The 100,878-nt window shown below is 47.3% G+C and carries 74 protein-coding genes; 46 read left to right on the top strand and 28 right to left on the bottom strand.

Features of this window, described 5'->3' with window-relative positions:
* Positions 1-592 precede the first annotated feature (592 nt).
* From rplU to NC796_RS13535, 4 genes are all read left to right on the top strand, one after another.
* Positions 593-1,117 carry a 50S ribosomal protein L21 gene (gene rplU, locus NC796_RS13520; RefSeq protein ID WP_310685114.1) on the top strand — a complete coding sequence of 175 codons (525 nt, stop codon included), beginning with the start codon at positions 593-595 and terminating at the stop codon, positions 1,115-1,117.
* An 18-nt stretch (positions 1,118-1,135) separates the two neighbouring features.
* Entirely contained in the window at positions 1,136-1,393 is a 258-nt protein-coding gene (rpmA, locus tag NC796_RS13525; protein WP_310685115.1) for a 50S ribosomal protein L27, read from the top strand.
* Positions 1,394-1,460: 67 nt separating this feature from the next.
* Complete coding sequence (locus NC796_RS13530) at positions 1,461-2,126, top strand: fumarylacetoacetate hydrolase family protein (protein WP_310685117.1); 666 nt, start codon at positions 1,461-1,463, stop codon at positions 2,124-2,126.
* A gap of 9 nt (positions 2,127-2,135) precedes the next feature.
* Complete coding sequence (locus NC796_RS13535; RefSeq protein WP_310685118.1) at positions 2,136-4,076, top strand: M23 family metallopeptidase; 1,941 nt, start codon at positions 2,136-2,138, stop codon at positions 4,074-4,076.
* A 24-nt stretch (positions 4,077-4,100) separates the two neighbouring features.
* Here the strand turns inward: NC796_RS13535 and NC796_RS13540 are convergent, their stop codons facing one another.
* Positions 4,101-4,478 carry a RidA family protein gene (locus tag NC796_RS13540; RefSeq protein WP_310685120.1) on the bottom strand — a complete coding sequence of 126 codons (378 nt, stop codon included), beginning with the start codon at positions 4,476-4,478 and terminating at the stop codon, positions 4,101-4,103.
* Entirely contained in the window at positions 4,453-5,283 is an 831-nt protein-coding gene (locus tag NC796_RS13545) for an alpha/beta hydrolase (RefSeq protein WP_310685122.1), read from the bottom strand. Before NC796_RS13545 ends, NC796_RS13540 begins: the two co-directional genes overlap by 26 nt.
* Positions 5,284-5,433: 150 nt before the next feature.
* On the opposite strand from NC796_RS13545, the gene NC796_RS13550 reads away from it, so the two are divergent.
* From NC796_RS13550 to NC796_RS13605, 12 genes are all read left to right on the top strand, one after another.
* Positions 5,434-6,750 carry a tetratricopeptide repeat protein gene (locus NC796_RS13550; protein ID WP_310685123.1) on the top strand — a complete coding sequence of 439 codons (1,317 nt, stop codon included), beginning with the start codon at positions 5,434-5,436 and terminating at the stop codon, positions 6,748-6,750.
* A 27-nt stretch (positions 6,751-6,777) separates the two neighbouring features.
* Complete coding sequence (locus NC796_RS13555; RefSeq protein WP_310685125.1) at positions 6,778-8,022, top strand: tetratricopeptide repeat protein; 1,245 nt, start codon at positions 6,778-6,780, stop codon at positions 8,020-8,022.
* Between the two features lie 6 nt (positions 8,023-8,028).
* Positions 8,029-9,168 carry a cystathionine gamma-synthase gene (locus tag NC796_RS13560; RefSeq protein WP_310685126.1) on the top strand — a complete coding sequence of 380 codons (1,140 nt, stop codon included), beginning with the start codon at positions 8,029-8,031 and terminating at the stop codon, positions 9,166-9,168.
* 46 nt (positions 9,169-9,214) lie between these two features.
* Positions 9,215-10,396 (top strand): acetyl-CoA C-acyltransferase, encoded by a 1,182-nt coding sequence (locus NC796_RS13565; protein WP_310685127.1) that lies wholly within the window; start codon positions 9,215-9,217, stop codon positions 10,394-10,396.
* A 280-nt stretch (positions 10,397-10,676) separates the two neighbouring features.
* Positions 10,677-11,780: a type IX secretion system outer membrane channel protein PorV gene (gene porV / locus NC796_RS13570; RefSeq protein ID WP_310685128.1), complete on the top strand. Its 1,104-nt coding sequence runs from the start codon at positions 10,677-10,679 to the stop codon at positions 11,778-11,780.
* Between the two features lie 24 nt (positions 11,781-11,804).
* On the top strand, positions 11,805-14,990 hold the full coding sequence (locus NC796_RS13575) for a T9SS type A sorting domain-containing protein (protein WP_310685129.1): 3,186 nt from the start codon (positions 11,805-11,807) through the stop codon (positions 14,988-14,990).
* Entirely contained in the window at positions 14,990-18,379 is a 3,390-nt protein-coding gene (locus NC796_RS13580) for a hypothetical protein (RefSeq protein ID WP_310685131.1), read from the top strand. Before NC796_RS13575 ends, NC796_RS13580 begins: the two co-directional genes overlap by 1 nt.
* Positions 18,372-19,331, top strand: coding sequence for a hypothetical protein (locus tag NC796_RS13585; protein ID WP_310685132.1), 960 nt, complete (start codon positions 18,372-18,374; stop codon positions 19,329-19,331). The genes NC796_RS13580 and NC796_RS13585 overlap by 8 nt, the downstream gene beginning before the upstream one ends.
* Positions 19,332-19,364: 33 nt before the next feature.
* Positions 19,365-20,198, top strand: a complete 834-nt coding sequence (locus tag NC796_RS13590; protein ID WP_310685133.1) for a PASTA domain-containing protein — start codon at positions 19,365-19,367, stop codon at positions 20,196-20,198.
* 1 nt (position 20,199) lies between these two features.
* Positions 20,200-20,886 carry a ribulose-phosphate 3-epimerase gene (gene rpe, locus NC796_RS13595; protein ID WP_310685134.1) on the top strand — a complete coding sequence of 229 codons (687 nt, stop codon included), beginning with the start codon at positions 20,200-20,202 and terminating at the stop codon, positions 20,884-20,886.
* A gap of 595 nt (positions 20,887-21,481) precedes the next feature.
* Complete coding sequence (gene thrC, locus NC796_RS13600; RefSeq protein WP_310685135.1) at positions 21,482-23,191, top strand: threonine synthase; 1,710 nt, start codon at positions 21,482-21,484, stop codon at positions 23,189-23,191.
* Positions 23,192-23,307: 116 nt separating this feature from the next.
* Positions 23,308-23,865 carry a transposase gene (locus NC796_RS13605; RefSeq protein ID WP_310685137.1) on the top strand — a complete coding sequence of 186 codons (558 nt, stop codon included), beginning with the start codon at positions 23,308-23,310 and terminating at the stop codon, positions 23,863-23,865.
* 58 nt (positions 23,866-23,923) lie between these two features.
* Here the strand turns inward: NC796_RS13605 and thrC (NC796_RS13610) are convergent, their stop codons facing one another.
* The 7 genes from thrC (NC796_RS13610) to NC796_RS13640 all read right to left on the bottom strand — a co-directional run bounded on the left by thrC (NC796_RS13610) (position 23,924) and on the right by NC796_RS13640 (position 32,557).
* Positions 23,924-25,243, bottom strand: a complete 1,320-nt coding sequence (gene thrC, locus NC796_RS13610) for a threonine synthase (RefSeq protein ID WP_310685138.1) — start codon at positions 25,241-25,243, stop codon at positions 23,924-23,926.
* Positions 25,244-25,249: 6 nt separating this feature from the next.
* Positions 25,250-26,200: a homoserine kinase gene (locus NC796_RS13615; RefSeq protein WP_310685139.1), complete on the bottom strand. Its 951-nt coding sequence runs from the start codon at positions 26,198-26,200 to the stop codon at positions 25,250-25,252.
* A gap of 130 nt (positions 26,201-26,330) precedes the next feature.
* Positions 26,331-28,805 (bottom strand): bifunctional aspartate kinase/homoserine dehydrogenase I, encoded by a 2,475-nt coding sequence (gene thrA / locus NC796_RS13620; protein WP_310685140.1) that lies wholly within the window; start codon positions 28,803-28,805, stop codon positions 26,331-26,333.
* Positions 28,806-28,969: 164 nt separating this feature from the next.
* Positions 28,970-29,725, bottom strand: a complete 756-nt coding sequence (locus NC796_RS13625; RefSeq protein ID WP_310685141.1) for a 2,3,4,5-tetrahydropyridine-2,6-dicarboxylate N-succinyltransferase — start codon at positions 29,723-29,725, stop codon at positions 28,970-28,972.
* Entirely contained in the window at positions 29,722-30,618 is an 897-nt protein-coding gene (dapA, locus tag NC796_RS13630; RefSeq protein ID WP_310685142.1) for a 4-hydroxy-tetrahydrodipicolinate synthase, read from the bottom strand. Before dapA ends, NC796_RS13625 begins: the two co-directional genes overlap by 4 nt.
* A 1-nt stretch (position 30,619) precedes the next feature.
* Entirely contained in the window at positions 30,620-31,297 is a 678-nt protein-coding gene (locus NC796_RS13635) for a dihydrodipicolinate reductase C-terminal domain-containing protein (RefSeq protein ID WP_310685143.1), read from the bottom strand.
* 561 nt (positions 31,298-31,858) lie between these two features.
* Positions 31,859-32,557 carry a DNA-binding domain-containing protein gene (locus tag NC796_RS13640; RefSeq protein ID WP_310685144.1) on the bottom strand — a complete coding sequence of 233 codons (699 nt, stop codon included), beginning with the start codon at positions 32,555-32,557 and terminating at the stop codon, positions 31,859-31,861.
* A 557-nt stretch (positions 32,558-33,114) separates the two neighbouring features.
* Between NC796_RS13640 and NC796_RS13645 the strand changes: the two genes are divergently transcribed.
* The 4 genes from NC796_RS13645 (at position 33,115) to NC796_RS13660 (ending at position 36,556) form a co-directional block, all read left to right on the top strand.
* Positions 33,115-34,374: a DUF819 family protein gene (locus NC796_RS13645; RefSeq protein ID WP_310685146.1), complete on the top strand. Its 1,260-nt coding sequence runs from the start codon at positions 33,115-33,117 to the stop codon at positions 34,372-34,374.
* Positions 34,375-34,515: 141 nt separating this feature from the next.
* Positions 34,516-34,689, top strand: a complete 174-nt coding sequence (locus tag NC796_RS13650; protein WP_310685147.1) for a hypothetical protein — start codon at positions 34,516-34,518, stop codon at positions 34,687-34,689.
* A gap of 77 nt (positions 34,690-34,766) precedes the next feature.
* On the top strand, positions 34,767-35,249 hold the full coding sequence (locus NC796_RS13655; RefSeq protein WP_310685148.1) for a hypothetical protein: 483 nt from the start codon (positions 34,767-34,769) through the stop codon (positions 35,247-35,249).
* 584 nt (positions 35,250-35,833) lie between these two features.
* Positions 35,834-36,556: an SAM-dependent methyltransferase gene (locus tag NC796_RS13660; protein ID WP_310685149.1), complete on the top strand. Its 723-nt coding sequence runs from the start codon at positions 35,834-35,836 to the stop codon at positions 36,554-36,556.
* A gap of 63 nt (positions 36,557-36,619) precedes the next feature.
* Here NC796_RS13660 and NC796_RS13665 read toward each other — a convergent pair whose 3' ends face one another.
* Entirely contained in the window at positions 36,620-36,997 is a 378-nt protein-coding gene (locus NC796_RS13665) for an ankyrin repeat domain-containing protein (protein WP_310685151.1), read from the bottom strand.
* 147 nt (positions 36,998-37,144) lie between these two features.
* Entirely contained in the window at positions 37,145-38,791 is a 1,647-nt protein-coding gene (locus tag NC796_RS13670) for a dipeptidyl-peptidase 3 family protein (RefSeq protein WP_310685152.1), read from the bottom strand.
* Between the two features lie 362 nt (positions 38,792-39,153).
* Between NC796_RS13670 and NC796_RS13675 the strand changes: the two genes are divergently transcribed.
* A complete protein-coding gene (locus NC796_RS13675; RefSeq protein WP_310685153.1) occupies positions 39,154-40,317 on the top strand; it encodes an N-acetylmuramoyl-L-alanine amidase in 1,164 nt (387 codons plus the stop codon).
* A gap of 6 nt (positions 40,318-40,323) precedes the next feature.
* A complete protein-coding gene (gene udk / locus NC796_RS13680; RefSeq protein WP_310685155.1) occupies positions 40,324-40,944 on the top strand; it encodes a uridine kinase in 621 nt (206 codons plus the stop codon).
* A gap of 282 nt (positions 40,945-41,226) precedes the next feature.
* On the opposite strand, the gene NC796_RS13685 is transcribed toward udk, so the two are convergent.
* Positions 41,227-42,003 (bottom strand): type III pantothenate kinase, encoded by a 777-nt coding sequence (locus tag NC796_RS13685; RefSeq protein ID WP_310685157.1) that lies wholly within the window; start codon positions 42,001-42,003, stop codon positions 41,227-41,229.
* A 49-nt stretch (positions 42,004-42,052) separates the two neighbouring features.
* Between NC796_RS13685 and NC796_RS13690 the strand changes: the two genes are divergently transcribed.
* Together NC796_RS13690 and NC796_RS13695 are read left to right on the top strand one after the other, a co-directional pair.
* Positions 42,053-42,772: an SDR family NAD(P)-dependent oxidoreductase gene (locus NC796_RS13690; RefSeq protein WP_310685159.1), complete on the top strand. Its 720-nt coding sequence runs from the start codon at positions 42,053-42,055 to the stop codon at positions 42,770-42,772.
* Positions 42,765-43,139, top strand: a complete 375-nt coding sequence (locus tag NC796_RS13695; RefSeq protein WP_310685160.1) for a DUF4296 domain-containing protein — start codon at positions 42,765-42,767, stop codon at positions 43,137-43,139. Before NC796_RS13690 ends, NC796_RS13695 begins: the two co-directional genes overlap by 8 nt.
* A gap of 7 nt (positions 43,140-43,146) precedes the next feature.
* Here the strand turns inward: NC796_RS13695 and NC796_RS13700 are convergent, their stop codons facing one another.
* On the bottom strand, positions 43,147-45,081 hold the full coding sequence (locus NC796_RS13700) for an ATP-dependent DNA helicase RecQ (RefSeq protein WP_310685161.1): 1,935 nt from the start codon (positions 45,079-45,081) through the stop codon (positions 43,147-43,149).
* A 608-nt stretch (positions 45,082-45,689) separates the two neighbouring features.
* Here NC796_RS13700 and NC796_RS13705 point away from each other — a divergent pair.
* From NC796_RS13705 to NC796_RS13755, 11 genes are all read left to right on the top strand, one after another.
* Entirely contained in the window at positions 45,690-46,358 is a 669-nt protein-coding gene (locus NC796_RS13705; RefSeq protein WP_310685162.1) for a GNAT family N-acetyltransferase, read from the top strand.
* Positions 46,355-47,551 carry an argininosuccinate synthase gene (gene argG, locus NC796_RS13710; protein WP_310685163.1) on the top strand — a complete coding sequence of 399 codons (1,197 nt, stop codon included), beginning with the start codon at positions 46,355-46,357 and terminating at the stop codon, positions 47,549-47,551. The genes NC796_RS13705 and argG overlap by 4 nt, the downstream gene beginning before the upstream one ends.
* On the top strand, positions 47,548-48,528 hold the full coding sequence (argC, locus tag NC796_RS13715; RefSeq protein ID WP_310685165.1) for an N-acetyl-gamma-glutamyl-phosphate reductase: 981 nt from the start codon (positions 47,548-47,550) through the stop codon (positions 48,526-48,528). Before argG ends, argC begins: the two co-directional genes overlap by 4 nt.
* A 137-nt stretch (positions 48,529-48,665) precedes the next feature.
* Positions 48,666-49,601 (top strand): N-acetylornithine carbamoyltransferase, encoded by a 936-nt coding sequence (locus NC796_RS13720; RefSeq protein ID WP_310685168.1) that lies wholly within the window; start codon positions 48,666-48,668, stop codon positions 49,599-49,601.
* Positions 49,602-50,375 (top strand): acetylglutamate kinase, encoded by a 774-nt coding sequence (gene argB, locus NC796_RS13725; protein WP_310685170.1) that lies wholly within the window; start codon positions 49,602-49,604, stop codon positions 50,373-50,375.
* Positions 50,372-51,448 carry a M20 family metallo-hydrolase gene (locus tag NC796_RS13730; protein ID WP_310685172.1) on the top strand — a complete coding sequence of 359 codons (1,077 nt, stop codon included), beginning with the start codon at positions 50,372-50,374 and terminating at the stop codon, positions 51,446-51,448. The genes argB and NC796_RS13730 overlap by 4 nt, the downstream gene beginning before the upstream one ends.
* Positions 51,448-52,734: an argininosuccinate lyase gene (gene argH, locus NC796_RS13735; RefSeq protein WP_310685174.1), complete on the top strand. Its 1,287-nt coding sequence runs from the start codon at positions 51,448-51,450 to the stop codon at positions 52,732-52,734. The genes NC796_RS13730 and argH overlap by 1 nt, the downstream gene beginning before the upstream one ends.
* A gap of 219 nt (positions 52,735-52,953) precedes the next feature.
* A complete protein-coding gene (proC, locus tag NC796_RS13740) occupies positions 52,954-53,754 on the top strand; it encodes a pyrroline-5-carboxylate reductase (protein WP_310685175.1) in 801 nt (266 codons plus the stop codon).
* Between the two features lie 568 nt (positions 53,755-54,322).
* On the top strand, positions 54,323-55,342 hold the full coding sequence (locus tag NC796_RS13745; RefSeq protein WP_310685176.1) for a hypothetical protein: 1,020 nt from the start codon (positions 54,323-54,325) through the stop codon (positions 55,340-55,342).
* A 372-nt stretch (positions 55,343-55,714) separates the two neighbouring features.
* Positions 55,715-56,815: a nickel-binding protein gene (locus NC796_RS13750; RefSeq protein WP_310685178.1), complete on the top strand. Its 1,101-nt coding sequence runs from the start codon at positions 55,715-55,717 to the stop codon at positions 56,813-56,815.
* Between the two features lie 165 nt (positions 56,816-56,980).
* Entirely contained in the window at positions 56,981-58,396 is a 1,416-nt protein-coding gene (locus tag NC796_RS13755; protein ID WP_310685180.1) for an FAD-binding oxidoreductase, read from the top strand.
* 95 nt (positions 58,397-58,491) lie between these two features.
* Here NC796_RS13755 and NC796_RS13760 read toward each other — a convergent pair whose 3' ends face one another.
* From NC796_RS13760 to NC796_RS13780, 5 genes are all read right to left on the bottom strand, one after another.
* A complete protein-coding gene (locus NC796_RS13760; protein ID WP_310685182.1) occupies positions 58,492-59,595 on the bottom strand; it encodes a calcium/sodium antiporter in 1,104 nt (367 codons plus the stop codon).
* Between the two features lie 344 nt (positions 59,596-59,939).
* Positions 59,940-61,289 carry a Na+/H+ antiporter NhaA gene (gene nhaA / locus NC796_RS13765; protein ID WP_310685184.1) on the bottom strand — a complete coding sequence of 450 codons (1,350 nt, stop codon included), beginning with the start codon at positions 61,287-61,289 and terminating at the stop codon, positions 59,940-59,942.
* 61 nt (positions 61,290-61,350) lie between these two features.
* Positions 61,351-63,483, bottom strand: a complete 2,133-nt coding sequence (locus NC796_RS13770) for an amino acid permease (protein ID WP_310685186.1) — start codon at positions 63,481-63,483, stop codon at positions 61,351-61,353.
* A gap of 124 nt (positions 63,484-63,607) precedes the next feature.
* Complete coding sequence (locus tag NC796_RS13775) at positions 63,608-65,722, bottom strand: amino acid permease (protein WP_310685187.1); 2,115 nt, start codon at positions 65,720-65,722, stop codon at positions 63,608-63,610.
* A gap of 105 nt (positions 65,723-65,827) precedes the next feature.
* Entirely contained in the window at positions 65,828-66,055 is a 228-nt protein-coding gene (locus NC796_RS13780) for a hypothetical protein (protein ID WP_310685189.1), read from the bottom strand.
* Between the two features lie 263 nt (positions 66,056-66,318).
* Here NC796_RS13780 and NC796_RS13785 point away from each other — a divergent pair, with 263 nt between their 5' ends.
* Positions 66,319-68,124, top strand: a complete 1,806-nt coding sequence (locus NC796_RS13785; RefSeq protein WP_310685191.1) for a cation:proton antiporter — start codon at positions 66,319-66,321, stop codon at positions 68,122-68,124.
* Positions 68,125-68,462: 338 nt separating this feature from the next.
* Here the strand turns inward: NC796_RS13785 and NC796_RS13790 are convergent, their stop codons facing one another.
* Positions 68,463-70,628 carry a cation:proton antiporter gene (locus NC796_RS13790; protein WP_310685193.1) on the bottom strand — a complete coding sequence of 722 codons (2,166 nt, stop codon included), beginning with the start codon at positions 70,626-70,628 and terminating at the stop codon, positions 68,463-68,465.
* A gap of 236 nt (positions 70,629-70,864) precedes the next feature.
* Between NC796_RS13790 and NC796_RS13795 the strand changes: the two genes are divergently transcribed.
* The 5 genes from NC796_RS13795 (at position 70,865) to NC796_RS13815 (ending at position 80,411) form a co-directional block, all read left to right on the top strand.
* Positions 70,865-74,668: a hydantoinase B/oxoprolinase family protein gene (locus tag NC796_RS13795; RefSeq protein WP_310685194.1), complete on the top strand. Its 3,804-nt coding sequence runs from the start codon at positions 70,865-70,867 to the stop codon at positions 74,666-74,668.
* A 112-nt stretch (positions 74,669-74,780) separates the two neighbouring features.
* Complete coding sequence (locus tag NC796_RS13800; protein ID WP_310685195.1) at positions 74,781-75,869, top strand: serine protease; 1,089 nt, start codon at positions 74,781-74,783, stop codon at positions 75,867-75,869.
* Between the two features lie 192 nt (positions 75,870-76,061).
* Positions 76,062-77,444: an aspartate kinase gene (locus NC796_RS13805; protein ID WP_310685196.1), complete on the top strand. Its 1,383-nt coding sequence runs from the start codon at positions 76,062-76,064 to the stop codon at positions 77,442-77,444.
* A gap of 1 nt (position 77,445) precedes the next feature.
* Complete coding sequence (locus NC796_RS13810) at positions 77,446-79,437, top strand: ABC-F family ATP-binding cassette domain-containing protein (protein WP_310685197.1); 1,992 nt, start codon at positions 77,446-77,448, stop codon at positions 79,435-79,437.
* 209 nt (positions 79,438-79,646) lie between these two features.
* Positions 79,647-80,411: an SDR family oxidoreductase gene (locus NC796_RS13815; RefSeq protein ID WP_310685198.1), complete on the top strand. Its 765-nt coding sequence runs from the start codon at positions 79,647-79,649 to the stop codon at positions 80,409-80,411.
* 595 nt (positions 80,412-81,006) lie between these two features.
* Here the strand turns inward: NC796_RS13815 and NC796_RS13820 are convergent.
* Positions 81,007-82,071 (bottom strand): hemolysin family protein, encoded by a 1,065-nt coding sequence (locus NC796_RS13820; RefSeq protein WP_310685199.1) that lies wholly within the window; start codon positions 82,069-82,071, stop codon positions 81,007-81,009.
* Between the two features lie 68 nt (positions 82,072-82,139).
* Positions 82,140-82,571, bottom strand: coding sequence for a VOC family protein (locus NC796_RS13825; RefSeq protein ID WP_310685200.1), 432 nt, complete (start codon positions 82,569-82,571; stop codon positions 82,140-82,142).
* Positions 82,572-82,820: 249 nt separating this feature from the next.
* Between NC796_RS13825 and NC796_RS13830 the strand changes: the two genes are divergently transcribed.
* The gene (locus tag NC796_RS13830; protein ID WP_310685202.1) at positions 82,821-83,390 is read left to right on the top strand and encodes a superoxide dismutase family protein; all 570 of its coding nucleotides are present in this window, start codon (positions 82,821-82,823) and stop codon (positions 83,388-83,390) included.
* A 43-nt stretch (positions 83,391-83,433) separates the two neighbouring features.
* Here the strand turns inward: NC796_RS13830 and NC796_RS13835 are convergent, their stop codons facing one another.
* Positions 83,434-84,501: a sulfite exporter TauE/SafE family protein gene (locus NC796_RS13835; RefSeq protein ID WP_310685203.1), complete on the bottom strand. Its 1,068-nt coding sequence runs from the start codon at positions 84,499-84,501 to the stop codon at positions 83,434-83,436.
* A 51-nt stretch (positions 84,502-84,552) separates the two neighbouring features.
* Positions 84,553-86,025 carry a glycine--tRNA ligase gene (locus NC796_RS13840; RefSeq protein WP_310685204.1) on the bottom strand — a complete coding sequence of 491 codons (1,473 nt, stop codon included), beginning with the start codon at positions 86,023-86,025 and terminating at the stop codon, positions 84,553-84,555.
* A gap of 190 nt (positions 86,026-86,215) precedes the next feature.
* Between NC796_RS13840 and asd the strand changes: the two genes are divergently transcribed.
* Positions 86,216-87,277 carry an aspartate-semialdehyde dehydrogenase gene (asd, locus tag NC796_RS13845; protein ID WP_310685206.1) on the top strand — a complete coding sequence of 354 codons (1,062 nt, stop codon included), beginning with the start codon at positions 86,216-86,218 and terminating at the stop codon, positions 87,275-87,277.
* 102 nt (positions 87,278-87,379) lie between these two features.
* Here the strand turns inward: asd and NC796_RS13850 are convergent, their stop codons facing one another.
* A complete protein-coding gene (locus NC796_RS13850) occupies positions 87,380-87,775 on the bottom strand; it encodes a hypothetical protein (RefSeq protein ID WP_310685207.1) in 396 nt (131 codons plus the stop codon).
* A 344-nt stretch (positions 87,776-88,119) separates the two neighbouring features.
* On the opposite strand from NC796_RS13850, the gene NC796_RS13855 reads away from it, so the two are divergent.
* Both NC796_RS13855 and murI read left to right on the top strand, forming a co-directional pair.
* Positions 88,120-93,009: a lamin tail domain-containing protein gene (locus NC796_RS13855; RefSeq protein ID WP_310685209.1), complete on the top strand. Its 4,890-nt coding sequence runs from the start codon at positions 88,120-88,122 to the stop codon at positions 93,007-93,009.
* 119 nt (positions 93,010-93,128) lie between these two features.
* Positions 93,129-93,935, top strand: a complete 807-nt coding sequence (gene murI, locus NC796_RS13860) for a glutamate racemase (RefSeq protein WP_310685211.1) — start codon at positions 93,129-93,131, stop codon at positions 93,933-93,935.
* Positions 93,936-94,137: 202 nt separating this feature from the next.
* On the opposite strand, the gene NC796_RS13865 is transcribed toward murI, so the two are convergent.
* The 4 genes from NC796_RS13865 to NC796_RS13880 all read right to left on the bottom strand — a co-directional run bounded on the left by NC796_RS13865 (position 94,138) and on the right by NC796_RS13880 (position 100,099).
* Entirely contained in the window at positions 94,138-95,319 is a 1,182-nt protein-coding gene (locus tag NC796_RS13865; RefSeq protein WP_310685212.1) for an acetyl-CoA C-acyltransferase, read from the bottom strand.
* Positions 95,320-95,363: 44 nt separating this feature from the next.
* Positions 95,364-95,717: a four helix bundle protein gene (locus tag NC796_RS13870; RefSeq protein WP_310685213.1), complete on the bottom strand. Its 354-nt coding sequence runs from the start codon at positions 95,715-95,717 to the stop codon at positions 95,364-95,366.
* Between the two features lie 135 nt (positions 95,718-95,852).
* Positions 95,853-98,222: a 3-hydroxyacyl-CoA dehydrogenase/enoyl-CoA hydratase family protein gene (locus tag NC796_RS13875; protein ID WP_310685214.1), complete on the bottom strand. Its 2,370-nt coding sequence runs from the start codon at positions 98,220-98,222 to the stop codon at positions 95,853-95,855.
* Between the two features lie 74 nt (positions 98,223-98,296).
* A complete protein-coding gene (locus tag NC796_RS13880; protein ID WP_310685215.1) occupies positions 98,297-100,099 on the bottom strand; it encodes a long-chain fatty acid--CoA ligase in 1,803 nt (600 codons plus the stop codon).
* Positions 100,100-100,277: 178 nt separating this feature from the next.
* Between NC796_RS13880 and NC796_RS13885 the strand changes: the two genes are divergently transcribed.
* Positions 100,278-100,715 (top strand): hotdog fold thioesterase, encoded by a 438-nt coding sequence (locus tag NC796_RS13885; protein WP_310685216.1) that lies wholly within the window; start codon positions 100,278-100,280, stop codon positions 100,713-100,715.
* Positions 100,716-100,878 lie beyond the last annotated feature (163 nt).

Genomic DNA, 100,878 nt, shown 5'->3' on the forward strand with positions numbered 1-100,878 from the left:
GCGAGCTAGATTGATCAGCAAAGTAGCCTCTGTAACGCTATTACAGTACATCAATTGGCAAAACGATCAACCCATCAATCGTATTAAACATGCATTAGCTGTTTAAGATTAACCCCTAAACGCGTTAGTATAGTAATTGATATAGAAGACATCCAACGAAAAAAGCTCAATAGAGGATAGTTACATTCAGCTAAGGAGTATGACCATCCGACCCAAAGAAATAATACCGAAATTTATTGTTAGACTCACGAAGTAAAACGTCCTCATCCGAATATTTATAAATATAAAAAAGCGACCCCGGACACTAACCAAGGTCGCTTTTGAGATAGGGGCTCTTAGATTAATTTCTAAGAGCCTTTTTTATGTCGATCCCGAACCCGAACCATCGCCGCCGCTATGGGTCCCATTTTTTATTTCTGGCTCTTCAATGATTTCTCGACCCTATATTAACTGAACCCAAAAAATCGGCTTTCAAAAAAGATATCTGGCAATAAGCACCCCCTGTAATTTTCACTTTGTATTAGGCGTTCAAAAGCTTATATTTGGAATCTGTTCAAAAGACGAAATTTTAAACTCTAACATCATTATTTCGATGTACGCAGTAGTAGAAATTGGAGGACATCAATACAAGGTATCTGAAGGCGATGTCCTTTTTGTTGATAAACAAGCCGATGAAACCGGTGGAAAGCTAACGTTTGACCGCGTATTACTGATTAACGACGATGGCAACGTGGATATCGGACAGCCGGTTGTTGAAGGTGCAAGTATTGAGGCCACCCTGTTGGACAATGTTAAATCTGATAAAGTGATCGTTTTTAAGAAAAAGCGACGCAAGGGCTACCGGGTAAAACGGGGACACCGCCAACCGATGTCTCAGATTGAAATTAAAAAAATTGCTACTTCCGGTAGTGGCGGTACGAGCAAAAGCAAAGCATCCCAAAAAGAAGCAGAAACAGAAACTACTGAGGAGACGAGCCAGGTTTCTACTGATATGACGGCAAAAGAAGCAATAAGTCATATTCGAAATACCCCGCTCGAAGAACTCAAAGGGTTTGTTCCTGAAGATGAAGACCGGGTGACGGTATTGGATGCCTGGGACAGTAAGCAAGAAGGATAATTCAACAACTTAGTTATTATGGCACATAAGAAAGGTCAAGGATCAACAAAAAACGGTCGCGATTCGATATCAAAACGGTTAGGTGTTAAAAAATATGGCGGCGAGCACGTTCGCGCCGGTAATATTATCGTACGCCAGCGTGGAACTAAATTCCACCCCGGCGAAAATGTCGGTCGTGGTAAGGACGATACGCTATTTGCCAAAGCTGACGGACAGGTAATCTTCCACGTTCGTGGCGGCGGGCGTAAATATGTTAGTATCGAGACGGCCCAGTAAGTGACAACATTTTTAAATATTCAGCCTTAATTCCTCTCGGGATTAAGGCTTTTTTATTTAGATCCCCATGAACCGACCCAAAATACCAGGTCTTGCCCCTGCCCTGGAAATAAACAGTATTTTCTGTATCGGGCGTAACTACGTAGACCACATCAAAGAGCTGAACAATGAACAGCCCGATGAACCGATCGTCTTTTTTAAGCCGATCACAAGCATTCTCTTTAATGGTGGAACCGTCAGGCTACCGCGGCAGAGCACCGATGTTCACCACGAGGTGGAGTTGGTGATCGCCATTGGTAAAAAAGGAAGAGACATTCCCAAAGAACGAGCTCTGGAATATGTCGCTGGCTACGGCGTAGGCATCGACATTACAGCTCGCGACCTGCAGACCAAAGCCAAAAATGCCCGCCATCCCTGGTCAGTCGCCAAAGGCTTTGATACGTTTGCTCCCGTTAGTTCGTTTGTAGATGTGCATGCTGTTAAAGATCCACAGGACCTCGACCTTAAACTAGAAGTCAACAATTCGGTCCGACAGCATGATAATACAAATCTAATGATCTTTCCAGTTACTGATCTTATATCGTATCTTTCAGGTGTGTTTACGCTTCATCCCGGCGACCTGATCTTTACCGGTACGCCAGCAGGGGTATCTCCCCTGAAAAAGGGTGACCAGATAAAGGCTACACTGGGAGACGAACTTTGCACGTTATCTTTAAACGTTGATAACCAATGACGGTGGGCAATGAGATCATGCTTTCTTTTTCTGTGGGTACTTCTGACGGCACCTGGTCTAGCAGGCGCACAATTTACGCCCGATAGTGCCGATTACATCTGGCCTACCAATGCCAGTCCCTACCTTAGTGGAACATTTGGAGAAACACGCTCCCAGCATTTTCATGCAGCCCTGGACATAAAAACATGGGGACGTCGGGGGTACGATGTGTATGCCACCCGCAACGGCCTTCTGCATCGCATTGCTATCGGACCGGGCGGATATGGCAAAGCGATCTACCTAAAACACAGTGACGGCTCCTATTCGGTGTACGCGCACCTGCTTTCATTTGAGAAAGAAATTCAGCAGCTGGCAGATTCCCTTCGCTTCCGCGACTATTCCAATAAAATCGACATCGTACTCGATTCCCTGGATATCCAGATTAAAAAGGGAGAATTAATCGCCTACTCCGGCGCCACCGGCATTGGTCCACCACATCTGCATTTTGAGCTGCGCACCCCTTCAGAAAAGCCGTTCAATCCACTGCTGACGAACCTCTCAATCCCAGATGATATTCCACCCCGATTTTCTAGTTTGGCCATAGAGCCGCTGGGTCCTGAATCACGAATCGAGGGTCACAATAAAATTCATCGCAAACGACCTACCAGGCACTCTGAATCATATGATTTTGGGACAATTGAAGTTGACGGTCCTGTTGGCTTGGCCGTGGATATTTACGACAAGGCCAACCGCGTGCATAATTCCTATGCCGTATACGATTTAAAGCTGTTTCACCAAGAAAAACTCCTGTTCCACTCGCAGGTTGATAGTTTTTCCTATAATGAGACCGGGCAGATGTTCCTGGATCGCGTGTATCCCCTGCTGGAGCAGAATGGCAAAGCCTATCAACGACTCTATATCGCCGATGGGAATACCCTTTCCTTCTATAAGGAGGGCTTGAACAATGGGCGGCTGAACCTTCCCGAAGGTCGTCACGAAATCAGGATTGTAGCTGAAGATTTTTATGGGAACCGGTCGGAGGCAAACCTTACCCTCTCAGTGCCGATGAGTTCTTCCCAAATGACAATTTTCAGTTCCAATGGTACCAATAGGAGTAATGGATCACACTCCTATGGCGGGTCCACCAAAAAGGATTGGGAATGGCATAAGAAGTGGATAAATTTCAACGGGGCCGACTCGCTTGACTATACCGTAATCTCTTACGATAAAAGTACAGTAACTGCTCGCCCTAAAAAGGTATCGTCCCATTCCTATATTAATCTTCACAGAGCAGATGTAACGGTGATACAGCGAATTCGCCCCAACCCGGGTGTAGAAACGCTGCACCTTTACCGCATGGTTCCCGGCCGGCAAGGACGCGTGCATTCGGGAAACGGGTCGGCCTACGCCACCTTTTTTGAGAACACACTTTACGACACGCTATCCGTAAGCCTGGTGAGCAAAATTCTTGCGCCCGATTCTGTTCAACTTAACCTGACGCCGGATAACCAGCCTCTTCGCGGGGATTTTGAACTGACCTATCTTTTGAATGAAGAACGGCAGAGCGACTCCACCCTGGCGTTTTATGAATACGATAAACGAAGGAAGCGTCTTAATTATATTTCCAGCTCCAGGGGTGGTACAATACTCAAAGGTGACGCCGAAAAACTGGGTACCTATTTTATTCTACCTGATACCACGGCACCCGAAATCCATAGTCCACGAATTTACCGTCGGGCAGATGGCCAGTGGATGGGTATGGTCCGTGCCGAGGATGAACGTTCGGGTATAGATTATCGAACAGCTGAATTCTATATAAACGGGGTGCGTGGCATTGCAGAATTTGAGCCAGAAGACGACCGCATCCTCTACTATCATCCCGACTTTGGCCCCTCATCTACCTATGAGCTCCGCATAGTAGTTGCCGACATGCTTGGAAATCGCATCGAAAAGGAGTTTATCCTGGATTAAGTCTTAACTGCTCAAGACGCAATTCTAAACATACGCCACGCAGCTTATCTCAACTTTAGCATTTTTGGGCAGAGTATCGACAGCTACAGTCTCGCGTGCAGGTGGATTTTCCCCGAAATAATTCCCGTAAATTTCGTTCACCGTTCCAAAATCATCCATCTGATCCAGGTAAATGGAACATTTGATCACTTTACTGAAATCCGATCCTGCTTTTTTCAGTACAGCTTCCAGATTTTGCATCACCTGTTTGGCCTGGCTCTCCACGTCCTCACCGGCATATTCCATCGTTTCCGGCTCCAGTCCAATTTGTCCTGAACAGTGAACGATCCCGTTATAGACCACCGCCTGGCTGTAGGGCCCAATAGCCTCAGGGGCCTCAGATGTGTGTATAATCTTCTTCATGACGTATCTTCTTTTGGTTTTCACTTAAAAGATGATATGATTTCAAAAAATCCAGGAGATAACTTGCAAATTCCCCGGGACGCTCCATCATCGGGGCATGGCCACACTTGTCAATCCATTTAAGTGTAGCAGAAGGCAATTTTTCAAGAAAGGTTTCTGCAACGTGTGGAGGTGTAATGATATCGTTTTTACCCCAGACCAGTAACGTTGGCTGCCTGATCCTGCCAAGCTGATCCTCCAGGTTATGTTCATGGGTTGAGCGTGCTATACGCAGCAGGCGGCTCAATTTTGCCGGGGATTGAAGCACTTCCAGTATTTCGTCAATTATCGTTTCATCAACAAGGTCATCATAGAATGTCAGGGAGGCCCGTTCTTTCACGTACTCCCTGTCATAGCGTTTGGGGGAGCTCGACCCGAGGTCATTTTCAAAAAGCCCGGAACTGCCGGTGAGTACCAACGCTTTAACATTATCAGGATGTGAGAGAGCGTACTGCAAAGCAATATGTCCGCCCATTGAATTCCCCAGCAGAACAGGTTGACGGATACCGTGATCAGTTAAGGCCCTGTGCAGCCATAATGCGAGCTCAGGAATCGAAAGCTTGTCCTTTTCATATTTATAAATCGGAATTTCAGGAACAAAAAACGGCTGATTCTGTACCTTATCTATTAATGGATCGAAATTGCTGAGGCCACCAAACATACCGTGCAGCAGAACTAACGTATGAGCACTGTTTATCTCACTATTAAATTCAAGATACCTGTACTCATTGGATTGCTGCACATTAAATCTAGTCTCACCAAACATATACACCCTGTTTTTTCCACGAAAATTCTGTCATTTGAACAAGTTTCGAATATAATAAATTCTCCAACCCCATATTGCAGAAAGCTCTTTATATAGTTACTTTAAAGCGGATTTTGGATATGTAATCGCAATTTTTACTTAAATCTTATTATGTTTAAGAAACTATCAACGTTATCACTCCTCACGCTCCTTATCGGGATTTTAGTTGCAGGGTGTTCCAGTTCAAACCCATACGTAGATGATGCCAAATCGCAGATGCAGGATGGCAACTATCAAGCAGCTCTTGAGGCCGCACAACAATCAATTAAAAATCAACCGAATGATCCGCTGGGATATTATTACCAGGGCGTCATTTACGGCGATATGGCTCAAGAGGAAGAAAACCCTGCTGCCCGGCAAGAGACCTACAAAAAAATGAATGAGTCTTTTGAGCAGGCAAGAGAGCTTGCCAGCAAGATGGAAGATCCCCCCAGCGAACTTGAAAATCTGGGTGCTGTAAAAACAACTATCTGGAGTAACGAGCATAACCGTGCTATTGAGCTGGCCACCAGCGACAGCCTGCGCAAGGCGCTTGACAATCCGATTGAACTAGCTGCAGAGCACTTGCAAAATGCTACCCTGATTATGCCGGACAGCGTTCTGTCTTGGGATGTACTGTCTGAAATTCAGATCATGAATAACAACACCAAGGCCGCGATCCAGGCGAAAGAAAAAGTCCTGGACCTTAAGCAGCAACCAAGTGCACAGGATTACAACAGGCTTGCGGATTTCTATCGCGCCGAAAATAACTTTAAAGGCGCCATCAACGTCCTCAGCAAAGGCCGCGAAGCCTATCCCGACAGCGTCTTTCTGAGCGAAAAACTTGCCGATTCATACCAAAGTGACGGTCAATATCAAAAAGCAATTTCCACAGTTGAAAGGCTAATCGAGCGGGATCCGGACAACCCGCAATACCATCTGGCACTGGGGACCCAGCTGTATCAGACCGTCTTGGAGTTGAATGATTCGCTCAGCACAAACTCCGACCAGATCTTCAAGCTCAACAAAAAGCTGGAAGCCGGGTCGGGCAATACCAGCAGCATAAAGCAGCAAATATCGGAGTTACAAAGTGCCAATAAATCGCTACAAAGCCAGATCTCCGATCTAACCGACCGGGCCATTGAGGAGTTAAACACTGTTATCGAGTATCGGCCCGATGATGCTTCTGCTTATAACACGCTGGGAGTAATCTATCAGAACAAAGCTTCTGCTCTGTTTGAAGAGCGTGAGCAAACGATGGACAATCAAAAAGCGGCTGAGATCGACAAGCAGGCACGAGAACATCTGCAGGATGCCCGAAAATATTATGAAAAAGCGACTGAGATCGACCCTGACAACAAGCAGTACTGGGAGTCTCTCTTTAGAGTGTATGTTGCACTTGGTATGGATGAAAGAGCCAAAGAAGCCCAGCAAAAAGCAGGCATGTAATTTATAATCCCTAAGACCCACGAATTTTTGAAATATACGTATTTCACCCGAATGGCGATCCCTTTTATAGGGATTGCATTCGGGTTCTTTATTGGATGTTCCACTTTATCTGGCAATAAAACTAAAACTGAAAGTGATGGTTCTCTCTCTCAAAAAGATTTAAAAAAAAGACTTAGCAAGATAGAGGCCAACATTTCGAGTAATCCCGATAATGCTGAGGCCTACTACCAAAAGGGAGATGTATTAAGCAAACTTGCGCAGCGCCAAAATCCCCCGGCAAAACGAGCCCCATATTACCGGGAGATGCAGAATGCGCTGGCCGAGGCCAGTACCATTCACCAATCCAGCAGCCAAACACAAGGTGAGGAAAAGGTAGATGAACTGCTGCAGGTAAACTGGAGCTTTGAGCATAATCAAGGGGTTAAAATTCTGCAAACCGACAGCACGCTTAACAACAATGATCTGAATAACGCAGCAGATCATTTCAATAATGCCCTTATTATTATTCCAGACAGTGCTGTTTCTTATAAGATGAAGGCCCGGGCGTTATATAAAAAACATAAGATCGACCAGGCGATCCAAACGCTCAACACAGCCAGAAATCGCATTGGGGATCTGTCAACGTCATATATTGAGCAGCTCGCTTACCTTTACCTTGAAAGCAACCAAACGCAGAGGGCGATCGATCTGTACGAGGAGGCGGAGAGTTTTTCAAGCGATAACCTAAACCTTCTCCACGGACTGGCCAATGCATATATCACCGCTGATCAACATAAAGAGGCGACAAAATTGCTGGGTACGCTTGTGGAAAACAAGCCGGAAAACATTATTTATCTCGAGTCCTATGGTACCGAGCTTTACAGCGTAGGCATGCAGCAATTGGATTCACTCCAGTCTTTCACTATCGGGGATTCACTGGCAATTCAGCAAACCAAATCCAGTGCTGATACCCTCATGAATATGGCCCAGAACCAGCTCAGAAAAATACTGAACCAAAATCCCGACAAGACAGAGATCAAACAACAACTGGCTGATATAAATAAAAATTATGCCGCTAAGCTATCACAAATAAAGTCACTGTATTCTGAATCGAAGCAACAGGAGATTGAAAATCAGATCCAAAATAGTCTTTCAAGTGCAGTCAACCTCTACGAGGAACTCGTTGAGCAACAACCGGATAAAACCGAGTTTTGGAAACACCTTTATCAGGCATATTCCTATCTTGGAATGCAGGAGCAAGCTAACGAAGCAAAAGCCAAAGCAAATCTCTGATTTTTTATGAAATTCAATACCAAAGCAATACACGCCGGACAGGAACCGGAAGAGACCTCCGGTGCGGTAATGCCGCCTATTTTTCAAACTTCAACCTATACACAACAGGCCCCGGGCGTCAACAAAGGACATGAGTACGCCCGTGTAACCAATCCTACCCGAACGGCCCTTGAAAAGCTAATCGCAGGCCTTGAGGATGCAGATGAATGCGCCTGCTTTGCCAGTGGGTGTGCAGCAATGGATGCTTTTATCAAGATGTTTCGTCCGGGTGATCACATTATTGCCTCTGATGACCTGTATGGAGGTACCTACCGCTTATTCCGAGAAGTTTTTGAGCCATATAATATCCGGTTCAGCTTTGTCGATATGACTGACATCCCCAAAATAAAAGAAGCGATTACGCCCGACACCAAACTGATCTGGATCGAGACACCGACCAACCCCATACTTCGCGTTGTAGATATTGAGGCTGTGACGAGTGTCGCTCGTGATCAGGATATCTTGACAGTGGTAGACAACACCTTCGCCTCTCCCTACTTGCAAAAGCCGCTGAATCTCGGGGCCGATGCGGTGCTCCACTCCACGACCAAATACCTGGGCGGCCATTCCGATGTTATTGGCGGAGCTGTGGCCAGCTCAAACGAGGAGATCATGGAGAAGCTTAGATTCCAGGTCAAAACCACTGGAGCTGTTCCAGGGCCGATGGACTGCTACCTGACTCTGCGCGGAATAAAAACGCTTCATGTCAGAGTGGAACGGTCTGTAGAAAATGCACATAAAATAGCCGATTTTCTTAATGGCCATCCTAATGTTGAACAGGTGAACTACCCCGGACTTTCTTCCCATCCGCAGCACGAAGTAGCTAAGAAGCAGATGAGTGAATTTGGAGCGATGGTTTCATTTAGCTTAAAGGACGATTCTGTTGAGACCGCCCAGGAATTTATGGGACGTACAAAAATATTTACTTTGGCTGAAAGTTTGGGAGGTGTGGAATCACTAATTAGCCATCCCGCATCAATGACACACGCCTCAATCCCCATGAAAGTTCGAGAGGCCGCTGGCTTAAAGGACTCCCTGATCCGACTGTCCATCGGGATTGAAGATGGCGATGATTTGGTTGAAGATTTAGAACAGGCATTTGATTAGTATTGAGTTTCACTAGTTTGTACTGAAAACTCACGACTCTGGTATTATGAAAGACGTTGTTATAGTAGCTGCCAAACGTACACCGATCGGTTCATTCGGTGGATCACTGGCCTCATATACGGCCCCGGAGTTGGGATCTACCGTAATACTGGAACTGGTTAAATCAGCTGGTATCAAACCGAGTGATATTAATGAGGTGGTGCTGGGCAACGTTTTGACTGCCGGAGTGGGACAGGCCCCCGCACGCCAGGCAGCCATCAAAGCTGCGCTACCCGACCTCACCCCCTGTACCACCGTCAACAAGGTTTGTGCATCCGGGATGAAAGCGATCATGATTGCCGCCAACCAGATACAGCTTGAGGAGGCTGATGTGGTTGTAGCCGGGGGTATGGAAAGTATGAGCAACGTCCCCTACTACTTGCCCGATCACCGCTTTGGATCAAAGCTGGGGCACAGCAGCGTTAAGGATGGCATCCTGATCGATGGACTATGGGATGTTTATAACGATTTCCATATGGGCAATGCAGCTGAAATTTGTGCCCGTGAGTGCAATATAAGTCGAGAGCAGCAGGACGAATTTGCCGTCACTTCCTACAAAAGAGCCATTGAAGCCCACGAGAAGGGATATTTCAAAAATGAAATCATCCCTATGAAAGTGAAAGACCGTAAGGGGAATACCGAAAAAATGACGATGGATGAGGAGCTCAAGAAAGTTAACTTTGAAAAGATCCCGAAACTTCGTCCCGTTTTTGAGAAAGAAGGAACCGTAACCGCTGCCAATGCGAGCAGTATTAATGACGGGGCCGCCGGTGTTTTGTTGATGAGCGCGGACAAAGCCAGAGAATTCGGACTACAGCCGCTTGCGCGAATTATCAGCCAGGCCAGTGCCGCCAAAGCACCCGAATGGTTCACCACAGCCCCGGCCGATGCGATTCCCAAAGCGTTGAAACGCGCAGGAGTAGACAAAAAAGAGATCGACCTTTTTGAAATAAACGAGGCTTTTTCGGTTGTATCACTGGCCAACAATCAAATCCTGGAACTTGATCCCGAAAACGTGAATATCCACGGCGGAGCGGTAAGCCTGGGGCATCCGATTGGTTGTTCTGGAGCCCGAATTATTGTAACGCTGCTGCATGCACTGAAGAGTACCGGTGGACGCCTGGGGTGCGCAGGTATATGCAACGGTGGCGGTGGGGCTTCCGCGATGGTGCTGAAAATAGCTGATTAACCGAGCAGTAATTTACTGCATGAACTTAAACTGGATATCAGTCTAATTACCGCTTGGCTGGGGAAATATCTCAAGATTCGTACGAAATAAACTGCCATAACGTTGGTATATTAAAAATCGACAATATTACTCACTTCACTTGCGAATTATCGTAAAAATCGTTCATTTTACTGTTTCATCTGCGGCTGGAGAGGTATTCTTTTACCCAGCTTCGCTATCACTCAATACATCGGGATATCGCAAAAATTTACAGAACTAACACTGATTAGAAATACACCACATGTTTAAAAAAGTACTTTATAATCTGTCACTTCTCCTGTTTGCGTTTAGCATCGCCTCCTCATACGCACAGGTGGGGATTACGTCCGTGCCTTTCCTTCAGATTGAACCCGACTCACGAGGGGCCGGGATGGGTAATACCGGTGTTGCTATCGCTGACAACGCTTCAGCCGTCTACTGGAATGCAGCAGGACTTGCCTACCAAAAGGGAAACCAAATAAGTGTCACCCACGCCGAATGGTTGCCTGCTTTCAACGCTGACCTATTTTACGATTACCTGGTCGGTAAATACTATATCGAAGGGATCGGTACCATTGGTGCCCACATCACCTATTTAAATCTAGGTGAGCAGATTCGAACCAACGAGCAGGGACTTGAACAGGGCCGTTTTAACAGTAACGAATTTGCCGGCGGTATCTCCTATGGAGGAAAACTTAGTGAAAACTTCGCACTCGGCGGTGGTGTTCGCTTTATTTACAGTAGCCTGGCAGAAGGTCAAGTCGGGCAGCAAACAATTAATCCCGGTTCCAGCGTTGCTGTAGATCTTTCGGGATTGTATCGAAGCAAGTTTTTTAATTTTGCCGGAAGCGATGCACAATTTAGTGCCGGCTTCAACCTTTCCAATGTAGGACCCGGAATTCAGTATACCGATAATGCACAAAAAGATCCGCTGCCTACAGTACTTCGCATGGGCTGGGCTTTTGAATGGAATCTCGATCCTGAGGGTATTAATACCATCACAATTGCCAATGACATTTCCAAAATAATGGCGCGGGGTGACTCCACCGGATCTGAAGGGGTGGTCCAGGCCCTGTTCTCATCCTGGGATGAATATACCCGCTATAACGGTTCTGAAAATGTAACGCTTGGCGTGATGGACCAGTTTATGATCGGAACGGGTATTGAGTACTGGTATAATGATCTTTTTGCCATCCGGGGTGGTTACTATTACGAGCATCCTGAAAATGGTGATCGTGTTTTCTTTACAGTCGGTGCCGGCCTGCGTTACAGCCTAATTGGTGTCGACTTTAGCTATATTGCAGCACTTGAGGAAGAACATCCACTCGCAAATACAACGCGCTTCAGTTTGCTTATCAACTTCTAAAAGAGCTGCATCCTGGCACTTCAAATGCCTATAACATACGATTTTATATTCATCAAAAGCATGCTTATTGCAAGTGTGCTTTTGTTTTTTGGGGGCACTTCCATTTTTGCCCAACAAACAGATATCAAACGCAGCCATGCACTATCTTCCAACGACCATATAATGATATCTCCCAGCCAGATCCAGGCCACTGGAACGCTGAATATCCTGGCGGTGCGAGTATCCTTCCTCCCGGATGACAACCGCCTGACCTCAGGAAACGGCACATTCGAGCCCGGCAGCCTTCCCTACCTGGAAGAAAATGATACCAGTATCGATCCCCTGCCCCATGACCAAGCCTATTTTGAAGCGCACCTGGAATTTGCCAAGAATTACTTTGAGAAGGTCTCGGGTGGTCAGCTTTCGGTGGATTACGAGGTATTACCGGACATTTACCAGCTGGATCAGCAGATGGAGTACTATTCTCCCACCGGGGAAAATTTTACTAATGAAAAGCTGGCTCTTTTGGCCCGTGATGTATGGCAAAAAGTAGAAGAACACGGCGGTTTCGATGCCACTGGATTGAATCCCCAAAACACCGCATTCGTAATTTTTCACGCCGGGGTGGGTCGTGATATAGAACTCACCGGAACTTCTCTCGACAAAACGCCACAGGATATCCCTTCACTATATTTAAGCACTCAATCCCTGGCAAACCTGCTGAACGATCCAAACTTCAATGGATTTCCTGTGAATAATGGCAGCTTCAGGATCACAAATTCACTGATTTTACCTCGCACCCTTTCCCGGCGCGGTGTGGATGTGAGCGATTCTGAGTTTGTATTGCAGCTATCAACAAACGGTTTAATCACTGCTACTCTAGGCAGCCATCTTGGGCTACCGGATCTCTTTAACACACAGACCGGTGCCTCAGGAATTGGGCGATTCGGCCTAATGGACGGGGCAGCTATTTTTTCCTATAGCGGCCTTTTTCCGCCGGAACCTTCCGCATGGGAAAAAATATACCTGGGATGGACCTCTCCTTTTGAGATCGATATGAGCACTTCATCCCCGGTTCAGTTGAGCGCCTCTTCACTACATCAAACAAACAGTTCAGTTGCCAAACACGCCCTTTCGAATAGCGAATACTTCCTGGTTGAAAACCGGCACCGGGATACTGAAAACGACGGGGCCATTCTAACAATTCGACAACCGGATGGCACGGAGATTCAACAACGGTACGATAACAGCGATGAAGCATTTGTGAACCAAGCATCTGGATTTGAAGAGGAATTAACTCCTGGTGTCTTGGTCAACGTCGACAACTTTGACTGGAGCCTTCCGGGCGGGCTGGATCGCGGACCAGATGAAGAGCCCGGTACGCCAGACGACCGGCTGCTTAACGGGGGAATGCTGATCTGGCATATCGATGAGGCAATTATTCAGCAACAGATTTCTGGAGGTGGGGTAAATGCAAATCCTGAACGACGTGGTGTTGATCTCGAAGAGGCTGACGGTGCACAGGATATTGGTCGACCGATTGACGGGCAGACCACTAACTTCTCAACAGGCACTGCATTCGATTTCTGGTGGGCTGGAAATGATGCCTCTGTAATCTCCACGCAGGGTGATACGCTGAGTCTCTATGAAAATAAATTTGGCTCTGATACCCATCCAAACAACGACAGTAACTCCGGTGCACCCACTTTTTTTGAATTCTATGATTTTTCCGGGATCGGCCCGACCACTACCTTCCGAGTCCGCGGTGTTGATGAGGGCGTGATCGAATCTGTGATGCAGGCAAACCTGCCGGGGGATCAAGCTTTTACCCCGCAGAATGATTCCTACTGGAACTCCTATCCCCTGTCATTGGCTACATTTTCGGCACAACAGGACAGCTTTCTGGTGATTCCCACTGGACAAACTACCTATGCCCTTCAAATCAATTCGCAATCATCCACTTTTCATGATTTCCAGACCGGGGCTCCTCAACAGCCGTATGCAGGGCAAAGCCTGATCCTGGCGGAAAAACCGGGAAATGACAGCAGCATCATAAATGCCTGGCGTTGGGATGGCTCAAAGTGGCAGAACGAATGGACCAATTCAGCCAGAGCCAACTCGGGCTTTTTAAGCTCACAAAGTGATGATATCCTGCTACTTGATTTCACAGACCAGCGTTTCAACCTTACAGATGGGTCCCCGTTATCAGAACTGTCTACTCCTCAGCAGCAATCGGCAACGGTTGGAGGAAATTACGCGATCCTTTCGCAAAATGAATTACGGGTGGAAGGGACCGACGTCAACACTTCGGTTATGGCCGGTTCTTCGCGAAAGTATACCGGCGGACTGCAACTCACTTCAGGGCAGAATCTCTTTTACCTGATGGAGGACGACGCTTTTTATCTCATTGATCCCCAGTCCGAAAATCCCAAACGATTGCTTTTTGAATCCGAAAATTACGGGTGGCCGGCCTTTGCAGACTTTGACCATGATAACCGTCTTGATATTCTATTTGTGAATAACCGGCAAAACCGCCTGGATGCTGTTAACGCCAATGGCGCTTTTTTGAACAGTTTTCCCATTCATGTGCCACAGGGAGCACAGTTTACCGGAACCCCACTAGTCACTGATCTTGATGGAGATCAATCACTCGACTTGATTGCTACCGTGCAGGACTCTGTTTCTATGAATCTTATAGCCTATAATCAAAATGGAACTATGAAAGAGGGATTCCCACTGTATCTCGGAGCTGTAACACAGATGGGAAATCAGCCGATTCATCCCGTGATCTTCGGGGAAAAGCTGTATGCAGTAAGTCATGAAGGCGATTTAAAGGCCTGGCGATTTCCTGCACTGCAAGACACGCGCTGGGGGAGTCGCTATGGGAATGAGCCATTTAATAAAGTTACCGGACGATTGAACGAATCCGATCCACCACAGATGCCCAGTTCTATCCTGGTGGATTCAGAAACCTATAATTGGCCGAATCCTGCACAGGATGAAACCTATATTCGATACCAAACCTCGGGGTCGGGAAGTGTTGAGATTAGAATTATCACAGCAAGTGGCCGCGTTATTTTTGACGAGGATTTCGAAACCAGCGGCGGTGCCCCGGAAGAGCAGCGCATTTCTACTGCAGAATGGGGCAGCGGCATCTACCTCGCACAGGTTACGGCAACGGTCAATGGCCAGGAATCCAGCAAGCTTATCAAAATAGCGGTGGTTCACTGATGAATAGAAGATTTCAACTTCTTTTATTACTGGTCGGTTTCCTCGGGGTACAAAGCTTGTTACCCGGCCAGGTACATGCGCAGTTGTCGCCCTCCAATTACAGCTACCCGTACCACCATCTTTCCTGGTACACGCTGGAGAGCGAACATTTTCTGATCCACTTCCAGGATGGAAACAGCCGGTCAGCCCAGGTGGCTTCCCGCATAGCGGAGGAGGTGTATCCGCATATTACGGAACTGTACGGGATTGAGCCCGACTCCAAAACCAGCATCGTATTGAAAGACAGAGAGGATTACTCCAACGGTGCCGCATACTTTTTTGACAACCAGATTGATATCTGGGTTCCCGCACTCGACTCCCCACTTCGGGGGACACACGACTGGATGCGCGATGTGATCAGCCACGAATTCACGCATATTGTACAGCTGACCGCCTCCATGAAGCGCAGTCGCACCCTGCCCGCCATCTATCTCCAGTGGCTTTCCTACGAAGATGTTCGGCGTCCTGACGTACTTTACGGCTATCCCAAGGGACTCCTCACCTACCCGTTTTCATCAATCAGCGTGCCGGGCTGGTTTGCCGAGGGTGTGGCACAATACCAACGGACAGGCTGGAGCTATGACACCTGGGATTCGCACCGTGATATGGTCCTGCGAACCGCCATCCTCAATGACAATTATCTATCATTTGATGAGATGGGGACCTTTTCATCAAAAACTAGCCTGGAACGTGAGCAGGTATACAACCAGGGATTTGGCTTTACGATTTTCCTGGCACACCGGTATGGTGAATCCGTCTTAAGTGAGATCAGCGATACCCTGAGCACCGGTGGAGTCAATAGCATAGACTTGGCAATTCAACAAGTGACCGGCAAAAGCGGGCAGGAGCTGTTTGAAGAATGGATTTTGGAGCGAGAAGATTTTTATAGCTCGGCAGTGGGTTCTATTAATTCCCAGGAATCTGAGCTCATCGAACCGAAGGGCTACTTTAACTTCTATCCCACCTATTCGCCGGACGGTACAAAAATTACTTACCTGTCCAATAAAAAAATCTCCGAATCTGCAGTATCACTCTTTGTTCGGGATTTGCAAACGGGTACAAGCAAGGGAACGGAAATCGATTTAACCCCCCGGGCACACCCCCGACAGTTTGCCCTAAGTTGTGGATTTAGTGAGGAACCGCTGATTAACCGCATCCGCTCCTCCTTTTCCTTTGCACCGGATGGCCGGCGCCTGGTCTTTACACGGACAACACTCAACAAATATGGTGAACGATATAACGACCTGTTTTTTTACGATTTTGAATCAGAAAGCACGGATCGTTTGACATACAGTGCTCGTCTTCACGATCCTTCATGGAGTCCCGATGGAGAGCAGATCGCCGCTGTCCAGGTTGCGCAGGGGACCGCCAATCTTGTACTGGTCAATACCCAAAACGGTTCAGTAGAAAAATTGACCCATTTTGAAGACGGCGAGCAGGTTTATAAGCCGGAATGGGGACTTGGGGGACAAGAAATCTTCTTTTCTTTTGCCGAAAAAATGGGACGTTCTATTCGCAGATTTAACCTGGAGAGGCAGCAGGCTGAACCTTTTTTAAAAGAGCAGTTCATCGATTTCCGTACTCCTTTTATCGACCCACAGGGCGACTATCTCTACTATAGCAGTGACCCTGACGGCATTTTCAATATCTACCGCGTTCCGTTGGATAGCCCGGAAGCCTCACAAAAACTGACAAGCGTAACCGGTGGTGCATTTATGCCAACGCTCAGTGATAAAGGTCGGCTGACGTATGCCGAGTACCGGGAAGGTGGCTACAAAATTGTGTCAAAAAAGTTGCCTGAATTCCCGCAGAGCATCATTTGGGGAAGCTACCGGCCTCCAGCACCCAGGGAAATTTCGTTTCCAGATAATCCCAATAGCTTTACGGAGCTCAACAATTTCAATGACTCCGACATCGATCCCCTGGATGAGAATACACTAACTAATGCTGATACCGGTCGGGTGAATATGCAGATACCTACAGTAAACGGTTCGGATCAAAGGCAACTTTATAGTTACGATCAAGAGTTTACCAAATTCAGCTTTTACCCGGTAATCCGTTTCGACAACTACTCCAAGTTTAACGGCAGCAACAGCTCATTGCTCAGGGCCGGTGATTTTGGTGGATTAGGTGAAAACCTGGTGCGTGATCTAAAAATCGGAACCTACTTTAGCTCCCGTGAAGTAACCAACCGCCTGAATATTTTTGGTGGTGCCCTGTTCGGAGTTGGGTCGCGCAGCGCCGATGGCATCGGTGATTTCTTTAGCCCTTCGCGACTCACTGACCTGGATCGTGACCTGTTCCTGATTACAGAATATCGCGGGCTGCCATTTATCAAGAAGCGATGGTCTCCGACGCTGGCCGTTGAGCTCTACAACATGCGCCGCAATGTGAACGGGGGACTTTCCGTGGAGGAATTTCCCTGCACCTCCTGCCTGCCCGATACCACTTCGGTGGATATCGCATACAACATCTGGGAGATTGATCTGTTCCTTCGGAGCAAAATCGATGCACACTCCCTGGTTGAGCTTGGTATCGGCTATACCCCGTACCGCGTGCAGACTGATGCTTTTTTCTCAAGGGAGCTGGAACAGCTGGTACCCTCTAGCTCCACCGAATACTACCGCGGTACGTTGCTTACGGCAGCCTACGTCTACGAGTCTTTCCTCCCCTATCCCCATAGTGACACCGCCCCAATCGGGCTCAGGGCCAGCCTTCGATACAATTACCGCCCCAGCCAGCTACTTGAAAATTTTGAAATTGAAGATGGAAGCCTCTCTCCAGTTTACCAGAAATCCAAAAATCATTCAGTAGAGTTAAGTTCTCGTTATGGATTCGAAATGGGTGATTTCACCACCGGACAGGTCTATTCCCGCTTTTTCAGTTATTTCAGCAATCCGGGCGATACTTTTTATCTCGATTATATCGGCGGATTTACCGGAATGCGAAGCTACCCCTATTTTGCACTTTCCGGCAATACGACCGCCTTTTCAGAGTTTTCTTACATTTTTCCCCTGTTTACAGACATCAATGAACAGGTTGGACGCCATTCATTCGACAAACTTTTTCTGCGGCTTTTCGGGGAAGTGGGGAATGGATGGAATGGACCGGAGGGAACAGGGGCAAATCTGAAGGCCGGTATAGGGGCTGAACTGCGCTTTTCCCTGAACAGCTATTATCTCTATCCCCTCAAATTCTTCATCAGCGGAGCCTACGGATTTAATAAATTTGATGTTACTTTACCTGACGAGTTTATTACTGAATCGTCTTCCAACAAAGTAAGCTATGGAAGAGAGCCTATTATTCACTTCGGATTCACCTTTGATTTTGAAATTCTAAATCATGATTAGAATCGTAATCTACATCCTGGCCTTCCTGTTGGCCGGTAATGTGCTTATTGCCCAGCCGTTGAAAACGAATCTCCCGTTCAGCCAGCAAGAGATAGAAACCGGGCAGGAAGACTTCTCTAACTTGTCAATGAGTGATTTTCGATATCAAGCCGTTGCACCGACCTCTTCATCACGTTTAGTTAACGCGCTGCAAACCAAGCCGGGATTGGCCCTGCTCAGTTCTGCGATTATCCCGGGCACCGGACAGGCAGTCAATAACAAATGGATTCGCGCGGGGGCCTATTTTGCTGCAGACCTGATTCTGCTGGCGGTTCATTTCCACAGCCAGCACCGGGCGGAAGAACTGCAACGCGATTATGAACAGTTTGCCGACAACAACTGGAGCGTGGTCACCTACGCAAAATGGCTGGTCGACTACCATGAACAGAACAACATATCGAATCCATATATCGACGAGCTACAACAGCAGGTCCAGGATGCAAATCCCGCCTTTGATCCCGATGTGGACTGGAACACCGTTGATATTGAAACACTCCGAAATGTAGAAAATAACACCCCCTTCATAACGACAGAGGGTACGGGTAATAATTTTTCGCATGAAATGCCTGCTTACGGTTCACAGCAGTATTATGAACTGATCAGCAAATACTACCAGTACGGTCCGGGATGGAATAGCTTTGGGATAAACCGAGAGGGGCAGCCATTGGATAGCCACTATCAACTGGAATGGAATGGAAGCGATATGCCACCCCATTTTTTTGAAGGGGCAAGCCTGTCAGACCGATTCAATAACAAGTATCGCATCGCCGGGAACATGCTAGCGTACATGCTCTTAAACCATGTAGTTTCCGCTTTTGATGCTTTTATCACCGTCAAGCTCAAAAACAACAAGCTGGAAACACAATCGAATATTTTTGGACCTGAACAGTTTATCCTAAAATATCATTTTTAAGATGACCGTTATGAACTGTATCTTCCAGACGCTATGATAAACTATCTAAAAAACATACTGACCAGTAGAAAGTTCTACCTCTCGATACTGGGTGGAATCATCTCAATAGCCGGAATTTTGCTTATCCTAAACGAAGTGATCATGCCGGCCTATACCAATTACTATGAAGGCGTCACCGTCCCGGATGTAAGAGAAATTTCCCTTGCCGAGGCAGAAGAACTACTGACCTCCTACGGCCTGCGATATGAGGTTACGGACCGGCGGGCTAACTCGGCATTCCCGGCCGACTATATCATTGATCAGACACCGACACCTGCTGAAATTGTTAAACCGAACCGCAAAATATACCTGACGGTCAACACCGAATCGAATCCCCAGGTTACCGTCCCGAATGTGGTAGACTTGTCATATCGCAATGCACGTATTCAACTAGAAAACCATGGGTTAACCCCGGGAACAGTAAGCTATGAATCCTCCAGGTTCAAGAGTTCTGTTTTGCGTCAATCTGTTGAGGCTGGACGAACGGTAGATAAAGGTACCGTTGTGGATCTCGTAGTTAGTGACGGGCTGGGAGAAAAAATGGTGGATATGCCCGACATAATTGGCCTCAAACTGACGGAAGCCCAACAGAAGCTCCGGGAGGCGGGATTACGCATCGGTCCTTTTCAATGGAAACCCAGCAAGGAGGTTTCACCCAATACCATCCTCAGCTTTACTCCCCGGAAAGAACAGGTTGTCGAGGGTGAAACGATTACACTAACAATTTCCGAACGTTTTAAAGTAGAAGAAGAAAGTGAATCGGGGGCTGTCAGCATCGATACAACTTATATCGAAGGTGACTCACTCCAACAAAACCAACAGAACTAACATGGACATACAACTTCCGGTGCTTGCCCCTTCTATACTGGCCTCGGACTATTCCAAGCTTGGTGAACAGATCAAAGAGTGTGAACAGGGTGATGCCAAATGGATTCACTGTGACATCATGGATGGTCATTTTGTGCCAAACATCTCGTTTGGTCCCGATATTGTAAAAGCAGTCGGGCGGGTCACGGATCTTTTCCTGGATGTCCACCTGATGATTGAAAACCCGGAACGGTATATTGAACACTTTGTGGACGCCGGTGCTGATCAAATTACCGTGCATTATGAGGCATGTACCCATCTGCACCGCACCCTGCAGTTAATCAAACAACATGGCGCACTGGCTGGTGTCGCCGTTAATCCCGCAACCTCTCTCCAAAACATTGAGCCGATCCTGGACCTGGTGGACCTGGTACTTGTCATGAGTGTGAACCCCGGTTTCGGTGGACAGGATTTCATTCCCAAAACCTATGAGCGCCTCGAAGAGATGGCCGCCCTGCGCAGTAGTGAAAATTACAATTACCTGATCTCCGTGGATGGGGGAGTAAACCTCGACAATATTGATAAAGTGTCGCGGGCCGGAGCTGATGTCCTGGTAGCAGGTAGTGCTGTCTTCAAAGCCAAAAATATTCCAGGTCGGATTAAGGAGCTGCAAAAGAAGGCGAAGGCCGGCAGCAAAGAATGGGTATAGAATTAAGAGTTAAGAATCACTGTTGTCCTGTAAAAAACTTTTGGGAGCTGACCTACTACTAATTTCTGTTGTTCATTTTTTCAACGATGAAAAAATAAACAAAAAAAATCGCCGGCGAAGGTAAACTTGACCTGAAGGTCTCTTCGTTCCACTAAAAAAATCACAGATTTTTTCTTTACGCTCCCCTCCGCTCCTTCCGGGCGGTCAACTTTACCAAGGCCGGAAGTCGAAGTCTCGTTTTATTTTATGAAGCCTGTTTATAAGGGAGCATATTGAATTCCTTTTCAAAAAACGATCTGTAATAAACTTATATGCCCAAATGAGATTCATTTCCCCGGGACACTACTGAATGGAAATGAGGAATTTTATGAGTTTGAATATGTGCATAAGGCAGAAATCTCACCTTGAGGGGAGACGAACCATCTGAGTTGTCTCCGACAGCAGTCGGCGTGGATCCGAGGGGTGTTACCCCAGGAATTGAAAAACATCTGTCGCCTGATTAAGAATAATTCACGGCTTTTCCCCACAACTCATTTTACCGGCAGCCCTCCGGTTTGTATTTTGGGATATCAACAGATAATCATGTTTCCCTTTTATGGCCCAAGAATCTCCCGGTTACGAACTGCGTTGTGTGGCAAACAATCATCTCAATTCTGAACGAGAGACGACCACTTACTGCACGGAATGTGGTAGTGTGCTGCGCGTCATTTATGAAAACTCCTCACCCGATATACAGTACCCACTAAAAAATATTCAACCAGAGCCGCTCAAAACGGGGGTATCATCGCTAAAGGAACTTCCTCGTCTTTCTGAAACCTATGGGGTAGACCTATGGGCAAAGCTCGAATTCGAGCATCCTACAGGTTGTTTTAAGGATCGAGGCAGTTACATAGAAGTACAGAAAGCGATGGAGCTTGGTGCAGATGCGATCTGCCTGGCCTCTACCGGTAACATGGCGGCATCAGTAGCAGCATATGCCAGCTATTTCAAAATTCCCTGTTTCGTTTTTGTGCCGGAAAAAACCACCGATGCTAAGATTGCCCAGGCCACTATTTATGACGCCAACATTATTCGTATTAAAGGCGATTTCAGTGCCTGTGAAGCATTATGTCGCAAATTTGCTAAATCGGGGAACTACTACCTGGCCGGCGATTATGTATTCCGGGAAGAGGGACAAAAATCCTTTTCCTATGAGCTAATTGAACAGCAAGGCAATGATTTCGACTATGTTTTTATCCCGGTGGGATGCGGTACCAATTTCGGGGCTATCCACAAGGGATTTAAAGAGTTGAAGGCTGCTGGGAAAATAAATCGAATACCACACTTGGTCGCTATTCAACCGGAACAGAGTTCGCCGGTAGTCGAGGGAATTTTCAAGAAAGAGAAAATCATCAAGAAGCAGGTCAACACCATGGCCCAGTCGGTGGCGGCCTCCGATCCCGTGGATTTTGAAAAAGTGTTGATAGGCATTCAAGATACTGACGGGCAAGCGTTCACAGTGAGTGAAAATGAAATATTGCAATCACTGAAAGAGATGGCGGTAGAAGAAGGTCACTTTACTGAGCCAGCCAGTTCCCTTCCACTGGCAGCAGTCAAGAATAACCTAGATCAATTTACGGGTAAAAAATGTCTGCTTGTCCTCACTGGTGCCGGCCTCAAAGACACCATAGTGGTAGCCAAACACTCCCTCTCCTCCCCCGTGCTTTCTCCAAGTATTGAAAAAGTGACCAATTATATCAACTCGGGATATATCGACATGCAGAAACAGTCGTGGGGTAAATCTCGTGACACGTTTATTCCCAACCTAAAGATGGATGCAGATCATGAACAGATTTACAACCAATATCTCGAAAGCATAAATAAAAAAGGGAAAACGTTGAGCAACAAGGAAATTGAAGTACTGCAGTCCCTGGTATTCAATGAAGAGCTTGACCTGGAGTATCCGGTGGAAGTTGCTGATTACAAAATAACCATGCATAAACACGGGCTGGTACACGCCACTGCCAAGCTGATCCTGGATGGGGAAAAAGTCACAACCGAAGCCAAGGGTGTGGGACCTGTGGATGCCATTCTTACCGCAATAAAGTCTGAAACGGACAATATTCTAAACCTGGAGGTAAAGAATCACGAGGTCGAGATACTGAGCCCTGATACCGATTCGCTGGTTGTTGTGACGTTGACCCTCGGGGAAATAAACACCGACCATGAGTGGGTATCAAAAGCGGCCTCACCTGATACGCTGGAAGCAGCCGTGCAGGCCTTTACCAAGGGACTGGCTATTGCTTTGAAAGGGACTGAAGCGTAGATCATGTGCGACGCACTTTGGAAGTGCGTCGCACATTTTGATACTTTTTATAATTAGTTTTATGGGTTTCCCTTCCCCAAACCGTCATAAATATATAACAACATTATAGAAGTAGAATGGCGCACAGAAAAATTAAATTCGAGAGAGAAAAATACTATCATAGAGGAGTGCTTAAAACCAATATATTTTTAGAGACAGATAACTACTTGTTCCTTTTAGAAAAAGTTCAAAAATATTCGGCAGAGTTAGGAATAAATATTATAGCATACTGCTTGATGCCAAATCATTATCACTTTTTAGTACAACAAAAGGGTGAACAACCTGTTAGGAAATTTGTCCAACGTCTATTTAATAGCTTTACCAAAGCTTTTAATAAAAAGTACGACAGAAGTGGGACCCTTTTTGAAGGACCATATAAAGCAGTCTGTGTTGAGGACACATCTTACCTAATACATCTCTGCCGATACATTCACCGAAATCCCCTGGATGCGAAGTTAGTCAATAGAATTGGGGAATGGCCATTTTCTAATCTTAAAGAGTGGCTGGGTATGAGAAATGGAAGTCTATTTGACCAAGAGTTTCAGAATACATATTTCGACTCTTCTGAAGAATATCTCGATTTTCTTAAGACTGTTGAATCTAAAGAGAACCTTGATAAATATCTTTTTGAATAGCTCTACGTGCGACGGACTTCCGAAGTGCGTCGCACGTAGTTTTTAAAATGTTAATCCTTCAATACCGCTGCATCAAAAGCTGTTTGAGGTGCCCAAAGTCATTCTCCAGCTTAATACTTTGTTTTTCCTTCTTTAGCGATTCTGCCAACCGATCGGGAATTGGGACCTCTTCACCTGTTGCTGGTTCAATCACATCCCCAAACTTTGCTGGATGGGCTGTTGAAAGAATAACAAACGGCGTTTCGCCGGACTCGCTAAAATACCCCGCTGCATTTTTACGGTATTTCTTAACCGCCAGGTACCCCACTGCCGTGTGCGGATCGAGCAGGTACCCGGTCTCTTTTTTGACCTCCTGAATTGCCTGCCGCGTCTGTTCGTCAGAAAAGGAAGCGCCCCAGATATGTTTTTGAATGGTCTCGTGATTGTTCCCGAAGAGATACTCAATCCGGGAAAAATTACTGGGATTCCCAACATCCATCGCGTTTGAGATGGTCCGTTCCGAAGGGCGTGGATTAAAAGAACCGGTCTCCAGGTACTCGGGTACCACATCATTGACATTGGTTGCGGCTATAAATCCAGTTGCCGGCATACCAATTTTATGTGCCATCAGGCCGGCCGTAAGATTTCCGAAATTGCCACTTGGAACACAAAATATGGGCGCACCCACGGACTCACCAAGCTGCTTCAATGCATATAGATAGTAAAATGATTGCGGAACCAGCCGAGCGATGTTAATAGAGTTGGCCGAGCTCAAAATAAGCTGCCTGTTCAGTTCAGCATCCGAGAACGCCTGTTTCACCATTTTCTGGCAGTCATCAAAAGTACCATTGACCTCCAGTGCCGTCACATTCTGGCCGGCGGTGGTCAGTTGCTGCTCCTGCAGTCGACTCACCTTCCCACTGGGATACAACAGGCACACCTTGATTCCCTCCACGCCTAAAAAACCCTGTGCAACGGCACTCCCCGTATCGCCGGAAGTGGCTGCCAATATCACAATATCCTGCTCTTTATCCTCGCGAAAGGCAGAAAAAATGCGCGACATGAACCGTGCACCAAAATCCTTAAAGGCCAGCGTGGGGCCGTGGAAGAGCTCCAAAATATGTGTACGATCCTCAATGGAGACCAGCGGAGCATCAAAATTCATCGCCCCGTCAATAACCTCGCGCAAGGAGTTGTCATCAAGTTCATCGACAAACAGGCGGCTGACTTCAAAGCCAATTTCCTGCAGGCTTTTCTGGTGAATGTTGTTAATAAATTCGTCATCCAGCCTGGGCCACTTGTCGGGTACATAGAGCCCACCATCCGGGGCCAGTCCCTTGAGCACGGCTTCTGAAAATGAAACTGGTTTTGAGTCCCCTTTCGTACTGATAAACTTCATGATCTGCTACTGCTCTTCAATGATATATGGATCTTCCCGTTTAATTCGTGAAATATAGACGTCGTTATCCAAGTCCAGGCGGGCAAACTCTATCTGCATCGCTTCTGCAACCTTCTGGGCGGTCTCTTCGGAAGAGGACAGGGCAAAAATCGAGGGTCCGGAACCTGAGATTCCGCTGCCCAGCGCCCCCGCATCCAGGGCAGCCTGCTTGACTTCATTGAAGCCCGGAATCAGGACGGAACGAATAGGTTCAATAATCACATCTTCCAGCGAGCGTGAAATAAGATCGTAGTCCCCTTTCAGCAACCCGGCCACCAAGCCGCCAACATTGCCCCACTGGGTTACAGCTTTACTAAGGAGGACCTCGCGCCGCAAAATCTTGCGGGTGTCTTCGGTTCGAATCTCAATTTTGGGATGCACGACAGTGGCATACAACGGGACCGGGCACTCCAGCTCTATAACATCAGGAGGCTGCTGGCTGCGGATAAAAACAAAACCTCCCAGCAGCGATGGGGCCACATTGTCGAGATGGGCGGCACCACAGGCAACACGTTCACCTTCGGCTGCAAACCCCAAAAGTTCGTGCAGTTCCAGCGGGCTACCAAGCAGTCGATTTACGGCAATGACGGCCCCAACTGAGCTGGCAGCACTCGAACCCAACCCACTACCCATCGGCATCTTCTTGTGGATTTCGAGCTCTATGCCCACATTAGTCCCGAGGTGCGCTAACAAAGCGCGGGCCGAAACACCAGCTGTGTTTTTTTGTGGATTTGCGGGAAGAACGCCTCCATCACCAGTTACTTTCGTGATACTGACGCCTTCTCCATCGGTTCGCCGGGCAATAATCTCATCGCCTGGCTTTTCAAGTGCAAACCCCATCACATCGAAGCCACAATTGACATTGGCAACGGAGGCGGGGGCAAAAACCTTCACTTCCTGTTTTTCTGAATGGGTCATGATGACCTGTCAACAATTAGATTTGTAATATTGAACGCAGATAATACGAATTAAGCAGATAATCACAGAAATAAATTTAAACCCATGACAATCCGCAGTGCCTGCGTAATCTGCGTTCTATTGGATTATATTAATACTCTTTGCCAAATGAGGGGGCATTACTTATCCGAAGGATATCGGCAATGATACCACTGGCCGTGACATTTGCCCCGGCACCGGGTCCTTTTACCACGATTGGGCTCTCCTCGTAATGCTGGGTCTTGAAAGCGATAATGTTATCACTGCCCTTCAGCCCATAGAACGGGTGTTCGGCACCGATCTGCTCTAGCTTCACCGTCGCCTGACCGTCCTCATAGCGAGCAATATAGCACAATTTATTGTTATTGGACTGCGCCTCTTCGTAAAGCTCCTGGAACTCGTCGTCATAATCTTCCAGGATATCGAAAAATTCCTCCACTGTAGGCACCTCTCGTGCCGGTTCAGGGACCAGGTTTTGAATGTCGATGTTCTCGAACTCCAGCTTCAGACCTGCTTCACGCGCCAGTATCAGCAGCTTGCGTCCCACGTCCTGTCCGTTGAGATCCTCTCGGGGATCAGGCTCGGTAAAGCCTTTTTCCCGCGCAGTACGCACTACCTGGCTAAAGGGTTCACTTCCGTCAAAGGTATTGAAAATATAGCTGAGCGTGCCTGAAAATACGCCCTCTATCTTCAATATGCTGTCACCGGTCAGGATCTGCTCTTTTAGCGTGGCTACGACCGGTAGTCCCGCACCCACATTTGTTTCATAGAGATACGCGACATTGTGTTGTAATGCCAGTTCCTGCAGTTCCTCGTACTTGGACAGCGAGCTGGAATTAGCCTTTTTATTAGCCGTAACAATAGAGACGCTGGATTTCAGCACATTGGAATAGGTATTGGCAATTTCATCACTGGCCGTACAGTCGATAAAAATACTGTTCGAGAGATTCAGTTCGCTCATCTGCTCAATGAACTTCTCAATATCTGCCGACTCACCGTTTTCATCCAGCTCATCTTTCCAGTGTTCCATTGAGATACCTTCTTCGTCGATCAGGAATTTCTTGCTGTTGGAAACCCCTGCTAACTTCAGATCAATGAAATAGTCATCCAGCAATTTCTGCGTCTGCTTCCGGATCAGTTTTAACAATGTACCACCGATCAATCCCACTCCAACAAGGAATAGGTTCACGGTTTTGATCCTGGAAAGGAAGAAGGCATCGTGCAGGGTATTCAGGGTTTTGGTCTCATTTTTACGCTCGACGACCACCGAGATATTCCGTTCGGAAGACCCCTGGGCAATCGCCACTACGTTGATGCCGTTTCTCCCCAGTGACTGGAATACGCGGCCCGAAATGCCGGGTGTGTGGCGCATGTCATCCCCTACAATTGCGACAATCGAAAGCTCGTGTTCTACTAATATCTCGTCGATCACCCCGTCATTGAGCTCATATTTGAACTCCTGCTCAATCGATTCGCGCGCTGCCTCCGCCTGTGAAGGTAACACAGCCAGGCAGACCGTATGCTCCGACGAGGCCTGGGTAATCATAATGATATTTACACCGGCATCGGCCAATGCACTAAATATTCGTGAAGCTACGCCGGTCACGCCGATCATGCCACTGCCACGGATGGTGAGCAGCGTCACGTTATCGATGGAGGAGATCCCTTTAATGCTCGACTCCCCGCTTCTCGACTCCGCACTGATCGTGGTTCCCTCCTGCTCAGGCTTGAAGGTATTCTTAATCAAGATGGGGATGGAAACTTTCATCGCCGGCTGCATGGTGGGCGGATAAACCACTTTGGCTCCAAAATGAGAGAGCTCCATCGCCTCTTCATAGGAAAGCTGCGGTATCACAAAATAACGCTTCACCTTGCGGGGATCGGCGGTCATGATGCCCTCAATATCGGTCCACAGCTCAATAGCCTCCGCCTTCAGTGCAGCTCCCAGCAGTGATGCCGTGTAGTCCGAACCACCGCGTCCCAGTGTAGTAGCTTCATCGGTAAGCGTTGACGCTATAAAACCGGTAACCACCTGCACGCTGTCTTCATCGAGCTTTTTATAATATTCGCGGATGGCCGGGTAGGTTTCCTCGGTCAGCACCCGGGCTGACCCAAACCTCTTATCTGTCTTAATGATCTTTCGCGCATCCAAATAACCCGCATTGATCTCCTTGTCAGACAAATACTGACTGATAATAAACGCAGAAAAACGCTCTCCAAAACCTAAAACAAAATCACGGGTACGGTCTGTCAGTTCACGGGTCAGTGATACCCCGTGGAGCACATCATCCAGCTCGTTAAACATCATCTTGAACTGTGCCAGCGTGCGGCTCTGTTTCTGGATGCTCAAAAGTTCCTTAATCACCTTGTTGTGACGCGCCTCGATATCATCCAGGATATCGGAATAGCTCTCATCGCCTTCAGCCGCTTTAACTACCGCTTCTTCCAGTAGGTCGGTAACACCTCCAAAAGCTGAGACTACAACGGCCAGTCGGTGGTCCGCCAATTTATCGACAATGATCTTCCTGACCTGCCGGATAGCTTCGCTGTTTGCAACGGAGGAGCCCCCGAATTTTAAAATACGCATGTATACGTTCTGTCGTTTGGTTATGGATTAATCGCTTTTTCGATCAGAATCCAAATTTATAATAAGGGAACGCGGGTTACACAGGTAGAACAGGCTAACTTCTATAGCTAGATTTAAGCCGCTCGACCGGTATTATCCGCGTTCCAAACATTTATGATCAATATCTATCGAAGGACATCCTCGAGCACAAGCGATGCATCACTCTGCTCATCTCGATATTTCACAATCATTGGACATGAGATAGAAAGTCCCTGCTCTTTGGCCCAATTGCCTGATGCCGGACGTGTGCCCGGAATCACAACGGCGCCTTCGGGAATCGGTGCTCCCTTTTCACGGACTTCTTCATTCACGCAGTCATACACTGGTATCGACTTGGAGAGCGTGACGCCCGGTGCAATTACGGCACGTTTCTTCACCAGGATTCCTTCCACAATAACAGACCCGGCGCCGATAAAGCACTCATCCTCGACTACAACCGGGGTGAGTCCCACCGGTTCGAGCACGCCGCCCAGCTGAACGCCGGCTGACAGGTGCACATTTTTGCCCACCTGTGCGCAGGAACCAACAAGTGCGTGGCTGTCAATCATAGAGCCTTCATCAACATAACCGCCAACATTTACATAGGCCGGCGGCATGATAATAACATTTTCCGCTACATAGGCACCGCGACGAACTGCTGAGCCACCCGGAACCAACCGAACATTGTCGCCCGCCTTAAACATCCGCGGCGGCAGGTTGTCTTTGTCTACGAATCCTTCATAAATGCCGGAGTACTCCGTGTTTTCTCCCGCACCAAAAGCAGCAAGAATGGCCTCTTTAACCTCAACATTGGCCACCCATTGATCGCCATTTGGATTAGCAGCCCGAATTTCGCCGGTTTCAAGTTTGCTCAGTATGTCGTTCCAGTCGATATCACTCATTTAACTTTGTTCTCCTCGTACCATTTGGTTATCGATTCATCTGCCTTAAGCAGTCGTTTGGTATCTTTTAAATCTTTGTCAGTCAGCGGCGGGCGCAGCGTGCTCGATTTGATCCATCCCTTCTCTTTCAATAATACTTTGGAAGGGATGGGATTCGAAACAGAAAACAGGGAGGCTATCGGCTCCTTCCAGTGGGGAACCAAATCCCTGGTGTTGCCTTCGAGGCACAGTTCCACATAGCGATGCGTGGCTTTGGGCCATACATTTGCCATTACGGAGACAAGCCCACGGCAGCCGTTCAGTGAGAAATACGGCGTCCAGCCGTCATCGCCGCTATACATGGGCACGCTGGGGGCCGCCATGCGGTAGGCCTGGAAATGTTCAATGCTGCCACCCGCTTCTTTCATGGCATACATATTGGGATGATCTGAAAGTGTAGCCAAAGCCTGTTTCTCCAGCCAAGACCCAGTTCGCGAGGGGACATTATAGAGCATACACGGCTTGTTGGCAGCATCCATCAGAGCCTTAAACCACTCAATTTGTCCCTGCAGCTCAGGTTTGGCGTAGAGCGGGGTGACCAGCAGAAATGCATCGGGTCCAAACTCCTGGCAGCTCTCAATCCACTCAATCTGCTCGCGGAGGTTAAATCCACCAACTCCCACCATAATGGGGACATCGATGTTTAGGCTGGTGGCGGTGTGTACTACCTGTCTCTTATCTTCATACCCCAGGGCCAGGCCTTCGCCCGTGCTGCCCAGGATCAATACGCCATTGCCCGCTTCGTCCTGCTTGTGAATCAATGTTGCAAGATCCTCAAGGTCCAGATCGCCGTTCTCTTGCATCGGCGTAACCAGTGCGGTCCAAACATTGGTATCATTCAAAGTAGAATCCATGTTATCTATTATTCCCTATTGCCTGATCAAATATTGTTGAAAAATCGTAGAAGCCGGGCCCGACCTCATCCTTCACTATCTGCTCGGCAGCCCAGATTGCTCCTTTTGCAAAGACGGCCCGGTCGTGCGCCTGGTGCTTCAAAAAAATTGATTCGGAATCTGTTTTTACTGTTAACTCATGGATGCCCTTGATATCTCCTTTTCGCTCGGAGGTTATCTCAGCATCTTTCCCCAGCCATTCTTTCCAGGATATCGCCGTTCCACTGGGTGCATCTTTTTTATGGATGTGGTGAATTTCATGGATGAGGTACTCCGGGTTGTCAAGCATCTCCGAACCTTCTGAAATCACCTTGATCGCCCGCCGGATGATATTCATCCCCAAACTGAAGTTGGATGCCTTGAGCCACTTGACCCCGGCCTCTTTCAGTGTGGAATCCAGGTCGGACGGCCACTCGTAGCCGGTACTCCCCCAAACTGCGGGGATACCAGACTCCAGTACGGTATCAAAGACATCATCAACAGCAGCGCCCGGCACAAAAATGATGGCCGCATCCGCTTTCTTAAGCTTTTCCACCGTAGGCTGATAGTCGATGTCAAAAGCATCTGACAGCTGGTCTTCAGGTAATAATTCGACGACTTCACCACCGGTTTTCCCGGTGCCAATGACAGCTAGTTTCATGAATATCAGTTAGTTATCGTTCCAAAAAAACAGAATGGTAAGTATAAGCTTTTCAGAAAGGATTTTCACACCCTATTACTATCTTTTATTCCACCACGCGAGAGGAATTAAAAATTGAGAATTAGGAATTAAAAATTGGTTTTCGATTTTGATTATATCTGTGTGCTAAATTCATTCAGACTTTCGCATCTCAATTACCAAAACTTTTCTATCTATTATTCATCCTGATCAGCGGAAGAAGGGTCAGGGTGCTCAGAAGCCCCCAGCTTTTATTATCCCCATACCAAGGGTTTAAGCCAGTCAATACTACGGTATTATCGATGGATAAGGGTAATTATAACATCTCCACATTAACCATGTTGAATGCCTAATAAACAGTATCACAATCCATGAAAGCAGGTATCATTACTTCTGATAAGTAATACCAAGAGTCTTGATAAATCTTTTCATAAAGAATGATAAACAGTGTCATAAATACTGATAAGTAGTATCATGAACTATGACACTACTTATCAGGGATTCTATAACTATAGTGATAGAGTAACAAATAGGCAGGTTCAGTCAGTTAATCACTACTGGGTCCTGAAGTTGTCCTTTACGGATTTCTGAAGTGCCTCGTATAATTGTCCGCACTTCCAGCTCATATTCTCCCTCAGGAATGCTGTAAGGCAGTTGGAATATGAGCGTGCTGGGTTTGTTGTGAACAACCATTTCCATTCTTCTCTCCTCACCATTCGATGACACCAGGAATATTCCCTGCCTTTCATCGTCAGGATTAAATTTGAGGAGGGACCCGATGAGCTTTAAGCCTCCTCCGGGGTCCAGCTCCAGGGTTCCAGACCTCGGACCAAAAGCTTTGACTCTTTCTATATCGGGGCGGGGCTTGGTTGCATATACCTTTTTCGGGGAAAGATCATCGGTGGCCTCGGTGAGTCTTGCTCCCGGACTCAGGCTTACCTTTATCTCATGGCGGTCGTGCTCAAAAGTGTCCATTTCACCTTCAAACGTGCCCGCTATCGTACATGATACCTGCATAATCGCAGTGTTGATGCGGTCTCCATCGGAAACAAATTTTGCAATGGCTCTCTCGTACTCCTCAATGACACCAATGGCATCTGATTTGGTGATGCTGTGTCCTCCCCGGGCTATCCATTCGATAATGTCTTCCGTCGTGCGGGTTTTCTGTCCTCGGACCACAGCCCGGTGATCGTCGTCGTTTTCAGTTAATGGATTTGGATGAAGTGCATATTTAATAGGCATAATATCCTCTCTTCATTTGTTATGGTTGTGATATCATAGGTTCTGCTACCCTATAGATCGGTGCGAGAGGAAATCCTTACAAAAAAATTTTATTTCATTGGGAGATCGCCGCGTCGCGATGACATTTTAATGATCGAACAACAGTAACCTGTCATAGCGATATGAACGAAGTGCATCGTAGTCCTGGGCGAAAGTGTGGGGAGTGAAAACCGGTCGACTTCAACATGTACGGGCACGGTGCACCGTGCCCCAACACGCCGGGGATGGCAAGCAATTGTCAGGCGATGGCATATAAACACGCTTCGCTTGCCCGGGCGGTTCATAAATCACTAGACCGGATACTGAGTAATGAAGATTAGCAAGGTAACGTTGGGATCGTGAAAAATTCCCAGTGTGAACCCCTTCCACCACTGACTACATTCCCAAATCAATGCCGACCTTCCATCCTTAGGCCTTCTGACGTTCGACTTAACCCTCAACAATTCAACGCGATATTTGCACTCTTGCCTAAACTAAAGTTAGATTCAGCTTTTAATCTTTGAACAGAACTACTGCCTATGACTACTCCGATGATCCTTGCTGCTCCACTGTTTACCAACGATGCCGTTGTTCTTGGCCTGCTCCTGCTGATCCTTGCGGCTATCTTTGTTACCTCGAATATTGAAACTCCTTTCTGGCAAAAGTTTTATACGTTTGTCCCCTCCCTGCTGCTTTGTTATTTCATTCCCTCCATTTTCAACTCACTGGGGATCATATCGGGAGAAGAATCAAACCTCTATTTTGTAGCCTCCCGCTATCTCTTGCCGGCCAGCCTGGTACTACTGACCATCAGCATAGATTTCAAGGGCATCCTGAACCTGGGTCCCAAGGCGATTATTATGTTTTTTGCCGGTACCATCGGCATCGTGATTGGCGGTCCCCTGGCGGTGCTTACCTTCTCCTATATCGCCCCCGAGGTAGTCAGCGGCACGGGACCCGAAGCCGTGTGGCGCGGCCTTTCTACGGTAGCGGGCAGCTGGATCGGCGGCGGTGCCAACCAAACGGCGATGTACGAGGTATTTGATCCCAGTGATGACCTGTTCTCGGCCATGGTGACGGTGGATATCATTGTGGCCAACATCTGGCTGGCGTTTCTGCTGTACGGGGCCGGAATCTCAGAAAAGATCGATGCCTGGTTCAAGGCCGATGCCTCCCCGATTACTGAGCTCCGCAAGAAGATCGAGGATTATAAAGCAAGTATCGCCAAAATTCCTACACTCACGGACTTGACCACGATCGTAGCAGTGGCGTTCGTCATGACGGCGATCGGTCACCTTGGCGGGGATCTTATCGCGCCCTGGATCAAGGCCAATGCCCCACAGCTCAGTCGCCTCAGTCTGGATTCAAGCTTCTTCTGGATCATCGTCATCGCCACTACCGGCGGACTGGCCCTCTCCTTTACCCGGGCCCGGGACCTGGAGGGAGCGGGTGCTTCCAAAATCGGGAGCCTTTTTCTTTACATATTGGTGGCGACAATCGGTATGAAGATGAACGTGCTGGCAATATTTGAAAATCCCGGCTTTTTCCTGCTGGGGCTAATGTGGATTCTGATCCATGTGTTTATCCTGTTTGTGGTGGGCAAAATTATCAACGCTCCCTTCTTCTTTATAGCGGTTGGGAGTCAAGCCAATATCGGGGGAGCCGCTTCTGCGCCTATTGTGGCGTCTGCTTTTCATCCCGCGCTGGCACCGGTTGGTGTATTGCTGGCGGTCTTCGGCTATGCCGTCGGCACGTATGGGGCATGGCTCTGTGCTATCTTGATGCAGATGGTGAGTTGAAAGGCTAGAAGTTAGAAGTTGGAAGCTGGACGGTGGAAGTTAGAATGTGAGATCTGGCTTCTAAACTGTTGAATCAAACGCTTTTTATTTTTCGTATTGGCATTCAACCCATAACCAATTACTAAATAAATCCAATTACCTATGGCTGACAGAGTTGTGCACACAAAAGTTACAGAAACGGTTCGCGGTGGAATTACCTTGGGATCGGCGTTGGCTGTTACCATTTCGTGGTCCGTCAACAAATCTATAATTTGGGCGATCATTCACGGTATTTTAAGTTGGATATATGTGATATATTACGCGCTCTTTTATTGATCAACGGAATGATAATCTCTGGCAAAGTAGTTTAGGAGACTACCGAGTCATTATGAATATTTTACTGTAGCATAGCGATGTCCAAGTACAAATTTATCTACCTTATCTGGCTCCTGCCGGCCTACCTGCTGTTTCTCACCGTCCACCAAGTACTGGTTTACCAGGGAATTGGTGACACGTATAACAACGGGGAGAGCTACACGGCGCAGGTGGTCGATTTTGACATCAAAAAAATTGCCTCCCAGACAAACGGTTACGTGGTGCTCAATTTTGAAACCGACAATGGTGAAAATATCGAACGCAGGCTTTCGCTGCCAATAGAACTTGCAAGCATGATAACCGACTTCAGCCAGATTCCAATTCGCTATCAAAAAGGTACTTTTGAAGAAATTGTGATGATGCCCACCTACAGTGAACACCGGAATATGGTGCTCAGTAACGCAGCGATCTCCCTGATCGGGCTGTTCATTGCATTGGGAGTAGCTGTTATAGGCCACCGATATGCCACAAGAAAACAAAATGAAGTGGAAGAAGAGCTGGTGTTTGAGCGAGTAGACTAGACACACAAGGCTTCGAAGAGCGAGCAGTTATCAGTTATCAGTTATCAGTTATCAGTTATCAGTTATCAGTTATCAGTTATCAGTTATCAGTTATCAGAGGCTGCTTATTTCTAAGTAATAAAACCAAAAATTATTTCAGTGTTTCACCTTAAACTTTTCACTTCACCTTTTTGCTAAGCGATTAATCGTTTTAGGGATTGCGTCGGTTGCCGAATTCATAATCATTAGTTCCCCGGGAATTAATCTTTTTGGCAAAAATGGTATTTAAGTTTATTAAATGCCGTTTTGGAGGAAGGATTCAATAAGCCCTATATATACAGGCTTCACACAATTAAGCCCGGTCTTCGATTTCCGGCCTTGGTGAAGTTGACCGCCCGGAAGGGAGCGGAGAGGAGCGTAAAGAAAAAATCTGTGATTTTTTTAGCGGAACGAGGGCCCTTCAGGTCAAGTTTACCCGAGCCGGCGATTTTTTTCGTTTATTTTTTCATCGTTGAAAAAATGAACAGCAAAATTGAGAAATAAGATAACTCCAAACGTATTTTTTATCTGTCAATAGTGATTCATAATTCTTAATTTTTTATTGAATGCCTGAAGACAAAAAAGGAACGTTATATCTCATCCCAAACACATTGGGGAAAACCCCTGAAAACAATACGATCCCTGAATATGTACTCTCCATCATCCGTCGCCTGGAGGTCCTGGTTGTTGAAAACGTAAAAACGGCCGCTCGCTACCTGCAGTGGGTGGGCGATACGGTGCCGGAATACGAGATTGATTTTTTACTACTTGACAAGAAGACTTCAAATCAAGAAAAAACCTCTTTCCTGAAACCATTAAAAAATGGAAAAGATGTGGGATTATTGTCGGAAGCCGGCTGCCCGGTGGTTGCCGATCCCGGCTCAGAGTTTATCCGCATGGCGCACAAGCAGAACATCAAGGTGCAGCCCCTGGTGGGCCCCTCCTCTATTCTTCTCGCATTGATGGGATCAGGGTTCAGCGGCCAACAGTTTGCCTTTCATGGTTACCTGCCTATTGACGAGCAGAAACGACGAAAAGCAATTCAACGGCTGGAGCAGGAATCACGGAAGAAAAAGCAGACCCAGATCTTCATGGAAGCCCCCCATCGCAATGACGAACTGCTGGAAGAGGTCATCACCACCTGCCGGAATAGCACTGAATTCTGTTCCGCAACCAACCTTACCTTGCCTGATGAACAAATCATCTCAAAGTCGATTGGGGAATGGAAACAGCACAAACGAACATCCATCCACAAAATGCCAACCATTTTCCTGATCTCAGCCGGCTAGAAAACAAAAAGCCTGCCCACCAACCAATATCAGGCAGGCCAAACATAAAAAATGCCGGGATGTTTAGGCCCCAGCTTCTTCAAGTAAATTTACGATGTTGTCGTAATGATGATAGTTTGCTTGGTCTTTGGCTGACCAGCCTCGGTCATCTACAATATCAACCTCGCATTTGTGATCAATAAGCATCTGAACAATGTGATTGTGGCCATTACTTGATGCCCAGTATAGTGCACTTGTTCCGCGATTGTCCCGGATATTTACATCTGCACCCTTTTCAAGCAGAAATTCAACGATATCAGCATGCCCGTGTTTTGCGGCTTTTAGCAGGGCGGTACGATTATGTTCATCACTAGTGTTTACATCGATCCCGGTATTGATTGCTAATGTTATGGCATCGATGTCGCCATTCTCTGAAGCGTCCAGAAAGGTTTCTGTTTCCATAGGCTACACCTCCGTGTTAATAAATTAAAGGTAGGAACTACATGTATTGTACATGATTGGAGGTATATAATCAACTGAATTTGTTCTTTCTTGCCGGTTATTTGGAAGGGGCTTATTTCTGAGTTCCCGGTTTACGAATTCCTGGCCCTAAAGGCCTAATTCCACCAGCCCCTGCTCAAATGTCACATCCACCGGTATATTCTGCTGAGAAAGACGATCAAGTGACTGCTGAAGCTGGGGACCTACGGTGGCATACTTTTCAACAAAATCTGCTACTCCCTGGTAGTCTCCATCTCCCTGAAGCATCAGGATTTTACGGGAGAGGGCATCAGTAGCTGCGGCCATCTTTTCAAAGTCGACGCGGTAGGTTTCCCTTTCATCGTCGTAAGTAAATGCCCCCTGCTCCTCGAAGAAGTTGAATCGTATCAGGTTGGCTTTCCCGTGGGCACTGGATGAGCCGAACCGGATCGACCGGAAGATGCTGGCCATGAACGTTACGTAATTATCTTCAACAGATCCTTCGGTTACCATCCCACTTTTGCGAAGTTCTGATACCATGTAGAGCCCCAGCACATCAGCTTTTCCCTCCTCGATAGCCGAAGCGTGCTCCTTGAGTGCCTCGCGAACAGTACCTCCACCAGTAATTGTATTTTTGATGCCCAGCCCATGCGCTACCTCATGAAACATGGTATTCCCGAAAAAAGCATCGAAAGTGATATGCTCTCGCTGATCTTCTGAAATAAGCACTTCCGATATGGGGACCAGGATCTTGTCATATTTGGCACGCATGGTATTTTTGAGCTGTAACCGGCGGGTCCCTTTTTTAAGCTGCACCTCCTCATCATTTGGCAGGTTGATGGCGATCGTCTTTGATCCGGCATTGCTATCGCCGGCGTAGTAAATCACATCATAGGCATTGAGATCAGAATCACGACCAGGGCTTTCCTGCTTATATTCCTCCGGTACCGGCAAGCCGTTCTGAAGCTCCGGCAAAACTTCGGCATATTTGGAAAGACGATCGCTCCACTCCCTGTCTTTTAGTAAAATGTAGGCCTCATGCGCAGCCTTATACCCGTACAGTCCATCTTCATATGTCTCAATGGGACCAATTACAACATCAATCAGGTTGTTCTTCATATCGAGCCATGCCATGTCACTCTGCTGATACTCGTCGGTCAGCAACGCTTCGGCGCGGAGATTCAGATATTTTTTCAATCCCGGGTCTTCAGCTAGCTGAGCCGCTGCTTTCAGTTTTTGTGAAGATAACTTGTGCTGTTCAGCAAACGCTTCATGGTACGGCATGGTGGTCAACGCCCCCTGTTCATTCCTGCGAATCAACGTATAAAGATCATCCTTCTGCTCGGAATCCCATTCCTCGAACTCTTCCATGGTCATATCCGCGGGATAAAAGTTGGCTCCTGCCGGTTTTGGCCCCACTCCTTCAACAAATGGCTCATTGCCATTCAACCTGTCCCACGGCCCGTAATTAATCTGGGTAAACCGCCACACATCAGGATCCGCAATCATGCTTTCAAGCTTTTCCTTGTTGCCATAAGATTCCCTCCAGAATGCCTCATCCATGGCATCAGCCGCATCAATAAGCAGTGGGATCATCTTTTTTTGATTTTCGGAGAGCCCTGAAATATCAGCCTTCAACTGAAAAGAAGTGTATTGATCCAGGCGATCCTGTATGGTCATCGGGGATTGCTCTTGCTGTCCCTGGCTTTGTTCACTGCCACAACCAAGCATGAACCAAGAAATAATGAAGGGAATACAAAAGACAAGTCTCTTCATAATGAATCCTCTATTAACCGCAATTAAATATTGAAGATAAAATTATCAACTGTGATAATAACCGAGTTGACAATCTAAACATTGTCGAACAAGATTTCGGCGATAATAATAAATTTGAATTAGAATAATCACACAATTACTACCTTCTGCAAAATTTGATATATTATATCCTAATATATGCTTAAATAGATAATGTTGTTGAAAGTCATATATTTCAGCATTCAGTGATTAAAGCGCACAAAAAAATCATACATTTCATACTTAATAACTCTTTTCTGACAAGAGCTTGTACCCCTTTTCTCTTTATTTTTCTGCTTCTTTTCAGCAGTGTGCAGGCCCAGGACAGTAACATCCTGAACCGTGTGTCTACGGCTGAACGCAGCGATGGCAAGGGATATGTGGTTCGCTTCCACCTTGAGCAGGAAGTAGACTCCTTCAAAGTCATCCAGTCTAAAACCGACTTAATTCAGATGACGCTGTATGGGGATCAAATTTCCAACTCAGACATTCATTACGACACCACATCAGTGGTCTATGATGAGATCGGGTTTTATGAACTTCCATTTGGGGTTGGGGTCGATCTTTATATTCCCAACGAACAGTATTTTGTTGCCAATGCTTACCACGACGGCAACAGCAACGACCTGTTGCTTGGACTAAGCTACTCTGATAAAGAGCAGATTCAGCATCTGGCGGAGGAGGTCAAACCTATTATTTGGTCCAAGTTTCTTGTTTCCAAGGACAGCATGCTGGTTGGTGACGTTTCTTCCGGTAGTCTTGCAGTGGACAGTGATTATCAGCAACTCAAAGACAAGATCAAGTTTGATGTGGTGGTCATCGACCCGGGCCATGGCGGACACGATCCCGGTGCTATTGGATATAAGGGAACACGTGAGAAGGATGTGGTACTCGACATTTCCAAAAAGCTGGGAGGCTATATCAATGAGTATCTCCCCGATGTGGAAGTGGTCTACACTCGAGATGACGATACGTTTGTAGGCCTGGAGGAGCGCGGTCACATAGCAAACAAGGCCGAGGGTGATCTTTTTGTTTCTATCCACTGTAATGTTTTTAGGAATCGGAATACCAGGGGTACCGAAGTCTATTTCCTGGGACTTCACCGCAGCCAGGCTGCATTTGAGGTCATGAAAAAGGAAAACAGCGTGATTCGTTTTGAAGAGGGGCCAAATAAAAGCGAAGAGCTGACTGAGGAAGATCTGTTAATTTACGAGCTTGCCAACTCAGGCTACATGGCCACCAGCGAGAAACTGGCCGGCATGATGGAGCATCAATTTGATGAACGGGCCCAACGACACTCCCGGGGCGTTAAACAGGCTGGTTTTATCGTGCTTTTCCACGCCTCTATGCCTGCCATCCTTATTGAGACAGGCTTTATCAGCAATCCAAGTGAGCAGCGCTACCTGACCAGCGATTACGGGCAAAGTATCATCGCCTCGGCATTGTTCAGGGCTATTCGAAACTACAAGCTTGAGTACGAGAAAAGCCAAAACTTTAAAACGAACTAAGTCCCCTTGGATCCCGTCATCATTGGCATTGCAGGTGGAACCGGAGCAGGAAAAACTACAGTTATCCGCCATATTTCCCGCCAGATTGGCAAAAAAAATATTGTGGTACTCGAGCATGACTCCTACTATCGCGACCTGACGCACCTTTCGCCTGAAGAGCGTGCCAACCAAAATTTTGACCATCCCTCGGCACTGGAAACAGAACTGATGATTCAGCATCTCAAAGCCCTGAAGGAAGGCCGGGAAGTGGAAGTGCCGGTATACGACTTTACACACCATGTCAGGAAGGAGGAGACGCGACAGGTAAAACCCAAAAAGCTGATCCTTGTGGATGGCATACTGATCTTCAGCGAACAGGATCTCCGCGAACATATGGACATTAAAATATTTGTGGATACCGATGACGATGTTCGACTCATGCGCCGTATTCGCCGTGATATAGTGGAGCGGGACCGCAGCCTGGAAGGGGTACTGAATCAATACGAAAAATATGTGCGTCCCATGCATCTGGAGTTTGTGGAACCCAGCAAGCGGTATGCCGACATCATTATCCCAAGAGGCGGAGAAAACGACGTAGCCCTTGAGATGGTTCAAGCTCTCATAGCGGAAAGAATTAGTGATGAGTAATGCATAATGCGTGATGGGTTATCGCCTATTTCCAACTCTTTTAGGTTACGCTTTTCCCGGTTAGTCATCTTCACGAGCAACCCATAAAGATAGATGTACCAGACAATCCGCGAAATCCGCGTCATCTGCGGACCCTGTCGTTCTCTCACTGATTTAGCAGATCGTGCATAGACCGTATAGCAGCTCTAAATTCAACCGGTGAAAATTTAATCCAGTTTAGCATTTCACATTCACTTTCCCTGATTAACTGATCACTGACACACTGTATAACTGAATATCTGTTCACTGTAAATGATCTTCCATGAACTCTTTCATTCCGTCAAACACGAGAGATGGTCGTACTTTAATTTCTGTTAGTGGCCGCAATAGTTTGGCGATCTCTCCGGCTCCACCCCCCGTAGCCACCAGGTTATATGCGCCGAAAGATTCTCGGTATCGCCTTAGCATTTCCTTTATGGCAAATACGTAACTGCCGGTAATCCCCCACTGCAGGCTTTCTTTCGTGGATTTTCCCGGCCAGCTATCAGGTTTTTTTCGCTCTACCGAAGGCAGGGCTGGTAGCTTCTCTCGACACGCCTCCTCAATAATATTCAGCCCAGGCATAATTACACCACCACGGTACAGAAAATCCGCAGCCATAAAATCCACTGTACAGGCCGATCCCGCATCAATAACAACAGCCGATTTGCGGGTTTGTGTCACCGCCCCGTAACAGCCCAAAAAACGATCCAGTCCCAGGGTTTCCGGTGTCTCATAATCCAGGAGTTCCCTCGGGATGTCTGCTGCCGTCAACACCCGGTATCTTGAAGTCCTTATACCGTTTGTCAGGGCCTCGGTTACCTCTGCAACCACACTTGTTATTATAATCATCTCCAACCGATCCACGTTTCGGTTTACCCAGCTGGTAAAATCCGAAGCGTTATGCAACCCCATTTCCGCCAGGTGCGGGTGCTGCCATACGTCATCTTTCAAGTAGGCACTTTTCAGGGACGAATTCCCGATATCAACAAATAATTTGGAGCCTTTCGGTGGAATGATTTCCTTCTTTTGTTTGCTCATAAACATCTATTCGTTTAACATTCAGAAAAACCACGAAATAACCAGTATTATGAATTTACAAGGAAAAACCGCAATTGTTACAGGCGCCAGCAGTGGTATTGGAGCTGCTTTTTCTCAGGCACTTATAACTAAAGGGGCCACGGTTTATGGACTTGCCCGCAGCGAAGACAAGTTACAAAGAATTAGAGATGAATTTGGATCCAGCTTTATCCCAGTAAAAATGGATATTACTAATCACAAGGCTATTGAAAGCTGGGTTGACAAAACATTCAGTGGAGATCAAAGCCCGGATGTACTGGTTAACAATGCAGGACTTGGATACTTTGGAAACGTCGATGAGTTGTCAGTCGAAGAGTGGGACACAATGATCAATACCAACCTGTCAGGCACCTTCTATCTCACGCGACAGATTGTCCCATTGATGAAAGAGTATGATCCCGTCTGCCACATCATAAATATCGCTTCCATCGCCGGTAAGCTGGGTAATCCTCAAATTTCAGGATACAACGCCAGTAAATTTGGTGTCAGCGGCTTTAGTGAAGCACTTTTCAAAGAGCTCCGTTACGACGGCATCAAGGTAACCTGCCTGTATCCCGGTTCTATTGCCACGAATTTCTTTGACAATGCCGAACGGGGAGCCCACTCCAACATGATGCAGCCGGAGGATATGGCCACGGTACTGACCAATGTGCTGGAAACGCCCGACAACTTCCTTATTAGCGATATGACGATGCGTCCCCTGAACCCGAAACGCCCTGAAGATGAATAACACATTCAGGACATGGTTGCTGCTTTTCCCACTGGTAGCCCTTCTGGCGGGATGTATTGAGAAACCTAAGAATCCAAAGCCGGAAAACCTGATACCGGAAGATGACTACATCGACCTTTTGATTGAGCTACAACTACTGAAATCGTACCGGGCATCGTTTCCACCTGATTCAGCAGAGCCCAATATCGACTCTCTCAAAGCACTTATTTATGATAAATACCATGTCAATGAGGAGCAATTTCTCAGGAGTCACCGGTATTTTCAAAGCCAGGTGGAGCCCCAGGTGGAACGGGTCACTAATGCAATTGACAGCCTGAAAGAACAGATGGTAAAAGATGGGCTCATGGACAGCTCTAGGCTTCAGTAAAACGATTTCAGTCTTTCCAGTAGAATTTATTGTCCCGGGTCTCGACCTTGTCCTCCCGAACAAGAAATGCCAGCATCTCCTTGAGCTCATGTTTATCGGATCCGGTTGCCTGGGCGATTTCATCAAATTCGCGCCCGTCATAGCCTTTCATGGTTTCACGAAGTAGATTCAGCTTTTCCCCGTCTATCCCTTTGGAGACTGCATCCTCCTTGTCAGCCAGGCAGCGGTCACAATGCCCGCAGGGCTGGAGATTTTCTTCCCCGAAATAACTCCTGAGGTAGACTTCCCGGCAGCCCGCAGTTTCGATGTATCCCAGCATATATTCCAGCTTTTTCAACAGGTTATTACGGTGGGCCTCGAGCTCCTTTTTCTGGAAGGGGAGTTTTGAAACACGCTCCTCCATTAAAATGACCAGCGGCATTTCCCCAATAGCTTCAAATTCTAACAACTGATCATGTTCTTGTAGCACCTGAAGGCCTTTTATAACTCCATTTCGCGATGTCTCCAACTTACGCTGCAGGTAACCAAGCTCCAGATACTTTATTTCTGAAAATGCTTCTGCCCCGAACTGGCGAAAAATGACATCCAAAAAAGCCGCTTTACGCTGGTTATCCCATTCCAGGATCAAACTTCGTATGTGGTCTTGGCTTGCCTGGAATTGTAATCCGATCTGTGGGGAAACATTTTCGATGAGCTGTATCACCCCCAGCTGATCCAGCACATTCAGCGACGACTCAACAATTCGTCTGGGCAGCCTGGCTCTTTTCTTCAGTGCCTGCAGGGATACCTGCTCCATCTGCTCCATTTCGGACCCCACTGCCAGGTTTAGCTCATCACACAACACATCATAGACCTGTTCAAGCTGTTCTTTTTCCGGGTAGGAATCTTTCAGTCGTTGTTCTGCCGTTCTTGCATCCGATTGGTTAAAAAGCAAGATGGGATAGCTCTCCTCCCCATCGCGGCCGGCACGCCCAGCCTCCTGGTAATAAGATTCCAGCGAATACGGCATCTCATAGTGAATCACATACCGGCAGTCGGCCTTGTCAATGCCCATCCCAAACGCATTGGTTGCCACCACAAGGGGCAGCTTTCCCGCAATCCACTGCTCCTGTATCCGATTGCGTTCTTCATCCTCAAACCCCGCATGGTAAGCTGCTGTCTTTATCCCCAGTTTCATGTTCAGCAGATCAGCAAGTCGCTCGCAGTTTCGTCGGGTCCCGCCATAGATCAAGCCTGACCCTTTGCTCTCGGCCCTGCTCACCGCCTTCAACAACTTTTTATCTTTCTTGATACTCTGGATAACCCACCATTTTAGGTTCGGCCGGTCAAAACCTTTGGAGATGATATTGGGCTCCGAAAACTCCAGGTTTTTCACAATGTCATCCCGCACTTCTGGAGTCGCCGTGGCGGTCAGGGCCACCCAATGGACAGAGTTAGCAATCGGCTCGAGAGAAGGGCGAATATCACGGTAGCTCGGCCGGAAATCATGTCCCCATTGCGATATGCAATGTGCCTCATCAATGGCCACAAGGCTGATATCCAGCTTCTCCATCTCGGCCTGGAACAGGTCCGTCTTCAGCCGTTCTGGGGAGCAATAAAACAGCTTGTACATGCCGTTGCGAGCGTTTACAAACCGCTGTTCCACCTCCCATGAAGAGATTGAACTATTGACAAAAGTAGCCGAAACGCCCATCTGGCGAAGCTGCTGTACCTGGTCCTGCATCAGGGCGACCAATGGTGAAATTACCAGTGTCACCCCCTCCATGACAGTAGCCGGCACCTGGTAGCAGAGTGATTTTCCGCCTCCTGTGGGAAAAAGGACCAACGTCTCTTTTTGCTCCAGCACGGATCGAATCGCCTCATCCTGACCGGGACGGAAGGTTTCGTACCCCCAAAACTGCTTGAGGCTCTGTTCTGCTTTCTCAAATAGTGTATCGCTCATAGGGAGATGAATATAAATATTAAAACTTAAGTGTTGAAGCGTAAAGGTGAGCATAAGCGGAGGGGAATTAAGGATGAAGGATGAAGAATGAAGAATGAAGAATGAAGAATTAGGAATTAGGTTTTGGCCAAAAGAAGGATTGAAGTATCCCATTATGGAGGTCATAGGGAAGGAACCTTAACCTTGGATCAACAATTCAACGTTTCAACACCTCAACATCTAAACACCTAAGGGGCTAGATTTAAAACCATTCCCAAAAACTTACAAAGTTAGACTTTCGACCTTAGACCTTCCGACTTTGGACTTTTTGAGGATACCCCAAATAAATATTTGCATTATGATGCCCGTAAGCGTTATATTCCGATCCATGTTAAAATCAACGGGAAAATATTATCAAATGCTGAACAGCAGTCTCGCTGTAAACGCTATTCCTGTACCACGACGATGCCTTCCTCTTCTTCCGCCGCGGCCCCGCCGGGCCTCATAAAACTTCTCCACTTACCGGAGGCAGGTTTACCTTCCTGCTCCGAACAAACTTACCAAACCACAAACAACCAACAGGCAAAAATCTTTGACGATTTTACTGTCTTCATAAACCTAACATTAACATGGATATCAAAATCACTGTAGCCGACGATTCGCATCAGAAGTATGCCGAAGAGATCTGCCAGCTTATGGAGGAAGCTGCCCATAAACGGGGTACCGGCATTGCCAAACGGGAACCGGGCTACATCCGCGCCAAAATGCGTGACGGGAAAGCGATTATTGCGCTCGATGGCGATAAGTTCATCGGATTTAGCTATGTAGAATCCTGGAGTAACAAAGAGTATGTAGCCAACTCCGGGCTGATTGTGCACCCCGACTACCGCGGGCAGGGTCTTGGGAAAAAAATCAAGCACAAAATCTTTGAACTCTCCCGCAAGAAGTACCCCAAATCCAAGATATTCGGTATTACAACGAGCCTGGCGGTCATGAAAATCAACTCCGACCTGGGTTATGAACCCGTCACCTTCTCAGAGCTGACGCGCGACGATACCTTCTGGGATGGATGCCAGAGCTGCCCCAACTATGATATCCTGAACAGCAACAACCGCAAGAACTGCCTCTGCACCGGCATGCTCTATGATCCCGAAGAGCAAAAAAAGAAGGAGAAAAAGCGCAAACAGCAGGAGAAGGAAAAAAGATGGGAACGCTTTAAACGCTTTCTCAAACTCAAGAAAAAACAATTTATCCGCAAAACTGAATCGATTCTAAAATTCAAAATAGGATGGCAATGAGTAACAGCAAAAAAGTAGTACTGGCCTACAGCGGGGGACTCGATACCTCCTACTGCGTGGCTTATCTAAAAAATGAGCTTAATTTAGAAGTCCACACCGTTCTTGTGGAAACGGGTGGCTTCACGCAGGAAGAACTTGACGAAGTTGAAGAAAAAGCGCTCTCGCTGGGTGCCTCTTCCCATAAAACCATTGACAAAGTTGACGATTTTTACCAACAGATTATCCGTTACCTGGTTTATGGGAATGTGCTGAAAAATCATACCTATCCCCTTTCGGTAAGTGCTGAGCGTGTCTCGCAGGCGATCGCCGTGGCCGAATACGCCCAGCAGCTCGATGCCGACTACATTGCCCACGGAAGCACGGGCGCCGGCAACGACCAGATTCGGTTCGACCTCGTGTTCAATGTGATGGTCCCCGACCTGGAGATTTTGACCCCCATTCGAGATCAAAAACTCTCTCGCGAAGAAGAGGTGGAGTTTCTTAAAGGGTATGGCGTGGATTTGGACTGGGAAGAAGCACAGTATTCTGTCAACAAAGGTCTTTGGGGAACTACCGTTGGGGGAGCCGAAACGCTGACCTCTCACCTGCCGCTGCCCAACGACGCCTGGCCCAGTCAGCTTGAAAAGAACGGGTCCGAGATTGTGGAGCTGGAATTTGACAAAGGAGAGATCGTGGGTGTCGGCGGTCGATCCATGAGCTCAGTTGAAGCTATACGAACACTGGATGAGCTCGGTTCCTCCTATGCCATCGGTCGCGATGTGCATGTGGGCGACACGATTATCGGCATTAAAGGACGCGTAGGCTTTGAAGCCGCTGCTCCCTTGATCATCATCAACGCTCACCGTCAGCTGGAAAAGCACACACTCACCAAATGGCAGCTGTATTGGAAAGATCAGCTCGGCGAATGGTATGGGCAGATGCTGCACGAAGGGCAGTTCCTGGATCCCGTGATGAGAAACATCGAGGCCTTTATGGAGGATACACAGGAAGCGGTCTCTGGCACAGTAAAAGTGAGCCTGCATCCCTATCGCTATGAAATACTGGGCATCAGCTCTGATAACGATCTGATGCAGTCCTCTTTTGGCGACTACGGCGAAATGAACAAAGCCTGGAGCGGCGATGATGTCAAAGGCTTTTCCAAAATTCTATCGAACCAGATTAATCTTCACAGATCAGTACACAACGAATCATGATTGACGCAGGAATTGTAGGCGGAGGTGGATATACGGCGGGTGAACTTATTCGCCTGCTGCTTCACCACCCCGAAATAAATCTCGATTTTGTATACAGCCGAAGCCAGGGCGGAAAGCCAGTTTCCTCCATCCACCAGGATTTGGTGGGTGAAGCCGACTTTGCCTTTGCTGACGCTGTTAACACAGACGTGGATGTTATATTCCTCTGTATGGGGCACGGCAATTCAAGGCCCTTCCTGGAAGAGAATCCATTGCCGGAAGAGGTTAAAATTGTGGACCTGAGCCGCGACTTCCGCCTGAAGGAGGATGACACCCATGGGAATAATCGCCAGTTCATTTACGGGCTGCCGGAGTTAAACTATGATTCGATTTCTAAAACAGATCAGGTTGCCAATCCCGGTTGTTTTGCAACGGGTATCCAGCTGGCGCTACTTCCGATGGCCGATAACAAGAAATTGCTGGAGGATGTGAATATCCACGCCATCACGGGTTCTACCGGGGCGGGACAAAAACCGCGTTCGACTACTCATTTCAGCTGGCGTGAAGGAAACGTTTCGATCTACAAAGCCTTTACCCACCAACATCTCGATGAAATCAAGCAGAGTGTGGGACAGTTGCAAGGAGTTTATAACCAAGATATCAACTTCATCCCGATGCGCGGCAATTTTACGCGTGGTATTTTCGTGTCGGCCTACACCAAGACTGATTTGACAGAGCATGAGGCCGTTGAGCTTTACAAAGAGTATTACAGTGACGCCCAATTCACCCATGTGAGCCCTGAACCACTGCACCTCAAACAGGTCGTCAACACTAATAAGTGTATCCTACACGTAGAAAAGCACGGCGATAACCTGCTGGTTACCAGTATTATCGACAATCTTTTAAAAGGAGCTTCGGGACAGGCCGTGCACAACATGAACCTGATGCTCGGACTTCCGGAAGACACCGGTTTGCAACTTAAATCGAGTTATTTCTAGTGTTGTTTCGATAGAACACGGATAACACAGATCAGACAGATATACGCCGATAATATTTTGAAATCCGTGCTTATCAGCTGAATCCGTTTTATCTGCGTTCTAAATTAAACGAGTAGTTTTGATAAAAATCATGAACGATGAACAAATTCACCCGAGTTTCCGACGTCGAGGACGTCAGCGCGTTAATTAAGGAGGCGATCCAGCTCAAAGCTGATCCTTTTCTATCGGATATTGGCAGCCGGAAGACGCTGGCGATGATCTTTCTTAATCCCAGCCTGCGCACCCGGATGAGTACACAAAAGGCGGCACAGAATTTGGGGATGAATACCATTGTCATGAATATGGGCAAAGACGGCTGGGCGCTCGAGTTCGAAGATGGCGCCGTTATGGACGGCAGCACGGTTGAACATATTAAAGACGCCGCCCAGGTCATCAGCCAGTATTGCGATGTGTTGGCGATCCGTTCGTTTGCCAAGTTTGAAGATCGCGATGAGGATTACAATGAACAGGTGCTAAGCCAGCTTATCGAGCATGCTTCGGTACCGGTGGTAAGCATGGAGTCGGCTACGCGCCATCCTTTGCAGTCGCTGGCCGATCTGGTGACGATAGCGGAAACCGGGATTCAAAAACCGAAAGTTGCCGTGACCTGGGCGCCTCATCCCAAGCCGCTGCCCCACGCTGTGGTGAATTCATTTTTGGAGTGGATTCAAACCACCGACGCCGATGTGACACTCACTCATCCCGAAGGATATGAGCTGGACGAAGAGTTCAGCGGTGGTGTGAAGGTGACTTATGACCAAGAAAAAGCATTTGAAGATGCGGATTTCGTCTATACCAAAAGCTGGGCCAGCTACACGCAGTATGGTAAGCGTCCACCAGTGGAAGACAATTGGACGGTTACAGTGGAAAAAATGAAACGCACAAACAACGGCCGGTTTATGCACTGCCTGCCGGTCCGCCGCAATGTGGTGGCAGAGGATGCCGTAATTGATAATTCAATCGTTTATGAACAAGCCCGGAACAGGGTATGCTCCTGTCAGGCTGTACTGAAAAATATTCTGGAGGCCAATTAAATGGAATCACTGCAAGTCATTAAAATCGGTGGAAAAGTCATCGCCGATGACGAGTTATTGGATGAGTTTCTAAACGATTTCAGTGAGCTGGAGGGGCACAAAATTTTAGTTCACGGCGGTGGAAATATCGCAAGCCAATTCAGCGAACGGATGGGCGTTGATGTCAAAATGGTGCGCGGTCGCCGTGTGACGGACGAGGATTCTCTTGAAGTGGCCGTTATGACCTATGCCGGCCTGATCAACAAAAAGCTGGTAGCCCAACTGCAGTCGCGAGGCTGTAATGCTTTGGGGCTTTCCGGTGCTGATCTGAACGCCATTAAAGCCTTTAAAAGACGAGATTCTGATATCGACTATGGCTTTGTTGGTGATGTCGATGACGACAGTGTCAACGTCGAGGGCCTGACGCAGCTGCTGAATATGAATATTTCGCCCGTTTTTTGTGCCCTGACGCACGACGGTAACGGGCAGCTGTTCAACACCAATGCTGATACGCTGGCAGCGGTGCTGGCTCACTCTCTTTCCGAAAATTTTGAGGTTACCCTGACCTTCTGTTTTGAAAAACAGGGCGTTCTCGAAGATGTAGAGGATGATAGTTCCGTCATCCCCGAAATCGACCGGGAACTATACGCAGAACTTAAACAAGACGGCACGATTCACGAGGGGATGCTCCCCAAAATGGAAAATGCCTTTACTGCCCTGAGCAAGGGCGTCCGGCAGGTTTCAATCACGCATCCTGCCAATCTACTAACCAAAACAGGAACAATACTAAAATGATGATTCAGACCTCTACTTCACTACATACCGAAGCAATCGAACTGCTTAAGAAGCTGATTGCTACCCCGTCCCTCTCTCGAGAGGAAGACGATACCGCGGAGGTCATTATTGACTTTCTCGAATCGCACGGCGTGGTAACACAGCGCTTGCACAACAACATCTGGGCTACAAGCAAGCATTTTGAGCCGGGTAAGCCGACCCTGCTGCTCAATTCGCACCACGACACGGTAAAGCCGAATGACGGGTACACACGAGACCCGCATAGCCCGGAAGTGGAAGATGGTAAGCTTTTCGGACTCGGTAGTAATGATGCCGGAGGTCCACTGGTCTCCCTGATGGCAACGTTTCTCCATTTTCACGATCGCGAAGACCTGGCCTGGAACTTAGTATTCTGCGCCTCGGCCGAAGAGGAGATATCCGGTGACAACGGAATGCGCGCCGCTCGCAATGAACTGCCGGAGTTCGACTGCGCCATCGTCGGAGAACCTACGCAAATGAAGATGGCGATCGCTGAAAAAGGCCTGCTGATCCTGGATTGTACAGCCAAAGGCACGAGTGGTCATGCCGCTCACGATGGCGCCGACAACGCCATCTACAAAGCGATGAAGGATATTGAATGGTTTCGAACTTTTAAATTCAGCAAGGTTTCTGATTCACTGGGTCCGATAAAGATGACGGTAACAATCATCAACTCCGGGAGCCAACACAATGTGGTACCTGACAGCTGTACTTTTACGGTTGATGTGCGTACCACTGACGCCTATACGCTTGAAGAAGTAATTCAGGTGATTGACGATCACACCTTGTCGGAGATCAAGCCGCGTTCGGTGCAGCTCCGGCCTTCGTCCATTCCCACGGATCACCCGCTGGTAACAACGGGGACCTCGATGGGCATTGAGACGTATGGTTCACCCACGCTTTCGGATCAGTCTTTGCTGCCTGTACCCTCTCTCAAGATGGGCCCCGGTGATTCCAACCGTTCTCACACGGCTGATGAGTTTATCAAGCTGTCTGAAATTGAGAATGGAATCGACACCTACATTGAACTGCTAAGCAAAGTTCTGACCACATAATGAAAGTCTGGGACAAAGGGTTCGACACGGAAACGAAGGTAGAAGAGTTTACGGTTGGCAACGACCGTGAACTCGATCTACTGTTGGCAGAGTATGATGTGCAAGCCTCCATTGCTCACGCCAAGATGTTGAAAGAGGCCGGGATTCTCACCGAGGAGGAACTCAACGGGTTGGTTGCCGAACTCAATACCATTGGCCGCGAGGTGGATGAAGGCACGTTCACTATAGAGCAGGAGTTTGAAGATATTCATTCCAAAATTGAACACCGGTTGACCGAAGCCGTTGGCGATGCCGGTAAGAAGATTCACACCGGGCGCTCGCGCAACGACCAGGTGCTGGTGTGCATGCATCTGTATGCCAAAAGCGAGATCGACGGGATCAAAGAGCTCATCAAAAGCCTTTTTGATCGACTGAGCGAACTGAGCGAAAAGAACAAAGACGTGCTGATGCCGGGCTACACCCACTTCCAGGTGGCGATGCCCTCCTCGTTCGGACTCTGGTTTGCGGCGTATGCCGAGCAATTGGTAGACGATCTCCATCAGCTCAATGCGGCGTTTAACGTGGCTGATCAAAATCCACTGGGATCTGCAGCGGGCTACGGTTCAAATCTACCGATTAATCGCACGCATACTACGGAGGAGTTGGGCTTTGCCACGCTTAAATACAACTCGGTGGCAGCGCAGATGAGTCGCGGTCGGCTGGAGCAGTCACTGGCTATGGGACTTTCCTCCGTTGCGGCCACGCTTTCCAAACTGGCGATGGACGCGGTGCTCTATGCCGGACAAAATCACGATTTCATCTCATTCCCTGATGAACTGACAACCGGCTCCAGCATCATGCCGCACAAAAAAAACCCGGATGTGTTTGAGTTGATACGCGGGAAGTGCAACTCGATCCAGGCATTGCCCAACCAGGTGGCTATGATCAACAGCAACCTGCCGAGCGGTTACCACCGGGAGTACCAGATCCTGAAGGAAGCGCTGTTCCCGGCTGTGGAAACGCTGAAATCATGCCTGGATATGGCGGAATTCATGCTGCAACATATCGAAGTGAATGAAGATATTTTGGATGACGAGCGGTATAAATACCTGTTTAGCGTGGAAGTGGTAAACAAGCAGGTGGGCAAAGGTGTGCCGTTTCGCGAGGCCTACCGGGATGTAGCCGAACAGATTAACAAAGGGACTTTCAACCCGGAAAAACAGGTGGAGCACACCCACGAGGGTAGTATCGGGAACCTGTGCAATGATGAGATCCGTGAGAAGTTTGCACGGGCATTCGACGGGTAACCGCAAAGGGCACATAGAAGTCGCAGAGAATATTTAACTACTTTTCGATCTTTGCGATTTCCTTTGTACTCAGCGGTTAATAAATCACTTTGTGTTTTCGAGTAATCTCGACCTCGAGGGAATGATCTTTCTGTTATATACTGTAGTACAAAGATTTCTCCCTTACGGTCGAAATGACTACATCATTTTAAAACAGATAATTAATTACACCAATAGATTATGAAAAAAGAAGTAACGATACTGGGCGGCGGTAACCTCGGGACAGCATTGGCTAAAGGGCTGGTGGGAACCGAGGAAGCCAAGTCAAAATACAATGTAACGGTAACTCGACGAAAGGTTGAGCTCATTAAACATCTTGAAGATGACGGGATCAAGGTTACTTCGGACAACCTGGATGCTGTTGAGAACTCTGAGCTTCTTATCCTGGCGGTTCAACCGAATCAGATTGAAGGACTCATAGAGCAAATTAAACCGTCACTCCATCCTGAGAAACATATCATCATCTCAGCTATAACCGGTGTGACTGACGAGGAGATCGCCGAGCTAACCGGTACCGGTTTTCGCATCATTCGTGTGATGCCAAACACCGCAGCTGCTATTAACCAGTCGATGACCTGTATTGAAAGTACCCCCCACAAAGAGGCAGAAGAAGCAGTTGTTGAACTTTTTGAAGCAATTGGAAAAACGCTGGTCATCGGTACCGAACTTATGGAAGCTTCTACGGTGCTGGGCGCCTGTGGTATCGCTTTTTTCCTGCGCTATATTCGCGCGGCTTCACAGGGTGGAATCGAGGTCGGATTTCACGCCGAGGAAGCACAGCTTATTGCAGCCCAAACGGCACTGGGGGCTTCTGCCCTGCTATTGGAGTCTGGCGGCCATCCCGAGCACGAGATCGACAAGGTGACAACCCCCAAAGGCTGCACCATTGCCGGGCTGAATGAGATGGAACATAACGGCCTGAGCTCAGCGCTCATCAAGGGGATTAAGACTTCATTCGAGAAGATTGCCAAGATTCGGTAGAACACTGCTCAAAGGTGCGACGCACTTCCAAAAGTGCATCGCACCTAATCCGATTGAATTCTAATGACTTACGAGAATAATATTGCGAGTTAACTGCAAGGATATTTAGACCAAGTGCCCGTTTACCTTGCATATGATCCGGGTGATTCAGCAGCTTCCTTCTCCTGGAGTCCTTTTAGCCGGAGGCGTGTTCATTTTTTCAGTGACGAAAAAACGAACCAAAAAAGGTCACCAGAGAATCCTAGATGTTGTGCTATCTTGCTCCCAAAGAATCTGTTGCTTTGGAACGTTCCTCGCTTTTTATAAAACAGATTGCAAGGATTCTCTGGACTCAGGGCAGCAGCCATAGCTATCTTGGATCGCCCCCTCCAGCCTTTACATCAGCCAGTGATTTTTTTGATGGACCGTTCTTTAGTCCGCATGCCGGCGGATTTGTTCACACAAAAAGGAACACCTCCAACAACGAAAAAACTACCTTCTTTTTGAGGATGGCCTAATTATGTATTTCAAAATCTCTCAATAGTTGCATATGTTGGTGATCGAATAACCTATACTTAACTCCCATTGGATGCGTAACAAACTGTTCTACTTTTTTGCAGGATTTCTACTCTTGGCCATCGGGTTGTTTGCCTATCACTTCTATGCAGCCAACAATGCGGAACGAACACTGGACGAGACGATCCAAGAGATTACAAAGAAATCCCAGCTGAACCTAAATATCGACTACTCTTCAATAGAAGTCAGCCCCTTTTCCGGCGATATCCACATTTCGGATATCAACATTTTTCACGACCAGGCGATTCAGCGGGCGGCTTCTGCACGGTTTGACCTCACATATTCTGATTTTCTCAATTTTATGCTTTGGGGAGCGGAATCGGGGTTGAAGCAGGTGGAAACAGCCAAATTAGATCTTCGATCAATCTCGTATACTAACCGGGAGACCTTCCTTGAAGTGAAACTGGATACCATGCGGGTCAATTACAGTGGCAATCTTTGGGATTTAGTTGTCATTAGTATGACGCAGCGGCCGACCCAGCTTCAGCATAATATCAAAGCCAGTGGCACTAAATTCCGATTCTACCAGGGGGAATCTGCAGTAGGTGCAGTCAGCGCCGATTCCCTAACAATAAACGCCTATTTCGGCCATTCTGCTTCGAATCCAGATTCCCTGTTTAATAGCCTTGAACTAAGCAGCATCACCTGGACGCCACCGAAATCTATCCAGCAACAATACCAGTTTTTTATCCAGGGTTTTGGATATCAGGCTGACTCTATTCCGTTGCGCAGCGCCTCTCTCATCTACCGGAATACGTTGGAAGATAACCTCTTGTCGGTAAAAGATATGAGTATTAACTCTGAGCTTTTTACCGTGTCAATAGATGGATATGTGATGCTGGATACCGATCAATTTAATCAGTCGAATATGCGAAATGTGGCGATCAGGCTTCACGAGATGTCTCCCAAATTTCAGAACTTTATGCAGCAACTCGAAAAGCTGATGGGTTTGCAAATTCCGGGTGGCGACAGCGACCTGCAGATACGGTTGAATGGGCCCTTAGCTAAGCCAGAGTTTACATTTAAGCCGTGACTTTTAGATTAGGCCATAAAAACCTTCTAGGAGTCTGTCGGACTTAGCATAACCTACTGCGAACCATCCGAATTTGGCCGGATTCTCGTTACAATTCCCTAAGTCCGACAGACTCCCAGGCCCCAACTATTTTTTCATCCCATTTTTTCAAAAAAGAGAGAGAAAAATCAGGAATACAGCTAAGTTCCTTCTGGATTAAGTGCCAGCTGGCCAACTAATTTTTGGAAAAAGCGGTCAGTAACCTCATAATTTGGGAATAGACCAGACTCAACAATTATTCTGGTTTTTGTTTCTTACTTTTCATTTAACGTGAATGCGGTAGTCATTCTTTTTTCATAACCTTTTACTGTGGGAGTTTCCATGCCTATTTTTATGGATCGACACGATCTGCCTGAAATAACTGCAAAGGATGTAGCCGAGGCACATAAACAGGATATGGAAATACAGGACCAGTTTGACTGCCGGGCCCTTACGTATTGGTTTGATGAGGTGCGCGGGGCTGCTTTTTGCCTGGTGGAAGCCCCAAACAAACAGTCTGTAATAGATCTGCATAATCATTCCCACGGAATGGTACCGGGTAACATAATCGAGGTAGATAGCAAGGTAGTGGAAGCTTTTCTTGGACGAATCAAAGATCCAGAACATTTTGATGAAGTGTCTGACGGATTTAGTGACCCGGCTTTTCGTACCATAATGGTTACGGAATTGCAGGATGCTGTAATCCTCAAGCACAAATTGGGATCAAAAGATTTTTATAACCTCCTCCGGAAATCAAAAAAACTGCTTGAAGAATCGGCTCAACAGTTTGCCGGTAAACTGGTCTCAAATAATGAGAACGATTGGATTACCTCTTTTGCTTCTACATCCAAGGCTGTAAGCTGCGCCCTCGAAATAAATCGCAGAATTTCCTATCTCGAACCCTCTTCTACCCCAAAAGAGGAATTGTACTGGACTATTGGTTTAAGTGCTGGTGATCCGGTAACAAAGCAAGAAGATTTTTTTGGGGAAACTATTCAATTGGCCAAACGTCTCTGCCTCACTGCCAGAAATGGTCAGATTGTTGTCTCTTCGCTTGTTAATAATCTTTTCAAAAAAGAAAAGCTCGAGGAGCTATCTTCTCATAAAAATATTAAATCACTGCAACCTGATGACGAACGCTTCCTCAACAATCTGATGGATACAATGGAGGAGGTCTGGAACAAAAAGGATTTGACAAATGCTGATTTAACCAGGAAACTGGGACTAAGTGAATCCCAGTTCTATCGAAAACTCTCCTCCCTGACCGGCAAAACACCCACCGAATTCATAAAAGAAATCCGCCTTGCACGGGCTGTAAAACTCATTGAAAATAAAGAGGGAAACATATCTCAAATTGCATTTGAAACTGGCTTTAATAATCCCTCCTATTTTTCAAAATGTTTCAGTAACCGATTTGGAATCCTGCCTTCGACCTATAGCAACGTTGTCAACTAGCGTTATTACGCCTGTTTAACTCATCACTTAATTCTCCCTCTGAATTATTTCTTCAATTATTTGAATGAAATGTGGTAGACATCTCTCCTCCTCTATTTTAATATCCAAATAGTAAAATCCTGAGTGATCAGCAATGAAGATCACCAAATCAAACCCAGCAAAGAAATGGAATTAGTACAAGCAGCTACCCTGGATGCCAAGAAAGTGAAGTTGAGTAAGGAGAACCTGGAGGAGTTGTCGAGTCATATTCGAGGTGAGATTGTCACACCCGATAGTAAAGACTATGATGAAGCCCGCTCTATCTATAACGGGATGGTCGACAAAAAGCCCTCACTTATTGTGTATTGTAGCGATGTTGCAGATGTAAAGGTCTGTGTAAACTTTGCCCGAGAGTATAATCTCCTTACTTCTGTCCGCGGGGGTGGGCACAACGGCCCCGGTCTGGCACTCTGCGAGGAGGGGATGGTTATTGACCTTTCCGGGTTGAAGGGGATACGGGTAGATCCCCGGGAGCGAACCGTACGGGCTGAAGCAGGATGCACATGGGGGGATGTGGACCATGCCACACATGCCTTTGGGCTTGCAACAGTCAGCGGTATTATCTCTACCACCGGAATTGCCGGACTAACCCTGGGTGGTGGACATGGCTATCTAAGCAGAAAGTACGGTCTCACGGTTGATAACCTTTTAGAAGCTGATGTTGTACTGCCAGACGGACGGTTTGTGACCGCCAACCAAAATCAACACTCCGACCTTTTTTGGGCCTTACGAGGGGGTGGGGGTAATTTTGGGATCGTTACCTCTTTCAAGTATTGTCTCCATCCTGTTGATACCATCGTTGGCGGCCCCATGTTCTGGCCGATTGCTCAAACGGAAAAGATCATGCAGTGGTACCTTTCGTTCATCACCGATGTCCCCGAGGATGTGTATGCCTTTTTCCTGACGGCTGAGGTCCCTGGTGATCCCTTTCCTCCCAAACTTCACGGGGAAAAAGTTTGTGGACTTGTATGGTGTATCACGAGCTCGACAGAAGAAGCGGAACCTTTCCTCCAACAGGCGCGTGAGGTTGAGGAGCCCATATTTGAACATGTGAGCCCAATGCCTTATCCCATGCTGCAGGCTGCATTTGACGGCATTTACCCTGAGGGCCTGCAATGGTATTGGAAAGGTGATTTTATTCGTGAACTGTCGGATGAAGCTATATCCGAGCATCTTAATTTTGCAGAAGTTCCGACTACCCGTTCAACCATGCACATGTATCCAATCAATGGTAAGGTCCATGAGATGGGAGTAGATGAAACCGCCTGGAGCTACCGCGACGTGAACTGGTCGATGGTGATAGCAGGGGTGTCTTCAGACCCGGCTGAAAAAGAAAAAATTATGAATTGGGCCCGGGATTATTGGGAAGCTACACACCCTTACAGCGCCGGTGCTGCGTACGTTAATTTCATGATGGAGGAGGGTGATGATCGCGTGAAAGCCACCTATGGAGAAAATTACGAGCGGCTGCAAAAGATAAAGGCGAAATATGATCCGGATAACTTCTTACGAAAAAACCAGAATATCAGCCCCAAAAAATAAATATACCTTACTTGTCGATAAAAAGTACGTTATTGTGGATGAATTAAATTTTTATGATTGTGAATACAACAAGTTAGGGTCAAGATCTTACTGATTTACCCAGGACCTTGTTTTGACAAATCATCTGCCTTCTTTTTGAGGCGGTTCAGGTACCATGCCCGCGTTGCCAGCACGCCCAGTGTCAATACTGTAATGGGAACGACAAACCAGATCATAACGGCGTTGAAACGCGGCAGAAGTTCATGGCCGGTGACATCCAAAAACAGGTAGGCCAGGTAGGCGCAGTAGTAAAAAATAAAGACGCCTCCCTCCCATCGTGTGATGCGGTGGCCGGTAAAGAAAATGGGAAGGCAAGCGATACTCACTGCTACCATAAATGGTAGATCGAGCGCGATGGCAGCCTCGGACACTTCGAACCCGTTGCTGACAACCGAACTTAATCCCAGCACAAACAGGAGGTTAAAAATATTACTGCCCAGTACGTTACCAACGGAAAGATCCTGCTTCCCCTGGAAGGCCGCCATAACAGAGGTGGCCAATTCCGGGAGTGAAGTGCCGATGGCGATGATGGTCAGTCCAATCACCAGCTCACTCATTCCCAGCGAGCGAGCAATCTCCACCGCACTATCCACCATCCAGTGGGCTCCTAATATCAAAGTGCCCAATCCAACCACAAATATCCCTATTTGAACCGGCAGAGGATGTTCTACTTTGGGTGGACCTTCGCTGTGAGTTTCTTCAGGGCCCGATTCCTTTTGGATCTGCCTGACCTGAAAAATGATAAACCCTATGAAGAGTACCAGCATGATGGCGCCCTCCCAAAGCTGGAGGAGTCCATCAAGGCTAAGCAGGTATACCAGCACGGACAGGGCAATCACGATGGGTACGTCCAGCAGGACCATGCGCCGCCGAATGGCGATGGGCGCTAACAGCGCACTGATACCAAGGATGACCAGGATGTTTGCGATATTGCTGCCCACAACATTCCCCAGCGCAACTGCAGCTTCGCCTGCCAGTGCTGCATCGAGGCTTACCGCGACCTCCGGCGCACTGGTCGCAAATGCCACAATCACAACCCCGACAAACACCGGTGGAATCTCATAGCGCGCAGCGATACCCGAGGAGGAGTCTACCAACCACTGGGCACCGGCCAACAGGAAAACGAGACCAAGAACAAATAACAGGTATGTCAAAATCATTGGAGAGACGGATACTTAATAATTTACTGAGAAGATTAAAATAACGTGAATTCGATTTAAAGGAGAAAGCCCAAAAATACTCCTCTGTCATCTCGAATGGAGCCTGCGGAATGAGAGATCTTTGTATCTCTGAGGGGCCGCCACGTCAAAAAAGATCTCTCCCTTTCGGTCGAGATGACTGCTTAAGAGGGGCTAAAAAGTATTCCTTGACTTCCGAAAGCTGTATCGAACTCAGGTTAAAATACAAAGTGAAATTGCAGAAATAAGTAAGTAATCAGAAAAAAACCTGCCAGGTAGATTGCAACCTGGCAGGTCTTATTAAACGGAACTCTATGTTATAAACACTATGCAGTTTCAGCTGAGTCGGGAACATTGAGTGGTTCTTGTTCTTCCGCGTGTACATCCGGGCGCCGACTAAGGTAGAAGTACCCAAGCAGACCACTGACAAGCGATCCCAGTAAAATCCCCACCTTGGCATACTCGAGGAAGACCGGACTCTGGGGAAATGACAGGTTCCCGATAAACAGGGACATCGTAAATCCAATACCCGACAGCAGGGACACGCCATATACCACCTTCCAGGTCTCCTTGGAGCTGTTCAATCCTGACATGTTGAGCTTGGTTAGGATCCATGTAGATCCCCAGATACCGATCTGCTTTCCAAAAAACAGTCCAAGGGCAATACCCCAGGTCAGCGTCGAAATAAACGCCTGACCCATCGTTTCCGGGTCAAAAATAACCCCGGCGTTAGCGAACGCAAAAATTGGCATAATCAAAAAATAGACACTGAAATGCAGTTTGTGCTCCAACCGGTGCAGGGGCGACTCTGCATGTTCAACTGTTGCATCCATGTGATGCAGCGCTTGCTCCCTGGAGACCGGGAGATCTTTGTCAGAAGCCTGTTCAAACAGTTCAAAACCTTCACGGGCATATTCGACAAGTCTTTCAACACTCCAACCTCTGCTGGCGGGGATCAGGAAGCCGAGAACTACACCAGCGATAGTAGCATGCACACCTGATTTAAGCACAGCCCACCACATAATGAAACCGATAATCAGGTATGGACCCAACTTGTTGACTCCCCTGTAGTTCAAGAGTAGGATCACCAGCATACAGGCGCCGGCAACCCCGAGAGCAACCATACTGATCGATTCGGTATAAAAGAATGCAATTACCAGGACTGCAATCAGGTCATCCACCACGGCAACGGCGGTTACAAACACTTTCGCCCAAACCGGTACGCGGGAACCAAGTAGTGCTAAAACACCAATTACAAAAGCAATATCCGTAGCCATCGGAATGGCCCAACCGTTCATGTAATCAGTGCCTCCGTTAAATCCAAAAAATATTAATGCGGGAACTGTAGCTCCACCTACCGCCGCTACAACTGGAAGCAATGCAGACTGGAATGACGAAAGCTCTCCATATTTTAACTCCCGCTTTATCTCCAGTCCCACCAAGAGGAAAAAGATCGCCATCAGCCCATCATTAATCCAATGGTGAAGGGACTCATCAATCATGAAGTCGGAAAAGCCCAATACGATATGTGTTTCCAACAGGTGGTGGTATGCCTCACCAAGCGGGCTGTTGGCAACAATCAGCGCGGCCACAGTTGCCAGCAAAAGCATGATACCCGCCGCCGAATCCTTTTTAAAAAAATCTTTTAGTTTACCTGAAAAACTTGAATCTGCCACTTTTCTATACGTTTTTGTTTAGCGTTTTGGTGATATGGTTAAAAATAGATCATATTTCATTTTAATGCCTTGATCGATTTTTCATCTCTCTCAGCTGATTTATATCCTCAATTTCCCCGACAATTGAAAGCTCATCGCCAAGCTTTATTTCGGTATTACCGTGGGGAATGATAATGTCATCTTTGCGCTTTAGGATAGCGATCAAACTCTTCCCCGGCAACTCAATATCCTTAATTTTTTTACCGGTCATCTCGGCTGTAATATCAGTCTCATTAACTGTGAGGTTGATAAACCGTTCATCTCGCAGCATAATTTCTCGCAACTCTCCTTCATCTTCAGCATTAACCCAGCGCTTCATAAAGTGCCTGTTGTCAATCATTTCGGCAATGTGCGCTAAAATGCGAAGGTGCGAACCGGAATGTTTCTCAGAGCTGACCAGGAAAATGAAGACGCGTACTTTTTGGGTGGGATCTTCCACACTTTGGCTGAGCTGCTCAAAATGGTCGGTATCCATCGTGATACCCTCTTTCATTCGGACCAATACCATCTCGGAACGGACATCCTTCTGCACCCTGAGATGGTTTAGCGCTACGCCGCGCCCCATCGGAATTAAACCCGACTGGTTAACATTACGAAATGCGTCAAACATTTTATCTTCTTCGATATTTATGCGAACGGCAAGCAGTGACGCAGCTTTGCGAATGATCTCCTTGTATGAAGTACCTGGATCGAGGTTATCAATAACCATTGAGCGGGCTACCACCTCTTCGTAGGGATCCTCATCGCGCAACCCCTTCTCACGGAGAATATTTCTCATCTCATGCTCCAAGCCTCGGTCGCGGCGTTTGCCCAGCCGGGCATGCACGTGATACAGGGCTCCCTCCCGTTCTATGGTACCATACCCGTAGTAATAGAACCAACCCACACTGAATACTGCGATAATAGCAGTAAACAGGATAGAGAGCAGCCCCATCTCAAGGATAAGAAATACTGATATAATCATTCCGGCGATCTGCATCCAGGGATAGAACGGGGAATTAAAACCAGGGTCATACTCTTCAATCTTGCTTTCTCTCATTACAATAACGGCCAGATTCAGCAGAGCGAAAAGAAGCAGCTGAAATGCACTGGCCAGTTTGGCAACGGCTTCCACGTCAAATGCAATGAGAAAGAAAATCATCAACAAAACAGTACCAACAATAGATATGATTGGAGTTCCGTATCGGTCACTTACCTCCGAGAATCGTGATGTAATTAGTTTATCGCGCCCCATAGCCATAGGATATCGCGAGGCTGACATAATACCAGCGTTACCCGTTGATGCAAAAGCAGCTATCGCGGCAATCACTACCAATACGAGGCCGGTTGGTTCGGGCAGCCAGTTCAGAAATACCTCACCAGCGGTTGCAACGGGTGTTAAATCCGACCGCAGAGCGCTCGGTTCAAGCAGAGCTACCATAAGATAAACACCAACAACATATACAAAGACCGCCACGATTAACGACAATATCATACCCAGCGGTATGTTCTTGTCAGGATCTTCTACCTCTTCGGCAATGCTTGCCACCTTGGTAAGCCCCGCATAGGAAACAAACACCATTCCGATAGTTGCCAAGACGCCATTTATCCCGTTAATGTAGAACGGTGAAAATTGCCGGCGGGTAATCTCAAAAAAATCAAGGGAAAAGATATGAAACAGCCCCTGCACGATGTAGAAAAACATAATGCCGAGTAATGCCGCCACAAGAACCTTTTGCAGGAAGCTTGACTCTTTGGCTCCTACAATATTAATGATTCCAAAGATAATAGTAAGAACTACAGCCACAAGTGTAATAGGAACCTCGATAAAAATTCCTATATATGCTCCCATACCGATCAGGGCAAATGCACTTTTCAACACCAGGGCCAACCAAGACCCAAAACCTCCTACGGTTCCCATAACCGGGCCCAAGCTGCGATCAATGAAATAATAGGTTCCGCCAGCACGGGGCATTGCGGTACATAGTTCCGACACGCTGAACATAGTCGGTAAAACCAATACGCCTGCAAAAAAATATGCTAAAAAGACGGAAGGTCCTGTTTCCGCAGCGGCGATACCCGGCAGCAGAAAGAACCCTGAGCTAAACATAGCCCCGGTGCTAATGGCAAAAACGTCCCAAAGTCCCAACTGCTTTTCTAACTTTTCATGCTCCATATAAGTCTATAAATAAGTTTTTAACTAAAATTCCAGAATAAGTTTGAGGTTGGCGGCTATGTATTAAAACTATACCAGCCGAAAACTTTGACAAATGTTTTTGCCAAAGATATAGTATAATTGACTAATTCTCTTTCATTTCTCTAATACGTTCAATGTCTTCCACCTCACCAATTATTGACAACTTATCTCCTTCCTGAATGACCGTATTGCCATGCGGAATATTGATATTTCCCTCGCGTCTGAGTATAGCAATCAGACTTTCCCCTGGCAGTTCAATCTCATGGATTTTTTTACCAATCATATCTTTCGTTTTATTAGCAGAATCTATTGTAAGGGTGATAAACCGCTCATCACGTAGTAACATTTCACGCAATGCACCTTCATCCTTTGCATCTATCCAGTGCTGTAAAAAATGATCCTGATCGATCATCTCGGCTATATGCGCCAAAAACCTAAGATGCTGTGTGGAATACTTTTCGGAGCTGACCAAGAAGAAGATGGCATGTAGTTCACTCTTTTTCTGGTTCTTAAAGTACCGGCTCTCCACAGACAGGCCGTGCTTTATCCGTACAATAAATAGCTCGGGTTTTGCCTCAATATCCAACCTTGTATGATTAAGGGCTGCTCCTTTTCCAAGGGAAATGGCTCCAAAATCGCTCATTTTGTCAAACGCCTGGAACAACTTGTCTTCATCTACGTCAACTTTGGTTGCCAAATTCCGGCAGGCATGTTTTACAATATCTTTGTACGTGATAGCGGGATCTTTGACATCCAGGACAGCGGCCTTACTTATCACCAGTTCATAGGGATCTTCTTCACGCAGTCCTTTCTCCTGCATAATCCGACGCATTTCATGTTCTAGCCCCCGGTCTTTATACTGTCCCAGGCGCTCGTGCACATGAAATATGGCCCCCTGCCGGTCGATTTTGCCATAGGCGTAATAATAGTACCATGCCACCGACAAGATAGTGACGGCTACTGTAAACAAGATGGAGACCAATCCCATCTCAAAGATTAGCAGACCCGAAGTGACCATTCCAATCATCTGAATCCAAGGATAAAAAGGCGAGGTATATCCCGGGTCATATTCTTTGATCTGGCTCTCTCGCATCACTATAACAGCCAGGTTCAACAACCCGAAAAGCAACAATTTAAACGCGCTGGCCAGTTTAGCCACCTCTTCTACATTAAATACCAACAGCAGGAACACCATCATGCCCGTTGTGGCAACAATTGACACCATTGGCGTATCGAACTTGCCGATCTCTGACAATTTTGGATGGAGCAATTTATCGCGGGCCATCGCCAATGGAAACCGGGAGGCTGACATAATTCCGGCATTTCCTGTCGATGCAAAGGCAGAAATAGCTGCAATGACAATTAAGATCAACCCGGTATCGCCGGGCAGCCATGTCAGAAATATCTCGCCGGCTGTAGCTACGGGAGTCAAATCCTGCCTGAACGCCTCCGGTTCAAGGACAGCTGTCATGAGATACACGCCAGCCACATAAACGGTTATAGCAGTAATAATAGAGAGGAACATGCCCCTTGGAATATTACGATCTGGATCTTCCACCTCCTCGGCCACGCTCACCACTTTTGTAAGCCCGGCATAGGATACAAACACCATTCCCACTGTCCCGAAGAATCCCTGCGCGCCGTTGGCAAAAAAGGGTGTAAACTGTTTTCGGTGTATATCTAAAATATCCATGGAAAACAGATATGAAAACCCCTGTACAAGGTAGAAGGCCATAATGGAAATTAATGTCAACACCAGTATATTTTGCACCTTAGTCGTTTCCTTGGCGCCAAAAATGTTTAATGCACCAAATGCTATCGTAAGGATAACGGCAACAGGCGTAATCGGCACTTCAAAAAAGATAGATATATAGGCTCCCATCCCAATCAGTGCGAATGCACTTTTAAAAACCAGTGAAAACCATGAACCAAATCCGCCGATACTCCCCATCAGGGGTCCCAGCGTACGATCAATAATATAGTAGGTGCCGCCGGCACGGGGAAAAGCAGTTGCCAGCTCGGCTTTACTCAGCATAGTGGGCAACACCAGCAAACCTGATACCAGATAAGCCAAAAAGACAGAAGGGCCAGTCTCTCCGGCGGCAATGCCGGGTAGTAGAAAGAGACCGGAACTAAACATTGCTCCCGTTGCAATTGCAAAAACATCGAACGCACCCAGTTGTTTTTTTAATTTTTTTGTCTTGTCTAGTATAGGCACAACAGGTTGTTAATTTTGCTTGATTAATTAAGCTGAAAGAAAAGGGAAATACTCAGCTTTCTAAAGGACTAGCTTGTGAGTGATCTGAATAGTCTCATCGAACCATTAATCATTGTCGATTTCCGGAGACCTGTTCAAATTCCAGAGCCTAGCCGTCATTCGGATGATATACCCGATAATCAAGAGTCCGATAAGTCCCTGGATTTTGACACTAAACACTGGGTGCAAATCGAAAACAACGATAATGAAATACTCTATTCCGGCTGATATAAGCAGGATGCCAACCAGCCAGATAGATTCATTCATTAATTTACTTTTCAGATCATCTTTCATATTTAAAGATTTTTCCGAGTATTAAATATCTCAGATCCGGGGCTTATTGTAACTATACTAAAAGATACAGCGTTTCGACTTTTTAAAAAGTTTTTTAGCTGAAACGTACCAAAAACCTCATTTCCTTATTAAAATTAAATTTTATTCTAAACAATCATATTTGAATCCTTTGGTAATTTGCCGAGGGTTCCCCATTTTATCATTCAATTTTTAATCCCCAACAAGTAAACCGGTATAGAAAACCCAGTTTGTTTATATAATTTATGACAGAACACTTCTTAGTTGCCATTGCCAGTATCCTGGTATTCGGAATTGGTGCACAATGGGCTGCCTGGCGGTTTAACCTGCCAGCCATTTTACTTCTACTTATCTCCGGAATCCTTGCAGGTCCCGTATTTAGTCTTTTAGATCCCGATATCCTGATGGGAGACCTTTTGACCCCATTTATTTCTGTTTCGGTAGCAATTATCCTTTTCGAAGGAGGATTAAGCCTTCGATTTTCCGAGCTCAAGGATGTGGGAAATGTTATCGGAAACCTTGTGAGCGTTGGCGTACTCATCACATGGACCATCATATCCATCTCCTCATATTATATTTTCAATTTTGGTTGGGAGCTTTCGATCCTTTTAGGTGCTATCCTTGTCGTAACGGGGCCAACCGTGGTCATCCCCTTACTGAGACAGGTTCGACCGTCGGGCCAAGTCGGACCAATTTTAAAATGGGAAGGCATCGTTATAGACCCGATCGGTGCCATGCTGGCCGTCCTTGTATTTGAAGTAATCCTTGCCACCAGTGTTTCGGCTGCTACCAGCGTGGCGATTATCAGTATTGTTAAAACAATCGTATTTGGTACAATATGCGGCCTGGCAGGGGCAGCAGTAATCTACTTTCTCCTCAAACGCCATGCTTTACCAGATTTTCTGCAAAATCCAGTTAGTTTGATGATTGTGGTGGTTGTTTTTACGGTATCCAATATGATTCAGCATGAATCCGGACTTTGGGCTACTACTCTTATGGGAATTGCCCTTGTTAACCAGAAATCAGCAAATATTCATCATATCATCGAATTCAAAGAAAATCTGAGAGTTCTTCTGCTCTCCACCCTGTTTATACTACTGGCCGCGCGGGTAGAGCTTAATGAACTGCTGGCAAATTTGAACTGGACCATGCTGGCGTTCCTGGCAATCATTATTTTAGTAGCGAGACCGCTCTCTGTCTACATATCAACAATATCTTCCAACACCAGCTGGCGCGAAAAATTCTTCCTGTCCTGGATGGCACCCAGAGGGGTAGTAGCAGCTTCAATCTCTTCAATTTTTGCGATAGAATTGACTCAAAACGGATTTGAATTGGCCAACCAGCTGATACCGATTGTATTTATTGTCATTATCAGTACCGTTATCATTTATGGATTGCCCGCCGCCTGGGTAGCCCGGAAACTGGGCGTGGCCAAACCGGTACCCCATGGTGTATTGATTCTCGGAGCAAAAGACTGGACTATTAAAGTGGGTAAAAAAATACAGGAAGAGGGATTTAAAGTACTCATGGCAGATTCCAACAGGAGGAACATTTCGAAAGCAAAAGCTCAAGATCTGGATGCATATCACGGTAACATTTTATCGGAATTTGCCCTGGAAGAGATTGATCTTGATGGTATAGGTCAGTTGTTCGCTTTAACACCCAATGACGAGGTCAACTCCCTGGCAGCCCTTCGGTTTGGTGAAATATTTGGGCGCTCTCATGTCTTTCAGCTACCACCAAATACCAGGCAAAAAGATGCTAAAAAGGAGGTATCCGACCATCTAAGCGGTCGAATTTTATTTGATGAAAATCTAAACCATGACAGACTTGCCCAGTCGATTACTGCGGTAAGTGACCTGAAAGCTGTTGAGATTACAGCAGATACCCCCTTTTCCGATATTGTAAATAATGATAACGGACACGTACCATTGTTTCATATTACCTCAGATCGGGTACTAAGACCTTTTACTGACAACTATCCCCAGATCCCTTCCAATGGGGACAAGGTGATATACCTACATATAAATAATAACCGAATAAGTGGTTAATCTTTGTAGCTGCCTGAAAAATTCTTTTTAACGTGAGCTCGGTTTAAGGATTCACCAGAATCTGCGTTTACGTGTTAATAAAAGCTTTTTGTTACTGTTCATTTTTTGAACGACGAAAAAACGAACCAAAAACGTCGCCGGCTGGTGAAATTTTTGTTGCGTTCCCTGCGCCTGTGCTAAAACCATTTAACTCGATCCGCAGAAAACGCGGTTCTCAGACATAAATGGTTTTTTTAACGCTCCGGCTTCGGTCACTCAGCCAACAAAAATTTCGAAGGCCGGAAAGGGAACAGTAATGAAATATATTTTTGGATATCCTTATCCCGAGTTGACGTTTTTTAAGTGTTAAAAATAATCACCGGGCAGGAAGAGTCCTGCAAAATTGTTTCTACACGTGGACCCAGGTAGAGCCGATGTGAACCCGGCCGCACATTGGTTCCAAGGATAATCAAATCCATTTCATTATCCTTTGCAAAATTCTGGATCACCAGTTCCGGACTTTCACCTTGCTCGACGACGGCCTGCGTTTTAACATCCATAGCCTCCCCGAGATCTTTAAGTTCTGCTACAATTCCGCGGGCAATCTCTACCTGGTTTTCTTTCTTGTCGTCCCGGATATGCCAGGGAGAATGTGAATGTTCGTCTAACACGACATTTAACACCGTAACTTCCCGGCGGTCATCCGATTTTGCTATAAAGAACCCGAGATCAGCCGCATTTTTTGAGGCAATAGTCCCGTTTGAAGGGACTAAAATACGAGCGGGATACCAGCTTTGGGAAACATCCGAAGAGCGCACAATCAACGTTGGACATGGAGCCACGCGCACAAGATAGTCAACAAGAGGGCTAAACAGATGTCTGTTTCCATCTCTTTTTTCATATTCAGTGGCTCCAAGCACCATCAGGTCATAATCCTTTTTAGCCTCATCCAGGATCGTATCCCCGGCGGACTGTTCTTCCACCACCTTGGTCACAATCTCTTTCTGGTTAAAAAGTTTGGCACATGCCTTAAGATATTCTTCACATTTGCTCTTGTTTCCTTTTTCTGCAACGGTAAAAAGGGTAAGCGAAAGCTCCGTTTTTTGCCCCAGTAACTCCAGCAACTGGGCCTCCACCGACTGGATCGCCTGCTTGTCCGCCTGCACATCCCGGCCCCGAACGGGCAGGAGTACCCGGTGTATGCCAGCGACAAGACTTTCAGCTTCCAGCTCTTCCTGTTTCAGACGTTCTTCTTCCTCTTTACCTACCTCAACCTTGCCAAGTACCCACCGCAGAGCCGATGGGGCCATCAGTGAAGTAGCCATCGCCATCACCACGATAATGGAAAACATATCCTGTCCCAGTATACCCAGGTTCAGACCTATGGTGGCGATAATAATTTCCATCGCTCCCCGGGCATTGAGTCCGGCTCCAAAACTCAGGGACGTCCAGTGATCCTTGCCGCCGATCACGCGGGCACCCATGTAGGTGCCGGCAATTTTCCCCAGCGTGGCAACCGCAATTACAATCAGGGTGATTACGATAAGAATGGGCTCGAGCAGATTGAGGATATTTACCTTCAATCCCGCTACAGCAAAGAAAATCGGGGCAAAAATTCCAAGAGCAATACTCTCGAGTTTGTGGATAACATCTTCCGGAAGGCGTGGCATCATACCAAACAGAATCCCCATCACAAAAGCCCCCAACACTGCCTCGAGGTGAAGAGCCTGGGTAATTGCCCCCCACGCAAACGTTAATATGATGACTAATGTAAGAATGCGATCAGTACTCTTGATCTCATCCTGAACGTAAGTCAACAATTTTCGAACCATCCAGCGTCCCAGGGTAAAGCTCACCAGCATAAACGCCAGCACGCTACCGACAATCTGCAGCACACTTCCGACCGTTACCGATTCACCACTTGCCAGACCTGCCACAATCGATAATAAAATCCATCCGATAGTATCATCGCTCATACCCGCAGCAAGGATAGTCTGTCCGATATCCCGCCGCATCAAATTCAGATCCATCAACACCTTGGAGATTACGGGTATCGCAGATATTGAGAGTGCTGTAGCAACGAAGAGTGAAAAAACAAGTCGTTCGCCGGTGTCGGCAAGCAGGAAATCCGGCAGGAACTGTCCCAATACAAAACCACTGGCAAAGGTAACTATAATTCCTCCGAAAGAAACGCCCGCGGCAGTACGCGCATGTCTTTTAATGAGCTTAATATCTGTTTCAAGGCCGGTAATCAGCAACAGAAACACCGCTCCGATCAGGCTTACCACCTCCAGCAGGTATCCCTGCGTCTCGGTTTGGGGTATAATCCACTGTCCAAGTTCGGGGAAAATCCCCACCAATACCGAAGGTCCCAATATTATACCGGCCAGGATCTCACCAACAACGGAGGGTTGTCCCAGACGCTGGGCCACCTCTCCCAAGGCGCGGGCAGCAAAAAGAAGTACCGAAATCTGAATGACCAACAAGAGGATATCGTGATGTGGTGCTGCAGAAAATATATCCAATGTAAACAGAGGTTAACTTTTGATGCATTTATTACTACCGAAGGGTTGAGGATAAAGTTTTTGATCTTAACAATCCATCCTTGGCTTTCTCTTTTACATATACTACCATTCGCTTTATTCAGGGCTCGATTCAATTGACAGCCTGTCCTCAACGGATCGGCAAGAGGCATCGGTGGACATAGGTAATCGCGCCCGTACAAGTGATTTAATTTCCAATTATCCATTAAAAAATCATTGTGACTTCATCTACAACCAAATGGCAGATCTGGATTGATACGGGTGGCACCTTCACCGATTGCATCGCCCGAGATCCCGGAGGCGTATTCCATAAAACCAAAGTTCTGAGCAGCAGCGCCCTAAGGGGTACTATCCTGGAGTGGATCAATTCGCAGAAAATACGAATCCGGCAAAACTGGAATGCACCTAACAACTTCGTAAAAGGCTTCCAGTTTCATCTACTGGGAAGAGAACACGCGCCGGTGCCCGTTCACTCTTTCGATGCCAGGAACTCGATAATCAACTTGCAAGAGGAACTCCCTGTAAATAATCCACCCAATTCGTTTGAGGTTACGTCTGATATTGAAGCACCGATCCTGGCAGCCCGGCTTGTGACAAAGACGACAGCCGGACAGCAGTTGCCGCCGTCAGATCTTCGGCTTGCCACTACCAAAGGCACCAACGCCCTGCTGGAACACAAAGGAGTCCCTACCCTATTCCTGGTAACGGAAGGCTTCGGTGATCTACTTCGTATTGGGGATCAAAAAAGACCGGATCTTTTTGCCCTGAATATTGAAAAACCGAAGCCACTCTATCGAGAGGTCATTGAAGTACCCGAACGGATCGATTCGGAAGGTAATCCCATACGGTCCCTGCAAAAAAACTCACTGAAAGCACAGCTTGAGCAGGTGCAAAGTCCCGCTGAAACATCAGTTGCTCTCTGCCTGATGAATAGCTACAAAAACGCTACCCATGAACAAGAAGTAGCTAATCTTTTAGAAGAGCTGGGCTTCAACTATATTTCAGTTTCTTCGGAATTGAGCCCATTTATTAAGATACTTCCCCGGGCCCAAACGACCGTCGTAAATGCCTACCTCGCGCCCATCCTCCACGAATATATCGACAGGGTTAGAGAAGAGCTCAGCTCCGGCTCGTTCCGGATGATGACCAGCGCTGGGGGACTCGTTGACACCGAAAACTTTAATCCCAAAGACAGCCTGCTCAGCGGTCCTGCCGGTGGTGTTGTCGGGGCTTCAGCGGTTGGGAAAAAAGTGGGGTTTAAGCATATCATCTCGTTCGACATGGGAGGCACCAGCACCGACGTTGCCCGTTATGACAATGAGTTCGACTATCTTTTCCAACACCAGGTGGGCGATGCACGGCTGGCGGCCCCCGCCCTTTCAATTGAAACGGTGGCAGCCGGCGGGGGATCGATCTGCTCTTTCGATGGATTCAAACTGACGGTTGGTCCTGAAAGTGCCGGCGCTGATCCGGGTCCCGCATGCTACGGGGCGGGCGGCCCGCTGACGGTGACCGATGTGAATCTCCTTCTGGGCCGACTTGAACCAGAAAATTTTGGCATTCCTGTCTCCATGGAAGCCTCCCAGCAGCGGCTGGACGAAATTATTAAGCAGGTAAACAATCAAAAGGCTGGGCATTCCACAGCAACCGAGATCCTGGAGGGGTTCCTTCAGATTGCCAATGAGCGGATGGCCGACGCAATACGCAAAATTTCACTCCGAAAAGGCTACGATCCACGGGAATACGCCATCGTTGCTTTTGGGGGAGCCGGTGCCCAGCATACCTGCGCCATCGCCAGCCAACTGGATATCAGCGACATAGTTATTCCTACTGATGCTGGTCTCTTAAGTGCATATGGTTTGGGGAATGCGGTCATTGAACGGTTCGAAGAGCAGCAGATCCTGCAAAAGCTACAGGATGTCGGTACCTCACTGGAAAAACAATTTGAGGAGCTCGGGGAAAAAGCCATTGCAAAGCTACAACAAGAGGGAATTCCGGAGGCTGAAACGGAACTTCGGCGCCGGTCCGTTTTTATGCGGCTTGAAGGACAAGAAGCTACGCTCGAAGTCAACTTTGGTGATGGAAAAGAATTGGCCGAATCCTTCAAACAGTTATACCTGCAACGGTATGGCCACTGGATTGGAGGACGGACGATAGAAGTTGAATCGATACGAGTTGTTGCCTCCAGCAAAAAACCGAAGTTCGATCACGTGAAGGAAACGGAGCCCGAGAGCACTGCTCAACCCCGGCGGACCAAGGAGATTATTTTCAACGGGGAAAAAGTGAAGACCCCCATCCTCAAGCGAAGCCACCTTTCCCGCGGCCAAAAGTTCAGCGGGCCCGCCCTGATCCTGGATCCCTACAGCACCATTGTCGTTGATCCTGGCTGGGCATTGGAAGTGAGGGAGAATGGATCGCTGGTTCTTTTTCAAGTTGATGCCCATTCCGAAACCGCCTCGTCTCGTATCTCCGGCGGTCGATCAGAAGCCGTGGCCCTGGAGCTATTCACAAACCGTTTTACTTCAGTAGCCGAAGAGATGGGTGAAATGTTGCGGCGCACGGCCCTGTCTGTAAATGTAAAGGAGCGCATGGATTTCTCCTGTGCCCTGCTCAACGCTGACGGAGAATTGATCGTAAATGCACCGCACATACCAGTCCACCTTGGAGCGCTCGGAATTTGCGTGCGGCGACTGCAGGAGACGATAGAGATGAACCCCGGGGATGTAATCGTGACGAATCATCCCGCTTTTGGCGGCTCTCACCTGCCTGACATAACGATTGTGACCCCGATATTTACGAAGGATCCCTCTCCGGAACTCATCGGTTTCGCAGCCAGCCGGGCCCACCATGCAGAGATCGGGGGTACGCGCCCCGGTTCCATGCCGCCCGATGCCTCCACCCTTGCAGAAGAAGGCGTTGTAATCCCACCGATGCACTTGATAAAGGAAGGAAACGAGCAGTGGGATCAAATGAGAAGACAACTGGAATCTGCAGAATATCCCACCCGAGACATCGAAGAAAATATTGCCGATCTACAAGCAGCTGTGGCTGCCAATAACCGCGGGGCTCACTCTCTGCTTCAGCTGGTCGAGGCCCACGCCAAAGAATCTGTGTTGCACTATATGAGCGCCCTGAAACAGTATGCCGCTGATAAAATGCGTGCTACCATCCGTAACCTGCCGAAAGGTTCTTTTGAAACCACCGAACTGCTGGATGACGGGACCAGGCTAAAGGCGAATATTACGATTACAGAACGAGCAATTATTTTTGACTTTGAGGACACAGCCCTGGTCCATCCGGGCAATCTCAATGCGACACCGGCAATCGTTAACAGTGTAATTATCTACATCCTACGTCTGTTGGTTGATGAGGAACTGCCACTGAACGAGGGACTACTGGAACCGGTATCCATACAATTGCCTAAAAATTCGATCTTAAACCCTGACTTTCCGCAGAATCCGAGGGAATGTCCCGCCGTTGTAGGTGGAAATGTGGAGACCAGTCAGCGATTGGTGGATCTGCTGCTAAAGCCATTTGAAAAAATAGCCTGCAGCCAGGGCACAATGAATAATGTGCTTTTTGGCAACGACTCTTTTGGCTACTATGAGACGATCGGCGGCGGAACGGGGGCTGGTCCGGATTTCCATGGTACAGATGCCGTACACCACCACATGACTAACACTGCGGGCACTGACCCCGAGATCCTGGAACAGCGCTACCCTGTCCGGCTCGATTGCTACTCAATTCGTAAAAATTCGGGGGGCTCGGGAGATCATCACGGTGGTAACGGTATCCAGCGCGAAATGACATTCCTTGAACCGGTCAGTCTTTCGGTGCTCACGCAGCATCGCAGGGAGCAGCCGTATGGACTCAACGGTGGTAATCCGGGCCAGCGAGGTAAACAATGGGTTATCCGCAACGACGGGACCCGGGAAACGCTGGCATCGATTGACGGGGCCGACCTACAGGCGGGCGACCGCTTTTACCTACTCACGCCGGGTGGCGGTGGGTTTGGAAGTTAGAAGTTGGAGGTTGGAGGTCTTTTCCTTTTTTGGAAACCATTGTCTATACGTAAATTACTTAATGAGTCGTTGTAGACACTGACTGTTCCAAGAACATTACGGGGAGAATCCCATGCTACGAAACAATCTTTCCAGGGATGGCCTGGATATAAAATATGTACCCTGTACCGGCTTTTATCTGCTACTGGGAGTCATACTTTTCGTTTTAGGATGTTCATCCTCCGAGCAGACTACGCAGCAGCAACAACCTCGGATAGCGGAGACTTCGGCATCACCTGATACCAAGTACACTTCAGCTTTTCCCCGACGAGATGTATCAGAAAAGATCAACGCTATTTTTCGATCAGTAAAACGCATTACCATTAACGGCATTTATCGTGTGTACCATTTTGAAGATCGCCCGGTTACGATAAATCAAATTCGAAACAGCGATTTGAGCGAGCTCGCCACGCGCACTATATCCGAGGAGAAAGGGGTAGCAGGCACTGCTGTATCGATTGCGCAAAACAACAGGCATATAACACTTTTGACTTGTGCTCATGTTGTGCAATTTCCGGATACCCTTATTGATTACGAAAGTACGCCCGAACAGGGACATATTAAATCTATTGCCGTTAAATACAACCAGCGCAACTTGCTGTTTGGTGACTCAAACCTGGTCCCGTTTGAAATAAAATCAGTTGATGAAAACTATGATCTCGCCCTTATCCAGATCAACAATAACAAGGAATACAGCGAAGAATTTCCACCGCTGTCCATAAGAATGGGGGATTCCAAAGACCTGAAGTGGGGTTCCATGTTGTATATAATAGGCTATCCCAAAGGAGCTGCTGTAGTGACCCGGGGCATCGTCAGCAGTCCAAATCGAACGCCTCGGGGCGACTTTTTAACGGATGCCCTCTTTAATCATGGAATGAGCGGTGGAATAATCCTGGCAAGTAATAATGATTACCTGACATTTGAGTGGGTTGGAATTGCAAATACGGCATCGGCTGAGCAAGAAAATATCCTGGTGCCCGATCCGAAAAGACGTACAAGTGAACAGCTCATTGAACCGTATAATGGCTCCATATTTGTAAAGAAAAAGACCCGTATTGTGTACGGACTCACCCAGTCCATTCCCACCGCCGGAATCACCGGTTTCCTGGGGCAAAACAAGGACCTTCTCAGGGGCACAGATAATGAGTTGCCCAACTTTTGATTAGAGCATGAATGTTGAATCGTTGAAATGTTGAGTTGTTGAACTGTTTTGAATTTTTAACCAACCCTCCTCATCTGACAGAAATGCAAACACAGCAATAATCTTAACAACAAAATCGAGGCATTTCTATTTAATTCTATAGACACAGTTTGGTATCTTTGGCACTATTTAGTTCAGCCTATACATTTTGTAATGAATAACATACGCGTACTTAAATTCGGCGGCACCTCCATGGGAGATGAAAACACCTGGCGCAAGGTGCTGGATATTGCTGCGGGCTACCAGCAACCGGTAATAGTAGTCTCTGCCACATCCAACACGACCCGGCAACTTTTGGCTGCTGGAGAGGAAGCCCTGAATGATCTTGACAAGGCACTGGAAACAAGCCAAAACATTCGCAGCCGACACGAGGTGCTGATTGAGCGATTCCTGGATCAATTTGATAGCAATACCACGGGCTCACGACAGCAGTGTCAAGATTGGATCGAAAAGAAGATCGATGAGCTGGAGAAGCATTTACATAAAATTAATGAGCAGGTGGAGTTTAGTGACCAGCGCAAAGACGCCGTAGCCAGTATCGGGGAGCAGCTTTCTTCTGGCTTGCTGTCTATTTGTGGCAAAGTTTATGGCCTGGAAACCACCTTCATCGATGCGCGGGACATAATCAAAACAGACTCCGACTTCGGACAGGCCAATCCCGATACGGAACGGATTGACCAGCAAAGCCGCCGAATTCGGGCTAAAGTTGAAAAGGGTGAAATACCCGTGCTCGGTGGTTATTATGGAGAAAACAGTGACGGACAGATTACAACACTCGGTTTCGAAGGCTCCGACTACACTGCCAGCCTGGTCGGTGCAGCACTGGATAGTGAAGCAATCGAAATATGGACTGATGTCAGCGGCATTTTCACCTGTGACCCCCGCCTGGTAGAGGACGCCGTCTCTATTCCGGAAATCAGCTTCCGCGAGGCGACTGAAATGGCGTATTTTGGGGCCAGAGTACTTCACCCCTCTACCCTTAAACCGGCGGCTGAGAAGCGGATCCCCGTTTATGTACGGAACATTTTTGAGCCGGATCATCCCGGAACCAAAATATACGCCACAGCCGACTCCAACGGGCCGGTCCGAGCACTAACGTTTCTTGAGAATGTGATTATTCTCACTGTCAACGCCCCCAGCACGCTGATGGGTTACCATTTCCTGTCAAATGTGTTCGCCACGCTGGAGCGTCACCACATTACGGTAGACGTGGTAACGACGACCGAGGCTTCGGTATCCATTGCGATGGAGCGGCCCGACAAGCTGGATCTCATTACACGGGAACTCGAGGATATCGGGGAGGTCACATCGACCGAACGGCAAGGCCTGATCAGCCTGATTGGATTTGGTCTCTCAAATGTAGATGCGATCACCAGCCGGGTTTTCTCCTCGATCAAAGGGGACCCGCTGTCACTGATCTCATTCAGCCGGGACAAACGAAATCTGAACCTAATCCTCCCGGAAAACCACCTGGTCGAGACCGTCCGCTCAATTCACCACTCACTTTTTACTAAAGAATTTTCTACAAAACCGTAATATGCTGGCACTTGAAAATATATCGCTAACGCTGGGCGACCGGCAGCTGTTCAACTCCATCGACGCCCTTATCAATCCCGGGGAGCGGGTGGGACTCGTCGGGCCCAATGGGGCCGGCAAATCCACCCTGCTCAAACTGATTGCCGGGAAAATTGGCGCTGATGCAGGTGAAGTGAAGCTGTCCAAATCAGCCACAGTAGGGTACCTGCCGCAGGATGGGGTCGATCCGGATCCCACACTCACCGTTCTGGAAGAGGTGGAAAGTGCGTTCGAAGATCTGCTGGAACTGGAAGATCAAACCATGCAGGAACAGCAAAAGCTGAGCCGCATGGAGGCGGGTACCGACGAATATCAGAAAACGCTCGACCGCATGGGACGCCTGCAGGATCAGCTGGAGCAATCGGGGGCATATGAGCTGGAGGCGGATATCGAAAAAGTGCTGATGGGGCTCGGCTTTTCGAAAGAGGATTTTTCACGATCGACCACCGAGTTTAGTGGTGGCTGGCTGATGCGCATCGCCATGGCAAAACTGCTGCTGCAGCAACCCACCTACCTGCTGCTTGATGAGCCTACGAACCACCTGGATATCGAATCGCTGCAATGGATCGAAAACTTCCTACACAACTATGAAGGGGCGATCATCATCGTATCGCACGACAAGGCGTTCCTGAACTCTATCACTGAGCGAACACTTGCACTGGACCGCGGCAACCTGTACGACTACTCAGGAAACTATTCCTATTACCAGGAGAAACATGAAGAGCGGATGGAGCATCTCCGCAAAGCCTATCAAAATCAGCAGCGGGAGATCAAGAAGCTGCAGGAGTTCATTGACAAGTTCCGGTATAATGCCAGCAAAGCCTCGCAGGTGCAGAGCCGCATAAAACAGCTCGAGAAGATGGACAAGATTGAGCTGGATGAGCATGAGGAAGAGATTACGTTCCGGTTTCCACCGCCGGAAAGAAGTGGCGCAGTTGTGATGAAGCTGCAGAACATCAGCAAAAGCTACGGTGAGAATCAAGTGTTTGAAGGGCTTGACTACGCGATAGAACGTGGCGATAAAATTGCGGTCGTAGGCCCCAATGGCGCCGGTAAATCCACCATGGTGCGCATGCTGGCGGGACTGGAGGACTTCGACTCCGGCATAAGGGAGCCGGGACACAACGTCAGCACAAACTATTTTGCCCAACACCAGGCCGATGAGCTGGATCTCGATCAGACGGTGTTTGGGATTATGCGGGAAGCAGCACCAAAAGCCAAAGAGACGCGCCTGCGCACTATTCTCGGCTGTTTCCTGTTCCAGGGGGATGACGTGTTTAAAAAAGTATCGGTGCTCTCGGGCGGGGAAAAGAGCCGGCTGGCACTGGCCCGGATGCTGGTGAACTCGGCCAACTTTATGATTTTTGACGAGCCCACCAATCACCTGGATATGCAGTCAAAGAAAATCCTGCAGCAGGCCCTCGATCAGTACGAAGGCACGTTTGTCATCGTCTCTCACGACCGTGATTTCCTCGATCCCATTGTAAGCAAGGTGCTGGAAGTTCAGCCGAACCGGGTGCGAACCTTTCTTGGCAACGTGTCTTACTACCTGGATAAAAAGAAAGAAGAACAGGAAGCACTTGACCTGGCATCTTCGACGGGCAGCAATGGAGCTGAAATCAGCCAAGATTCCGCTTCGGACTCAGAATCCGGGCCTGCCATTTCCCGGAAAGAGGAACGGCGCATTGAGGCCGAAAAACGCCAGCGCAGGTACAAAAAACTGAAGCCGCTCAAGAAAAAAATCGATCCACTGGAGGATAAGATTGAAAAGCTGGAGGATCGCAAAGAGGAGATCGAAACACAGATGGCAGAGCCGGATTTTTATGATGACGACGAACGGGTGAAAGAGGTCTCACTGGAATATGAAAAACTGAAAGCAGAACTGGTGGAGATCTATGATGAATGGGAAACACTGGCATTGAAGATCAGCAAGATCGAAGAGGAGTTTGAATAGTTTTGTTGATATTGTGGTTGCTTTGACCCCGACAGAGCTTAACAGGATACCGTGCATGAAAGCTGATATGCTCGGTGTTTCTGAGGTACTAATAGCTCAAGCCCTATACGGTTATAGGCGTATAGTGACAAACTTGTAAGCTGAAGGCATAACTGGAACACTGTTGAATTTTCCTTTATTCATCCTCAATAATTAGATTTTTAGACAATATGGGTAAATTGGATAACAAAACAGCCATCATTACCGGGGCAACCAGGGGAATCGGCCGGGCTATTGCTATGTTATTTGCCAAAGAAGGCGCTAACCTCATATTAAACGGGCGTGATGAAAGTCTGGGCAATAAAGTAGCCTCAGAGATCTCTGAAATTGGTGGAAATGCAGTGTTTGTTAAGGCAGACATTCGATCTAGAGAATCCAATCAACAGCTTGTAAACAAAGCAATAAATGAATTTGGTGAGTTTAATATTCTGGTTCCCAATGCAGGAATGCTTGGATTAGGCTCGATTACAGATGTGACGGAAGACACTTGGCACCAAACGCTGGATACCAATCTTAACTCCGTTTTTTATCTTTTACGCGCTGCCATACCCTTGATGCAAAAAAATAATACAGAGAGCTCTATCATCGTTACTGGCTCGATTGCCGCACACAAAGGATTCCCCAACCATGCGGCCTACTGTGCTTCAAAAGGAGCGGTAGAAGCACTTGTCCGTCAGGCAGCTGTTGATTACGCCCCAAAAATCCGGATTAATCTGATACAACCCGGGCCAGTGGAAACCAAGCTATATAATGATTCAGCAGATGCCTTCCCCAATTCTGATACCATCCTGGATGAAGTTCCCGACTCATTACCTATGAAGCGGGTGGGAGTTCCAGAAGATATTGCAAAGGCAGCCCTTTTCCTGGCGAGCAATGATTCTTCCTGGGTCACTGGTTCCGTTTTTACAATTGACGGGGGAGCCAGCATAAATTAACCTCAGTTCGATATAAGGATCGCAAAAATTATAGCTGTCACCGCGAGGAGGCGTCTGTGACAGTAGTGGCCTTCCATCTTGAGGTCGACGTGGCGATCTGCCCGTCCATTTTCTGTTCACCCGCCGGGAGATCGCCTCCGAAAGGTTTCGGGATCCCTATGATTACTTAATCCCTCTTCGCAATGACAGGTTCTGTCTCGAACTGATGCTAAATATTTTTGCATTTCAGAGGATATGCTAAACTAATTGAGACGGTCGTCTCATATACACTGAGATAGTAGTCTCAGGGATACGAGACTATGGTCTCGGTAAGTATGAGACTTTGGTCTCACTATGTATGAGATAGTAGTCTTGGTAAGGGCGTTAATCTTATAAAGAGGAGATTTTCACCAGGGCTTATTCAACCCCCCTCGTGAGGAGGTCCGGCTTAACCTGGGTTCAACATAAGAATTACTAAATTGTTGGCTAAACGATGCGGTCGATGTGGCGACTCCTCATCCGTTTTTTGTTTTCGCATAGGAGATTGCCGCTGGATTTCGCTGAATTCCTTACAATGACAGATTTTATATCGAACTGACGTTAAACTAGCTTCCGTTTAAGAATCAGCTTCATTTTCTTCTGAAACGATTCCAAGTCTTTCTGCTCGTTCTCTCCACTTCTTGCGTGCCAGCTTCTGCATATCCTCGTAGGCATCCACCTCGTCAATAATTTCCATACCCAGCAGTGTTTCCACTAGGTCTTCCATCGTCACGACGCCGGAAAATCCACCGTATTCATCTACTACCAGGGCGATATGATCCTGCTGCTCCAACAGACGTTCGAAAAGCATCTTCAGGTTGGCGTTTTCCGGCACTACCAAAATTTCACGTTTCAGCTCCTTGAGCTTTTTCTTCTTTTCATCTCTAGCCAGCTGTATAAGCAGATCGTTTTTCAGGACATAGCCGGTGATATTATCCTCATTGTCTTCATACAGCGGCAGCCGGGAAAACCGAAGATCCTCCACCCGGTCAGGTATCTCTTCAATGGTACGCTCCTGGTTGTAATAGGTCACCACAATGCGTGGAGTCATTATGTCCTTGACACGCAGCGAACTGAAGCGAATCAGGTTCTTGAAGATCATCGACTCCTCTTCCTCGAAAATGCCCTCTTCCACACCCCGTTCGGCAAGTGCACTGAACTCTTCACGACTAAATGAAGGCGGACGATTGCCACTGGAAAGAAGCCTGGTAATGCCATTTGAGAGGGCCACAAACGGATACATCAGAAACATGAGGACGCGGAGCAGGCGTGCGGCCATCGGAGAAAGATTCTTCCAGTAGGTTGCCCCGAGTGTTTTGGGGATTATTTCAGAAAACACAAGGATCAGCAGGGTCAGGATGGCCGAAATTATACTCACATACTCGTTGCCAAAAACGACCTGGGCCTGGGCACCTACCCCGGCGGCTCCCACCGTGTGAGCAATAGTATTGAGACTTAGTATCGCTGATAACGGGCGATCGATATCCTCCTTGTATGCTGTAAAGAGTTCACCGGTTCGCGTACCCTTACGTTTCATCACAGCAATATAGGACTCGCTGACGGACAGGAGTACGGCCTCCAGGATAGAGCACACAAACGAGACTCCCAGAGCCAATAGTAAATAAAAAACTAATAGCGTCATAGGCCAGTATTAAGGCAGTAGAAAATTAAAGAAAAGCGTATATAGAAAACTCAATGTGTTTTTAATGACTAGTTTTCTCGGAAAATCTGATCCCTGTTTTTGAATGTTTTGAATTCCATGGTATTGCCACTGGGGTCTTGGAAAAACATTTTCCCTTCCTCCTCTGGTTTACCTTTATCCCGCACGTAGGGCTCAAATACAAACTCTACATCAGACTTCTCAATACGATCGGCCAGCGCTTCCCATTCATCCCAGTCCAATATAATTCCAAAGTGGTGAACGGGCACCGGGTTTCCATCTATTTCATTCGTGCCATGCTTTCCCGCAAATTCGGGAATAAGGTGACCAACAAGCTGGTGTCCCCAAAAATTGATATTAATTGTGCGTTCAGAACTGCGTACTATTTTACATCCCAAAATATCCCTGTAAAAAGCACGAGTCTCCTCAATATCTTTTATTGGGAATGCATAATGAAACAGTTCAGCAGATTCTTCGGCCATGGGTTTAATCTAAATTAAAGTTTATTTAAAGTTTGGCTTAAAATAGGTAATTCGTTCGAAGTGAAAAATTCTAAGAATAAAAATACCAAGAGTTATCCATAACATTTTAACAAAACCTGTCTTAGGCTATTCCTTTTAAAATACGTAAAAAATTTGCAGCTCTTTACAACATGGAATTTATTGAATGCCAACGGTTTCCTACTTGTTAATAAATCCATCAACTTCTAATCAAATATTTTTTACAAGGCCATGCAAAAATCATCGAAACTATTTTTAACGATTTTAATCGCAAGTTTCATTGTTGCTGGTTGCACGCAACAACAGCAACAGCAAGCGGAAGAAGAACCCACTCCTTCCACTAATTTTACTAATGCAGTTGCGGTTGTGCATCCCACCGAGGGCAACAGTGTAAGTGGCACCGTGCATCTTGAACAAACGGCCGAGGGCGTACAGGTCACAGCTGAACTTACTGGACTGAGTGAAGGTCGCCATGGATTTCATATCCACCAATATGGCGACTGCACTGCCTCTGACGGCACATCCGCAGGCGGACATTATAACCCTGCCGGTAATGATCACGGTGCTCCCACCCAAGATAACCGCCATGTTGGAGATATGGGTAACATCGTGGCTGACAGCGAAGGCAATGCCACTATTAACTATACCGATCCAGTGATTGAGCTAAACGGTCCCAGCAGTATAATCGGTCGTGGTATTGTCGTTCACGGTGGAGAAGACGACCTTGAATCTCAACCCTCTGGCGCTGCAGGTCCGCGCGTGGGATGTGGCGTAATCGGTGTTGCCAACACTTCACAATAAGCTTTCTTCAGTGTTTGGGGCGTACCATCTGATGGTACGCCCTTTACTTTTTTACACTTTTCTTCTCCTCCTCAAATTCCTGTTCATTACGTCGGCGAATAACTGATCCCCTGCCCTTTTTATTACCATAGTTTGTCAGCCAGAAAAACAGTACAAGTCCTGAACCAAAAACCGCGAATGAGAATATGATGAGCGGTCCCGTTGGACGAATAATCAGGATTGCGCTAACGAACTGTACCACCAATATGATATAGAGCAACACAGCGATATACAGCCTGTTTATCTTGCTAATAACATAAGCCCCAAAAGGTGCTCCCAGCACAACAACGGGGATACTGACCATCCAGAAGTTGATCGCTTCCACCTGCATATCTTGTAGAACAAAACCATGCAACAATACCCCCACTACGGCATTCATCGCCATAAGTATGACAGAAGTCGGCGTCGCTATTTTTTCTGACAGGCGGTATTTGAGCGTGACAAAGGCAAATGAACAGATGTCAATTCCGTTACCGAGGATTGCACTCAGTATGCCCCCCACGAAACCTATTGCGACAAGCTCCATCTTTTGAGATGAGCTTAACACAGGCAGGGATTCCACAGAATCGCGCTGACGAATGTGATTGATGAAGAATAGGGCGATTCCATAACTCAGCCAAAAAGAGACGAACATCATTTTGGCATAGGATGGTACGACATATGGAGCAATGAAATAAGTCCCGAATATGATACCAATTGTTCCACCCGACGCCACGACCCAGAGATACGTTTTCTCAATGGGAATCTTTTTTGCCACAATCCAAAGAGCGGCCGCCGTCATCCCGATGCTCTGAATAGCCAGACTAAAATTGCGAGCAACGGAAGGATCGATCTCGAACATCAGGGTCATCACCGGGTAGGCTATAGCTCCTCCTCCCTCCGAGCTGGCGCCGGCAATAAATGACCCAAACACCATCGTAATGGTCATATACCATTCGGTGAGAAAAAGATGCCACCAGCTCTCGGCCGTCATCCACCCCAGCCACACCAGGTATACCAGCACCACCGGGACAATATAAATAAGAATGCGTCTCTTGCTGTCACCAGCAAACCAGGAAGTGATCTTCTGCAAAACGTCTGACTTGTATTACCCAAGGTCTCGGAGTCTGCAAGCTATTTATCGCTACTCTTCCGGCCTCCAGTCACTCATTTTATCACTGATCACCTCTTTCAGGCGACTTACCGGCACGCGATCCTGCGTCATGTCATCGCGATAGCGGATCGTGACCGTATCTTCGCCCTCGGACTCTACACCGTCGAAATCAACGGTGACACAGAACGGCGTTCCCGCCTCATCCTGTCGCCGATAGCGTTTCCCGATTGAACCCGACTCATCGTAAAGCACAGCAAAATCTTCTCGGAGATCAGCTTCGATCTTTTTGGCCAGATCGATCAGCTTATCCTTCTTGATTAGAGGGAAAATTCCCACTTTTCGGGGTGCGAGCTTTGGATGCATTTTGAGGACGGTTCGCGTGTCCCCGTCTACTTCCTCCTCGCGGTAGGCGTCGCAGAGTACCATCATGACCGTACGATCAAGTCCAACGGAGGTCTCGATTACATACGGAATATAGCGTTTCTGTTTGGCCTGGTCATAATACTCCAGTTTTTTCCCGGAATACTCCTGGTGCTGGGAGAGATCAAAATCGGTACGGTTATGGACGCCTTCCACCTCCTGCCACCCGATCGGGTATTCATACTGAATATCAGCCGCCGCTTCCGCGTAATGGGCCAGTTTGTCTTCTGGGTGCGGCTCGGCCCGTAATTTGGATGGGCGAATACCCAGGCTCTTGTGCCACTCCATTCGTTTCTCAAGCCACTTCTCATATTCTTCCTCATCGGTGCCGGGCTCTACAAAATACTGCATCTCCATCTGCTCAAACTCGCGCATGCGGAACACAAACTGCCGCGCTACCACTTCATTTCGAAATGCCTTCCCGGTTTGTGCAATACCGAACGGTACCTGCTGGCGGGCGGTATCCATCACGTTCTTGAAGTTCACAAAAATACCCTGGGCGGTTTCGGGTCGCAGGTATACGCCATCGTCGCCATCCCCGGAAGAGACCGCGCCAAACTGCGTTTTGAACATCAGGTTGAACTGGCGCACATCGGTCCAGTCAAACGCCCCGGATTCGGGCGCACGAATTTCGTTGTCGATAATGATTTTGTGGAGATCCTCACACAGTCCATTGCGACTCCCCGCTGTATCCAGCAGCTCCTGGAGTTCATCAGCTTGGTCGGCTTTCCCATTGCTGCGCAACTTGGCAATATGGCCTTCAATCAGCATATCAGCCCGGTAGCGCTTCTTCGACTGCTTGTCATCGATCATCGGATCGTTGAAGCCGGAAACGTGCCCACTGGCTTCCCACACTTTGGGATGCATAAAAATCGCCGCATCCACTCCCACGATGTTATCGTGCTTCTGGGTCATCTCTTTCCACCAGACATCGCGGATATTGCGTTTCAGTTCCACACCGAGCGGCCCGTAATCGTAGACGGCCCCGAGTCCGCCATAAATTTCAGAAGATTGAAAAATCAGGCCACGGGCTTTGGCCAACGAAACAATTTTATCCAGACTATCAAGTTCGGTAACTGACATTAACGTATACAAAAATTAATTGGGATTGAGATTCATCGATGCCAAAGATAAAAAAAGTACGTTTAATTAATGAATTCTAGTTTTTTAATTCCGATATTCCCTGCCGCCTGCTTTCCGGCACGGTATAGACCCCTACAGCCGGCAGGCAGGTGTTAATAACTTTTTAACCAAACAGAAATCAAAAAAAACAATGCACAGTTTCAATGTAGGAATTCTTGGCGCAACCGGCGCTGTCGGACAAAAGTTCATCCGTTTACTTCAAAATCATCCCTGGTTCACCATCAAAGCCCTGGGTGCTTCTAAACGTTCGGCCGAAAAGACCTATAAACAGGCCGCTCACTGGATTGAGGATATAGAACTGCCCGAGAAGGTTGCCAAACTGACGGTTACTACATGTGAACCTGGGCATTTTGAGGACGTTGATTTCGTCTTTTCCGGGCTAGATTCTTCCGTAGCGCTCGACATTGAACAGGCGTTTGCCAAGGCAGGCATCCCGGTAATTTCAAACGCAAAGAACCACCGGATGTTTGACTCCGTTCCGCTGCTGGTTCCGGAAGTAAACCCAGATCATATTGAGATGATCAAATCGCAGGATTTCACCGAAGACGGAAGCGGCTGGATTGTCACAAACCCGAACTGCGTGTGCGTGCCGCTCTCCATGTCACTACGACCTATTTATGATGCATTCGGCATTGAATCGGTTGTAGTAACCTCCATGCAGGCTGTTTCCGGTGCGGGCTATCCCGGCGTCCCCAGCCTCGACATCCTGGGCAATGCGGTTCCCTATATCGGTGGAGAAGAAGACAAAATTCACACCGAGCCCCTGAAGCTCCTGGGAGCACTTAACAGCGACGGCACGGTTACGAACGCCAGCTTTGGCGTGCAGTCCACCGCTGTTCGTATCCCAACGGTTGAGGGACACCTGCTTTCAGTTGCCGTAAAGCTGGAAGAAAAGCCGGGCGATATTTCTGACGTTCAGGAAGCGATCGAAAGCTGGAAGAGCCCGATTGCTGACCTGGATCTGCCTTTTGCTCCCAAGCAACCGGTCAAGATCTATGAAGAAGAACGCCATCCACAACCACGCCTGCACTCCACACGTGAAAATGGGATGCAGCTGGGGATGGGTCGCCTGCGAGAAGGTTCCGTGTTTGATATCTCGTACATCGCGCTGGCGCACAACACGATCCGTGGTGCCGCCGGTGGTGCAATATTGAATGCTGAACTACTGGCTGAGAAAGGTTACTTAAATTAAATTTCATGGAACGCGGATGGCGTTGATTGGGCGGATGACCAAAAGGATTAACTATTCATCCGTCCCAATCTGCTTGACCTGTGTCATCCGCGTTCTATTTTATCAATGTTCATCATCAAGATCTTTGAGCTTCATCTCTGACATGGTGAGGCGAATTTTGGAGACCAGGTTCTCAGCGTCTTTCCTGTCCTTCCGCTTGATCTTCAACTTGCACTCTCCACCCTCCGTGCCCGGGATTTCATCGAAAACACGCAATGAACGAGCTTCAAGTATAATTTTCGAACTAAACCATCCTTTTTTCAACTCTACCGACTGAAGCTCTCGCAGTGGTATTGTGATCTCCTCTACGTCCGACTTAAACACTTCGAAAAAAGCATCTTTCAACTGGAACTCTAGCACCAGCTGCTCTCCCACAAGTTTCAGCAATCCGCTGGCGGTCTGCAACCCATGATTCACATTTGATATCTCAAACTGTACCGCTTTCGCTTTAAATGGCATTAGACAAATCTTTTAATTTCAAACTCAACTCTCAGTCCTCGCACAATTGCGAACAACTGGCACCGATTAAGCTAACAAAAATTGGTAAATATTCTATAGATAACCCCAAAAAAATGTGGTTTACAGGCCATAATCCCACTTTGAAAAAAAATTAAAAAAGTTTGTAAGGAATTCGATTTTCACCGGTCTATAAGGGTGAAGATAACTCAACAAGCCGTTGAATGAGAGAGCACATTCAATGTCCTTCCGGGGTGAAGAGGTTGATAGCCTCTTCACCTTATTTTTTATCTATCTGTAATATTCATCATATCAATTTCAGGAGATACAAAATCAGGAGAGTTCTCATGAAATACATTTTATCTTCACTACCTATCCTTTTGGCATTTTTTATTCCCAGTAAATGCATTTCCCAAACCTTGTTGATCGATGAAAACTTCAGTGATGGTGATTTGACCAGTTCACCGGTTTGGAATGGAGATACGGGGAGTTTTACCATTACTGACATAAGTGGCAATAACACCCTTCAGCTTAATGCCGGGGATTCCGGCACTACCTATTTGGGGACCCCCTCATCCGCTGCTTATGGCACATGGAGCTTCTTCCTCCGCTTTGACTTTTCTCTTTCCGGTTCAAATAACATTACCGTGTTTCTCACGAGTGACAAGCCTGATCTTTCCGGGGAGGTGACCGGGTACGCACTAGTGGCAGGGGAGTCGGGCAGCGACGACATTTTCAAGGTCGTGCGATATGACGACGGCACCGAAGCAGAAACAGTTATTACGGGCACGACCAATGTAAGCAGTGGTGGTGAGTACCAAGTCACCGTTAATCGCAATTCCGATGGCAAGTGGACACTATCGGTGGCGGAAGGATACGAATCGATTCCCAAGCAAGAAGCAACAGGCGTTGATAATACCCATACCTCATCATCCTATTTTGGATTCAAACCCGAATATACCTCCACACGTGCCGACAAGTTTTTCTTTGATGACATAAGCATCAGCAAAGCGCCGATTGAACTCTCCACGATTGAGGTGATTACCAACAAGGAACTACGGGTCTCTTTTACTGGCGATTTAGATCCCACCACAGTACAAAGCTCCGATATGTCGATAAATAACAATATCGGAAGCCCAAACAGTATTTCAGTGCAAAATAACGCTGTCACTTTGAAATACAGTTCTGCGATTCCAAGTGGGGACTATACGCTTAGTGTACGTGAGGTAAGTGATCGATCTGGCACAAACTTACAGGAGAATTCTACAATCAGCTTCTCCCTTTTCGATCAATATGTAAACGGCGACATCGTGATCAATGAATTTATGTACGACCACCCGATCGGCCTTGCCGAATATGTAGAATTAAAAAACACAAGTGGCAAGCGGTTTAACCTGACAGGCTGGCAACTGGGCGATGCTAATACTCCAGCCACTATAGGTAGCGATACGCTGATCCTGAATGCAGGTGAAAAGATAGTAATTTCGCCTGATACTTCGGCACTCTTGAACACATTTGGGGATCTAAATTATGTTGAGATGAGCAGCTTCCCCACACTTAATAACAGCTCCGGTGATGCAATACGGATATACAAGACCGACGATGCGCTTGTTGATTCACTCTTTTATCAACCCGGCTGGGGTGGAGAAAACGTTGCCCTGGAACGACGTTCACCGACCGTATCCTCCACCTATCCAGAAAACTGGGGCAACTCTCCCAGTCCTTCCGGCGGAACACCCGGCCGGGAAAATAAAATTTCCGGTGATACTACCCCACCTTCCATTTCAGACTATGAGATTATCGACAGCCAGACGCTGTGGGTAATATTTAATGAACGTATAAAGATTAGGTCAGCCACCAATCCTGATCACTTTTCGCTTAATGGAATTCCGATTAGCAGTGTAAAAATTTCTGAGCCGGACACAGCAAAACTCATCCTCGATTCCAGATTAAATAATGCTAGCGATTATATCCTCAAAATCCACAATGTGGAGGATATTTTTGGGAATACAATAGCCTCCGATAAGATAGACTTTACCTACTACGAGATATCAGAGCCCGATTCAGGAGATATTTTCATCAATGAGTTTATGGCGGATCCGCCGGATGGTTTTACCGAATATATTGAACTATATAATCCAACGGAAAAATCCCTGAACCTGCAAAACTGGACACTCAATGATAATACCGGCACTCGTGAAAAAATAACTTATTCACAATATGTACTGCCTCCTGACTCATTTGTTGTTATCGCTCCTGACAGCAGTCTAATCGATTCTGATAATGATTTCAGCTTAGTAGTTATGGGTAATAATTTCCCGTCGCTTAATAATGGGGGAGATGACATTGTTATTCGGGATGCCAACGGCGTACTCCTGGATTCCCTGCAATACTCTTCCTTCTGGGGTAGTGGTGAAGTCGCACTGGAACGACGCTCGACCTCACTTCCGGGTATGTATTCTGAAAACTGGGGGAATGCTCCAAACGAACTTGGTACGCCGGGCCAGCCAAACGAGATTTCTACAGATAAGATGCCACCGAAACTGGATTCATATGAAATCTTATCCCAATCTCTGCTTCAACTGGTTTTCGACGAACGAATCACCTCCCCTTCGGCAACTGCTCTGGAAAATTATGAGCTTTCGAATAGCCTTTCGATCTCATCAGTCGATTTCAATGCACCAGATACCGTCAGGCTCTATCTTCGGCCGACATTAGAAAACGCAGAACGTTACCGAGTGACCTACCACGGCCTCGAGGATCTATTCGGGAATACCAGTGATCCACAAAATATCAATTTCACCTATTACAGTATTTCTAAAGCCGACTCCGGGGACGTTTTCATCAATGAATTTGCCTTTGACCCCTCAGAAGGGATGACCGAATTTGTGGAGCTGCATAATCCTACCCAAAAATCGTTCGATCTTCAGGGATGGACGTTCAACGACAACACAGGGCGTCCAAAGATTTTGACTCAATCCCAATTCATCATTCCGCCCGACTCCTTTGCCGTCATCGCACCCGACAGCACACTGCTTACATCATTCCCGGATCTAAATCTGCTCACCATCGGTAGCCGTTTTTCTTCGCTCAATAACAGCGGTGACGAGATTGTAATACACAGCTCGGATGGTCAACTCATTGACTCCCTTGAATATACTGCCGACTGGAGTGGTGAAGGGAGCTCTCTGGAACGCAGATCAACTTCGGTGTCAGCCAAATTTCAAGCCAACTGGGCTAAAGCGCCGAGTCAGCCCACTCCCGGCTCAGCCAATGCTATTGGTCCGGACAAGACACCACCCGAAGTCGTTACCCTGGAGATACTGGATTCATCGAGAATAAAAATAATATTCTCAGAAATGATAAACCGCTATAGTGCCACAAATGAAGCCAACTTTTCTATTACTCCTTCGGTAGATATTCAGCTTATTTCGGCGGTCCAGGACACCATAACGCTGTATTTGACAGAGAGTCTGCAGTCAGGTACCAACTATCAAATTACCATCAAAAATCTGGAGGATATTTTTGGTAACCGTATGGGACCGGTTTCCATATCCAGGGAATACCTGAAATATTCGAAAGTCCGGCCCGGGGATATTATCATTAACGAAATTCTGTATCAACGCTCCAGTTCAACCGGTCCGGAGTTTGTAGAACTGTTTAACCGCAGCTCCAAAAATTTTGACCTGTCTGGATGGAGATTTGGTGACGCTACCGAGCTCATTGACATACCCGGAGACATTGATCTTAAATCAGGTAGTTATATTTTGCTTACTGGTAACGAGAAGCTGGCTTCAAAGAAATCCAACGGATACTTTATTCCTTCTTTTCCCTCCCTGAATGATGATGAAGATGCTGTTTATGTTAAGTCTGGATCACGAATTACCGTAGACTCCCTTCATTATTCCGAACACTGGGGCGGCAGCGATGGCATCTCAATAGAACGGAAAGATCCGGATGCGGCATCCAATGACGGCTCCAACTGGACAAGTAGTAATTCAGATAGTGGAGTTAGTGCGGGATCAAAAAATCACAGCTTCAGTCCTGACGAAACGCCGCCTGGTGTCATCTTTTCTACGCGACACCTTGATGGACTGCTCGAGGTTCGCTTCAATGAATTTATTCAACTAACGCAAGATCTTTCTTTTTCAATGGATGGGGCTAAGCTGAAAATTGCAGGATTTGATACAACCCAGGCGAACAAAATTTTATTGCAGCCCCCGTCCACGAAATCTAAAAAGGAAAAATCCATAACTATCGCTATCCAAAACCTGACGGATGTCAAAGGTAACACAACCTCCTCTGCTTCAATCCCTGTAGCTCAACCTGTAAAACCAGGAGACGTGGTAATCAATGAAATTATGTACAATCCGCTAAGTAAGTCAGATGACAATCAGCCCGATCAAAGCGAATATATCGAACTCCGTAATACCAGCGACCGTGCCATCTCACTGGAAGGTTTTCAGCTGCATGACGCCCCGGATGAACACGGGGAGACAAGAACCCTGGTTCCTGTAAACTCGACTTCCAAATTTTTGCCTGCCGGCGGTCACCTGCTGGTGTATGCAGAGGATGAAACTGCTGAATTTGTGAACAGTAAAGTAGCTACTTTTTTTGAACTAAATGATTTGAATTCAACACGCACCGTGCGAATTAATCGCGGCACGTTGAGCCTCGCCTCTGAAAATGATGCGATCTACCTGGCCGACAGCACCGGAGTCACTATCGATTCCGTTTATTACAGCCGGGGCTGGCATAATCCAAATATTATGGATACTAAAGGGATAGCGTTGGAGCGAATTAATCCAAACGGACCGAGTGGAGATGCCTCAAACTGGAGTTCCAGCACGGCTGAAAAAGGCGGAACACCCGGCAGGAAAAATTCGATTTTCCAAACACCTGCGAACAGACCCCAAGAGATCGGAATAAGCTTTGATCCCAACCCGTTTTCACCTGATGGAGATGGATATGAAGACAACCTTTTTATTAACTACAAACTGGACCAGCCCGATTACCTGCTGAAAGTCCGCATTTTTGATCGCTATGGCCGATTGATCCGTAAATTGGCCGATGGTAAACAAGCTGGATATGAAGGTTCCCTGCAGTGGGATGGCAAAACCGATGAGGGCAACAGGAATAGAATTGGAATCTATATCATCCTTTTCGAAGCTTACAACAGTACAAATGGTAGTGATCGTACGTTCAAGGAAATAGTTGTTTTAGCTCGACAAATGTGAAATAATATCTGCGATAATCCGCTGAATCCAAGTCATCCGTGTTCTATTATTCCCTTGTTCAATAACCCTTTGTTCAATACTTTGCCCTGTCTCAGAATTATAGTTTCAAAACGATCTGCATGAGTAAAAAATCGGCTCCCATCGGCATTTTTGATTCCGGCATTGGCGGACTAACCGTAGTTAAAGCGGTGCGTGAAGCCCTTCCCCATGAAAATATCATCTATTTTGGTGACACAGCCCGGGTACCATATGGCATAAAATCAGAAGAAACGGTGCGTAATTATGCACTCCAGATCACCAATTTTTTGCTGGAACGTAATGTAAAGATGATCCTCATCGCCTGTAATACGGTTTCAGCATCGGCAAAAAAAGAGGTGCAAAAAGCGGCCGGCGACATACCGGTGCTGGATGTAATCACTGCCGGGACCCGTGCAGCCATGAAACACAAACATATCCACATCGGCGTGATAGGTACGCTGGCAACTGTTGGGTCCGGTGCCTATGAAACGGCCATCCGGGAGTATAACGGCAGCATCACCATTACGTCAGCGGCCTGCCCCCTGCTGGTGCCGTTGGCCGAGGAGGGGTGGATTGACAACGACATTGCCAAACAGACGCTTCAAACCTACCTGCAAAAATTTGAGGGCAGCGATATCGACAGCCTGATTTTGGGTTGCACACATTATCCCCTGTTCAAGGAGACGATCAAAAAGGTGCTGCATGATCCCAAAATTGAGATTGTGGACTCTGCTTTGTCAATAGCTGAAATGGCAAAGAAAGAACTTGATAAACTGGATTTGCTTAATGATGAAGCGGCAGGGCGCTTCGAGTGCTACGTTAGTGATCGGCCGCAACGTTTTCATGAGCTGGCTGAGCGGTTTCTGGGCCATCGCATTGAGGATGTTGAAATTGTGGCGCTCCCTTAAATAGAACTACCTTTCAAAGATATTATGAGTATTATCTTCTCGTATACATATGCCTCTCCAGATATTGTTCTCTCTTTGCTACTTAAACCCAAATCGCTTTTCAATGCTGAGAGATTCTATACAATTCGCTGCAAGGATTTTCTGGACTTGGGGTCAGCTGTATTGCCCGAATAGTCTAATTGATAATCAGTATTTCAATAAATCAATCAATATTTTCAAAAATTCCTGCGGCTCCCATTCCTCCGCCTACACACATCGTAACCATGCCGTAGCGGGACCCGCGCCGCTTCATTTCGTGCAATATCTGTGTGCTAAGTTTAGCGCCCGTACAGCCCAGAGGGTGTCCCATGGCAATGGCACCACCGTTGACGTTTACAATTTCGGGATCCAGGTCTAACTCTCTTATTACGGCTAGTGACTGCGACGCAAACGCCTCATTAAGCTCAATCAGGTCGATATCATTTTTATTCAGACCGGTTTGCTTCAGCACTTTTGGGATCGCCTCTACCGGCCCGATGCCCATAATCTCAGGTGGGACGCCGGCGACAGCAAAGCCAACAAATCGTGCCATCGGTTTCAGCTCCAGTTCTTCGGCTTTTTCCCGGCTCATCACGATTACCCCAGCAGCCGCATCATTCATCTGGGACGAGTTTCCCGCCGTCACCGTTCCTCCCTGCTTGAATACCGGCTTTAATTTCGCCAGAATTTCTTCCGAGGTATCTTTGCGCGGTCCCTCATCGACCTCGAACCGGAAACTATTTTCCTGCATCTCTCCATCAGCCGTGACCATTTTTTCGGTCACTTCAACAGGCACAATCTGTCCTTTAAAACGGTTTTCATCCCACGCTTCCACAGCACGCTTATGGCTTCGGTAAGCAAAAGCATCTTGGTCCTCACGACTGATACCATATTTCTCTGCTACATTCTCTGCCGTAAGTCCCATGCTAATGTAGACTTCCGGGTAATTTTCCACCAACTCAGGATTCGGGCGCAGGGTGTTCCCCCCCATCGGTACCATCGACATTGTCTCCACACCGCCTGCTATGATCGCATCCGCATTGCCCGCCATAATTCGTTCGGCAGCCTGGGCAATGGTTTGGAGCCCTGAAGAGCAAAACCGGTTGACCGTTGCAGCTGGCACGGACGGTGGAAGTCCTCCCAGCAGCGAACACTGTCGTGCCACATTCATTCCCTGTGAGGCCTCTGGGAAAGCGCATCCCATAATGACGTCATCAACCATTTTGGGTTTGAGGGACGGAGCCCGCTGCAAAAGCGACTTTATAACTTCGCCTCCCAGCGTATCGGGATAAGTGAAGCGCAGTGATCCCTTATTGGCTTTTCCAGTAGGAGTTCGTGCGGCGGCAACAATTACAACATCTTTCATGATTTAGAGAATTGGAATTTAATAGAAAGTAGAAGGTAGTAAGATTAAGCTTCTAATGAGTTGATTAGGGCATATATTATTTTTTGGATCTCAATCAATGACTTTTTGAGCGTTAGAAATAACTCCTGATCGATATAACCTAGATTGTTCGAAATTGTTAACTGTGTTTCAAGTTCATAACAAGAACCTGTAGCGACATCTAAAAATTGTCGAAACTCTTTATGTGATCGTCTACCAGCACCTTCAGCAATATTCGAACTTATTGAAATTGCACTTCCTCGTATTTGAGAAGTCAATCCATAATTTTCTGTTTTCGGAAAGTGATCAGTTGCCTGATAAATCTTTGTCGCCAATTCCACAGCTTTTTGCCATACGTTCAAATCTCTAAAATTATTCATAGTAAGTAATCTTATTTGCATTATTACTTACTAATTAGATCATCAATTCAGCAAATCCTTACAAAATATCTCAAATCTTTTTTTACCTGAATACTTCATACTATCTACTTTATACTTAATACTCTCTGTGGATAACTAATTCCTAAGCGGTTTTCCCTTCTTCAACATATGCTCAATGCGAGCATGAGTTCGTTCATCTTCGAGTAGTTCCATGAAAATTTCACGCTCCAACTTGAGAATATATTCCTCCTGTACCTCCTGTGGCTCACTCAGATCGCCCCCGCTCATCACCCACGCCAGCTTCTCGGCCACTACTTTGTCATAATCAGTGATAAAACCGGATTCATGCATGATATATAGCATTAGTTTAAGGGCACTCAGACCTTCACGGCCCATTACTTTTATTTTTGGGCGGAATGGTGGTCGATAGCCATGGTCAGCCAGCGTCCGGGCCTCCTCCTTAGCCGCAGCCAGCAGCAGATCACGATTCATCACCACAGCATTGGATTCTTTCAGGTAGCCGTATTCCCTTGCCTTAGCCGCACTGGGAGAAACTTTGGCCATTCCCATCGTTTTGAAAACCTCTTTGATATAAGGAATGGGATCAGAACGGTCCTCTTCAGTCACGCGCTGCATAGCGCGCCGAAGCATCTCTTTGGTGCCCCCGCCAGCCGGAATTAAACCGACGCCCACCTCAACGAGTCCCCCGTAAAGTTCGTGATGCGCTACGACACTGTCAGCGTGGAGCACTAATTCCATACCGCCCCCCAATGACCGTCCAAACGGGGCCACTACCACGGGGAATGGCTGGTATCGCAATCCCACAGCTGTTTCCTGGAAGCTTTTCGCCCCTTCTCGTACTGCTTCCTTGTCCCCCTGCTGCCAGAGCTGCATCGCTTCCAAGAGGTTGGCCCCATAGGTAAAATTATCTCCATCGTGTCCAATGACGAGGGCTTCAAAATCCTGTTTTACTTTATCGCACGATTCCGCCAGCGTTTCCATGAGCTCAAATCCAAGCGTGCACTGCTTGGTGCGGAATTCGAACAACGCTATGCCATCGCCCATGTCATAGAGACCCGCACTTTTGTTGCCAAAAACTTCCTTGTTTTCTGATTTTAGATGAGCAACCTGTAGTGCCCCTTCGGCCGGGGGATTCAACGGTTCCACTTTGCCTGTTGCCAAGTTATAGACAGTGCCCGCATCGTTGTCATAAAACTGTTCCCGCCCCGACTCCAGCAGCTCCAAAACAGATTCCGGCACTTCAAGCCCTTCTTCCTGCATCCGCTCCACGGACTCTCGAACCCCGATCGCGTCCCAGCGCTCGAAGGGCCCCAGCTCCCAGTTAAAACCCCATTTCATTGCGTTATCTATGGCTTCCAGGGAGTCCGTAATTTCCGGGATACGGTTAGCCGAATAGAGTAGCAGGTCACAGTGGATTTCCCATAGAAACTGTCCAACCTTATCATCTTGGTTAACCAAAAACTTAAGACGCTCTCCCAGTGTTTTGAATTCCTTTTTGGCATGGGTTGTGCTTTCAAATTCCGGGTCGATCTGTGATTCATATTCATGGGAATCCGGGTCAATCACTTTATATTCTTTGCCGGATTCGGTCTGCACCTTCTTGTAGAACCCTTCCCCTGCCTTGTTGCCATGTTTCCCTTCCCCCACCATCTTCTGGAATGATTCAGGCAACTGGAATACCTCACGCCGTTCATCGTCGGGGATGGCCGGGTAGAGATTATTAGCTACATGATGGATAATGTCCAGTCCAGACATATCTGCAGTTCGAAATGTTGCTGCCTTTGAATAGCCGGTAAGCGTACCGGTCAGGAAGTCGATCTCCTCAGCGCGGAAGCTGCCATCAAAAAACCATGGCATAATGCTGGCCATCGAAAAAATGCCGATGCGGTTGGCGATAAAATTGGGCGTATCTTTGCAATGCACCACCCCTTTTCCCAGCGTCTTTTCACAAAAGCGGCTCATAAAATCCACCACCTCACCAGAAGTATTTCCAGTGGGAATAACTTCCAGCAGCTTCATGTATCGCGGTGGATTAAAAAAGTGCGTACCCAGGAAATGCTTTTGAAACTCCTCTGAGCAGTCTTTACTGATTTCTCCTATTGGGAGCCCGGACGTATTGGAACTCACGATCGTGTTGCCCGAACGGGCCTGGTCCAGCCGGGCCATCATATCTTTCTTGACCTCCATCTTTTCGACGATAGCTTCACAAATCCAGTCAACTTTGCTCAGCTTGTCGAAATCATCCTCAAAATTTCCCGGCGTTATATGCTCGGCATATTCCGGAAGAGCAAGAGGCGCGGGGTTCATGTCACCCAGTTTCTTTATACTCTCTTTAGCTATTTGATCAGGATCACCATCTTCACTTTTCAGATCAAGAAGAAGTACTTCTAAACCCGCATTCACACAATGTGCGGCAATTTGGCTTCCCATGGTTCCTGATCCCAACACGGCAACTTTCTGAATAGCAAATCTTTTGTGACTCATAGATCTTTATTTCCTTTTGGGTAATAGGTGACTTGTGAATAGTGGGAATCGATTGACAATTCTGATAAACCTCATTAGGAATCTTCAATCGTTTCTGACTCGCGATACATGGAATTGATCTCATCTGCATATCGTTCGTTGACCACCGATCGCTTTACCTTGTGCGTAGGCGTCAGTTCGCCCTTATCCACCGTAAGGGGCTCTTTTAGCAAGACGAACTTTTTGACCCGCTCCCATTCTGAAAAATCCCTGTTCACTTTGTCTACCTCCTGCTGGATAATTTCACGAACTTCAGGAGCCTCACTAAGATCATCGGGAATTTCTACGCCCCGGCTTTTTAACCGTTTTTCAATATTGTCAAAACTGGGGACAATTAACGCAGAACAAAATTTATGCTGATATCCCAGTACGACGGCTTGATCTATATACCCGCTGTTGATGAGCCCGGTCTCAATGGGCTGAGGGGCCACATACTTTCCGGTAGACAGTTTGAAAACTGATTTCTTACGATCTGTGATAAACAGGTACCCATCTTCAAGTTTCCCTATATCACCGGTTTTTAGCCACCCGTCATCGGTCAGGGTTTCATCGGTTTGTTCCTCATTTTGGAAATAGCCCTGCATAATATTGGGACCTTTTGCCAACACTTCCCCATCATCGGCAATTTTCACTTCCACATTGCTCAGCGGTCGCCCCGAAGAGCCAATGCGCATATGATCGGGATCTGTTACAGATATAACGGGTGAAGACTCCGTCAGCCCATATCCCTGTCCACAATAAATGCCGATTCCATTCATAAACTGGAAAATATTGGGGGAAAGGGCCGCACCGCCACTGATCACCCCAAGCAGACGGCCACCAAAAAGCTCTCGTATTTTGGAATACACCAGCTTATCGGCCAGGTTGTGCATCATCTTGTTAATGCCGCGCGGGGGATGCTCGGGATCATATTTTTCGGCTCGTTTGATCGCCCAGTAATAGATCTGCTTTTTAAGACCACTAAACTCCTGTCCCCTCACTTTTATGCCGGTGTGTATTTTTTCCAGCAGCCGCGGGATGGTGGCAAAGAAATAGGGTTTTACATACTCGAAATCGTCCCGTATCTCGTTGATATCTTCGATATAATGGATCGGGTATCCCATATACAGGTACATATAGGTGATGAGCCGCTCAAAAACATGAGACAACGGCAGGTACGAAAGCATCCGCTGACCAATCTCCGGATTCTTTTCAAAAGGGATACGCTCCACCGACGCCAGAACATTGGAGGCGATGTTGTCATGGCTGAGCATAACGCCTTTGGGTTGACCAGTGGTACCAGAAGTATAAATAAGTGTTGCCAAGTCTCCCGGCTTAATTTCTGAACGAAGTTTCTCCAGCAGATCGGGATCCTTCTCCGCACGCTTTTTTCCAAGTTCAAGAACGGCATCAAACGACTTCAACTTTTGATGCTTTGATCCCAGGATTGAAATAATGGCATCAACATTCCCTATGCTTTTAATCATCGGCTTGGTTTCGGCAAAAAGCTCGTCATTGGAGACGATGTGTGCCTTGGTATCGGAATTCTCCAGGATATATTTGATCTGCTCCCCGGCCTGTGTAGTGTAAATGGGCACATTAACTGCACCCAGCGAAAGGATCGCCTGGTCGCAAATAAGCCACTCGGCACTGTTTTCAGAATGGATGCTCACACGGTCACCCCGCCGGATCCCCAACTCATACAAGCCATAGGCCAGATGCCTGACTTTCTCCCTAAACTTCCCCGGGCTCGTATTAATCCACTCTCCCTGACGTTTTGTCGAAATTAAGACATCTGTTTCGTTCCGGTTCAAGCCCTCATCGATAAGGTGCAAAATGGTGGTTGGCTCATATCCCATAGACGTAAGTTTTATTTAAACTTCAACCCCTACTAACATAAGTTATAAGAAAGTTTAAATTTTAAAAGCAATAATATGAATCCCTATATTTTCCTAATAATTCACTGTGTCAATTATTACGTGAATAAAAGATGTTGACTCATATAGCCAAGCTCAATCATAACTTCCTCTTCTGACTATGTTTATAGACGATGATCTTAAAGAAAAAGTAGACCTGTTCTTAAATAATACCGAAGCCAATATGGGTGATATGCTTGGCATTTCTTTCGAATCTTTCAAGCGCGACGAAGTAACGGCTACAATGCCAGTGGATGAACGCACCGTACAGCCGTTTGGCATTTTACATGGAGGGGCTTCTGTTACGCTTGCGGAAACCCTGGCCTCAATTGGGGCCTGGCTGAATGTAGATGATTCAAAAACGGCAGTGGGAGTGGAAATCAATGCCAACCATATTCGCAGCGTCAGGAAAGGAAGTGGTCATGTTTTGGGGATAGCAACGCCGGTTCACAGGGGCAAAAGTATCCAGGTTTGGGAGGTACGGATTGAAACGGAGGACGGGAAACTTGTGTGTAGTTCTCGCTGCACATTGGCGGTTGTGGAAAGGCGTGATACGTGATAAGTAAAGAGTAATGCATAATAAGTGAAAATCATTCCTGAGTTCAAGTAATAAGTGCAACACGTAGGAAGACCTCAGGGGCGCGCCCCTGAGGTCTTCGGCCAAGCGGGTTATATTCGTGTTGCTTATGCAAGAATACACCCAACTCAGCGAAGAAAATCGT

It is taken from the genome of Aliifodinibius sp. S!AR15-10, from assembly GCF_031569985.1.
Lineage (GTDB): Bacteria > Bacteroidota > Rhodothermia > Balneolales > Balneolaceae > JAMQKA01.

Coding starts and splice junctions, on each gene's coding strand:
- rplU (WP_310685114.1), top strand. CDS start 593: ATGTACGCAGTAGTAGAAATTGGAGGACATCAATACAAGGTATCTGAA.
- rpmA (WP_310685115.1), top strand. CDS start 1,136: ATGGCACATAAGAAAGGTCAAGGATCAACAAAAAACGGTCGCGATTCG.
- NC796_RS13530 (WP_310685117.1), top strand. CDS start 1,461: ATGAACCGACCCAAAATACCAGGTCTTGCCCCTGCCCTGGAAATAAAC.
- NC796_RS13535 (WP_310685118.1), top strand. CDS start 2,136: ATGAGATCATGCTTTCTTTTTCTGTGGGTACTTCTGACGGCACCTGGT.
- NC796_RS13540 (WP_310685120.1), bottom strand. CDS start 4,478: ATGAAGAAGATTATACACACATCTGAGGCCCCTGAGGCTATTGGGCCC.
- NC796_RS13545 (WP_310685122.1), bottom strand. CDS start 5,283: ATGTTTGGTGAGACTAGATTTAATGTGCAGCAATCCAATGAGTACAGG.
- NC796_RS13550 (WP_310685123.1), top strand. CDS start 5,434: ATGTTTAAGAAACTATCAACGTTATCACTCCTCACGCTCCTTATCGGG.
- NC796_RS13560 (WP_310685126.1), top strand. CDS start 8,029: ATGAAATTCAATACCAAAGCAATACACGCCGGACAGGAACCGGAAGAG.
- NC796_RS13565 (WP_310685127.1), top strand. CDS start 9,215: ATGAAAGACGTTGTTATAGTAGCTGCCAAACGTACACCGATCGGTTCA.
- porV (WP_310685128.1), top strand. CDS start 10,677: ATGTTTAAAAAAGTACTTTATAATCTGTCACTTCTCCTGTTTGCGTTT.
- NC796_RS13575 (WP_310685129.1), top strand. CDS start 11,805: ATGCCTATAACATACGATTTTATATTCATCAAAAGCATGCTTATTGCA.
- NC796_RS13580 (WP_310685131.1), top strand. CDS start 14,990: ATGAATAGAAGATTTCAACTTCTTTTATTACTGGTCGGTTTCCTCGGG.
- NC796_RS13585 (WP_310685132.1), top strand. CDS start 18,372: ATGATTAGAATCGTAATCTACATCCTGGCCTTCCTGTTGGCCGGTAAT.
- NC796_RS13590 (WP_310685133.1), top strand. CDS start 19,365: ATGATAAACTATCTAAAAAACATACTGACCAGTAGAAAGTTCTACCTC.
- rpe (WP_310685134.1), top strand. CDS start 20,200: ATGGACATACAACTTCCGGTGCTTGCCCCTTCTATACTGGCCTCGGAC.
- thrC (WP_310685135.1), top strand. CDS start 21,482: ATGGCCCAAGAATCTCCCGGTTACGAACTGCGTTGTGTGGCAAACAAT.
- NC796_RS13605 (WP_310685137.1), top strand. CDS start 23,308: ATGGCGCACAGAAAAATTAAATTCGAGAGAGAAAAATACTATCATAGA.
- thrC (WP_310685138.1), bottom strand. CDS start 25,243: ATGAAGTTTATCAGTACGAAAGGGGACTCAAAACCAGTTTCATTTTCA.
- NC796_RS13615 (WP_310685139.1), bottom strand. CDS start 26,200: ATGACCCATTCAGAAAAACAGGAAGTGAAGGTTTTTGCCCCCGCCTCC.
- thrA (WP_310685140.1), bottom strand. CDS start 28,805: ATGCGTATTTTAAAATTCGGGGGCTCCTCCGTTGCAAACAGCGAAGCT.
- NC796_RS13625 (WP_310685141.1), bottom strand. CDS start 29,725: ATGAGTGATATCGACTGGAACGACATACTGAGCAAACTTGAAACCGGC.
- dapA (WP_310685142.1), bottom strand. CDS start 30,618: ATGGATTCTACTTTGAATGATACCAATGTTTGGACCGCACTGGTTACG.
- NC796_RS13635 (WP_310685143.1), bottom strand. CDS start 31,297: ATGAAACTAGCTGTCATTGGCACCGGGAAAACCGGTGGTGAAGTCGTC.
- NC796_RS13640 (WP_310685144.1), bottom strand. CDS start 32,557: ATGCCTATTAAATATGCACTTCATCCAAATCCATTAACTGAAAACGAC.
- NC796_RS13645 (WP_310685146.1), top strand. CDS start 33,115: ATGACTACTCCGATGATCCTTGCTGCTCCACTGTTTACCAACGATGCC.
- NC796_RS13650 (WP_310685147.1), top strand. CDS start 34,516: ATGGCTGACAGAGTTGTGCACACAAAAGTTACAGAAACGGTTCGCGGT.
- NC796_RS13655 (WP_310685148.1), top strand. CDS start 34,767: ATGTCCAAGTACAAATTTATCTACCTTATCTGGCTCCTGCCGGCCTAC.
- NC796_RS13660 (WP_310685149.1), top strand. CDS start 35,834: ATGCCTGAAGACAAAAAAGGAACGTTATATCTCATCCCAAACACATTG.
- NC796_RS13665 (WP_310685151.1), bottom strand. CDS start 36,997: ATGGAAACAGAAACCTTTCTGGACGCTTCAGAGAATGGCGACATCGAT.
- NC796_RS13670 (WP_310685152.1), bottom strand. CDS start 38,791: ATGAAGAGACTTGTCTTTTGTATTCCCTTCATTATTTCTTGGTTCATG.
- NC796_RS13685 (WP_310685157.1), bottom strand. CDS start 42,003: ATGAGCAAACAAAAGAAGGAAATCATTCCACCGAAAGGCTCCAAATTA.
- NC796_RS13690 (WP_310685159.1), top strand. CDS start 42,053: ATGAATTTACAAGGAAAAACCGCAATTGTTACAGGCGCCAGCAGTGGT.
- NC796_RS13695 (WP_310685160.1), top strand. CDS start 42,765: ATGAATAACACATTCAGGACATGGTTGCTGCTTTTCCCACTGGTAGCC.
- NC796_RS13700 (WP_310685161.1), bottom strand. CDS start 45,081: ATGAGCGATACACTATTTGAGAAAGCAGAACAGAGCCTCAAGCAGTTT.
- NC796_RS13705 (WP_310685162.1), top strand. CDS start 45,690: ATGGATATCAAAATCACTGTAGCCGACGATTCGCATCAGAAGTATGCC.
- argG (WP_310685163.1), top strand. CDS start 46,355: ATGAGTAACAGCAAAAAAGTAGTACTGGCCTACAGCGGGGGACTCGAT.
- argC (WP_310685165.1), top strand. CDS start 47,548: ATGATTGACGCAGGAATTGTAGGCGGAGGTGGATATACGGCGGGTGAA.
- NC796_RS13720 (WP_310685168.1), top strand. CDS start 48,666: ATGAACAAATTCACCCGAGTTTCCGACGTCGAGGACGTCAGCGCGTTA.
- argB (WP_310685170.1), top strand. CDS start 49,602: ATGGAATCACTGCAAGTCATTAAAATCGGTGGAAAAGTCATCGCCGAT.
- NC796_RS13730 (WP_310685172.1), top strand. CDS start 50,372: ATGATGATTCAGACCTCTACTTCACTACATACCGAAGCAATCGAACTG.
- argH (WP_310685174.1), top strand. CDS start 51,448: ATGAAAGTCTGGGACAAAGGGTTCGACACGGAAACGAAGGTAGAAGAG.
- proC (WP_310685175.1), top strand. CDS start 52,954: ATGAAAAAAGAAGTAACGATACTGGGCGGCGGTAACCTCGGGACAGCA.
- NC796_RS13745 (WP_310685176.1), top strand. CDS start 54,323: ATGCGTAACAAACTGTTCTACTTTTTTGCAGGATTTCTACTCTTGGCC.
- NC796_RS13750 (WP_310685178.1), top strand. CDS start 55,715: ATGGATCGACACGATCTGCCTGAAATAACTGCAAAGGATGTAGCCGAG.
- NC796_RS13755 (WP_310685180.1), top strand. CDS start 56,981: ATGGAATTAGTACAAGCAGCTACCCTGGATGCCAAGAAAGTGAAGTTG.
- NC796_RS13760 (WP_310685182.1), bottom strand. CDS start 59,595: ATGATTTTGACATACCTGTTATTTGTTCTTGGTCTCGTTTTCCTGTTG.
- NC796_RS13770 (WP_310685186.1), bottom strand. CDS start 63,483: ATGGAGCATGAAAAGTTAGAAAAGCAGTTGGGACTTTGGGACGTTTTT.
- NC796_RS13780 (WP_310685189.1), bottom strand. CDS start 66,055: ATGAAAGATGATCTGAAAAGTAAATTAATGAATGAATCTATCTGGCTG.
- NC796_RS13785 (WP_310685191.1), top strand. CDS start 66,319: ATGACAGAACACTTCTTAGTTGCCATTGCCAGTATCCTGGTATTCGGA.
- NC796_RS13800 (WP_310685195.1), top strand. CDS start 74,781: ATGCTACGAAACAATCTTTCCAGGGATGGCCTGGATATAAAATATGTA.
- NC796_RS13805 (WP_310685196.1), top strand. CDS start 76,062: ATGAATAACATACGCGTACTTAAATTCGGCGGCACCTCCATGGGAGAT.
- NC796_RS13810 (WP_310685197.1), top strand. CDS start 77,446: ATGCTGGCACTTGAAAATATATCGCTAACGCTGGGCGACCGGCAGCTG.
- NC796_RS13815 (WP_310685198.1), top strand. CDS start 79,647: ATGGGTAAATTGGATAACAAAACAGCCATCATTACCGGGGCAACCAGG.
- NC796_RS13820 (WP_310685199.1), bottom strand. CDS start 82,071: ATGACGCTATTAGTTTTTTATTTACTATTGGCTCTGGGAGTCTCGTTT.
- NC796_RS13825 (WP_310685200.1), bottom strand. CDS start 82,571: ATGGCCGAAGAATCTGCTGAACTGTTTCATTATGCATTCCCAATAAAA.
- NC796_RS13830 (WP_310685202.1), top strand. CDS start 82,821: ATGCAAAAATCATCGAAACTATTTTTAACGATTTTAATCGCAAGTTTC.
- NC796_RS13840 (WP_310685204.1), bottom strand. CDS start 86,025: ATGTCAGTTACCGAACTTGATAGTCTGGATAAAATTGTTTCGTTGGCC.
- asd (WP_310685206.1), top strand. CDS start 86,216: ATGCACAGTTTCAATGTAGGAATTCTTGGCGCAACCGGCGCTGTCGGA.
- NC796_RS13850 (WP_310685207.1), bottom strand. CDS start 87,775: ATGCCATTTAAAGCGAAAGCGGTACAGTTTGAGATATCAAATGTGAAT.
- NC796_RS13855 (WP_310685209.1), top strand. CDS start 88,120: ATGAAATACATTTTATCTTCACTACCTATCCTTTTGGCATTTTTTATT.
- murI (WP_310685211.1), top strand. CDS start 93,129: ATGAGTAAAAAATCGGCTCCCATCGGCATTTTTGATTCCGGCATTGGC.
- NC796_RS13865 (WP_310685212.1), bottom strand. CDS start 95,319: ATGAAAGATGTTGTAATTGTTGCCGCCGCACGAACTCCTACTGGAAAA.
- NC796_RS13870 (WP_310685213.1), bottom strand. CDS start 95,717: ATGAATAATTTTAGAGATTTGAACGTATGGCAAAAAGCTGTGGAATTG.
- NC796_RS13875 (WP_310685214.1), bottom strand. CDS start 98,222: ATGAGTCACAAAAGATTTGCTATTCAGAAAGTTGCCGTGTTGGGATCA.
- NC796_RS13880 (WP_310685215.1), bottom strand. CDS start 100,099: ATGGGATATGAGCCAACCACCATTTTGCACCTTATCGATGAGGGCTTG.
- NC796_RS13885 (WP_310685216.1), top strand. CDS start 100,278: ATGTTTATAGACGATGATCTTAAAGAAAAAGTAGACCTGTTCTTAAAT.